The sequence below is a fragment of the Streptomyces nigra genome, assembly GCF_003074055.1.
Taxonomy (GTDB): domain Bacteria; phylum Actinomycetota; class Actinomycetes; order Streptomycetales; family Streptomycetaceae; genus Streptomyces; species Streptomyces nigra.
This window is the reverse complement of record NZ_CP029043.1, coordinates 5,819,142-5,934,484: the sequence shown is the minus strand read 5'-3', so window position 1 is coordinate 5,934,484 and position 115,343 is coordinate 5,819,142. Positions and strand designations below refer to the sequence as shown.

97 protein-coding genes and 3 pseudogenes (1 of these 100 only partly in view) are annotated in these 115,343 nt (G+C 72.9%); 49 read left to right on the top strand and 51 right to left on the bottom strand.

Annotated features, from left to right (window positions below):
* Positions 1 to 166: 166 nt before the first annotated feature.
* Positions 167 to 1,030, top strand: a complete 864-nt coding sequence (locus tag DC008_RS27400) for a phosphotransferase (RefSeq protein ID WP_108709235.1) — start codon at positions 167 to 169, stop codon at positions 1,028 to 1,030.
* Between the two features lie 37 nt (positions 1,031 to 1,067).
* Here DC008_RS27400 and DC008_RS27395 read toward each other — a convergent pair whose 3' ends face one another.
* From DC008_RS27395 to DC008_RS27380, 4 genes are all read right to left on the bottom strand, one after another.
* Complete coding sequence (locus tag DC008_RS27395; RefSeq protein ID WP_108709234.1) at positions 1,068 to 1,850, bottom strand: 3'-5' exonuclease; 783 nt, start codon at positions 1,848 to 1,850, stop codon at positions 1,068 to 1,070.
* Between the two features lie 118 nt (positions 1,851 to 1,968).
* Positions 1,969 to 3,207 (bottom strand): SAV2148 family HEPN domain-containing protein, encoded by a 1,239-nt coding sequence (locus tag DC008_RS27390; RefSeq protein ID WP_108709233.1) that lies wholly within the window; start codon positions 3,205 to 3,207, stop codon positions 1,969 to 1,971.
* 102 nt (positions 3,208 to 3,309) lie between these two features.
* Positions 3,310 to 4,653 (bottom strand): copper amine oxidase, encoded by a 1,344-nt coding sequence (locus tag DC008_RS27385; RefSeq protein WP_108709232.1) that lies wholly within the window; start codon positions 4,651 to 4,653, stop codon positions 3,310 to 3,312.
* A gap of 80 nt (positions 4,654 to 4,733) precedes the next feature.
* Positions 4,734 to 5,555 carry a Tat pathway signal sequence domain protein gene (locus tag DC008_RS27380; protein ID WP_108709231.1) on the bottom strand — a complete coding sequence of 274 codons (822 nt, stop codon included), beginning with the start codon at positions 5,553 to 5,555 and terminating at the stop codon, positions 4,734 to 4,736.
* Positions 5,556 to 5,735: 180 nt separating this feature from the next.
* Here DC008_RS27380 and glgX point away from each other — a divergent pair, with 180 nt between their 5' ends.
* The 3 genes from glgX (at position 5,736) to DC008_RS27365 (ending at position 11,709) form a co-directional block, all read left to right on the top strand.
* Positions 5,736 to 7,880 (top strand): glycogen debranching protein GlgX, encoded by a 2,145-nt coding sequence (glgX, locus tag DC008_RS27375; RefSeq protein ID WP_108709230.1) that lies wholly within the window; start codon positions 5,736 to 5,738, stop codon positions 7,878 to 7,880.
* Positions 7,881 to 7,985: 105 nt separating this feature from the next.
* Positions 7,986 to 10,337: a malto-oligosyltrehalose synthase gene (gene treY / locus DC008_RS27370; protein ID WP_108709229.1), complete on the top strand. Its 2,352-nt coding sequence runs from the start codon at positions 7,986 to 7,988 to the stop codon at positions 10,335 to 10,337.
* Positions 10,338 to 10,446: 109 nt separating this feature from the next.
* Positions 10,447 to 11,709 carry a M14 family zinc carboxypeptidase gene (locus DC008_RS27365; protein WP_108709228.1) on the top strand — a complete coding sequence of 421 codons (1,263 nt, stop codon included), beginning with the start codon at positions 10,447 to 10,449 and terminating at the stop codon, positions 11,707 to 11,709.
* A 70-nt stretch (positions 11,710 to 11,779) separates the two neighbouring features.
* Here the strand turns inward: DC008_RS27365 and DC008_RS27360 are convergent, their stop codons facing one another.
* The 3 genes from DC008_RS27360 to DC008_RS27350 form a co-directional block, all read right to left on the bottom strand.
* Positions 11,780 to 12,193: an SSI family serine proteinase inhibitor gene (locus DC008_RS27360; protein ID WP_108709227.1), complete on the bottom strand. Its 414-nt coding sequence runs from the start codon at positions 12,191 to 12,193 to the stop codon at positions 11,780 to 11,782.
* On the bottom strand, positions 12,190 to 13,545 hold the full coding sequence (locus DC008_RS27355; protein WP_208646131.1) for a M14 family zinc carboxypeptidase: 1,356 nt from the start codon (positions 13,543 to 13,545) through the stop codon (positions 12,190 to 12,192). Before DC008_RS27355 ends, DC008_RS27360 begins: the two co-directional genes overlap by 4 nt.
* Positions 13,546 to 13,698: 153 nt before the next feature.
* On the bottom strand, positions 13,699 to 14,250 hold the full coding sequence (locus DC008_RS27350) for a DUF1707 and FHA domain-containing protein (RefSeq protein ID WP_055624031.1): 552 nt from the start codon (positions 14,248 to 14,250) through the stop codon (positions 13,699 to 13,701).
* A gap of 151 nt (positions 14,251 to 14,401) precedes the next feature.
* Here DC008_RS27350 and treZ point away from each other — a divergent pair, with 151 nt between their 5' ends.
* Positions 14,402 to 16,147 carry a malto-oligosyltrehalose trehalohydrolase gene (gene treZ / locus DC008_RS27345; RefSeq protein WP_108709225.1) on the top strand — a complete coding sequence of 582 codons (1,746 nt, stop codon included), beginning with the start codon at positions 14,402 to 14,404 and terminating at the stop codon, positions 16,145 to 16,147.
* Positions 16,148 to 16,158: 11 nt separating this feature from the next.
* On the opposite strand, the gene DC008_RS27340 is transcribed toward treZ, so the two are convergent.
* From DC008_RS27340 to DC008_RS27330, 3 genes are all read right to left on the bottom strand, one after another.
* Entirely contained in the window at positions 16,159 to 17,088 is a 930-nt protein-coding gene (locus DC008_RS27340; protein ID WP_108709224.1) for a phosphotransferase family protein, read from the bottom strand.
* A gap of 60 nt (positions 17,089 to 17,148) precedes the next feature.
* Positions 17,149 to 18,276 carry an aminopeptidase P family protein gene (locus tag DC008_RS27335; protein ID WP_108709223.1) on the bottom strand — a complete coding sequence of 376 codons (1,128 nt, stop codon included), beginning with the start codon at positions 18,274 to 18,276 and terminating at the stop codon, positions 17,149 to 17,151.
* A 104-nt stretch (positions 18,277 to 18,380) separates the two neighbouring features.
* On the bottom strand, positions 18,381 to 18,956 hold the full coding sequence (locus DC008_RS27330) for a PDZ domain-containing protein (RefSeq protein ID WP_108709222.1): 576 nt from the start codon (positions 18,954 to 18,956) through the stop codon (positions 18,381 to 18,383).
* Positions 18,957 to 19,024: 68 nt separating this feature from the next.
* On the opposite strand from DC008_RS27330, the gene DC008_RS27325 reads away from it, so the two are divergent.
* A complete protein-coding gene (locus DC008_RS27325) occupies positions 19,025 to 19,531 on the top strand; it encodes a nucleoside deaminase (RefSeq protein WP_108709221.1) in 507 nt (168 codons plus the stop codon).
* A 47-nt stretch (positions 19,532 to 19,578) separates the two neighbouring features.
* Here the strand turns inward: DC008_RS27325 and cyc2 are convergent, their stop codons facing one another.
* From cyc2 to DC008_RS27305, 4 genes are all read right to left on the bottom strand, one after another.
* Positions 19,579 to 21,741, bottom strand: coding sequence for a germacradienol/geosmin synthase Cyc2 (cyc2, locus tag DC008_RS27320; protein ID WP_108709220.1), 2,163 nt, complete (start codon positions 21,739 to 21,741; stop codon positions 19,579 to 19,581).
* A gap of 116 nt (positions 21,742 to 21,857) precedes the next feature.
* Complete coding sequence (locus DC008_RS27315; RefSeq protein ID WP_108709219.1) at positions 21,858 to 23,045, bottom strand: damage-control phosphatase ARMT1 family protein; 1,188 nt, start codon at positions 23,043 to 23,045, stop codon at positions 21,858 to 21,860.
* A gap of 22 nt (positions 23,046 to 23,067) precedes the next feature.
* On the bottom strand, positions 23,068 to 23,715 hold the full coding sequence (locus DC008_RS27310; RefSeq protein ID WP_108709218.1) for a ScbR family autoregulator-binding transcription factor: 648 nt from the start codon (positions 23,713 to 23,715) through the stop codon (positions 23,068 to 23,070).
* 74 nt (positions 23,716 to 23,789) lie between these two features.
* Positions 23,790 to 24,731: a ScbA/BarX family gamma-butyrolactone biosynthesis protein gene (locus DC008_RS27305; protein WP_108709217.1), complete on the bottom strand. Its 942-nt coding sequence runs from the start codon at positions 24,729 to 24,731 to the stop codon at positions 23,790 to 23,792.
* A gap of 190 nt (positions 24,732 to 24,921) precedes the next feature.
* Here DC008_RS27305 and DC008_RS27300 point away from each other — a divergent pair, with 190 nt between their 5' ends.
* Positions 24,922 to 25,602, top strand: a complete 681-nt coding sequence (locus tag DC008_RS27300; protein WP_108709216.1) for a ScbR family autoregulator-binding transcription factor — start codon at positions 24,922 to 24,924, stop codon at positions 25,600 to 25,602.
* A 139-nt stretch (positions 25,603 to 25,741) separates the two neighbouring features.
* On the opposite strand, the gene DC008_RS27295 is transcribed toward DC008_RS27300, so the two are convergent.
* Positions 25,742 to 27,541 (bottom strand): S8 family peptidase, encoded by a 1,800-nt coding sequence (locus DC008_RS27295; RefSeq protein WP_108709215.1) that lies wholly within the window; start codon positions 27,539 to 27,541, stop codon positions 25,742 to 25,744.
* 439 nt (positions 27,542 to 27,980) lie between these two features.
* On the opposite strand from DC008_RS27295, the gene DC008_RS27290 reads away from it, so the two are divergent.
* The gene (locus DC008_RS27290) at positions 27,981 to 28,925 is read left to right on the top strand and encodes a lytic polysaccharide monooxygenase (RefSeq protein WP_108709214.1); all 945 of its coding nucleotides are present in this window, start codon (positions 27,981 to 27,983) and stop codon (positions 28,923 to 28,925) included.
* Between the two features lie 18 nt (positions 28,926 to 28,943).
* On the opposite strand, the gene DC008_RS27285 is transcribed toward DC008_RS27290, so the two are convergent.
* Entirely contained in the window at positions 28,944 to 29,597 is a 654-nt protein-coding gene (locus DC008_RS27285) for a Tat pathway signal sequence domain protein (RefSeq protein ID WP_108709213.1), read from the bottom strand.
* Between the two features lie 599 nt (positions 29,598 to 30,196).
* Between DC008_RS27285 and DC008_RS27280 the strand changes: the two genes are divergently transcribed.
* The 6 genes from DC008_RS27280 (at position 30,197) to DC008_RS27255 (ending at position 35,786) form a co-directional block, all read left to right on the top strand.
* Positions 30,197 to 30,856: a DUF6230 family protein gene (locus DC008_RS27280; protein ID WP_108709212.1), complete on the top strand. Its 660-nt coding sequence runs from the start codon at positions 30,197 to 30,199 to the stop codon at positions 30,854 to 30,856.
* A complete protein-coding gene (locus tag DC008_RS27275; protein ID WP_108710881.1) occupies positions 30,856 to 31,266 on the top strand; it encodes a DUF6114 domain-containing protein in 411 nt (136 codons plus the stop codon). Before DC008_RS27280 ends, DC008_RS27275 begins: the two co-directional genes overlap by 1 nt.
* Before the next feature lie 236 nt (positions 31,267 to 31,502).
* On the top strand, positions 31,503 to 32,498 hold the full coding sequence (locus tag DC008_RS27270) for a substrate-binding domain-containing protein (protein WP_108709211.1): 996 nt from the start codon (positions 31,503 to 31,505) through the stop codon (positions 32,496 to 32,498).
* A 183-nt stretch (positions 32,499 to 32,681) separates the two neighbouring features.
* Positions 32,682 to 34,994 carry a nitrate- and nitrite sensing domain-containing protein gene (locus tag DC008_RS27265; RefSeq protein ID WP_108709210.1) on the top strand — a complete coding sequence of 771 codons (2,313 nt, stop codon included), beginning with the start codon at positions 32,682 to 32,684 and terminating at the stop codon, positions 34,992 to 34,994.
* A gap of 11 nt (positions 34,995 to 35,005) precedes the next feature.
* Positions 35,006 to 35,425, top strand: coding sequence for a roadblock/LC7 domain-containing protein (locus tag DC008_RS27260; protein WP_055624047.1), 420 nt, complete (start codon positions 35,006 to 35,008; stop codon positions 35,423 to 35,425).
* Between the two features lies 1 nt (position 35,426).
* A complete protein-coding gene (locus tag DC008_RS27255; RefSeq protein ID WP_108709209.1) occupies positions 35,427 to 35,786 on the top strand; it encodes a DUF742 domain-containing protein in 360 nt (119 codons plus the stop codon).
* A 92-nt stretch (positions 35,787 to 35,878) separates the two neighbouring features.
* Here DC008_RS27255 and DC008_RS27250 read toward each other — a convergent pair whose 3' ends face one another.
* Positions 35,879 to 36,835, bottom strand: coding sequence for an ABC transporter substrate-binding protein (locus tag DC008_RS27250; RefSeq protein WP_108709208.1), 957 nt, complete (start codon positions 36,833 to 36,835; stop codon positions 35,879 to 35,881).
* Positions 36,836 to 37,140: 305 nt separating this feature from the next.
* On the opposite strand from DC008_RS27250, the gene DC008_RS27245 reads away from it, so the two are divergent.
* From DC008_RS27245 to DC008_RS27230, 4 genes are read left to right on the top strand one after another with little or no spacing between them, the layout of a single operon-like run.
* Complete coding sequence (locus tag DC008_RS27245; protein ID WP_374207364.1) at positions 37,141 to 39,582, top strand: ATP-binding protein; 2,442 nt, start codon at positions 37,141 to 37,143, stop codon at positions 39,580 to 39,582.
* Entirely contained in the window at positions 39,579 to 40,061 is a 483-nt protein-coding gene (locus DC008_RS27240) for a roadblock/LC7 domain-containing protein (RefSeq protein ID WP_055624051.1), read from the top strand. The genes DC008_RS27245 and DC008_RS27240 overlap by 4 nt, the downstream gene beginning before the upstream one ends.
* 25 nt (positions 40,062 to 40,086) lie before the next feature.
* Entirely contained in the window at positions 40,087 to 40,512 is a 426-nt protein-coding gene (locus DC008_RS27235; protein ID WP_108709206.1) for a DUF742 domain-containing protein, read from the top strand.
* Positions 40,499 to 41,098 carry a GTP-binding protein gene (locus tag DC008_RS27230; protein ID WP_108709205.1) on the top strand — a complete coding sequence of 200 codons (600 nt, stop codon included), beginning with the start codon at positions 40,499 to 40,501 and terminating at the stop codon, positions 41,096 to 41,098. The genes DC008_RS27235 and DC008_RS27230 overlap by 14 nt, the downstream gene beginning before the upstream one ends.
* A gap of 35 nt (positions 41,099 to 41,133) precedes the next feature.
* On the opposite strand, the gene DC008_RS27225 is transcribed toward DC008_RS27230, so the two are convergent.
* The 6 genes from DC008_RS27225 to DC008_RS27200 form a co-directional block, all read right to left on the bottom strand.
* The gene (locus tag DC008_RS27225) at positions 41,134 to 41,802 is read right to left on the bottom strand and encodes an ABC transporter permease (RefSeq protein ID WP_108709204.1); all 669 of its coding nucleotides are present in this window, start codon (positions 41,800 to 41,802) and stop codon (positions 41,134 to 41,136) included.
* A complete protein-coding gene (locus DC008_RS27220) occupies positions 41,799 to 42,485 on the bottom strand; it encodes an ABC transporter permease (protein WP_108709203.1) in 687 nt (228 codons plus the stop codon). Before DC008_RS27220 ends, DC008_RS27225 begins: the two co-directional genes overlap by 4 nt.
* A complete protein-coding gene (locus DC008_RS27215) occupies positions 42,482 to 43,621 on the bottom strand; it encodes an ABC transporter ATP-binding protein (RefSeq protein WP_164492386.1) in 1,140 nt (379 codons plus the stop codon). The genes DC008_RS27220 and DC008_RS27215 overlap by 4 nt, the downstream gene beginning before the upstream one ends.
* A gap of 72 nt (positions 43,622 to 43,693) precedes the next feature.
* On the bottom strand, positions 43,694 to 44,626 hold the full coding sequence (locus DC008_RS27210) for a class I SAM-dependent methyltransferase (protein ID WP_425276569.1): 933 nt from the start codon (positions 44,624 to 44,626) through the stop codon (positions 43,694 to 43,696).
* Between the two features lie 431 nt (positions 44,627 to 45,057).
* A complete protein-coding gene (locus tag DC008_RS27205; protein ID WP_108709202.1) occupies positions 45,058 to 45,669 on the bottom strand; it encodes a TIGR04282 family arsenosugar biosynthesis glycosyltransferase in 612 nt (203 codons plus the stop codon).
* Positions 45,666 to 46,403 carry a glycosyltransferase family 2 protein gene (locus DC008_RS27200; protein WP_382111161.1) on the bottom strand — a complete coding sequence of 246 codons (738 nt, stop codon included), beginning with the start codon at positions 46,401 to 46,403 and terminating at the stop codon, positions 45,666 to 45,668. Before DC008_RS27200 ends, DC008_RS27205 begins: the two co-directional genes overlap by 4 nt.
* A gap of 105 nt (positions 46,404 to 46,508) precedes the next feature.
* Here DC008_RS27200 and DC008_RS27195 point away from each other — a divergent pair, with 105 nt between their 5' ends.
* Complete coding sequence (locus tag DC008_RS27195; RefSeq protein WP_108709201.1) at positions 46,509 to 47,237, top strand: response regulator; 729 nt, start codon at positions 46,509 to 46,511, stop codon at positions 47,235 to 47,237.
* A gap of 2 nt (positions 47,238 to 47,239) precedes the next feature.
* Positions 47,240 to 48,352 (top strand): sensor histidine kinase, encoded by a 1,113-nt coding sequence (locus DC008_RS27190; protein ID WP_108709200.1) that lies wholly within the window; start codon positions 47,240 to 47,242, stop codon positions 48,350 to 48,352.
* A gap of 33 nt (positions 48,353 to 48,385) precedes the next feature.
* Here the strand turns inward: DC008_RS27190 and DC008_RS27185 are convergent, their stop codons facing one another.
* From DC008_RS27185 to DC008_RS27165, 5 genes are all read right to left on the bottom strand, one after another.
* A complete protein-coding gene (locus tag DC008_RS27185; protein ID WP_108709199.1) occupies positions 48,386 to 49,381 on the bottom strand; it encodes an NAD-dependent epimerase/dehydratase family protein in 996 nt (331 codons plus the stop codon).
* Between the two features lie 52 nt (positions 49,382 to 49,433).
* Positions 49,434 to 50,888, bottom strand: coding sequence for a sensor histidine kinase (locus DC008_RS27180; RefSeq protein ID WP_108709198.1), 1,455 nt, complete (start codon positions 50,886 to 50,888; stop codon positions 49,434 to 49,436).
* The gene (locus DC008_RS27175) at positions 50,885 to 51,574 is read right to left on the bottom strand and encodes a response regulator transcription factor (protein ID WP_108709197.1); all 690 of its coding nucleotides are present in this window, start codon (positions 51,572 to 51,574) and stop codon (positions 50,885 to 50,887) included. Before DC008_RS27175 ends, DC008_RS27180 begins: the two co-directional genes overlap by 4 nt.
* Positions 51,575 to 51,655: 81 nt before the next feature.
* A complete protein-coding gene (locus tag DC008_RS27170; protein WP_108709196.1) occupies positions 51,656 to 52,093 on the bottom strand; it encodes a hypothetical protein in 438 nt (145 codons plus the stop codon).
* On the bottom strand, positions 52,093 to 53,319 hold the full coding sequence (locus tag DC008_RS27165) for a molybdopterin-dependent oxidoreductase (protein WP_108710877.1): 1,227 nt from the start codon (positions 53,317 to 53,319) through the stop codon (positions 52,093 to 52,095). Before DC008_RS27165 ends, DC008_RS27170 begins: the two co-directional genes overlap by 1 nt.
* Before the next feature lie 113 nt (positions 53,320 to 53,432).
* On the opposite strand from DC008_RS27165, the gene DC008_RS27160 reads away from it, so the two are divergent.
* A complete protein-coding gene (locus tag DC008_RS27160) occupies positions 53,433 to 54,797 on the top strand; it encodes a hypothetical protein (protein ID WP_108709195.1) in 1,365 nt (454 codons plus the stop codon).
* A gap of 149 nt (positions 54,798 to 54,946) precedes the next feature.
* Positions 54,947 to 55,696, top strand: coding sequence for a DUF4142 domain-containing protein (locus tag DC008_RS27155; RefSeq protein WP_108709194.1), 750 nt, complete (start codon positions 54,947 to 54,949; stop codon positions 55,694 to 55,696).
* A 40-nt stretch (positions 55,697 to 55,736) separates the two neighbouring features.
* Here DC008_RS27155 and DC008_RS27150 read toward each other — a convergent pair whose 3' ends face one another.
* The gene (locus DC008_RS27150) at positions 55,737 to 56,318 is read right to left on the bottom strand and encodes an Rv1733c family protein (protein WP_108709193.1); all 582 of its coding nucleotides are present in this window, start codon (positions 56,316 to 56,318) and stop codon (positions 55,737 to 55,739) included.
* A 112-nt stretch (positions 56,319 to 56,430) separates the two neighbouring features.
* Complete coding sequence (locus DC008_RS27145; RefSeq protein ID WP_108709192.1) at positions 56,431 to 57,201, bottom strand: sugar isomerase domain-containing protein; 771 nt, start codon at positions 57,199 to 57,201, stop codon at positions 56,431 to 56,433.
* Positions 57,202 to 57,291: 90 nt separating this feature from the next.
* On the opposite strand from DC008_RS27145, the gene DC008_RS27140 reads away from it, so the two are divergent.
* On the top strand, positions 57,292 to 58,179 hold the full coding sequence (locus tag DC008_RS27140; RefSeq protein WP_108709191.1) for a MurR/RpiR family transcriptional regulator: 888 nt from the start codon (positions 57,292 to 57,294) through the stop codon (positions 58,177 to 58,179).
* A gap of 32 nt (positions 58,180 to 58,211) precedes the next feature.
* Here the strand turns inward: DC008_RS27140 and DC008_RS27135 are convergent, their stop codons facing one another.
* The 6 genes from DC008_RS27135 to DC008_RS27110 all read right to left on the bottom strand — a co-directional run bounded on the left by DC008_RS27135 (position 58,212) and on the right by DC008_RS27110 (position 63,471).
* Positions 58,212 to 59,216 (bottom strand): N-acetylglucosamine kinase, encoded by a 1,005-nt coding sequence (locus DC008_RS27135; RefSeq protein WP_244221424.1) that lies wholly within the window; start codon positions 59,214 to 59,216, stop codon positions 58,212 to 58,214.
* Between the two features lie 52 nt (positions 59,217 to 59,268).
* Positions 59,269 to 60,015: a PP2C family protein-serine/threonine phosphatase gene (locus tag DC008_RS27130; protein WP_108709190.1), complete on the bottom strand. Its 747-nt coding sequence runs from the start codon at positions 60,013 to 60,015 to the stop codon at positions 59,269 to 59,271.
* A gap of 122 nt (positions 60,016 to 60,137) precedes the next feature.
* Entirely contained in the window at positions 60,138 to 60,545 is a 408-nt protein-coding gene (msrB, locus tag DC008_RS27125; RefSeq protein WP_108709189.1) for a peptide-methionine (R)-S-oxide reductase MsrB, read from the bottom strand.
* Positions 60,546 to 60,558: 13 nt separating this feature from the next.
* A complete protein-coding gene (murC, locus tag DC008_RS27120) occupies positions 60,559 to 61,950 on the bottom strand; it encodes a UDP-N-acetylmuramate--L-alanine ligase (RefSeq protein ID WP_108709188.1) in 1,392 nt (463 codons plus the stop codon).
* 102 nt (positions 61,951 to 62,052) lie between these two features.
* Positions 62,053 to 62,508: an indole-3-glycerol phosphate synthase gene (locus tag DC008_RS27115; RefSeq protein WP_108709187.1), complete on the bottom strand. Its 456-nt coding sequence runs from the start codon at positions 62,506 to 62,508 to the stop codon at positions 62,053 to 62,055.
* Between the two features lie 159 nt (positions 62,509 to 62,667).
* A complete protein-coding gene (locus tag DC008_RS27110) occupies positions 62,668 to 63,471 on the bottom strand; it encodes a pyrimidine reductase family protein (protein WP_108709186.1) in 804 nt (267 codons plus the stop codon).
* A 161-nt stretch (positions 63,472 to 63,632) separates the two neighbouring features.
* On the opposite strand from DC008_RS27110, the gene zapE reads away from it, so the two are divergent.
* The 12 genes from zapE (at position 63,633) to DC008_RS27050 (ending at position 76,829) form a co-directional block, all read left to right on the top strand.
* Positions 63,633 to 64,742 (top strand): cell division protein ZapE, encoded by a 1,110-nt coding sequence (zapE, locus tag DC008_RS27105; RefSeq protein WP_108709185.1) that lies wholly within the window; start codon positions 63,633 to 63,635, stop codon positions 64,740 to 64,742.
* A gap of 461 nt (positions 64,743 to 65,203) precedes the next feature.
* On the top strand, positions 65,204 to 65,782 hold the full coding sequence (locus DC008_RS27100) for a carbonic anhydrase (RefSeq protein ID WP_108709184.1): 579 nt from the start codon (positions 65,204 to 65,206) through the stop codon (positions 65,780 to 65,782).
* Positions 65,779 to 67,245 (top strand): SulP family inorganic anion transporter, encoded by a 1,467-nt coding sequence (locus DC008_RS27095; RefSeq protein ID WP_108709183.1) that lies wholly within the window; start codon positions 65,779 to 65,781, stop codon positions 67,243 to 67,245. Before DC008_RS27100 ends, DC008_RS27095 begins: the two co-directional genes overlap by 4 nt.
* Before the next feature lie 72 nt (positions 67,246 to 67,317).
* Positions 67,318 to 68,265, top strand: coding sequence for a slipin family protein (locus DC008_RS27090; protein WP_108709182.1), 948 nt, complete (start codon positions 67,318 to 67,320; stop codon positions 68,263 to 68,265).
* 93 nt (positions 68,266 to 68,358) lie between these two features.
* Positions 68,359 to 69,756, top strand: a complete 1,398-nt coding sequence (locus DC008_RS27085) for a PhoX family protein (RefSeq protein ID WP_108709181.1) — start codon at positions 68,359 to 68,361, stop codon at positions 69,754 to 69,756.
* A gap of 119 nt (positions 69,757 to 69,875) precedes the next feature.
* The gene (locus DC008_RS27080; protein WP_108709180.1) at positions 69,876 to 70,736 is read left to right on the top strand and encodes a polysaccharide deacetylase family protein; all 861 of its coding nucleotides are present in this window, start codon (positions 69,876 to 69,878) and stop codon (positions 70,734 to 70,736) included.
* Positions 70,737 to 70,754: 18 nt separating this feature from the next.
* Positions 70,755 to 70,934, top strand: coding sequence for a hypothetical protein (locus DC008_RS27075; protein ID WP_108709179.1), 180 nt, complete (start codon positions 70,755 to 70,757; stop codon positions 70,932 to 70,934).
* A gap of 43 nt (positions 70,935 to 70,977) precedes the next feature.
* Complete coding sequence (locus DC008_RS27070) at positions 70,978 to 71,709, top strand: aminoacyl-tRNA hydrolase (protein ID WP_108709178.1); 732 nt, start codon at positions 70,978 to 70,980, stop codon at positions 71,707 to 71,709.
* 171 nt (positions 71,710 to 71,880) lie between these two features.
* Positions 71,881 to 73,242: an MbnB/TglH/ChrH family RiPP precursor modification enzyme gene (locus DC008_RS27065; protein WP_208645997.1), complete on the top strand. Its 1,362-nt coding sequence runs from the start codon at positions 71,881 to 71,883 to the stop codon at positions 73,240 to 73,242.
* 135 nt (positions 73,243 to 73,377) lie between these two features.
* On the top strand, positions 73,378 to 74,166 hold the full coding sequence (locus DC008_RS27060) for a DUF4142 domain-containing protein (protein ID WP_108709177.1): 789 nt from the start codon (positions 73,378 to 73,380) through the stop codon (positions 74,164 to 74,166).
* Positions 74,167 to 74,265: 99 nt separating this feature from the next.
* The gene (locus tag DC008_RS27055; RefSeq protein ID WP_108709176.1) at positions 74,266 to 75,081 is read left to right on the top strand and encodes a TIGR04222 domain-containing membrane protein; all 816 of its coding nucleotides are present in this window, start codon (positions 74,266 to 74,268) and stop codon (positions 75,079 to 75,081) included.
* A gap of 104 nt (positions 75,082 to 75,185) precedes the next feature.
* Positions 75,186 to 76,829 (top strand): alpha/beta hydrolase, encoded by a 1,644-nt coding sequence (locus DC008_RS27050; RefSeq protein ID WP_108709175.1) that lies wholly within the window; start codon positions 75,186 to 75,188, stop codon positions 76,827 to 76,829.
* Between the two features lie 69 nt (positions 76,830 to 76,898).
* Here DC008_RS27050 and hemQ read toward each other — a convergent pair whose 3' ends face one another.
* Both hemQ and hemG read right to left on the bottom strand, forming a co-directional pair.
* Positions 76,899 to 77,630: a hydrogen peroxide-dependent heme synthase gene (hemQ, locus tag DC008_RS27045; RefSeq protein ID WP_108709174.1), complete on the bottom strand. Its 732-nt coding sequence runs from the start codon at positions 77,628 to 77,630 to the stop codon at positions 76,899 to 76,901.
* A gap of 5 nt (positions 77,631 to 77,635) precedes the next feature.
* Positions 77,636 to 79,117, bottom strand: a complete 1,482-nt coding sequence (gene hemG / locus DC008_RS27040) for a protoporphyrinogen oxidase (RefSeq protein ID WP_108709173.1) — start codon at positions 79,115 to 79,117, stop codon at positions 77,636 to 77,638.
* Between the two features lie 187 nt (positions 79,118 to 79,304).
* Here hemG and DC008_RS27035 point away from each other — a divergent pair, with 187 nt between their 5' ends.
* Both DC008_RS27035 and DC008_RS27030 read left to right on the top strand, forming a co-directional pair.
* The gene (locus DC008_RS27035) at positions 79,305 to 80,312 is read left to right on the top strand and encodes a DUF4349 domain-containing protein (protein ID WP_108709172.1); all 1,008 of its coding nucleotides are present in this window, start codon (positions 79,305 to 79,307) and stop codon (positions 80,310 to 80,312) included.
* Positions 80,313 to 80,339: 27 nt separating this feature from the next.
* The gene (locus DC008_RS27030; RefSeq protein WP_108709171.1) at positions 80,340 to 81,737 is read left to right on the top strand and encodes an FAD-dependent oxidoreductase; all 1,398 of its coding nucleotides are present in this window, start codon (positions 80,340 to 80,342) and stop codon (positions 81,735 to 81,737) included.
* A 20-nt stretch (positions 81,738 to 81,757) separates the two neighbouring features.
* Here the strand turns inward: DC008_RS27030 and DC008_RS27025 are convergent, their stop codons facing one another.
* On the bottom strand, positions 81,758 to 82,081 hold the full coding sequence (locus DC008_RS27025; protein WP_181890206.1) for a hypothetical protein: 324 nt from the start codon (positions 82,079 to 82,081) through the stop codon (positions 81,758 to 81,760).
* 125 nt (positions 82,082 to 82,206) lie between these two features.
* Between DC008_RS27025 and DC008_RS27020 the strand changes: the two genes are divergently transcribed.
* The gene (locus DC008_RS27020) at positions 82,207 to 83,025 is read left to right on the top strand and encodes a rhomboid family intramembrane serine protease (RefSeq protein WP_055621969.1); all 819 of its coding nucleotides are present in this window, start codon (positions 82,207 to 82,209) and stop codon (positions 83,023 to 83,025) included.
* Positions 83,026 to 83,032: 7 nt separating this feature from the next.
* On the opposite strand, the gene hemE is transcribed toward DC008_RS27020, so the two are convergent.
* Positions 83,033 to 84,088, bottom strand: a complete 1,056-nt coding sequence (gene hemE / locus DC008_RS27015; protein WP_108709170.1) for a uroporphyrinogen decarboxylase — start codon at positions 84,086 to 84,088, stop codon at positions 83,033 to 83,035.
* 104 nt (positions 84,089 to 84,192) lie between these two features.
* On the opposite strand from hemE, the gene DC008_RS27010 reads away from it, so the two are divergent.
* The 5 genes from DC008_RS27010 to DC008_RS26990 all read left to right on the top strand — a co-directional run bounded on the left by DC008_RS27010 (position 84,193) and on the right by DC008_RS26990 (position 90,808).
* Positions 84,193 to 84,870 (top strand): DUF3000 domain-containing protein, encoded by a 678-nt coding sequence (locus DC008_RS27010; protein WP_108709169.1) that lies wholly within the window; start codon positions 84,193 to 84,195, stop codon positions 84,868 to 84,870.
* A 228-nt stretch (positions 84,871 to 85,098) separates the two neighbouring features.
* A complete protein-coding gene (locus DC008_RS27005; RefSeq protein WP_055621971.1) occupies positions 85,099 to 85,761 on the top strand; it encodes a response regulator transcription factor in 663 nt (220 codons plus the stop codon).
* A 191-nt stretch (positions 85,762 to 85,952) separates the two neighbouring features.
* Positions 85,953 to 87,233 (top strand): ribonuclease D, encoded by a 1,281-nt coding sequence (locus DC008_RS27000; RefSeq protein WP_108709168.1) that lies wholly within the window; start codon positions 85,953 to 85,955, stop codon positions 87,231 to 87,233.
* A 222-nt stretch (positions 87,234 to 87,455) separates the two neighbouring features.
* The gene (locus DC008_RS26995; protein WP_108709167.1) at positions 87,456 to 88,682 is read left to right on the top strand and encodes a thiolase family protein; all 1,227 of its coding nucleotides are present in this window, start codon (positions 87,456 to 87,458) and stop codon (positions 88,680 to 88,682) included.
* Complete coding sequence (locus tag DC008_RS26990) at positions 88,679 to 90,808, top strand: 3-hydroxyacyl-CoA dehydrogenase NAD-binding domain-containing protein (protein ID WP_108709166.1); 2,130 nt, start codon at positions 88,679 to 88,681, stop codon at positions 90,806 to 90,808. Before DC008_RS26995 ends, DC008_RS26990 begins: the two co-directional genes overlap by 4 nt.
* A 143-nt stretch (positions 90,809 to 90,951) precedes the next feature.
* Here DC008_RS26990 and DC008_RS26985 read toward each other — a convergent pair whose 3' ends face one another.
* On the bottom strand, positions 90,952 to 91,968 hold the full coding sequence (locus tag DC008_RS26985; protein ID WP_108709165.1) for a PLL family lectin: 1,017 nt from the start codon (positions 91,966 to 91,968) through the stop codon (positions 90,952 to 90,954).
* 80 nt (positions 91,969 to 92,048) lie between these two features.
* Here DC008_RS26985 and DC008_RS26980 point away from each other — a divergent pair.
* Both DC008_RS26980 and DC008_RS26975 read left to right on the top strand, forming a co-directional pair.
* Positions 92,049 to 92,948, top strand: a pseudogene (locus DC008_RS26980) (NAD(P)-dependent oxidoreductase); the annotation flags it as partial.
* Between the two features lie 49 nt (positions 92,949 to 92,997).
* Positions 92,998 to 93,371: pseudogene (locus DC008_RS26975) on the top strand (PIN domain-containing protein).
* A 76-nt stretch (positions 93,372 to 93,447) separates the two neighbouring features.
* Here DC008_RS26975 and DC008_RS26970 read toward each other — a convergent pair.
* From DC008_RS26970 to ngcE, 9 genes are all read right to left on the bottom strand, one after another.
* Positions 93,448 to 94,941 (bottom strand): amino acid permease, encoded by a 1,494-nt coding sequence (locus tag DC008_RS26970; RefSeq protein ID WP_108709163.1) that lies wholly within the window; start codon positions 94,939 to 94,941, stop codon positions 93,448 to 93,450.
* A 147-nt stretch (positions 94,942 to 95,088) separates the two neighbouring features.
* Positions 95,089 to 97,020 (bottom strand): 1-deoxy-D-xylulose-5-phosphate synthase, encoded by a 1,932-nt coding sequence (dxs, locus tag DC008_RS26965; protein ID WP_108709162.1) that lies wholly within the window; start codon positions 97,018 to 97,020, stop codon positions 95,089 to 95,091.
* A 228-nt stretch (positions 97,021 to 97,248) separates the two neighbouring features.
* Entirely contained in the window at positions 97,249 to 98,544 is a 1,296-nt protein-coding gene (locus DC008_RS26960) for a sugar ABC transporter permease (RefSeq protein ID WP_108709161.1), read from the bottom strand.
* Positions 98,541 to 99,332 carry an ATP-binding cassette domain-containing protein gene (locus tag DC008_RS26955; protein WP_055621981.1) on the bottom strand — a complete coding sequence of 264 codons (792 nt, stop codon included), beginning with the start codon at positions 99,330 to 99,332 and terminating at the stop codon, positions 98,541 to 98,543. Before DC008_RS26955 ends, DC008_RS26960 begins: the two co-directional genes overlap by 4 nt.
* A 177-nt stretch (positions 99,333 to 99,509) precedes the next feature.
* Positions 99,510 to 100,610 carry a sugar ABC transporter substrate-binding protein gene (locus tag DC008_RS26950; protein ID WP_164492470.1) on the bottom strand — a complete coding sequence of 367 codons (1,101 nt, stop codon included), beginning with the start codon at positions 100,608 to 100,610 and terminating at the stop codon, positions 99,510 to 99,512.
* A 133-nt stretch (positions 100,611 to 100,743) separates the two neighbouring features.
* Positions 100,744 to 101,943: an ROK family transcriptional regulator gene (locus tag DC008_RS26945; RefSeq protein WP_055621983.1), complete on the bottom strand. Its 1,200-nt coding sequence runs from the start codon at positions 101,941 to 101,943 to the stop codon at positions 100,744 to 100,746.
* 228 nt (positions 101,944 to 102,171) lie between these two features.
* Positions 102,172 to 103,080, bottom strand: a complete 909-nt coding sequence (locus tag DC008_RS26940) for a carbohydrate ABC transporter permease (protein WP_108709159.1) — start codon at positions 103,078 to 103,080, stop codon at positions 102,172 to 102,174.
* Positions 103,077 to 104,141: a carbohydrate ABC transporter permease gene (locus DC008_RS26935; protein WP_108709158.1), complete on the bottom strand. Its 1,065-nt coding sequence runs from the start codon at positions 104,139 to 104,141 to the stop codon at positions 103,077 to 103,079. Before DC008_RS26935 ends, DC008_RS26940 begins: the two co-directional genes overlap by 4 nt.
* A 6-nt stretch (positions 104,142 to 104,147) precedes the next feature.
* Positions 104,148 to 105,491: an N-acetylglucosamine/diacetylchitobiose ABC transporter substrate-binding protein gene (gene ngcE / locus DC008_RS26930; RefSeq protein WP_164492469.1), complete on the bottom strand. Its 1,344-nt coding sequence runs from the start codon at positions 105,489 to 105,491 to the stop codon at positions 104,148 to 104,150.
* A gap of 711 nt (positions 105,492 to 106,202) precedes the next feature.
* On the opposite strand from ngcE, the gene DC008_RS26925 reads away from it, so the two are divergent.
* The 4 genes and pseudogenes from DC008_RS26925 to DC008_RS36290 all read left to right on the top strand — a co-directional run bounded on the left by DC008_RS26925 (position 106,203) and on the right by DC008_RS36290 (position 114,412).
* The gene (locus DC008_RS26925; protein WP_108710874.1) at positions 106,203 to 109,943 is read left to right on the top strand and encodes a GH92 family glycosyl hydrolase; all 3,741 of its coding nucleotides are present in this window, start codon (positions 106,203 to 106,205) and stop codon (positions 109,941 to 109,943) included.
* 162 nt (positions 109,944 to 110,105) lie between these two features.
* Positions 110,106 to 111,494 (top strand): hypothetical protein, encoded by a 1,389-nt coding sequence (locus DC008_RS26920; protein WP_108710873.1) that lies wholly within the window; start codon positions 110,106 to 110,108, stop codon positions 111,492 to 111,494.
* A 53-nt stretch (positions 111,495 to 111,547) separates the two neighbouring features.
* Positions 111,548 to 112,783 carry an AAA family ATPase gene (locus tag DC008_RS26915; RefSeq protein ID WP_108709156.1) on the top strand — a complete coding sequence of 412 codons (1,236 nt, stop codon included), beginning with the start codon at positions 111,548 to 111,550 and terminating at the stop codon, positions 112,781 to 112,783.
* A gap of 424 nt (positions 112,784 to 113,207) precedes the next feature.
* A pseudogene (locus tag DC008_RS36290) lies at positions 113,208 to 114,412 on the top strand (vWA domain-containing protein).
* Positions 114,413 to 114,509: 97 nt separating this feature from the next.
* Here DC008_RS36290 and acnA read toward each other — a convergent pair.
* On the bottom strand, positions 114,510 to 115,343 hold the final stretch of the coding sequence (acnA, locus tag DC008_RS26905; protein WP_108709155.1) for an aconitate hydratase AcnA. The gene runs 1,884 nt beyond the window's last position; 834 of the gene's 2,718 nt are visible here — the last part of the coding sequence; its start codon lies beyond the right edge, outside the window; it ends in the stop codon at positions 114,510 to 114,512.

Sequence of the window (115,343 nt, the reverse complement as noted above, 5' to 3'; positions counted from 1 at the left end):
ATCAGCCCCTTCGCACGGCTCGGGCGGGCCCCGTCATGGTCGTGAAGGCGCCGTACCCCGTCAAGACCACCCGCACGCGTCCGACCTGTGGAAATGCGAGACTGAGCGCGAATGGCGGGAATGCGTCCGCCGTTAGCGAAGGCGTACGACCCCACGGAGGCGGGCGATGGACGAGGCACGGGCGCGCGAGGTACTGGCGGCGGCGGAGGTCCTGCCCGCCCCGGCCGGGGACGCGCGGCTGCTGTCCCTCGGGGAGAACGCGGTGTTCGCCGCCGGCGGCCTGGTCGTCAAGGTCGGCCGGGACGCCGAACTGCTGGAGCGGGCCCGCCGCGAGCTGCGGATCGCGCTGTGGCTGGCGGACGCCGGGGTCCCGGCCGTCCGGGCCGCCGAACCGGAGGCCCTGCTGGTGGACGGGCACCCGGTGACCGTGTGGCACCGCCTGCCGGACGCGGTACGCCCCGCCGAACCCCGTGACCTGGCCGCGCTGCTGCGGATCGTGCACGCCCTGCCCGCGCCGCCGTTCGCGCTGCCGCCCCGTGAGCTGCTGGGCGGGGTGGAGCGCTGGCTGCGGCTGGCGGGCGACGCGATCGACCCGGCGGACGCCGCGTATCTGCATGAGCGCAGGGACGGCTTCGCCGAGGCCGCGGCGCGCCTGACGCCCCGTCTGACACCGGGCCCCATCCACGGCGACGCCCTCCCCCGCAATGTGCACGCCGGCCCGGACGGACCGGTCCTGGTCGACCTGGAGACCTTCTCCGCCGATCTGCGCGAGCACGACCTGGTGGTCATGGCCCTGTCCCGGGACCGGTACGGGCTGCCCGCGGCGTCCTACGAGGAGTTCACGGACACGTACGGCTGGGACGTGCGCGAGTGGGACGGCTGCGCGGTGCTCCGCGGCGCCCGCGAGACGGCGAGCTGCGCCTGGGTGGCGCAGCACGCCCCGAGCAACCCGAAGGCGCTGGAGGAGTTCCGGCGCCGGGTGGCGTCACTGCGGGACGGGGACGAGACGGTGCGGTGGTATCCGTTCTGAGCCGCTGTGGCCCAAGGGCGGCGGCGCGCCGGGGCCCTCAGGCCCGGTCCGCCGGGATCTGGACCTCGCCCGGTACCGACCGGCCGACCACCGCCGGTCCCGGCACGGGGGGTTCGGGGTCGCGGACCGGCCAGGTGCCGTCGCCGACCGCCGCCGGGTCGCCCTTGGCGCGCAGGAAGGTCTGGAAGTCCGCCGCCCACTCGGCGTACCACTCGATCTGGCGGCGGTGCAGCTCGGCCGGGCCGACGGAGGCGATCTTGGGGTGGCGGGCGGCTATCGCGCCTGCCAGGCGGGCCGCGGCGAGGGCGTCGGCGAAGGCGTCGTGGGCGGAGTCGAGCTCCACTCCGTACTCCCGGCAGACCGCTTCGAGGTTGCGCTTGCCCCGGCGGTAGCGGTCGACCCGGCGGTCGATCGTGTACGGGTCGACGACGGGGGCCGGGTCGAGGCCGCCGAGGCGCTCGCGCAGGGACGGCAGACCGTGCCGGCGCAGCTCGGCGGAGAGCAGGCTCAGATCGAAGGCCGCGTTGTAGGCGACGACCGGGACGCCCGACTTCCAGTACGACACCAGGACGTCGGCGATGGCGTCGGCGACCTGGTCGGCGGGGCGGCCCTCGGCGGCCGCGCGTTCGTTGCTGACACCGTGGACGGCGACGGCCTCGGCGGGGATCGGGACGCCCGGGTCGGCCAGCCACTGCCGGTGGCCGAGGACCAGCCCGTCCCTGACCTCGACGACGGCGCCGGTGACGATGCGCGCCTCGCGCGGATCGGTCCCGGTCGTCTCCAGGTCGAAGCCGATCAGCAGCTCACGGTGCCACCCCATGGCGGTCCCCCTTCTTGTGGTGCGTCCCCCAGTGGTCTCCACCTTCCCATGGGCCACTGACAATCCGAGGACCGCATTCCGCTTGCCCGATGGGACACTTCGCGCCCTGCGGGACAGTTCAGGACACGGGGCGCGAATCCGCCCACATGACCTCGAACTCCTCGCGATAGGTGGGGAAGAGCCCGCCCTCCTCGACCTCGTCCGACTTCACGACCCTGCTGCCGTTGCGCAGGACCAGCACCGGCGCCTCCATGCCCCGGGTGCGCCGCAGATAGTTCTGGACGACCGCGATGCCGTCGGCGCCGTCGCCGTCCACGAGGTAGGCCGTGAAGCGGGGCGTCTCGTCGAAGACCTGGATCTCGAAGGCGCCCGGGTCCCGCAGCCGCGACCGCACCCGCCGCATGTGCAGGATGTTCATCTCCACCGCGCGGCTCAGCTCGCCCCGCTTGATGCCCAGTTCCCGCTCACGCCGCTTGACCGCGCTGGAGGCCGGGTTGAGGAACAGCAGCCGCACCCGGCAGCCCGCCTCCGCGAGCCGGACCAGCCGCCGCCCGGAGAAGTTCTGCACCAGCAGGTTCAGGCCGATGCCGATGGCGTCGAGCCGGCGCGCGCCGCCGAAGATGTCCTCGGCGGGGAACCGGCGCAGCAGCCGCACCCGGTCGGAGTGCACGGCGACGACGTCGGAGTACCGGTCGCCGACCAGGTCCTCGACGGCGTCGATCGGCAGCCGGCGGGCCGACGGCACGTCACCGCCGGTGCCGAGGGCCTCCAGGAGGCGGGCGGAGGCCCGCTCGGCCTGGTTGAGGACCGCCTCGGACAGGGCGCGGTTGCGCGAGACCACGTTCCGGGTCACCTCGAGTTCGTCCAGGGCGAGTTCGACCTCCCGACGGTCGTCGAGATAGGGCTCGAAGCACGGCCAGTGCTGCACCATCAGCTCGCGCAGCTGGGGCAGCGTGAGGAAACTGAGGACGTTGTCGTCGGCCGGGTCGAGCAGATACCCCTTGCGGCGGCTGACCTCGCGGACGGCGACCGCGCGCTGGACCCACTCCTGACCGGCCGGACCTGCGGCGGCCACCACCCAGTCGTCCCCGTGGACGGGTTCGTAGACGGGCCGCAGCACGGCGGCCACGACGGCACGCAGCCGCTGCTCGACGAGGTTCAGCCAGATGTAGGCCCGCCCGGCCCGCTGGGCGCGGGTACGGACCTCCCGCCAGGCCTCGGGGTCCCAGTCCAGCTCCGGACCGATGGACGTGGTCTCCATCGGCCGGGCCAGGGACACCGTGCCGGGCGGGACGTCTGGGGAGTTCCCCTCGTGACCCTCGTCACCAGGGGGCAACTCCAGCCCTCCCGAGCCCACCCGCGCACCGCCTTCCGCTCCCCCGAGCACTCCCCGTCCCAACGATCAAGGAAGGGTACTCCGGGAGCGGCGGGCGGTGCAGCCGGATGGACAGGTCGTTTCTCAACTGCGCGGCTGCCAGTGGCCGTTCTGCCATGCCAGCTCGTTCGGCGTGAGCGGGTTCATGGCCGTCACATCGCGCGGGACGATGGAGAATCCCTGCCAGTGGACCGGCATCGGCTGCTGGTCCTCATCGCGGGCGATGTGGTGGAAGCCGACGTTCATCCAGGTGATCGGGTGCTTGAGGGTCTGCCCGCCCACCCACTTGTCCACTGACTTGGGGTGCCCGTTGCCGCAACCGGGGTTGTGGGTCGCGAACTTCTCGCACTTGTCGTACTCGGTGACGTACAGGTCGTGCTTGGTGTAGCTGCGGCCCGGGTACTTGGTGCTGACGCCGGGGACGATCTCGTACGACCGGGCGTGGCCGTCCTTGTTCTTGCCGGTCGCGCTGACCATCCGCCACCAGCGGTACGCCTTGGCGTCGCCGGTGAGCTCCTTGGTGACCTTGGTGACACTGGTCTTGGTCCGCGGCGCGCGGTCGCCGGAGGCGGGCGCGCTCACCGTCGAGTCGTACTGCTCGACACGGTTCTTGGTGGAGCCGTCCAGGGCGAAGTCCAGGCGCCAGAAGACGTTGTGGCTGTGGCTGGTGGCCTTGGCCCGGTTCCCCTTGCCGATGGGCCAGCCGCGGCCGTCACCGGCGTCGTAGTCGTCGTACGACAGGCTGCCGGTGGCGCCGACGTTCATGGTGACCGTGCCGTCGTCCTGGAAGCGCCACTCGGTCATGTACTCGTACCAGCCGACCTGGTTGACGGTGTACACGAGCAGGTCCTGGCCCTGCGCGGCGTAGACCTTGTTCGCGGTGTCGCCCTGCATCCGGTAGGCGTGGCCCCGCGCGCGGGTCGTCGTGCACAGGCCCTTGACGTTCGGGTTCTGCGGGTCCCAGGCCTCGGGGACCTTGACGGACTTGATGGTGCCGCCCGGGCACTCGGTGGCCTTCAGCGGCATCAGCCCCTGGGCGAAGCCGAAGCCCGTCAGGTCGTCGTACTCGACGCTGCCGTCGTCGTACGGGACGTGGATCTGGCCGAGGCGGGCGCTGTTGAGGACCCGGATGGGCTTGGTCTCGCCCTTGGGCTGGTAGGAGATCTTCTCCAGGACCAGACCGGCCTTGCCGTCGTAGCGCCAGCACATGCGCCACGTGGTGCCGCCGCTGAGCTTCTTCTCTATGCGGTAGGCGGCGCTGCAGTCGGCGGCGGCCGGGGCCGCGTCGCGCGGCTGGGCGGTGGCGGTGCCCGCGCCGGTCGTGGCGCCGGCGGCCAGGGCGGCCAGGGACACGCCGACGGCGGCGGTGGTGCGGGCCCGGACCTTTCTCCTCGGGCGGGAACCGCTGGTCGAGCTGTTTGCACGCATGACGAGGTGACTCCTCTTGCAGGAGATGCGAGTACGTGGTGTCCGGGCGGGTCGGGCCCGGTGCGGTGGACGGCGCCGGCTCAGCGCGTGTCGAGCCGGGCGACCTGGCGGGCGCTGAGGTCGATCACGAAGGACCGGGCGTCGATCCAGGGCCCGTTCTTCACCTTCGGGAACAGCCGTACGCAGCGGTGCTCGCCGCACTTGTCGAGCGCGGCGGGCTGGCCGCCGGACGTGGCCCGGTACACGGCGCCGTTGAGCAGCAGCTGGTCCGGCGAGGTGAGCGCCTTGCCGGTGGCGTCCTTGTAGTCCGCCTTCATGCCCGCGCCCAGCGGATGGGCGATGAGCAGCTTCGCGGCCTCGGCGTACTCGGCCCGGCTCAGCGGCGGCTGGACGCCGTGCTCGGTGACGGTCCGCTCCACCTTGCCGGTGTCCAGGTCGACGGTCCGGGTGACGAGCGCGTCGGTCTTGTAGTCGTAGAACGTCACCTCGGCCCGGCGCGGCCCGCCCGCGCGGTCCGTCTCGCCGCCCTCTGGTTCGGCGAGCTCGACGCCGAGGCGCTGGGCGCCGCGGTCCCCGGCCACGTTCTCCCCGGCGGTACGCAGCTGCGGGCTCGCCGCGAGCTGGGCGGCACGCTCGGTCTCGTCGTCGGTCAGCGGGTCGTCGCCGACGCCCGCGTCCCCCTCGTCGGGCGCCTCCTCGACGACACCCGGCGGCACCGCGCCGGCCGCCTGGCCCGCGGCCCCCCGCTCACCGGCCGCGGTCTGCCCGGCGGTGTCTCCCGCCCGTTCGCCGGCCCCCGCCGTGCCCGGCAGGGTGATCCCGACCATCACGGCGGTCCCCGCCACCGCGATGGCCGTGCCGGCCACCACCTTCCCCAGGTGGCGGCGCACTATCTCGCGCACGTCTTCCCCCTACTCCCCCAGGTCATCGGGAGTATGTGATTGCCCCACACGTTCGGCATACGGTGTATGCACTGGTCGACCGGTAAGAGGGACGTAAGTCGGGGGTGGTTCCATCACTTTCGGGGAGACTCGACGTCAAGGCGCCCCCGACGGCGGGGTCGAGCTGAAAGAGTCGTGTCCATGCAGGTCTGGCCTGGAGAGGCATATCCGCTCGGTGCCACGTACGACGGCGCCGGGACCAATTTCGCGGTCTTCACGGAGGCCGCGGACCGAGTAGAGCTGTGTCTGCTGCACGACGACGGCTCGGAGACGGCGGTGGAACTGCGGGAGAGCGACGCCTTCGTACGCCACGCGTACGTGCCGGGCGTCATGCCGGGGCAGCGGTACGGATTCCGGGTGCACGGCCCGTACGCCCCGGAGCGGGGGCTGCGCTGCAACTCCGCCAAGCTGCTCCTCGACCCGTACGCGAAGGCGGTCAGCGGCTCGGTCCGCTGGGGCGAGGAGGTCTACGGCTACCACTTCGGTGAACCCGACCGGCGCAACGACCTCGACTCGGCGCCGCACACGATGTCGTCCGTCGTGGTGAACCCGTACTTCGACTGGGGCGACGACCGGCGCCCGCGCACCGAATACCACCACACGGTGATCTACGAGGCCCATGTGAAGGGCCTGACGATGCGCCATCCGGGGCTGCCGGAGGAGCTGCGCGGCACCTACGCGGGCCTCGCGCACCCGGCGCTGATCGAGCACCTGACCGAGCTGGGCGTGACGGCGCTGGAGCTGATGCCGGTCCACCAGTTCGTGAACGACCACCGGCTGGTCGACATGGGCCTGAACAACTACTGGGGCTACAACACGATCGGTTTCTTCGCCCCGCACAACGCGTACGCCTCCTGGGGCGACCGCGGCCAGCAGGTCCTGGAGTTCAAGTCGGCGGTGCGGGCGCTGCACGAGGCCGGTATCGAGGTCATCCTCGACGTCGTCTACAACCACACGGCCGAGGGGAACCACCTCGGGCCGACGCTGTCGTTCCGGGGCCTGGACAACCCGCAGTACTACCGGCTGACGGACGACCCCCGGTACTACATGGACACCACCGGCACCGGGAACTCACTGCTCATGCGGTCCCCGCACGTGCTGCAGCTGATCATGGACTCGCTGCGGTACTGGGTCACCGAGATGCACGTCGACGGCTTCCGCTTCGACCTCGCGGCGACGCTCGCACGCCAGTTCCATGAGGTGGACCGGCTGTCGTCGTTCTTCGACCTGGTGCAGCAGGACCCGGTGGTCTCGCAGGTGAAGCTGATCGCGGAGCCGTGGGACGTCGGCGAGGGCGGCTACCAGGTGGGCAACTTCCCGCCGCTGTGGACCGAGTGGAACGGCAAGTACCGCGACACCGTGCGGGACCTGTGGCGGGGCGAGCCGCGCACGCTCGCCGAGTTCGCCTCCCGGCTGACCGGCTCCTCCGATCTGTACCAGGACGACGGGCGCCGCCCGCTGGCCTCGATCAACTTCGTGACCTGCCATGACGGCTTCACCCTGCACGACCTGGTGTCGTACAACGACAAGCACAACGACGCCAACGGCGAGGACAACCGGGACGGCGAGAGCCACAACCGCTCCTGGAACTGCGGCGCCGAGGGAGAGACCGACGACCCGGACGTGCCGGTGCTGCGCGCCCGCCAGATGCGCAACTTCATCGCCACGCTCATGCTGTCCCAGGGTGTGCCGATGATCAGCCACGGCGACGAGTTCGCCCGCACCCAGCACGGCAACAACAACGCGTACTGCCAGGACAGCGAGCTGTCGTGGGTGCACTGGCCGCAGCCCGGCGAGGAGGCGGAGGAGGGCGCGGGCGGGAGCCTCTCGCGGGACCTGCACGCCTTCACGCGCGCGATGGTGGCGATGCGCCGCGAGCACCCCGTCTTCCGCAGGCGGCGCTTCTTCCACGGGCGGCCCGTCGAGGGCACCCACGACGACCTGTCGGACATCGCCTGGTTCACCCCGGAGGGCAAGGAGATGACCCAGCGGGACTGGGACCGGGCGCAGGCGTCGGCGCTGACGGTGTTCCTCAACGGCAACGCCATCTCCGAGCCCGGACCGCGCGGGGAGCGGATCGCCGACGACTCGTTCCTGCTGATGTTCAACGCCTCGCCGAAGACGCTGGACTTCGTCGTGCCGGTCGACCACGGCCGGCAGTGGCAGGTGGTCGTGGACACGGCCCGCCCGGACGGGGTGCCACCGGGTACGGGGCCGAAGGTGCAGGCCGGGGAGCGGCTGACGCTGGTGGACCGCAGTCTGACGGTGCTGCAGCGGCCGGTGTAGACGCGGCGCGGGCGCGGTCCGAGGTGGCCGGGGCGCGCCCGCGCGTGGCTCCACGTGGCGGCGGGCGATGACACGAAGGGCGGCCAGAGGGGTACGTAGCTCTGCATGACACCTGAAGCCCCCGAACCGATGGTGCCGACCGCCACCTACCGGCTGCAGCTGCAGCCCTCGTTCCCGTTCGCGGCCGCCGCCGAGGCCGTGCCGTATCTGGCCTCGCTCGGCGTCTCGCATCTGCACCTGTCCCCCGTCCTGGAGGCGGTTCCGGGGTCGGGGCACGGCTACGACGTCGTGGACCACGCGCGCGTGCGCGAGGAGCTGGGCGGGGAGGACGGGCTGCGCACCCTGTCGCGCACCGCCCGTGAGCACCGCCTGGGCCTGGTGCTGGACATCGTGCCGAACCACATGGCGATGGCGCCGCGCCACAACCGCGCCCTGTGGGAGGTGCTGCGCGAGGGCTCCGTGTCCCGGTTCGCGCGCTGGTTCGACATCGACTGGGAGGCGCAGGACGGCCGGATTCTGCTCCCGGTGCTCGGCGGCCCGCTCGGTCGGGTGCTGGACGACCTGGTGGTGGACGGTGACGTCCTGCGGTACCACGACCATGTGTTCCCGCTGCGCGAGGGCACCGGGGACCTGCCGCTGCCCCGGCTGCTCGACGCCCAGTGGTACCGGCTGGCGTGGTGGCGGCTGGCCCGGACCGAGCTGAACTACCGGCGGTTCTTCTCCATCTCGGAGCTGATCGGGGTGCGGGTCGAGGACCCGGAGGTGTTCGAGGCCACCCACGCCAAGATCCTCCAGCTGCTGCACGAGGGGGTGGTGGACGGGCTGCGCGTCGACCACCCCGACGGTCTCGCCGACCCCGACGGCTATCTGCGGCGGCTGCACGAGGCGACGGGCGGGCGCTGGACCGTGGTCGAGAAGATCCTCTCGGACGGGGAGCATCTGCCGGCCGCCTGGCCGGTCGCCGGCACCACCGGCTACGACGCCCTGCGGCACATCGACGGCCTCTTCACCGATCCGGCCGGGTACGGGGAACTCCTGGGCTCGTACCGGCGGTTCGCGGCGCCGCAGACCGACCGGGGCGGCGACTGGGACGCCACGGTGCGGCGGGCCGGGTACAAGGTGCTCACCCATGAGCTGGCCGCGGAGGTCGACCGGCTGACGCGGGTGGCGCACCGGGTCTGCGACACCTCGCCGGACCCCGCGCTGCGCGACCGGGCGCCCTGGGCGCTGCGCACGGCCCTCCAGGAGCTGCTGGTGCGGATGGACGTCTACCGGCCCTACGCCTCGACCGACGCCTCCCTCGTGGTCACCGAGGAGGCCGCCGCCGAGGCCCGGCTGGCGTTCGCGGTGCCCGAGGAGGCGGGTGCCGTGGACGTCGTACGCGACCTGGTGCTCGGGCGGGCCGGGGACGGGCCGGGCGCGGTGGAGTTCCGGACGCGGTTCGCGCAGACGTCGTCGGCGTTGCGGGCCAAGTCGGTGGAGGACACCGCTTTCTACCGGCATGTGGCGCTGCTGTCGGCGACCGAGGTGGGCGGCGACCCGGGCAGCCCCTCCGTCTCGCCGGACCGGTTCCACGCGTACTGCGCGCGCGTGCAGCGTGACTGGCCGCTGACCGGGACGGTGGTGTCCACGCACGACACCAAGCGCAGCGCCGACGTGCGGGCCGCGCTGGCCGTGCTCACCGAGTGCCCGCGGGACTGGGCGGACCTCGTGGCGGAGGTGACCCAAGACGGCACGGGTGTCCCGGACGCGCAGCTGGCGTGGGCGGCCTGGCAGACGGTGTTCGGGCTGGGCGAGGCGGACGTCGAGCGGGTGCGGGGGGCGCTGCTCAAGCATGTGCGGGAGGCGGGCCTGTTCACCAGCTGGACGGAGCAGGAGCCGCCGTACGAGGAGGCGGTGGCCGCGTTCGTGGCCGCGGGGCCCTGCGGGGTGCCGGGCGAGCGGGTGACGGCGTTCCGGCACGCCCTGGAGCCGTACATCCGGGCCAATGTGCTCGGGGTCGCGCTGACGCAGCTCACCATGCCGGGGGTGCCGGACGTCTACCAGGGCACCGAGGGCGAGTACCGGGCGCTGGTGGACCCGGACAACCGCCGGGTTGTGGCGTTCCCGCCCGAGGACGCCGGCGACAAGGGCGTGGTGACGGCGGCGGCGCTGCGGCTGCGCCGGCGGCGCCCCGAGGTCTTCGGTGACGCGGCCTCGTACGAGCCGCTGGCCGCCGAGGGACCGGCCTCCGAGCACTGTGTGGCCTTCGTGCGCTCCGGCGAGGTGCTCACCGCCGTCACCCGGCTGTCGCTCCGGCTGGCGCGGGACGGCGGCTGGCGGGACACCAAGCTGGCGCTGCCGCCGGGCCGCTGGGTCGACGTGCTGGACGGGGAGCGGGAGTTCACCGGGCAGGTGCGGGTGGAGCAGCTGTTCGAGCGACTGCCGGTGGCGTTGCTGGAGCGTGCCGGGGAGTGAGGGGCGGGGTGCCTCCGGGCGCCCCCGCCGGGCTCCCCGTGTGCTCCTTGACAGCTCAACGAGTCCGTGGGGTACTGCGAAGGGCGACGCCGGGCGGACGGTGACGGGGGTGAGTTCCCTGACGGAGCTGCGCTACCCCACTCCTGCCGAGTTGCTGCGGTCGGCCCGCGCGCTGGCCGCCCACCGCCCCGGACTGTGCGTGGTCCGGCAGGTGGGCGTCTCACGCGGGGGCAGACCCCTGCACCTGCTGTCGGTCGGCCACGCGGCGCGGGCCGTCCTGGTGGTCGCGGGCGCCCACGCCAACGAGCCCTCCGGCGGCCCTGCGCTGCTCGCGGTCGCCGAACGGGTTCTGCTGGAACGTGACTTGCGCTCGAACGTCTCCTGGCACTTCCTGCTGTGCGCGGACCCCGACGGGGCGAGCCTGCATGTCACACCGGCCCCGCGCAGCCTGTACGACTACCACCGCGGGTTCTTCCGGCCCGCCGCCCCGGAACAGCCCGAGTGGGCTCCGGCGACGCTGCCGCCCGGCCGGCTGCCGCCCGAGACCCGGGCGCTGACCGGGGTCATCGACGAGCTGCGCCCCTATCTCCAGGTGACCTTGCACGGCACCGACCTCGGCGGCAGCTGGGTGCAGCTGACCCGGGACGTCCCCGGGCTCGCCGAGCCGTTCGCGAAGTCGGCGGCGCAGCTGCACATCCCGGTGGAGACCGGCGCGTCGGACGCGGTGGGCTGGCCGGCGTCCGGACCGGGCGTGCACGTCATGCCGGAGCCGGGCGCGCGGGCGGCGTATCCGAGCATGCCGGACGACGCACGCAGCAGCACCTGGTTCCATGTGCACCGCTACGGCGGGCTGACCGCGGTGGTCGAGGTGCCGATGTGGGCCAGCGACCTGGTGGACGACCCGGCCCCGCATCCCGCCCCGGACCGGGCGATGCGCCGGCTGGCGGATCGGCTGCTGCGGGACGCCCTGGAGGTGGAACGGGTCCTGGCGCAGGCGCGGCCCCGGCTGGCCGGCGCCGACGGGCCGCTGCTGCGCGCGGCGCAGTGGGCACTGGAACTGGTGCCGGGGCTGGCCGCCGACTGGACCCGCACGCCGCCCGCCGACGGCACGATGGCGTACATCGGCAGCGTGGACGCCTTCGGCCGCCGGCTGCCGCTCCGGGCGGCGGCCATGCTGCTCCGGGTCCTGCGCGAGATCGACGCCCGGGGCCCGGGCGCCCAGCGCCTGGACCACCTGGTGTCCACCTGGAGCGACGCCTTCGCCACCCGCTTCCGCGCCCGCTGGGTCCCCCTTGAACACCAGATCGAACACCAATCCCGCACGATTTTGGCAGCAGCGCATTACGCCCGCGACGGGGCGGGGGGCGGCTGAACCACAGGCCACGCGCGCGCCGGGACGGCGTGAACACCGGCTACGCGCGCGTGCCGCGCGGGACCTCCGGTCAGTCCTCCACCGCGAAGACCGCCCCCGTCCGGGACGTCATTCCGCAGCTGTTCGCGAACGTCTCCCGGTAGTCGATCGGGTGGCCGTTCCATTCGCCTCGGGCTCGGGCCGTGACCGGGGCGTAGACCATGGGGCAGTAGGTGCCGTGCTGTTCGAGGCGCTGGATGTCGCCGTCCACCGCGTCCAGTTGGGCGCAGGCCTCGGCCGCCTTGGTGTGGCCCTGGGGCGGGTCGCAGGTCAGGAGCCTGCCGGGCTGTTCGCCGCTGCGGGCGTCGCCGTGGGTGACGGTGACGTAGAGCCAGTTGCCGGAGTCCGCCTGCCGGGCCGTCGCATGGGGCGCGGCGGCGCCGAGGGCCAGGGCGGCGGCGGCCGCGAGCAGGCCGCCTCGTGCGAGTGTGGTGCGTCGGGTCATTCCCGATGCATCGGCACGGTGGCCCCGGCGTTCCAGCCCGACTCACCCGAACGGGATCGCGCGGACGCGTGGCGGTGGGCGAGTTCGAACGCGGCGAGCACCACCCGGGACTGGTACTCGACCTGCCGGGCGACCGGGATCCAGCGGGCCCCGCAGCCGTCGCGGTAGTCGTCGCACCAGGTGTCCAGCCACCGTTCCAGCTCGGGCAGGACGCCCGCCGGGTCGTGGCCGGCCCCGGTGACGAGCTGGTGCAGCAGTCCGGCGGTGCGCAGGGCGAGGCGCCGGCCGGCGATGCGCAGGGCCGCCAGATGGGCGGTGCTGAGCAGCGGCAGCGGGTGCGTGCCGACGGGGTCGGGGACGTCGGGGTCCCAGGTGTCGGCGAGGCCCGGGCAGACCAGTAAATAGTCGTCGACCGGGGCGAGCAGCCGGGCGGTCTCGGGGCCGGCCGGCAGATGCGGGCGCAGGCGTTCCAGGAGCCGTTCCAGGACCAGGGTGTCGTCGCGCAGGGTGTGGCTCACCCTGCGCAAAACCGTTTCCTCGTCGGTGGGCGGGGCGCCGTCCTCCACCCCCGCCACCCCCCACATGGGGGCCTCGACGACGGCCGTGACGGTGCCGTGCCGGTGCGGGTGGAACCAGGTCGACTCCACGGCCGCCTCGGTGATGGCGGCGGCCAGATCGCCGCGCCGGGGCTGCGGGATCCGGTAGACGGCGGGGCCCAGCTCCGGCCAGTACAGGGTGTCGTACGGGCCGAGCTCGCGCGGGATGCCGAGGCGGGCGGCGCTGTGCGCGACGCGCTGGGCGAGTCCGGGCAGATCGTGGGTCAGCTCGACGAAGCCGCCGCCTACGTCGACGCCGTGCAGGGAGCACTGCAGGAAGGGCCGCAGCTCGTCCTGGAGCGCGAGCAGGGCGCGGGTCTCGGGGAGCGTCGCGGCGTCGGCGCCGTCGGGCAGCCACTCGGGCTGCTCCAGGAAGCCGGGCCGGAAGAACCGCCGGAAGTAGTCGCCGAGCGCGTACGGCCCCCGCAGCCAGCCCTCGTTGCGGCGCAGGCCGTCGGGGTCGAGGCAGAGCAGCAGGTTCCAGGTGGCGTCGGCGCCCTCGTGCAGCCGGGGGTCGGCCAGCACCCGTTCGGCGAGCCGCAGCACGGTGGCGCCGCCCACCGGCTCGTTGGCGTGCGGTCCGGCCACGACGAGGGCCTGGCGGCGGCCGTGGCCGACGGACAGCAGCCACAGGGGCGTACCGGCCCGTGAGGTCCCGACCCGGCGCAACCGCGCCTGCCGGGGATGGCTGGCGACGAGTGAGGCCGCTCGCGCCCCGAGCTCGTCGACGGTCGGATAACGCAGGAGGGGCGGCAGGGCACACCTCCACGAATGTGGTGCCGTCGGTTCACCTGGTGTGCATGGTGTACGCACAGTCAGTCACGACTTGGAAGGTACGTCAACACCGCGCGGAGCAAAGGGACTTGAGTCACGCGCACCGGCCGGGAAGCACCGCCGGGGCGGTCCGGGTCAGTGCGCGGCGAGGCGGAACTCCATCCGCCCGAAGGAGATCTGGTCGCCCTCCCGGACGACGACGGCGCCGATGACCCGGCGGCCGTTGACCGTGGTGCCGTTGGTGGAGCCGAGGTCGCGCAGGACCCACAGGCCGGCCTGGTGGCTCAGTTCGGCGTGCACCCGGGACACCGTCTCGTGGGTGAGCCGCAGCCCGTTGGCCGGGTCGCGGCCTATCCGCAGCGGATGCCCGGTCGCGGGGTGCGGCAGCAGCAGCTTGGGCAGCCGCTCGGCCTGCCAGGCCCGGCGCAGCCGTACGGTGAAGCCGGAGACCGCCTCGACGGTGCCGAACACGATCCGGGACACCCTGCCCTGCGTGGGCAGGTCCGCGGTGAGCGCGAGGAGTTCGTCGGAGCGGCGGGCGGCGAGGGCAAGCTCCATGCGCCGGACGAACGTGTCGTGCGACAGCCGGCCCATGGCGACGCCGTCACGGAGGACCTTCAGCGCCTTGTCGCGCTCCGCGTCGGACAGCCGCGCGGGGTACGTGTGGAACTCGAAGGACGACGTCACGGTGCCGATTGTCGGTCAGCGGACCCCGGCTGTCCAGAAAACGGGGAAACGGCCCGGCGCGCGCGAAAGGGTGGATCCCGCAGCGGATCGATCTCCGGTGGAGCACCATGGACGGGCTACGTCACCGTGAGCAGACGAAGGGGAACCGTCCGTGCAGTTCGAGGTGTGGGCACCACAGGCCGACCGGGTCACGCTCCATTGCGACGGCGCCGCAAACGCGTTGGAGCGGGATCCGGAGCGTGCGGGATGGTGGCGGGGGGAGGCGGAGGCGCGGGACGGCACCCGGTACGGCTTCGCGCTGGACGACGGGCCGGTGCTGCCCGATCCGCGCTCACGGCGCCAGCCGGACGGACCGGACGGGCTGAGCGCCGTCGTCGACCACGCGCGGTACGACTGGCGCACCGAGTGGGCGGGCCGGCCGCTGCCGGGCGCGGTCCTGTACGAGCTGCACGTGGGCACGTACACGCGCGAGGGCACCCTGGACGCCGCCGCCGACCGGCTCGGGCACCTCGCGGAACTGGGCGTCACGCATGTGGAGTTGATGCCGCTCACCCCCTTCCCCGGCACGCACGGCTGGGGGTACGAGGGGGTCTCGCTGTGGGCGGTGCACGAGCCGTACGGCGGACCCGAGGCGCTGAAACGCTTCGCCGACCGGGCGCACTCCCTGGGGCTCGGCGTGGTGCTGGACGTCGTCCACAACCACTTCGGCCCGTCCGGCAACCATCTGCCCGCCTTCGGCCCGTATCTGACGGACCGGCACCAGACCCCCTGGGGCGCCGCCGTCAACCTCGACGCGCCCGGCTCGGACGAGGTGCGCGACTACCTGGTCGGCAGCGCGCTGGCCTGGCTGCGGGACTACCGGCTGGACGGGCTGCGCCTGGACGCCGTGCACGCGCTCGTCGACACGCGCGCGATCCACTTCCTGGAGGAGCTGTCGACGGCCGTCGACGCCCTCGCCGCCGACCTGGGCCGCCCGCTGTCGCTGATCGCCGAGACCGACCTGAACGACCCGCGGCTGATCACCCCGCGCACGGACGGCGGCCTCGGGCTGCACGCGCAGTGGAACGACGACTTCCACCACGCCCTGCACACCGCGCTGACCAGCGAGTCCCAGGGCTACTACGCCGACTTCGCGCGGGCCCCCCTCGCGGCCCTGGCCAAGACCCTGACCGGCGGCTACTTCCACGACGGCACCTACTCCAGCTTCCGGGGCCGCAGCCACGGACGCCCGCTGGACCGTACGAAGGTGGGCGGGCACCGCCTGCTGGGCTACAGCCAGACGCACGACCAGGTCGGCAACCGCGCCCAGGGCGACCGGCTCGCCGCCTCCCTCTCCCCCGGCCTGCTGGCCTGCGCGGCCACGCTGACCCTGACGGCGCCGTTCACACCGATGCTGTTCCAGGGCGAGGAGTGGGCCGCGGGCACCCCCTGGCAGTTCTTCACCGACCACACCGACCCGGAGCTCGCCGAGGCCGTACGGCGGGGCCGGCGGCGGGAGTTCGCGGCGCACGGCTGGGCCGAGGAGGACGTCCCGGACCCGCAGGACCCGGCGACCCGGGAGCGCTCCTGCCTGGACTGGTCCGAGCCCGGCCGCGAGCCGCACGCGCGCGTGCTCGCCTGGTACCGGCGGCTCATCGCCCTGCGCCACGAGCAGCCCGACCTCACCGACCCGGACCTCGCCGACACCAAGGTCGCCTTCGACGAGCGGGCGCGCTGGATCGCCTTCCGGCGCGGGGACGTCCGGGTGGCCGTGAACCTCTCCGAGAGCCCGGCGGCGATCCCGCTGGGGCCGCGCAAGGCGGAGGTCCTGGCGGCGTGGGAGCCGGTGGAGTCACCGGGCGCGGACGGGGTGCTGCAGGTGCCCGGCGAGTCGGCGGTGGTCCTGCTGCAGTCCTGAGCGCGGGGCCGTCAGGGCTCGGGGTCGACGTCCGTCACGCGCTCCAGCAGGATCGCCTCCCAGGCGTTGCGCAGCCAGCTGCGCAGCACGGGCAGCGGGGTGGTGCCCCGCCCGTCCAGCCGGGCCGCCAGCCGCACGATCGCGTCGCACCGGGCCAGCCAGAGGCCCCGCAGGCAGATCCGGGCGCCGTAGCCGGCGAGGGTGGCGGCCCGGACGGCGGCCGGTGAGCCGACGGCGAGCGCGAGCCCGGCGATGTCCTCGGCGGGGTCGCCGACGACGCTGCCGTCCCAGCCGAGGACACCGCGCACCCGGCCGTCGGCGCTGACGACGAGATGGTCGCCGGTGAGGGCGTGGTGGACGAGGACGGCGGCGCTCGGCTGCGCCCCGAGCTGCACGGCCGCGGGCCGGGTCAGCTGCCGCAGGCGCTCCGCGTCGAACTCGTCCGCGGCGGCCAGCCGGGCGGCGGCCTCCTCCGCGGTGCGGCGCAGGGTCTCCAGCGAGCGCGGGGCCGTACGCGGCACGCCGAGCGTCTCGGCCTGCCGTACCGGGATCTCGTGCAGCCCGGTGAGCAGCCCGGACAGGTCGGCCTCGCCGATCGCGGACACCTTGTTCTCGGTGCCGGGAGCGCCGGGCATCCGGGTGTCGAGGGTGTACGTCAGACCGGGCGCCCACTCGCCGTGGGCGACGCTCGTCGGCACGGCGACGGGGACGTGCGGGCGGACCAGCTCGCGCAGCCGCAGCTCGCGGCGCTGACGGACGGCGGCCTCCCGGTCGGGGGCGAGCCGCAGCACATGGCGGCTCCCGACCAGCCAGGTGGTGGGGTCGGCGCCCGGGGAGGCGGGCCGGATCTCGGGGCCGGCCGCGTCGCCGGTGCCCTCCTTGAGCAGGGAACGGACCAGCCGGCGGACGGTGTCCGCGGTGGGTGTCGGTGCCTGGGTCATGGTCGCGCCGTTGTCGCTCGGGGGTGGACGGGGGCTCCTTGCTCCGGCGCGGGCCGCCGGTCAGTCGACCAGCACCATCTCCCGGGTGGTGTCGTTCAGGCGCCGGGCGCCGTCCTCGGTGACGGTGACGATGTCCTCGATGCGCACGCCGAACCGGCCGGGCAGATAGACGCCCGGCTCGACGGAGAAGCACATGCCGGGCACCAGGGGCTGCTCCTCGCCCTCGATCATGTACGGCGGCTCGTGGGTGGTGACGCCGATGCCGTGCCCGGTGCGGTGGATGAAGTGCTCGCCGTAGCCGGCCGCCGCGATGACCGCGCGGGCGGCCCGGTCGACGTCCTGGCAGGCCGCGCCCGGCCGGACGGCCCGGTACCCGGCCTCCTGGGCGGCGCGCACCAGGTCGTGGACGCGGCGCTCCTCGTCGGTGGGCGGTCCGACGTGGACCGTGCGGGAGGTGTCGGAGCCGTAGCCGTCCTTGAGGCCGCCGAAGTCGAGGACGACCATGTCGCCCCGCTCGATGACCCGGTCGCCGGCCTCGTGGTGCGGGTCGGCGCCGTTCGGGCCCGAGGCGACGATGGTGAAGTCGACCTGGGAGTGCCCGAAGCGCCGCAGCAGCTCTGCGAGGTCGGTGGCCACCTCGGACTCCCGGCGCCCGCCGAAGGGGACCGTCCGGATCTCCTCGAACGCCGCGTCGGCGGCGGCGCCCGCGGCGGCCAGCAGCTCCAGCTCGGCCTTGTCCTTGACGGCCCGCAGCATCGGCAGGGCGTCGGTGAGGGAGGCGTACGAGGTGCCGGGCAGGGTCCGCTGGAGGGCGAGCAGATGCATCGCCCAGGCGTTGTCGCTGATGCCGAACCGGCCGCCCGTGTCGAGCAGGGCGGCGGTCGCGGCGTACGGGTCCTGGCCGTCCGTCCAGTCGCGCAGGGTCATGACGGGCGCGCCGGTGGCCTTCGCGGCGTCCGCGGCCTCCAGGGCGGGGACGACGAGGACGGGCCCGTGGTCCTCGGTCAGGACCAGCAGGGTGAGCCGCTCGGTGTCGGCGGGCGGGGAGTACCCGGTGAGCCACACCATGTCGGGTCCGGGCGCCACCAGCAGCCCGGCGAGGCCCGCGTCACCGGCGGCCCGCACGGCACGCTCCATCCGGGCCCGGTAGTCGTCGGCGCTGAAGGGCGCGGGTGCGGTACCGCTCATCCGGGCCTCCCTGGGCGCGTGAAAGGACTACGGGCAGCATCCTGCCCGCCGGACGACACGGGCGCGAGCCGGTCACGCAAACCCGGGCTCCGCCGTGCGGGTGGTCATGTGGTGACGCCCGGGGTCGCCCTCAGGTACTGGCGGGTGCCGTCGGCGTGGCGGACCGTCAGGGTGACGGGGCGGCCGGGGCGGGTGCGGGAGACGGCCCGGGCGAGGTCGGCGGCGTCGTCGACGCGGGTCCTCCCGACGGCGAGGACGACGTCCCCGCGGACCAGTCCGGCCGTGTAGCCGGGGCCGGGGACATGGACGGCGACGACCAGGGCACCCGGCCCGCGTGTGTCGACGGCCTCCACCCCGAGCGTCGCGCCGGTGCCGTCCGGCACGGGCGCCGGGGAGGCGGGCCGTGTGCCGGCGGGGCTCGGCGTGCTGGGGCTCGGGGCGGCCTGGCGCTGGAGCGCGGCGAGTTCCCGCATGCCGATCACGGTGGTGCCGAGTGTGCCGAGCCCGACGCCCGCGAGGACGAGGACCAGGGCCGCGAGGACCCCGGCGGCGAGGTTCGCCAGGCGCCGTCCGCGCCGGCGGGGCGCGGCGTGCGGGCGCCGTGCGCCCCCGTCCGCCCGGTCCTTGTCGGCGGGCCCCTGACCTGGCATGGGCTTGGGTCGCAACGCAGTCTGTTCCATCGGATCGCCTCCGGCAGGTGACTACCCTGCGCACCGGCGCACGACGAGCCACGATCGAGTGAGACTGACTGCCCCCACCGGGGCCGGGCACGAGGAGGGACAGTGACGACCGAGCGCGTCTGGATGCGGCGGGCCGTCGCGCTGGCCACGGAGAGCGTGGCGGAGGGCGGCGGCCGTTCGGGGCGCTGGTCGTCCGGGACGGCGAGGTGGTCGCCGCCGGCACCAACCGTGTCATCGCCGCCCTCGACCCGACCGCGCACGCCGAGGTGCGCGCGCTGCGGGCCGCGTGCGCGGAGCTGAAGAGCGTCTCGCTGGAGCGCTGTTGGCTGATCGTGTCGTGCGAGCCGTGCCCGATGTGCCTGACGGCGGCCCTGTGGGCGCGTGTGGAGCGGGTCGTGTACGGCGCCGACCGGCATGACGCCGCCGCGGCCGGGTTCGACGACGCGGCCCTGCACGAGCTGTTCGCCCGGCGGGACGACGTGGAGTGGCCGCTGTCGGTCGAGCGGCTGGACCTGCCGCACAGCACCGAGCCGTTCGACGCGTGGCGGGCCGCGCCCGACCGCGAGGAGTACTGAGCCGATGACGCCCCTGCACCGTGCGACACGGGGCAGGGGCGTCCGGGTCAGCCGAGGGCGGGCACCGCGGGCGGCCGGTCCGGCAGGAAGCCGTGGGCCCGGCGGGCCAGGTAGTCGGCCTTGTACCGGTCGACCTCGCGGTGCCAGTTGAGGATGCCCGCCATCCAGTTCTGCAGGTCGCTCACGTACGTGGCCATCGCGTCCCGCGCCTCCTCCGAGAGTTGGAAGTCGTCGTACACGACGGGCAGTTCATGTGCGACGACGTGCTCGAACTGCCGCATCCGCTGGGTCATCAGATCGTGGACGACGCCGAGCGCGGCGGGGTAGTCGCAGCCGAAGAAGTTCTGCACGACCAGGATGAGGTTGTGCACCTCGCCCTCGTACTGGATCTCCTTCTGGTACGAGAAGACGTCGTTGATGAGGCAGCCGTAGTCCATGGCCGCGTTCTCCAGGGAGCGCACCGGGCCGCTGCGGTACACCTCCGGGGGCACCGAGGGGCCGTGGCCCATACGGCACATCGCCATGGTGAGGTCGGAGCCGAAGGTGGACCGGCGCATCTCCAGATAGTCCACCGGGTCCGGGACGCGGTTGAGGAACTGGTTGTGCAGCTCCCACAGCCAGCTCTCGGTCATGGAGTTCACCGCGTCCTTGAAGGTGCGCCGCTGCTCGGGCGTCATCGGCGCCGTCGTACGGGTCCACAGGTCGATCAGCGCGCGTTCCATGGCGTTGGACGGGACGAGCGGGACCTCCCCGCCGTCGACGGGCATGCAGGCGGACAGGCGCTCGGTGGTGAGCTTGGCGGCGGCCAGGTCGCGGCGGTGGCCGAAGACGAGCGGGTAGTAGTCGTCGCCGTAGGTGCCCCAGGCGAGCCAGTGCGCGCTGAGGTCGAGGGCTTCCTCGGTGGCGTCGGGGTCCAGGCCCGCCGAGCACAGGGCGAGGTCGGCGGCCTTGAGCCGGTCCTCGTCCCAGACGCCCTCCTGGAGGATGCCCATCCGGTGGGACCAGTCCACGAGCCGCTGCCGGGCGCCCGGCAGATGCGGGCTCAGCTCCACCTGGAAGGGCATGTGGAAGTCGGGGATCAGGGACGGTCCGACCTGCTGGTACGGCACATGGGTGTGGGCGCGCAGCCGTTCGGTGCCGGATGAGGCGAGCAGGGCGCCGATGTCGGCGGCGGAGGTGCCGGGGCCGGTGAGCCCGTGCCAGGGCCTGCTGGTGCGGGCGCGCTCGTTCATGTACCGGCTGGAGCGCAGATGCCATTCGTGGCCGCCGGACTGCCAGTCCTGCAGGCCCTGGGTGTAGGCGGCGACGGCGGCGATCTCGTCCGGGGTCAGGCCCTTCTCCAGAGCGAGGGCCGGGACTTCGGTCAGCGCGGTGTGCTCGAACTGGTGGAGCCGGGAGGTGAGGACGTCGTTCACCATGTCGGCCGCCTCCTGGGTGGTGCAGCCGAAGAAGGTCTCCAGGACCAGGACGCCGTTGGAGAGCTCGCCCTCGTCCTCGACCTCGCGCTGGTAGGAGAACAGGTCGTTGCGCAGGTGCACGGCGTCGGAGAAGGTCTCCATCAGCACCCGCATCGGCCGGGAGCCGGCGACGGCGGCGGGCACCTCGGCCTGCGCGTACTCCACCAGACCGGCGGACCAGGGGGCGCCGCCGACCTTGCGGCGCATCTCGATGTACTCGACGGGGTTGGCGATCCGCCCCTCGTTGATGTTGGACAGCTCCCACATCGACTCGTTGAGCAGATGCTCGGTGGCGACGGCGAAGCGGCGGCGCCAGTCGGCGGACATCGCCGGGACGGTGCGCTTCCACAGGTCGGCGAGCCCGGCCTCCACCGGGTTCTCCGGCTCGGGCATCGGGGTGGCCGGATCCATCGGCATGAACAGCGCGAGCCGGTCGAGGTGGGCCTTGCCGGCGGCGCGGTCCTGGGTGCGCTTGTACATGTCCAGGAAGTGGTCGTCGAAGAAGAAGACCCACACGTACCAGTCGGTGATCAGGGACAGCGCGGGTCCGTCGCACTCGGGGTGGGTGTAGGCGCAGAGCAGGCCGTAGTCGTGCGCGTCGAGGTCGGACTGCTCCCAGATCCCGGAGCCCTCCAGCATGTCCATCTCGCGCGCCCACGCCGTCGAGTGGGCGCGGGCCTCGTCGACGTGCGGGTTGAGCCGCGCGGGATACGGCATGTAGAAGTGCGGGAGTTCGAAGGGCTGCTGCGTCATGGCCCGGCCCTACCCACCCCCTTCGGCGGGCATCCTCCGGGCCGCACATGATCACACCATCGCGTGAAACAGGGGCGAAGAAGGGCTTTCCGGGCGGGCGTTGTGGCCCTCCGGGGTCAGGGCCGCACCTGGATCAGGGCGTGGGTCCCGGCGGTCCGCCACTTCCGGCCCTCGGCGGCCACCAGCGCCGCCTCCGTGTCCGCGTCCAGACCGGTGACGACGTCGGACTTCAGGGTCCGCAGGGCCGCGACCGGTCCGGGGAAGTGGGCGGTCACCTCGGTGAACGGGGTGGCCGGCGGCCAGCGCCGGTCCCCCACGAGCCGCCGGTAGTTGAGGTCGCCCTTGAGGATCGTCAAGGTCGCCGAGGCCAGCTCCTCGCGGAGGTCGGGGGGCATGTCGGCGTACGGCAGCGGGGCGCAGGAGAAGGGGTGGGCCCGCACGGTCAGACGGCCGTCGGTGAGCGCCGCCCACAGGACGCGCCCGTGCTCGCCGGCGGCGCCCGGTGCGGCGACCAGCCGGCGCAGGGCGTCCAGGACGTCGGCGTGCGTGGCGTCGGAGACGTAGTACGGGTGCGGCTTGACGTGCAGCAGGACGCGGGCGGCGCGCCCCTCGGTGAGGAGCCGGGCGATGAGCAGCAGGTCGGGGACGAGTTCGCGTCCCGCGTTGTCGGCGATCAGGCACAGGGTGGCCGTACCGGTGGGCGGGAGCAGCGACCAGAGGACGTCGCTGTCGTCGGCGACCAGGGGCGGGGTGCCGACGGTGGCCGTGCCGCCCGTGGCCCCGAGCCGGAAGCTGAGGTCGGCGCGGTTGCCCCACAGGGAGCCGTGCAGGAGCGCCTGGTCCTGTTCGGCGGCGGGACGGCCGGTGAGGGCGTCGAGGGCGGCCAGTTCCTCGTCGGTCTCCGGGGAGTCGAGCTCGGCCGTCTTGGAGGGGCGGAAGGGGTCGACGCCCTGCCAGGGGCCGGGGGCGAAGTAGCCGACGGCGTCGAGGAGCCGGCGGTAGAAGTAGCTCTCGGACCACAGCCACGGCACGTCGAACCAGGACCGTCCGGTGTGGTCGCCGGCGCCCCACGCGGCCCAGCGGTCCCGGTCGTGGGCGTCGGCGGGCAGCGGCTCGATGACGCCGTCGAGGCAGTTCGCGAGCAGGGCGTCCAGCGCGCGGCGCTGCTCGGGGCCGTAGGGGGACGCGTCGCGTACCTGGCGGATGATCGCGGGATGCCGTTCGGCGAGGACGCCGTGCGGGAAGGAGCCCGGCTCGTCGGCGAGGAGGACGGGCGGGAGCGGGGCGTCGGACCGTTCGGGCATGCGCCTCACCGTACCGCCCGGGTCATACGGCTCTGAGCTCCCGTTCCAGCTGTGTCGCCAGGGTGAGGTAGCGGGCGCGGCGCGGCACCGGGACCAGGCCGCGGATCATCAGGTGCCACATCTCGGCCACGCGGCGCGGCTGGCGGGCGACGCTCTCCGTGGAGCGGCCGACGACACGGGTGCCGACGAAGAAGCAGACCAGGGCGTGGGCGGCGGCCTGGGCGTCGACGTCCGGGTGGAGGTCGGACTCCTGAGCGGCGGACACGAGCCGGCGGGTGGTGATGTCGAGCAGCTCGGTGAACGGGTGCCGCAGGGGCGGGCGGATCACCACTCCCCCGGTGGTCAGGCGCAGTCCGGCGCGCGGGATGGGGCCCTCGACGGACAGCCGGGTGATGCCGAACGTCGTGCGTATCAGGGCTTCCAGGGAGGAGTAGCCGCGTCCCTCCATCTCGGCGGCGACCTGGCGGGACGCCCGCGACTGGAGCTCCATGATGGCCTGCGCGAGATCCTCCTTCGCCGCGAAGTGGAAGTACAGGGCCCCCTTGGTGACTTGGGCCTGTTCGACGATGTCGCTCAGACTGGTGGATTCATAGCCATGACGGTCGAACAGTTCGGCGGCGGCCGTGAGGATCGTGGTGCGGGTCTGTTCGGCGCGTAGCTGCCTCGCCATCGGGGGGACACTCCTGAAGGGGGCGGAAAAGAACGGGACATGCCGTTTGTTTCTTACTCCCTGCACACGATATCTCAGCGCTCCTCGGTCCCCACCCCACACTCGAATACCGTGGAATCTTTCTGACGGGCCGTGATGCGGATCCGTGCGCCGTCCGGGCCGGTCTGCCGGGTGCTCTCCATCCAGGTGGGCAGGTCGAGTTCGGCGTACCGGTGGAAGACGCAGTCGAAGGAGACGGGGGTGCGGCCGTGGCTCGCGGGGTCGGCGGCCAGGACCTGGCAGGCGGCTTCGAGCAGGAGCATCCCGGGGACGTGATCGAGGGGATGATCGAAGAAAACAGCATGACCGGTATCGACCCGCAGCCGCCAGCGGCCGGGCGCGGCGGCCGGCGCCAGGACGACGTCGGCCGCCGAGGCACGGCCCACCACGGCGGGCGGCAGACCGGCAGGTGCGGGCAACGCCGAGACGTCGGCCGCCGAACGGCCGCCGCGCAGCCGCCGGTAGACGGCCTCACTGGTCCAGCTCGCCGCGACCCGCGCGGTGGCGACGCTCGTCCCGCCGAGCAGCGCGTCGGCCTCGTAGCGGAATCCGGCGGGGCGGCCGCCGCGGCGGGTGACGTCGGTGACGGCGAGCCGCAGCAGGGGCTCGGCGGGCGAGGGGCCCACGGCGAGGAGGCCGGGCCGGACGGTCATCGCCAACTCGTGAAGTACGAAACGGTGTCCCAGGGGGACGTCGTAGGCGGTGTGGGCGAGCAGGGTGCCGGCCTGGCGGACGGTCTCGGCGACGAGCAGCGGCTGGTAGACGGAGCGGTCGGGCGAGACCAGCAGTTGATGGGTGCGCGGCCACTCGGCGAAGACGTCGAATCGGTCGGCGCCGGTGGCGACCGCCCCGGTCAGAAACGTTTCGGCTACCGAGGCGCGATGCACGAGCTGGCGGGGTACCGTGGCCGTCAATCCGTTGGGCGCCGTGGGCAGTCCGGCGAGCGGGGTCGTGGCGAGTGGCCGCGAAGGTGGCATGTCCCCTCCTTGGGTCCCCCGACGTGTGCCCGTACGTGCGCTGAACAGGCGGCGAGGTGCCCGTGCCGCGAGCGTTAGAGTACGAGGCGACCGGTTTGTTTTCAATGCGGCCGCGGGTCGCTCGCCCGTGCCCCACCGCTCCGGCGCACACGGGGCGCACCGGCCGACTCGGGCTGACGAAGGGGCTGTTATGGCGAGGCAGGAGCGCGCCATCAGAACGCGGCAGGTGATCCTGGAGGCGGCCGGGGCCGTCTTCGACGAGCACGGGTACGCGGCCACGACCATCTCGATGGTCCTGGAGCGCGCCGCGGTGACCAAGGGCGCCCTGTACTTCCACTTCCCCTCCAAGGAGTCGCTCGCCCAGGCCGTGCTGGACGAGCAGATCTCGTTCGGCGCGGTGCCGCCGCACCCCTGCAAGCTGCAGGAAGTCGTCGACATGACCTTCGTGTTCGGGCAGCGCCTGCTGCACAACTCCCTGCTGAAGGGGAGCGTGCGGCTCGCCGTGGACCAGAGCGCGCCGTCCGGCGTGGACCACTCGGGGGCGTTCCGACAGTGGGCGGACCTGCTGGTCCGGGTGATGGAACAGGCGTCGGAGCAGGGCGAGTTGCTGCCGACCGTACGGCCGCGGCAGACGGTGGAGCTGCTGGTCGGCTCGTTCGCCGGCATCCAGCTGATGTCGAGGGCGCTGACCGACCGGGAGGATCTGGCCGAGCGGATCTCGCAGTTGTGGGGACATCTGCTGCCGGGCATCGCGGTGCCGGGCCTGCTGACCGGGATCGACCGGGAGCCCGACCGGGGGCTGCGGGTGCTCGCCGCCCTCGACTCAGAAGCCCCGGCGGACGCGACGGCCGCGGGCGTGGGCCACGCCTGACACGGACCGTGATCGGTTCGGACCGGAGTGACGGTTTCCGAGCAAGGGGGCCGGCGGCGGGGAAGGACGGCGGGCCGGCCGATGCCCCATCCGCATCGACCGGCCCGCCCGCTCATGGCGTCCCTGGTGGGACGTCGGCTCAGAAGGTCAGGCTCCAGCTGTTGATCCGGCCGGTGTCCTGCGCGGCCGTGTCACGGACCCGCAGCTTCCAGGTGCCGTCGGCGGTCTCGGTGGAGGCGTTCACCGTGTAGGTGGCCCGGACGTCGTCCGCGGAGTCGGAGCCGCTCGAGGACTTCAGCCGGTACGTCGAACCGTCCGGGGCGACCAGGTCGACGACCAGGTCACCGCGGTAGGTGTGGGTGATGTCCACGTCGACCTTCAGGGCCGCGGGGGCGTTGCCGCCACGGCCGGACACGGTGATCGGGGACTCGACCGCGGAACCGGCGTCCGGGATGGACAGCGCGGAGGTGCTGGTGAAGGTGGTGCCCCCCGTGGAGCCGCCGCTCACCGCCTGCACCGTCTTCGTCGCGTCCGCGAGGCCCGCGCCGCAGCCGCCGGAGCAGGTGCCGGGCAGCGTCCGGGCGTTGGTCTTGATCGCGGACTCGATCTGCGCCGGGGTCAGGGACGCGTTCGCCGACTTCATCAGGGCGGCGAGGCCCGCGATGTGCGGGGCGGCCATGCTGGTGCCCTGGTAGTAGGCGTAGTTCTCGCCGGACGGACCCTGGGCACCGGAGTTCAGCGTGGACAGGATGCCGTCCGCGGTCACCGAGTTGGTCTCTCCGCCGGGCGCCGCGATGTCGACGACGGTGCCGTAGTTGGAGTAGTAGGAGCGGTTGCCCTGCCGGTCGGCGGCGGCGACGCTGATGACGTTGGCGCACGAGGCCGGCGAGTAGTTCGCGGCGTTGGCGTTGCTGTTGCCCGCGGCGACGACGACCGTGGTGCCCCGGCTCACGGCGGCGTTGATCGCGCTCTGGGTCGCGGTGGTGCACGAACCGCCGCCGCCCAGGCTCATGTTGATGACCTTGGCGACGTTGGCGTTGGCCGGGACACCGGAGACGGTGCCGCCGGACGCCCAGGTGATCGCGTCGATGATGTCGGAGTCGTAGCCGCCGCACTTGCCGAGGACGCGCAGCGGGGAGACCTTCGCGCCGTGGGCGATGCCCGCGACGCCCTTGCTGTTGCCGGTGACGGCGGCGATCGTGCCGGCGACGTGCGTGCCGTGCCAGGAGGAGCCGTACGCAGGGTCGCCCGACTGGCACTCGTTCGCGGCGGTCCAGTCGCCCGGGTCGGCCGGGTTGCTGTCGCGGCCGTTGCCGTCGTTGGCGACGGTGGCGTCGGAGATGAAGTCGTAGCCGGCGACGATGTTCGCGGCGAGGTCGGAGTGGCTGACGTAGCCGGTGTCGATGACGGCGACGGTCACACCGGTGCCGGTGGCGACGTCCCAGGCGCCCGGCACCCGCATGCCGGCGGTGGTCTCGAAGAGGTCCCACTGCTTGGCGTACTCGGTGTCGTTCGGGGTGGCCTGCGGCTTGTTCAGCCGGTCCGGTACGACGTAGGCGACCTGCGGGTCGGCCTGGTAGGCGGCGACGACGTCGCCGACGTCCTTGGTGGTGACGTCGTCGCCGAGGTCGACGAGGGCGGCGCCGGAACCGAGGCGGCGCGCGAAGCCGAGGTCCTCGCCGGCCTTCTTGCCCTTGGCGGCGGCGTCGGCCTTGGCGGCCTTGTCGCTCTTCGCCTCGGCGGCACCGGACTCGTAGCCGACGATCAGGCGCTCGGCCGGGGTGCCGGGGGCGGCCTCGGTCCGGGCCGTGGGGACGGCCGAGGAGGCGGGGGGAGCGGGTTCCTGGGCGACGGCGACCGTGGTGGCGCCCGCGAGGAGGGTCGCGGAGACCGCGGCGACGGATATCAGCTTGCGTCTGAGGGATGCGGAGGTGCGCAAGGGAGTGCCTTTCGTGGCCGGCCGTACTCCGGGCAGCGCGGAGCGGCGGTCGAATCGCTTCGTCGTCGAAGCGGCGGGGGGTACGCAGGAAGGCGTGGATGGGGGACGCGACCGAGGCGCGGGTGGGGGTGGTGCGACGTGCGTGGGGGTCGTGCGACGTGCGGTGGGGGCGGTGCGACGTGCTGAGCGTGGCGGCCGGCCTGGCGCGAGCTGGGACCCGTTCGGGGTTACCTGTGGGTCAGCTGTGGTGGAACGATAGGCAAAGAGAAGGTCATCGGAATACAGGGGAAACCCTCGACCCGGCCGGAAACCCACCCTCGATGTCCGGTACCGGACCGGTAATGGCGGGCTTTGCCCCGGGTCGTCGCGCACTGAACGCGCCGGTCCCCGATCCCGTACTGGACAGGGACCGTTCCCGTCGGCCGAGGAGTCGTTCCGGATGTCCCGGATGCCCTGGAAGAGTTCGCAGCGTGTCGCCGCCCTGACGGCCGCCGTCGCCGTGCCGTCGCTGCTCACGGTGTGGGCGGCCGGGCCCGCCGCGGCGCACGGGGCGCCGACGGATCCGGTCAGCCGGGTGTACGCCTGCTCCCCCGAGGGCGGTGCCGCGTCCCGGTCGGCGGCGTGCCGGGCGGCGGTCGCGGCGAACGGCGCGCCCTTCACGGCCTGGGACAACCTGCGGATCGCGAACGTGAACGGGCGGGACAGGCAGGTCCTGCCGGACGGCGGGCTGTGCAGCGGCGGACTGTCCCCCTACCGGGGCCTCGACCTCGCGCGCTCCGACTGGCCGTCGACCCGGCTCTCCCCCGGCGCCACCCTGACGATGCGGTACGCCTCGACGATCCCGCACACCGGCACGTTCCAGCTCTATCTCACCAAGCCCGGCTACGACCCGGCGAAGCCCCTGAAGTGGTCCGATCTGCCGGACCGGCCCTTCGCGGAGGTCAAGGACCCGGCGCTGACGAACGGCGCGTACCGGATGACGGTGCGGTTGCCCTCGGACCGGTCGGGCCGGCATGTGCTGTACACGGTGTGGCGCAACACCAGTACGCCGGACACCTATTACTCGTGCTCGGACGTGGTGTTCCCGGCCGAGGAGAAGGGAGGCGCGGCGGCTACGCCCAGCAGCAGCGCGAAGCCGAGTGCGAAGCCCACGAAGAAGGCGCCGGCCACCAGGTCGCCCACGCCCTCCGCCTCCGAGGCGGCCGGGAAGACCGCCTCCGCGGCCCCGCGCGCGCAGGGCGCCGACACCCCCGCCGCCGCTCCGGTGGCGTCCACCGGCACATCCGGTACGGGGGCCTCGGCGCCCCTGCTCGCGGGCGGCGCCGCCGCGGTGCTGGTGCTCACCGGGGGCGCCGCGCTGGCCCTGCGGCTGCGCCGGAGGTGAACTCCCGCGTGCGGGGCGTCAGTTGACGTAGACCACCTCGCCGTCACCGGTCACCGGGGCGTACTTGGCGCTGAAGTAGCCGTTGGCGAAGCACAGGGACGAGCCGGACACCTTGCTGAACTGCTGCCGCTCGAAGGCGATGGTGTGGTCGTCGTTGCTCGCCGTGCCGGTGAGTCCCGGGGCCTGGTAGACGCAGTTGACGCTGCCCAGCAGGGTGCGCAGCACGACGGTGGTACGCACGGTGGAGCCGGCGGGCGGGGTGACCGTGACCGTGCCGTCCGAGGAGACGGTGGAGTCGTACGGCAGGTTGTTGACCGTGATGCTGGTGACGCCGAGGACGCCGATCACGTTGGTGGTGCAGCTGGCGGCGTCGAAGGTGTGCGCGGTGACGGATTCCGTGGCGGTGCCGGGCGCGGCCGGGTTGCCGGTCACGGCGGCGGTGAACCGGGACGACGTACAGGTCAGACCGCTGGTGCCGGTGGCGCTCGAGTAGAAGGTCGCGGTGCTGCCGGCGGCCAGCGGGGCGGTGAGGACGTCACCGGCGGCGACCGCGGCACCGCCGGGGGAACCGACGGTGAGCACCGCGCCGTCGGCCGCGGAGGCGGGGACGGCCAGCGGGAGGGTGAGCGCGGCGACGGCGCCGGCCAGGGTCGTGAGGGTACGGGTGCGCATGCGGGTGTACCTCGACTTTCGTAGGGGAGCCCTGGGCGGTTCAGGTCGCCCAGGGAGTCGGGGAGCCCTGTGGGGGGCTGTGGGGGGTGACGCGGACCGTGCGGTGTGCGCCGCCGCCGGTGCCTGGCGCCTTCTCCGTACCAGGGACCGGCGGCGGCCCGGCACGGCCGAGGGGGGGTGCGGCCGTGACGGTGCGCGGGGAAGACCACGCGCGTGTGCGGCATGTGAAGGAGATGCGGTCCGGGAGCGCGGGCAGGGGCCACGCGGCGGGGATCCGGCGCCACGGATCCAGGGGAACCTGCGAGAGTTGTAGACCTGAGGGAACGTCAACGTCAAGCGTACGTACGGGAGTTGTTGCTTCGACTCACTCCCCGTGCGGCCCTCTGGGGCGGGCGGCACATCATCGACACCGTTTTTCCACAACTGCCTTGACCCTCGGGTGTAACCACCGGTAACTTCCGGCTTTGGCTACCGCGGAGTACGTGAAAGCCCTTGCATCCGCCGGGAGATGACGAGGAGACGTGCGCCGCGGGCGCTGTCCGCGCCAGGACAACGTGCCGCTGATGCCCTACCCGTGTCCTTCGCACCTGGGAGCAGTCATGGCCTCGTCCTCCGACGTCACCGCGTCCGCCGGTGACACCCCCGAGCCGCCGGAAAGCGGTTCCGCCCGCCGCGGGCGCGTCCGGGCCCGCCGGGCCGCCGTGATGGCGGTGCCGGCCACCCTGGTCGCCGCCGGCCTCGCGGTGCTCACCGCCGAGGGCGCGCTGGGTGTGCAGTTCGCCATCTCCGGCATGCCGTTCACGGTCACCGCGACGGAGCTGAACGGCACCGGCTTCGCGCAGTTCGGCGGCCTCGACGAGATGGCGCCGGGCAGCCCCAACGAGGGCGACACCGGCGGCCAGGTCCTCGTCGTCACCTCCGCCATCAAGAACGCCACCCTGACCAAGCTGTGCCAGAGCGTCGACCTCGGCGGCACCAACCTGCTGATCACCGCGGGCAGCGGCGCCGACAAGGTCACCGCCAGCGATCTGACGACCGACTCCACCGAGCTGTCCGGCGACGCGGCGTTCAACAACATCGAGATCGGCAACGACGCGAGCACCCTGACCAAGGGCGGGGCCAAGGGGCCCATCGGCGTCTTCAGCCAGCAGGCCGACACCGTGCGGATCGCGAACCTGCGGCAGACCAACTACGCCACCACCGCCGGGGTGTTCAAACTGCCCGGGCTGAAGCTGCGGTTCAGCGGCTCGGGGTGCTGATGGACGGGCGAGCGGGCGCGCGGGCCGCCTTCCGCCGGTGGCGGTACGGCCGGCCCTTCTGGGGCGGGCTGCTGCTGGCCCTCGGCGGGGCCTGGATCCTGCTGACGATGAAGGCCTCGCTGAAGGTCGTCCTGCACATCGGCATGCAGGGGCTGGCCGGGTATCTGCTGCCCGGGCTGATGGTGCTGCTGGGCCTGCTCACCCTGTTCAACCCCACCCAGCGGCTCTTCTACTCGATCACCGGTGTCCTGGTGTCGCTGGGGACCTGGCTCACCTCCAACCTCGGCGGCTTCCTGGTCGGTCTGCTCCTCGGTGTGATCGGAAGCTGTCTGGTGTTCGGATGGCTGCCGGACCAGGAGCCGCGGCGGAGCCGGCGGGAGCGCCGGCGCACCGCCGTCGAGGCGGGCTGAGCGGCACGGACACGCCCGGGCGGCCGCGGACCCGGGCGGGTCCGCGACGGGCGATTCATCACGATGTGGCCGCGACGGCTCACCCCCAGTGGTGACGCACTTGACTACCGGTGGCCACACGCGATTGGCTCCGCCCCAGCGGGAGTTCAGCAGGCCGGCGGACCCCAGCCGTGCGACGTCGGCCGTGCTCCCGTCCGTTCCTCCTGCTCGGCCGCACAGCGAGGTGCCGCACCCTCATGTACACCCCACGCCCGTCGTCCGCCTCCGCTCGGGTCGCGATATGGACGGCCGCCGTCTGTCTGGTACTGGCCGGCTGCTCCGGCACCGGGACGGACGACGGGAAGGGCACGGACGCGGCCGGCGGCTCCTCCGGGCCGAGGATCGCCCTGATCACCCACGGCGGTGAGGGCGACGCCTTCTGGGACCTGGTGCGCAAGGGCGCCGAGGCGGCCGCCGCGAAGGACGGCGTGGCCCTGACGTACGCCAGTGACGCCGATCCCGCCGGGCAGGCCGCCCTGATGCGGGACATGGTCCGCCAGGGGGTCGACGGTATCGCGGTGACCCTCGCGAAACCGGGCGCGATGGCGCGGGCCGTCGCCGAGGCGCGGTCGGCCGGCATCCCGGTCGTCGGCCTCAACTCCGGTATCGACTCCTGGCGTTCGGCCGGGCTGCTCGGGTTCTTCGGCCAGGACGAGAGCGTCGCGGGCCGCGCCGTCGGCGACCGGCTCGACGAACTGAAGGCACGGCACGCGCTGTGCGTCGTCCACGAGCGCGGCAACGTCTCCCTGGAGGCCCGCTGCGCCGGCCTGAAGAAGGCGTTCGGCGGCGACAGCGAGAACCTCTACGTGGACGGCACCGATCCGGACGCCGTCACCGCGGCCGTCGCGGCCCGGCTCGGCCAGGACCCGACCATCGACGAGGTCGTCACCAACGGCGCCCAGTTCGCGCTGGCCGCCGTCCGCTCGGTGCGTGACTCGGGCAGCACGGCGCATGTCGCGACCTTCGACCTCAACGAGGACCTGGTCGAGGCGGTGCGGTCCGGGGACGTGCGGTTCGCCGTGGACCAGCAGCCCTATCTGCAGGGCTATCTGGCCGTCGACGCGCTGTGGCTGTACCGGACCAACGGCAACACCCTCGGCGGCGGGGAGAAACCGGTGCTCACCGGTCCGGCCTTCGTCACCAGGAAGAACGTGGCCGCCGTCGCCCGGTTCGCCGGCGCCGGTACCCGCTGAACAGTTCGCGCGGTGGTGCCGAAGTTTCGGCACGCGTGACCCGGACGGTCACTTGTGCGGATAGCATCCTGCGCACCCCCCGCGCCGTACCGGCCGCGCCGTCACCCCCGGCGCCGGTCCCCCGTACGACCCCCTCCCCCGCGCTGCCCACCTCCGCCCTCCGCTGAACGCCCAAGGACGACGATGTCTCCACGGACAGGTCCCCGGCGCCGCCTCGGCTCCATCCGCCTCTCCCTGATCCTGCTGGCCCTGGTGCCCGGTGTGACGCTCGCCGCCGTGTGGAGCGTGACGACGGTCCGGATGTTCTCCGAGGGGATGCGGCTGCGGGCGCAGACCGAGCTGAGCGAGTCGACCGGAGCCATGGGCACCGAGGCCACCCTCGCCCTGCAGCGGGAGCGCAGCTACTCGGCGGTGTGGCTGGCCTCGCGCGCGCAGGGCGACCGGGAGGCGCTGGAGGGCCAGCGCGTCCGTACGGACGAGGCCGTCGCCGAACTCCTCGACCGGTCCGACGACATCAAGCGGGCACCCGACCGGATCAAGGAACGGCTGTACTCGGTCGTCGCGTCGGCGGGCAGCCTGGAGTACTACCGGGCCCAGGTGGACCGCCCCAGCGACATCACGCCCGCGCAGGCGCTGGGCCAGTACACGTCGGTCATCGACGACCAGATCCATGTCTTCCGGGAGCTGTCCCAGGTCGACGACGGCGATCTGACCTCGCAGGCCGGTCCGCTGGTCTCGCTGGAGCACGCGGCGGAGTTGATGTCCCAGGAGGACACGCTGCTGACCCTGGCCGGCCCCTCGGGGCGGATGGACGCGAAGACCTGGACCGAGTTCGGGAAGCTGGTCGGCACCCGCCGCTGGCTCGTCACCGACCAGATCCTCCCGTCGCTGACCGGCACCGCGAAGGAGCGCACCGAGCGGATCCTGCGCAGCCCGCAGTGGCGCGCCCTGGAGTCCGTCGAGGACCGGGTGCTGGCGGCCCGCCCCACCGGGGACGGTGAGGTCCCGATCCCGGACGTGCGGGAGGAGTGGCGGACCGCGCTGCTCCAGGTGTCCGACGCGTACACGGGGCTGATCCGCGGGCAGACGTCGGCCCTCCTCGACCGCAGCGCCGACGAGGCGCGCGGGCTGCTGGTCACCGCCGCGCTGCTGAGCGCGGGCGGCCTGGTGGCGGTGCTGCTCTGTCTCGGGGTGTCCTGGCGGATCACCCGCTCGCTGTCGCGGCGGCTGCGCGGACTGCGGGAGGCCACCCTCGCCCTCGCCGAGGAGCGGCTGCCCGACGTGGTGGCCCGGCTGGAGCGCGGCGAGAAGGTCGACGTGGAGCGCGCGACGCCGCCGCTCGACTACGGCCGCGACGAACTCGGCGAGGTGGCCCAGGCGTTCAACACCGCGCAGCGCACCGCCGTGCACACCGCTGTCGAACTCGCCGACACCCGGCGCGGGTTCCAGAAGGTCATCCTGGGCATCGCCCGGCAGAGCCAGAACCTGGTCAACCTCCAGCTGACCGAACTCGACGCGCTGGAGCGCACGCACGAGGACCCCGAGGTGCTCAAGGGGTTGTACGCCCTGGACTCCACGGCCAGCCAGCTGCGCCGCTACCAGGAGAACCTGGTGGTCATCAGCGGCGCGCGGCCCGGCCGCAGCTGGAGCGAGCCGGTCGCCCTGATCGACATCCTGCGCAGTGCCGTCGGCGAGGTCGCCGAGTACCGGCGGGTGGAGGTGCACACCGACGACGAGGAGGTGCACATCGCGCCGCCCGCGGTCGCGGACGTCATCCATCTGCTGGCCGAGCTGATCGAGAACGCCACGCTGTACTCGCCGGCGCCCGCCCCGGTCGCGGTGCGCGCCGCCATGGTGGCGAAGGGGCTGGCCGTGGAGGTCGAGGACCGCGGTCTTGGCCTGTCCGAGGAGGACTACGCCGCGTTCAACGCGCAGTTGGCCGAGGCACCGAAGTTCGACGTGGTGGCGCTGGCCGACGATCTGCGGCTCGGCATGTTCGTGATCGCCCGGCTGGCCCGGCGGCACGGGATCACGGTCACCCTGCGCCCGTCGCCGTACGGCGGAACCACCGCGATCGTGCTCGTCCCGCACGAGGTCGTCGTACGGGACGTGCCGGACCCGGACCTCGACAAGGACCTCGGCGATCAGGCGCCCGAGCCGCACGAGGACGCTCCCGTCCCCGAGGTCCCCGCGGCCCGCGCCCCGGCACCGGAGGAGGCGCTGACGCCGCTGCCGCGCCGGGTGCGGCGGGCGGCCCCGGCCGGTGAGCCGCGCCCCGAGGCCCCGCCCGCCGAAGAGGACGCCCCCGCCGACGACTTCACGGCCGAGCGGGCCGCCTCCTCCCTCGGCGGCTTCCAGCGCGGCACGCTCCGGGCCCGATCCGAGGACGGCGCCGAGCCCGCCGACGAACGCCCCACCGATCCGCCGGACCGCGACCGCGCACCGTCCGGCGCCTGCCCCTCCCCCACGCCCGCCACTCCGTCCGACCGCTCATGAAGGACTCCGCCATGACACGCTCCACCCCCGCCACCGACACCCAGCTCGACCAGTTGCTCACCGGACTGGTGGAGCGGGTCGCCGGCGTCAACCACGCCGTCGTGCTCTCCGAGGACGGTCTGGTGGTGAGCAAGTCGACGGGGTTCCTGCGTGACGACGCCGAGCGGCTGGCGGCGACCGCGTCCGGTCTGATGAGTCTCAGCAAGGGCGTCAGCATGGACTTCCGGGGCGGTCCCGTGCGTCAGGCGCTGATCGAGATGGCGCACAGCTATCTCATCCTGACCACCGCCGGTCCCGGCGCCCATCTGGTCGTGCTGACCAACCAGGGCGCCGACGTCGGCGTGGTGGCGTACCAGATGAACATGCTGGTGAAGAAGATCGGGGAGCACCTGTCGGCGGCGCCGCGGGCGCACGTCGGCCCGGGTGCGTGAGGTGGGCCCAGACGATACGGCGGGCCGGCTGGTGCGTCCCTTCACCCTGACGGGCGGCCGGACCCGGCCCAGCCGGACCGACTTCACCCTGATCACCAGGGTGACGGCGGTGGATCCGCCGCCGGAGCGGGCGCCGCGTCCGCAGCCGGAGCAGTCGCGGATCCTGCGGCGCTGTGCCCGGCCGGTGGCCGTCGCGGAGCTCGCGGCCCGGCTCGACCTGCCGGTGAGCGTTGTCGCGATCATGCTGTGCGATCTGCTGGAGGCCGGTCTGATCACCGTGCACCGCCCGCGCCCGGTGACGCCGGGGACGGCCGAGCCGGGGCTGCTGCGGAAGGTGCGGGACGGCCTCGACCGGCTCTGATCCGGTGGGACGGCCCGCGCGAAGGCGGAAGGGCTCAGACGCGGACGCGCCGGTGACGGTGGTGGTCCGTCACCGGCGCGCCGGTTGCCTCGTCAGATCAGGCCGGCCGACTTCAGCCACTCCTTGGCGACGTCGAGCGGGTCCTTGTTCTCCAGCTGGACCTGGGAGTCCAGGTCGAGGAGCGTCTTGGTGTCCAGCTTGGCGGAGACGGCGTTGAGCGCCGCGACCCCCTCGGCGGACAGGCCGCTCTTGTGGACGAGCGGGGTGACGTTGGCGAAGCCGAAGAGGTTCTTCGGGTCCTTCAGGACGACGAAGCCCTCCTTGGTGATGGTGGGGTCCGTGGTGAAGATGTCCGCGGCCTGCACGGTGTTCTTCGTCAGGGCGGCCTGGGTGAGCGGGCCGCCCGCGTCCAGCGCCTTGAAGGACTTGAACTTCAGGCCGTACTCGGACTCCAGGCCCTTCAGGCCCTGGTGCCGGGTCTGGAACTCGGGCGAGCCGCCGATCAGCAGGTCGGGCGCCGCCTCCTTGAGGTCCGCGAGCGTGGAGTCGGCCGTCAGGTCGTACTTCTTCGCCGTCTCGGCGTTGACGCTGACGGAGTCCTTGTCCTCGGCCGGGGAGGACTCCAGCAGGGTGAGCTTGGGGTCCAGCTTCTTCTTCACCGCGGCGTTGACGGCCTCGGCGGACTCCTGCGGCGCCTTCGCGTCGAGGTAGGCCAGCAGCGAGCCGTTGTACTCGGGGAGGACCGTGACGGAACCGTTCTTCAGCAGGCCGTACGTGGTCTCGCGGCTGCCGATGTTGGGCTTGTAACTGACCTTGATGCCCTTGGCCTTGAGGGCCTCGCCGTAGATGTCGGCGATCAGGACGCTCTCGGCGAAGTTGTTCGAGCCGACGACGACGGTGCCGCCGCTCGCCTTGTCCTCGGCGAGGGGGTCGGACTTGTCGTCGGAGGAGGAACATCCCGTCAGCAGCGCCGCGGCGGCCGCGAGCGCGAGGGCGGCCGCGCCGGGATGGTTCCTGAGGGAGCTGCTGCGCTGGGCGGTGAAAGTCACGATTCCCGTTCCGGTTCGGTGGGGTTGGGAGAGCCTTTCCACTGATCCAATCCAGCGGGTTCTCGGTCAGTCAAGGGGCCCCAGGTCACCGATTGGCCTCAAAGTGTGCGATGTGTCGGGGAGTTGTCGAGGGTGTGAAGGCCGGACGACTGGCGTGCTCGGGTGGTGTAACGGAATCTTGACGTACAGTTCCGGTCACAGCACCGAAGGGACGGTACTGTCCCGCACAGAACCGATCGGAAGTCAGCAACAGCGGTCACGTGAGGCACACGCACCCATGCGGCGCCCACGAAGGAGGAATCCCGGTGTCCACGAGCGAGGCAGGCGGACCCCGCCCCCGCCGGATGCGCGGTCACCCCGACCGCTGGCCCTTCCGGCACAAGCTGAACCTCCTGGTCGGTGTGCCGCTCACGGTCGTCGCCGCGCTTCTCGCCTATCTCATCGCCGAGCAGACCGCCCAGTCCCGCGAGGCGGCCAACGCCGCCCGGCTGGTCCGCGAGAGCGTGGAGGTCGCGAAGCTCGTCGACCGGCTGGCCGCCGAGCACCAGCAGGCGGTGCTGCTCTCCGTACGGCACGAGGCCGCCGGGGGCGGCGACCCCTCGGCGGACGCCTACCGCGCCGCCCAGGACCGGGTGGACACCCAGGTCAAGCAGGTGCGCGAGGCGTTCGGCGACCGGCTGCCGGAGACCGAGGCGCAGGCCCTGAAGAACGTCGAGGGCCTCGCCGGGCTGCGGGACACCATCGAGGACGGGTACCTCCCGGCCAACAACATCGACCCCGCCTACACCCACGCCTCGGGGCAGCTGATCGACGGCCTCGCCCTGGACCGCAACCCCGAACTCGCCACCACCTTCACCGGCAACCTGCTGGACTCGCTGCTGCGGTCGGCCGCCGCGCACAGCGAGTTCGAGACGGCCGTGTTCTCCGCGTCGACCGGAGACTCCAACGCGCTCATCGAAGTCATCAGCGCGATCGGCGCCTACGACGAGTACACGCACCAGGCCGAGCGGTTCACCCGCTTCGCCACCGGGGCGCAGGCCGACACGTTCGCCGGGATCCGGTACACCACCGCGCAGTCCACCATCAGCCGGCAGTACGCCGAGCTCCAGATCGACCCCGGCGCGGCGCAGGCCGGCTCCCCCGCCGAGGTCCGCGAGTCCCTCGACAAGGCCCTCGAATCCTACGGCGCCTACCGCGACCAGGCGAAGACCCGGCTGTCGATCACGACCTCGCTGATCGACCAGATCGCCGACCGGGCGGAGAACGCGTCCGAGACGGCCGCGTGGCGTGCGCTGCTGCTCCTCGGGGCGGCGCTGCTCGGCTTCGCCCTGTGGCTGGTCCTGGCCGTGCTGGTACGGCGTTCGGTGGTACGGCCCGTGGTGGCGCTCACGGGCGCCGCGCGGCAGGTCGCCGAGGTGGCCCGGCGCGAGCTGGCCCGGGTCGCCGACGACGACGCCGAGGACGAGGGGCCGCCCCGGCTGCGCGAGATGCCGGTCACCGCGCGCGACGAGATCGGTGAGCTCGCCGAGACCTTCAACGACGTGCAGACCACGGCGGCGGCGCTGCTGGAGCGGCAGGTGCTCAGCCGGCGCAACGTCGCCGAGATGTTCGGCAACGTCGGCCGCCGCGTCAGCAACCTGACGTCTCGTCAGCTCTCGCTGATCGACGCGGTGGAGCGCGGCGAGACCGACCCCGCGCTGCTGGAACGCCTGTACTCCATCGACCACATCGCGGTCCGCCTGCGGCGCAACGCCGACAGCCTGATGCTGCTCGCCGGCATCCACGAGGCCGCGCTGGACACCGGTCCCACCTCGCTCACCAACGTCGTCCGGGCCGCGCTCGGTCAGATCGAGGGCTTCCAGCGGGTGGAGCTGCGGGCCCGCTCCGAGGCCGTCCTGGAGCCGGAGGTCATCGGCGACCTCACGCTGATGGTGGCCGAACTGCTGGAGAACGCCGTGTCGTTCTCGCCGGCGGACAGCCCCGTCGAGGTGACGGTGGCGACGGACGGCGACGACGCGGTGATCGTGGTCAGCGACCACGGCCTCGGCATGACCGCCGAGCGCCTGGCGGAGGAGAACGCCCGGCTGGTCCGCCGTGAACGGCTCGACCTGGTGCCGACGAAGGTGCTCGGCCTGTTCGTCGTCGGCACGCTCGCGCGCCGCTGGGGGATCGCCGTCACCCTGTCCCGTACGCCGGGCGGCGGTGTCACGGCCGAGGTGACGATCCCCTCGGCCCGTCTGGTCACCGGCAGCACGACGGCGACGACCTCCACCCCGGCGCTCACGGCCCTGGCCGGCAGCAAGCGGCCGGACCCGGAGCCGTCGGGCACCACCGCCACCGGCCCGGTGCCCGCGGACGCCGTACCGGCGGACCCGGACGGCTCCGGCCCCCTCCCCCGCCGCGCCAAGCGCCCCGCGACCACGGCGGACGCCTCCACCCCGGCGCCCACCGTGCCCGCGCCCCGCTCCGGCGACGACCCCGCCCCCGTCTCCGCCCCGTCCTCCGGCCGTCCGCTGCGGCGGCGGGTCCGGGGCGCGACCCTGCGCACGGCGGGGCAGGGCGACGAGCGGGCGGCCGTGGTGCCGGACCGACCCCGGATCGTCGACGCCGACGCCGTACGCGACGAACTCGACGCGTTCGAGGCGGCCGTGGAGCGCGCGCACCGCGAGAGCGGGGCCGTCCCGGTCCCGGCCCCGAACTCCCCGACCCAGAACGAGAACGACCCCCCGGAAGGAGCGGAGCAGTGAGCACGTCGACAGGTGGCACCCCGGCAGGAGGCGCGGACGCCTCGCCAGCCGAACTGGCGGCTGCCGCAGCCGACTTCACCTGGCTGCTGAATCGCTTCGCCACCGAGACGGCCGGTGTCGTGGACGCCATCGCCGTCTCCTCGGACGGGCTGCTGATCGCCGTGTCGGAGCTGCGCCAGCAGGCCGACTCCGAGCGGCTCGCGGCGATCGTCTCCGGGATCACCAGCCTGGCCGCGGGCGCGTCCGGCAACTACGGCCTCGGGGCGCTCAACAAGGTCATCATCGACCTGGACGGCGGCCATGTGCTGGTCTCCGCGATCGGCAGCGGCGCCGTCCTCGGCGTGGTCACCGACAAGGAGGCCAAGCTGGGCAACATCGCCTACGAGATGACGGTGTTCGCCAATCGGGCCGGAGCCGCGCTGAGCCCCCAGCTCGTCCTGGAGCTCAAGAACAGCGTCGGTGCGGCCTCGGCCCGCTGACCGGGCCGGAAGGAGCGGACACCCCATGGCGGACGACATCCCACCGCCGGAGCCGAGCGGCCCGGAACCGGTCGGGCAGGCGTCCGCCGTGCGGCCGTTCCTGCTCACCGCCGGCCGGGTCGCGGACACCACCGGCGGCCGGGCGATGCCCGTCGAGACCCAGGTGGTCGCCACCGCCGAGGGGCTGGACGCGCTCGACCGGCTCGCCTTCGAGCGGCGCGACATCGTCGCCGTGTGCCGGCTGCCGCAGTCCCTCGCGGAGATCGCGGCCCGGCTGCGGCTGCATCTGAACGTGGTGCGGGTCCTCGCCGAGGACCTGCGCGACGAGGGCCGGCTGACGGTGCACGTGCCCGACTCCGGCGTCGTCCACGACGCCTCCGTCCTGCGCAGGGTCATCGAGGGCCTGCGCGCCATCCCCGACGCACGAGGGGTCCTCAGTGACAGCGACTGAAACGGCCGCCGGCGCCCCGGCCGGACCGGCGACGGCACGGCCGCCGCTGCCGGTCAAGATGGTGATCGCGGGCGGCTTCGGCGTGGGCAAGACCACCGCCGTGGGGGCGATATCCGAGATCGAGCCGCTGACCACGGAGGCGGCCATCACGGAGGTCGCGGCAGGCGTCGACGACCTCACGCACACCCCGCGGAAGTCCACGACGACGGTCGCGATGGACTTCGGCTGCATCACCATCGACCCGACGCTGAAGCTCTATCTGTTCGGCACGCCCGGGCAGGAGCGGTTCGGCTTCATGTGGGACGACCTGGTCGAGGGCGCGGTCGGCGCCCTCGTCATCGTCGACACCCGGCGGCTCGACGACTGCTTCGCCGCCGTCGACTACTTCGAGCACAAGGGCATCCCGTTCGCGGTGGCCGTCAACGCCTTCGACGGCCGGGTCGAGCACACCCTGGACGAGGTCCGCTGGGCGCTCGACGTCAGCGAGGGCGTGCCCGTGGTCGTCTTCGACGCCCGCGAGACCGGCTCGGTGCGCGACGCCCTGCTCGTGGTCATGGAAGTGGCCCTGGCGCGTACGGAGGGCTGACGGCGGCGCCGGGGCGGCCCGGCACCGCCGTACCGTCAGGTGGGCCTGCGTACGCCCCGGGAGACCGCGAGCCGGCCCACCGCCCAGAACACCAGCAGCGTGACCACCGCGAGCCCGGCCACCAGCGTGGCGCCGCCCACGACCTTCTCGTAGTCCCGCTGGTAGAGGCCGTCGACGATGTACCGGCCGAGGCCGCCGAAGCTGACGTACGCGGCGATCGTGGCCGTCGAGACGATCTGGATGGCCGCGGAGCGCAGCCCGCTGAGGATCAGCGGGAGCGCGGTGGGCAGTTCGACCCGGAACAGCACCTGGGCCTCGCCCATGCCCATGCCGCGCGCCGCGTCCACGGGCGCCGGGTCCAGGGAGCGCATCGCCTCGTTGGTGGTGACCAGGATGGGCGGCACGGCGAGCACCACCAGCGGGATCATCACGGGGGCCATGCCGAGGCCCAGCAGGATGAACATCAGCACCATCAGGCCGAAGCTGGGCAGCGCCCGGCCGGACGTGGCGATGAGGGCGAGCACGTTGCCGCCGCGCCCGGTGTGCCCGGTGAGCAGGCCGACGGGGAGCCCGATGGCGGCGGCGATGCCGAGCGCCATCAGCGTGTACTGGACGTGCTCGGCGAGCCGGACGGGGATGCCGTCGTAGCCCTGCCAGTGGGCGCCGTCGCTGAAGAACGCGTCGGCGAAGTTGAGGATGTTCACCGGGCGGCTCCCTTCGCGACGAGGGTGCGGGCGCCCCGGCCGCCGCCGCGCGGCATCCAGGGCGTCACCCACACCCGCAGCACGATCAGCAGGGCGTCCACGAGGATGGCGAGGACGGCGGTCGAGATGACGGACAGCCAGACCAGCCGGGGCTGGTTGTACTTCAGTCCGGCGTCGAGCATGTTGCCGAGGGCGCCCTCGTTGCCGATGAGCATGCCGACGCTGACCAGGGAGATGCTGGAGACGGCCGCCACCCGCAGCCCGGCGAGGATGGCGGGCGCCGCGATGGGCAACTGCACCTGGAGATAGCGGCGTACGGGCCCGAGGCCCATGGCGGTGGCGGCGGCCAGCGTCTCCTGCGGGACCGAGCGCACCCCGTCCACGATGGCCGGGACCAGGACGACCAGGCTGTAGACGGCCAGCGGGATCATCACCGTGAGCTCGCTCAGCCCGGTGTAGTCGATGAGGACGACGAAGAACGCCAGCGACGGGATGGCGTACAGGACGGTCGTCACCCACAGCACCGGCGGGTAGAGCCAGCGGTAGCGGACGCACAGCTGGGCGAGCGGCAGCGCCAGGACCAGCCCGGCGAGCACCGGCAGCAGCGCCTCGCGCAGATGCAGCCCGACCAGGCCGAGGAAGCTGTGCTCCAGATAGCTCGGCATGTCGAAGAGGTCGCTCACGGGGCGACCTTCTCGGCCGTGCCGGCGGCGGCGCGGCCGGCGTGGGCACCGCGGATGGCCTCGCCGATGGAGGTCTGGGAGACGACCCCGGTGGCCCGTCCGTCGCCGTCCACGGCGACGGCCCAACCGGTGGGCGAGAGCACCGCGCAGTCCAGGGCGGCCCGCAGCGAGTCGGTGCCGGCGGTGAACGGCCGTCCGTGGGACAGGAGTCCGTCGGTGGCGATGGACCCGGCCGTGAGCTCGTCGGGCTCGCCCCAGCCGACCGGGCGGCCGTCGGTGTCGACGACGAGGAGGTAGGGGGCGCCCGCGCGGCCCGCGGCGGCGATCTGCTCGGCGGAGGCGTCGACGGCGACGATCGGCCCGGTGAGCAGGTCGAGGCCGGCCGAGGAGAAGAAGGAGAGCCGGCGGATGCCGCGGTCGGCGCCGAGGAAGTCCTCGACGAACGCGTCGGCGGGGTCGGTGAGCAGTTCGGCGGGCGGGGCGAACTGGGCCAGATGACCGCCGGTGCGCATCACGGCGACCATGGTGCCGAGCTTGACGGCCTCGTCGATGTCGTGGGTGACGAAGACGATGGTCTTGCCCAGCTCCTCCTGGATGCGCAGGAGTTCGTCCTGCAGCCCCTTGCGGACCACGGGGTCGACGGCCGAGAACGGCTCGTCCATCAGCAGGACCGGCGGGTCCGCGGCGAGCGCGCGGGCCACGCCGACGCGCTGCTGCTGGCCGCCGGAGAGCTGGTACGGGTAGCGCTTGGCGAGGGCGCCGTCGAGGCCGACCCGCTCCATCAACTCCCGGGCCCGGGCACGGGACTTCTCCTTGCCCCAGCCGAGCAGCCGGGGCACGGTCGCGATGTTGTCGAGGATGGTGCGGTGCTGGAAGAGGCCCGCGTTCTGGATGACGTACCCCATCGACCGGCGCAGGGTGTTGACGGGCTGCTGCTGGATGTCCACGCCGTCGAGGAGGATGGTGCCCTCGCTGGGCTCGACCATCCGGTTGATCATCCGCAGGGTGGTCGTCTTCCCGCAGCCGGACGGCCCCACGAGGACGGTGATCGCGCGGTCGGGTATCTCCAGCGACAGCCGGTCGACCGCCACCGTGCCGTCCGGGTATCGCTTGGTGACTGCATCTATCCGTATCAAAACGCCGAATACCCTTCGGGTCTGGCAGGTTTCGCCCGCGTGTGACCCACGGGCCCGGGCCGATGGCCGAGTCTAGACGCCTTGTGTTGCGGGACCTTTGCGCTGGTCCGGTATCGCGTGGGCGCGCAGCGCGGCGAAGGACCGGCCGTCCACCGTCCACTGTCCGGCGGGCCGCCAGCCGGTGTGTGCCGCGTGCCGCAGCAGGGCGGGGGTGCCGAGGCGGGCCCAGGGGAAGAGGGGACCGTCGGCGCCCCGGGCGTCGGTGACATGGACCTGGACGCGCTCGTCGAGGTCGAGGCCGGGCACGGTCTCGGCGAGCAACAGGCCGCCGGGGCGCACGAGTCGGGCCAGGCGCGCGAGGAGGGCCGCCGGGTCGCCGCCGATGCCGATGTTGCCGTCGATGAGCAGGGCGGTGCCCCAACGTCCCTCGCCGGGCAGCGGATCGAAGACGGAGCGGCGCAGCGCCGGTCCGCCGAGCCGCGCGGTGCGCGCGACGGCGGCCTCGCTGACGTCGATGCCGAGGACCGTACGGCCCTGCCGGGCCAGGGCGGCGACGAGCCGTCCGGGGCCGCAGCCGACGTCGAGCACGGCGCCCTCGCAGCGCCGCAGCACCTCGCGGTCGACCGCGTCGGCGTCGGCGCACCAGCGCTCCACGTCCAGCGGCAGCAGCCAGCCGTCGGCCCGCCGCAGGAACAGCGGCCCGCGGCCCCGGCCGAGGGCCCGCGCGTACGGGTCGGCGGACCAAGGGGCGCCGGGGTCGGCGGGCGGCGCGGCGGGGCGGACCGGGGCAGTGGGGTCGGCGGGCGGCGCGGCGGGGCGGACCGGGGCAGTGGGGTCGGCGGGCGGCGCGGCGGGGCGGACCGGGGCAGTGGGGTCGGCGGGCGGCGCGGCGGGGCGGACCGGGGCAGTGGGGTCGGCGGGCGCCGCGGCGGGGCGGACCGGGGCAGTGGGGTCGGCGGGCGCTGCGGCAGCGCGAACCGACGCGGCGGCGTCGACGGATGGCACGGCTGGGCGGACCGGGGCGACTGGACCGGCGGGTGACGCGGTGAGGCGGGCCGGGGCGACTGGACCGGCGGGCGGCGCGGCAGCGCGAACCGGCGCGGCGACGTCGACGGGCGGCGCGGCGTCGACGGGTGGCACGGCGGGGCGGACCGGGGCGACTGGACCGGCGGGTGGCGCGACGGGATCGGCGGGCGGCGCGACGGGATCGGCGGGCGGCGCGACCGGGCGGGCCTGGGCGACGGGACCGGCGGGCGGCGCGGCAGCGCGAACCGGCGCGGCGGCGTCGACGGGCGGCGCGGCGTCGACGGGTGGCACGGCGGGGCGGACCGGGGCGACTGGACCGGCGGGTGGCGCGGTGAGGCGGGCCGGGGCGACGGGACCGGCGGGCGGCGCGGCAGCGCGAACCGACGCGGCGGCGGCCTCCCTTACCCCGCTCATCGGCGGACCGCCGGGGTGAGCCGGGTCAGGGCCGCCGCGAACCGTCCGCCGGGGGCGTCGGCGGCGACCAGGCCGGCGTCGTGCGCGGTGTCGACGTCCCGCAGGGCCGGCAGGTCCCGCACCCGTAGGCCCGCGAGCCGGGCGCGCTGGGCGGCGCCGGTGTACGGCTGTGACATGGGGACGCCCCGCAGCCGGTCCGGGTCGGGTTCGGCCAGGCCGAGCGCCCAGAAGCCGCCGTCCCGCGCCCGCCCGAAGTACGCGTCGCAGTCCGCCCAGTCGACGGTGAGCAGTTCGGGGGTCACCTGCGGGGTGTCCATGCCGATGAGCAGGGCGGGGCCGTCGCAGGCGGCGAACGCGGCGGCGAGCCGTTCGTCGAGTCCGCCGGTGCTCTGCGGTACGACGTCGAAGCCGGGCGGCAGCCAGGGACCCGGGGTGCCGTCGAGGACCAGGACGCGGCGCCGGGCGGGGGTGCGGGCGACGGTGTCGAGGGTGTCCGCGAGGGCCGCCTCGGCGAGCGTGGCGGCCTGTTCGGGTGTGAAGGGCGGGGTGAGCCGGGTCTTGACCCGGCCGGGGCGCGGCTCCTTGGCGATGACGAGGAGGGTGGTCATGGGCGGGCCCCCTCCCGGATGCCGGGTCCGGCGGGTTCCTCGGCCAGCACCCGGCTCATGTCGCGCACCGCGTGCCAGGTGCCGCGCCAGGTCCCGGTGACCTTGGAGGCGCCGGCGCGCGGCCGGTAGGGCACGTCGTCCTCGGTGACGCGCCAGCCGGCGTCGGCGGCCCGCACCACCATCTGCAGGGGGTAGCCGCTGCGCCGGTCCGTCAGGTCCAGGGCGAGCAGTTCCTCGCGGCGGGCCGCGCGCAGCGGCCCGAGGTCGTGCAGGCGCAGCCCGGTGCGGCGGCGCAGCAGCCGGGTGAGGGCGAGGTTGGCGGCGCGGGCGTGCGGCGGCCAGGCGCCGCGCCGCTCGGGCCGGCGCCGGCCGAGGACCAGGTCGGCCTCGCCGGCCGCGACCCGGCGGACGAACGGCACCAGGTCGCCGGGGTCCAGGGAGGCGTCGCAGTCGCAGAAGCAGACGATGTCGGCGGTGGCGGCGGTGAGGCCCGCGTGGCAGGCGGCGCCGAAGCCGCGCCGCGACTCGTGGACGACGGTGGCGCCGAGGCTCGCCGCGAGGTCCGCGGAGCCGTCGGTGGAGCCGTTGTCCACGACGAGCGCCCGCCAGCCGGGCGGGACGCGTTCCAGGACCCAGGGCAGCGCCTCGGCCTCGTCGAGGCAGGGCAGTACGACGTCGACGGGTGCCGGGTCCCCGGGGGTGGCTCGGGGTGAGGAGATCGTCACGGCTTTCACCCTACGAGCGCGATCCGGACATATCGGGCCACGGCTCCTTACGGAAAGCTGACGTCGGGGCCCGGACGGCGCCTCCGCGCGCGCGGAGGGTGCGAGGCTGGCCGTATGACGCAGCAAGAAGCGAGCGGTGGGGCCGGGGCGCGGGTCCTCGTCGTGGACGACGACCCCACCGTGGCCGAGATCGTCTCCGGATACCTGGACCGCGCGGGATACCTGGTGGACCGGGCGGGCGACGGGCCCGCCGCCCTCGCCGCGGCCGCCGCGCGCCGCCCGGACCTCGTCGTCCTCGACCTGATGCTGCCCGGCATGGACGGCCTGGAGGTGTGCCGGCGGATGCGCGGGCAGGGCCCCGTGCCGGTGATCATGCTCACCGCGCGCGGTGACGAGGACGACCGCATCCTCGGCCTGGAGGTCGGTGCCGACGACTACGTCACCAAGCCGTTCAGCCCGCGTGAACTGGTGCTGCGCGTCGAGTCGGTGCTGCGCCGCAGCCGCCCCGCGCAGCCCTCGGCGATCCTGCGCGCCGGGGGTCTGACGGTGGACCCGGCGGCCCGCCGCGCGACCAAGGCCGGCGCCGAACTCGCGCTGACCATCCGGGAGTTCGACCTGCTCACGTTCTTCCTGCGGCACCAGGGCCGGGTGTTCGGGCGGGAGGACCTGATGCGCGAGGTGTGGGGCTGGGACTTCGGCGACCTGTCGACCGTCACCGTCCATGTGCGGCGGCTACGCGGCAAGGTCGAGGACGACCCGGCCCGGCCCCGGCTGATCCAGACCGTGTGGGGCGTCGGCTACCGCTTCGACGCCGACGGCATCGCCCCCGCCGAGGAGGGCTGACCGTGCGCGACACGCTGCTCATCGCCCTGTTCGCGTTCCTGGGCGCCGCCGCGGCGGGAGTCCTGGGCGCCTGTGTGCTGCTGCTGATCCGGCGCCGCTCCCTGATCGCGCACCTCACCGTGGTCGCGGGCGTCGGCGTCACCGCGATGCTGGCGGGCACGCTCGCCGTGGCACAGGCCATGTTCCTGTCGGGGCACGATCTGAGCGTCGTCACGACCGTCGTCGCGATGGCCGCCGTGGTCTCCCTTGCGACCGCGCTGCTGCTGGGCCGCTGGGTCGCCGCCCGCAGCCACGCGCTGGCGCTCGCCGCCCGCTCCTTCGGCGACGGCGGGGCGTTCACCTCCCCGGACGGGCCCGCCACCGCCGAACTCGCCGCGCTGCGCCGGGAACTGGAGGCGACCAGCGCCCGGCTCGCGGAGTCGAGGGAGCGGGAGCGCGCGCTGGAGTCCTCGCGCCGTGAACTGGTCGCCTGGATCTCGCACGATCTGCGCACCCCGCTGGCCGGGCTGCGCGCGATGGCGGAGGCCCTGGAGGACGGGGTGGCCGCCGACCCGGACCGGTATCTGAAGCAGATCCGGATGGAGGTCGAACGCCTCGACGGCATGGTCGGCGACCTGTTCGAACTGTCCCGGATCCACGCCGGCACGCTGAAGCTGTCGTTCGCCCGGCTGTCCCTGTACGACCTGGTGGGCGACGCCCTCTCGGGCGCGGACGCGCTGGCCCGTGAGCACGGCGTCCGGCTGGTCGGCGGCCGGGTGGAGGCGCTGCCGGTGCATGTGGACGGCCGGGAGATGAGCCGGGTGCTGGGCAATCTGCTGGTCAACGCCATCCGCCGGACCCCGGCGGACGGCACGGTCGCGATCGCCGCCGAACGCTCCCCCGACGGCGTGGTGCTGTCCGTCACCGACGGCTGCGGCGGTATCCCGGACGAGGACCTGCCGCGGGTCTTCGACACGGGCTGGCGCGGGACGCACGCCCGGACGCCCCCGGCCGGCGCCGGGCTCGGACTCGCCATCGTGCGCGGCATCGTGGAGGCGCACGAGGGCCGGGCGACGGTCCGCAACGTGCCCGGCGGCTGCCGGTTCGAGGTGGTGCTGCCCGCCGCCGCTTCCTGAACGCGGGCAGCACCACCGGTCATAGAAGGGTGGTCACCCGTCGGCGAACTCCGTCATCCCCTCGGCGAAGGACACCTGGGGCTTCCAGCCCAGTTCGGCACGGAGCCGGGAGGAGTCGGCCGTGATGTGCCGGACGTCGCCCAGACGGTACTCCCCCGTCACCACGGGCGGGGGGCCTCCGTGGGCGGCCGCGAGCGCCTCGGCCATCTCGCCGACGGTGTGCGGCTCACCGCTCCCGGTGTTGTACGCGGTCAGCGCGCCCGGCGGAAGGCCTCCGCCGCTCGCCTCCAGCGCGGCCACGTTCGCGGCGGCCACATCGCGCACATGGACGAAGTCCCGCCGCTGGCGCCCGTCCTCGAAGACCCGGGGTGCCTCCCCGCGCGCGAGGGCGGAGCGGAAGAACGACGCGACCCCGGCGTACGGGGTGTCGCGGGGCATGCCGGGGCCGTAGACGTTGTGGTAGCGCAGCGACACCGCGGTGCCGTCGCTCGCGCGCGCCCAGGCGGCGGCCAGATGCTCCTGGGCGAGCTTGGTCGTCGCGTACACGTTGCGCGGGTCGGCCGGCGCGCCCTCCCCCACCAGTCCGGGGGTGAGGTCGGCGCCGCAGACCGGGCAGGGCGGCTCGAACCGGCCCGCGTCCAGGGCGGCGACGGTACGCGGGCCCGGCCGGACGGCGCCGTGCCGGGCACAGGTGTAGCGGCCCTCGCCGTACACGACCATCGACCCGGCCAGCACCAGCCGTTGTACCCGCGACTCCGCCATCGCCGTCAGCAGCACGGCCGTGCCGAGGTCGTTGCGGGAGACGTACTCGGGGGCGTCCGCGAAGCCGGTGCCGAGGCCGACCATGGCCGCCTGGTGGCAGACCGCGTCGACGCCGGCGAGGGCGAGCCGTACGCCGTCGGGGTCGCGGACGTCCGCCGCGGGATCGGTGCGGACGTCGTGCACGACGGGTTCGTGCCCGTGTGCGGCGAGCGCCCGGACGATGTGGGATCCGATGAATCCGGCGCCGCCGGTGACCAGTACACGCATGCGTTCACGCTAGGGCGCCGAGGCCGCCCGGGGCCGTCGCGCGGCCCTCATGTCACGGGTTCGTAAGGGCGGACGCGGTCAGCGGGAGCGTCACCGTGAAGCGGGTCTCCCCCGGCCCGCCGGTGACGGTGATCCGGCCGCCGTGGGCGGCGACGAGGGACCGGGCGACGGCGAGGCCGAGTCCGCTGCCGCCGCGGTCACGGCTGCGGGCCTTGTCGACGCGGTAGAAGCGGTCGAAGACGCGTTCGCGGTCGGCGGGCGGTATGCCGGGCCCGGCGTCGGTGACGGCGACCCGGGCGGAGTTGTCCGCGACGGACACGGCGAGCGACACCGGGGTGCCGGGCGGGGTGTGCACGGCCGCGTTGGTGAGGAGGTTGTCCAGCACCTGGCGGATGCGCTGCGGGTCGAGGCGCAGCGGCACTGAGGCGGGGCCGGGGACGACGGTCAGCGGATGGCCGGGGCGGGTGGCCCGGAACGCGTCCGCCGCCTGCTCCGCCAGCTCCACCAGGTCCGCCTCGACCGGACGCAGCGGCGCCTCCACGTCGGCGGCGTCGAGCCGGGCGAGCAGCAGCAGATCGTCGAGGAGGACGCCCATCCGGGCCGCCTCGGCGCGCAGCCGGGCGAGGTGCCGCTCGCGTTCCCCGGGCACGTTGGCGGCGGCGTACTGGAAGAGGTCGGCGTAGCCGCGCACCGACATCAGCGGGGTGCGCAGTTCGTGCGAGGCGTCGGCGACGAAGCGGCGCAGCCGCTGCTCGGCCTCGGCCCGGACGGCAAGCGAGTCGTCGATGTGCTCCAGCATGGTGTTGAAGGCGGTGCGCAGCTCCTCCACCTCGGCTCCGCCGCCACGCCGGTCGTGCCGCACGGGGAGCCGCGCGGAGTCGGTCAGGTCGTGCGAGGTGATGTCCCGCGCGGTGTGCGCCATGTCGCCCAGGGGCTTCAGGCCGCGCCGCAGCATGCCCCGGCCGAGGGCCACGAGGGCGACCAGCGCCAGCCCGAAGGTGACCGCCTGGAGGGTGACGAGCCGGCCGACGGTGTCCTCGATGCCGTCCAGGGGCGCGGCGCTGACCAGGACGACGCCGGGCTCCACCTCGCAGGCCCGCAGCCGGTACTCGCCGGCGCCCCGCAGATGCGCGGTGCGCAGCACCTCCCGGTGCGCGCCGGCCTGGGTGCGGGCCAGCGCGGTGAAGTCGCCGACGTCGTCGGGGAGATCGGCGGGGTCCTCCGGGGTGCGCAGCACGGCCTTGCCGTCCGTCACGTCGTACACGGCGTAGAACCAGCTGTAGTACTTCTTGCCGCTGAGCGTGCCGTGGTCGGCGACGGACTTGGACTGGGCGATCTGCCCCTGCGCGAGCTGCGTGTCGAGCTGCGCGGCCAGATAGTCCCGCATGTACGTGGTCAGCGCGGTGCCGACCACCGCGAACACCGTCAGTGACAGCACCGCCAGGCCGAGCGCCAGCCGGGTGCCGAGGCGCATCGCGCGGTACGCCCGGCGCAGCCGCCCGATCACCCCGACGCCTCCCGGACGACGTAGCCGAAGCCGCGCACGGTGTGGATCAGCGGGGCGCCGGTGTCGTCGAGCTTGCGGCGCAGCCTGCTGACGACGAGCTCGACGACGTTGGAGCGGCCGCCGAAGCCGTACTCCCAGACGTGGTCGAGGATCTGGGCCTTGGTGAGCACGGTCGGCGACCTGCGCATCAGATAGCGCAGCACCTCGTACTCGGTCGGGGTGAGCGTGAGCAGCCGGTCGCCGCGCCGGACCTCGCGGGTGTCCTCGTCCATCGTCAGGTCGGCGACCCGCAGCACGGAGCGCGGGAAGCCGGGGCCGGCGCTGCGCCGCAGCACCGTGCGCAGCCGGGCCATCAACTCCTCGACGGCGAACGGCTTGACCAGGTAGTCGTCGCCGCCGCGGGTGAGCCCGGCGACCCGGTCGGCGACGCCGTCACGGGCGGTCAGGAACACCACCGGCACCATGCGCCCGGTGGCGCGCAGCCGGTCCAGCACCCCGAAGCCGTCGACGTCGGGCAGCATCAGATCGAGCACCACGATGTCCGGGTGGAACGCGGCGGCCCGCCGCAGCGCCTCCTCACCGGAGTTCGCGGTGACCGCCTCCCAGCCCTCGTAGCGGGCGACCGTCGCGACGAGGTCGGCGATGGGCGGATCGTCGTCCACGACGAGCAGGCGTACGTTCTCCACCCGTTCATACTGCGGCACCGGCTGCGGTGTGCCGAGGGGCGGGTGCGGTGCGGGGCCATATCGACAGGTGCCCGACAGCTTTCAGGGGTTGCGCTGCCTGCGGCGGCGCAGCGCGTACACCGCCGCGGACCCCGCGCACAGCGCGGCCGTGATCAGGAGCCAGCGGGCCAGGAAGCCGTCCGGGGAGAGGCCGGTGGCGCGGGCGTAGCGGTCCGCGACCCGGCCGGTGATCAGCGGGAACCACACCAGCAGAAGCAGCAGCGACAGCGCGGCCGGCACCCGGACGTACATGTTCTTGGCGCGGTGCCCCGACCGTTCCATGCCCCGTACCAGCGCCCGGTCCGCCGCTCCGTACAGCGGCACCAGGGCGAGGTCGTGGAGGACGGCCGCGCCCACGAACCACAGTGCGACCGCGAACGGGTCCGACTCCAGCAGCCGCACCCCCGCGTAGGCCGTGAGCGCGAAGGAGCAGGCCAGGAGGAGCAGCTGGAGGGGGCTGCCGAGGGGCGGGCGTCGCATCACAGGTCCTGGAAGGTCAGCCGCGCCACCCACTTGGTGTTCAGCACACCGGGTGCGGCGGGCACGACGACCCGGGCGGGATACCCGTGGTCGGGGGTGAGATCGGCACCGTTGACGGCGAGGGCGAGCAGGCTGAACGGGTCGGCGACCTGGTGGGAGCGCAGCGCGGCCCGCCGGAAGGCGCCGCGCCGCTGCAGGGACTCCACGAGGACGTCGGGCGGGGCCGCCTCGTCGCCGACGAGCGCCGCGAGGTCCCGCAGCCGGACCCCGCGCCACCACTGGTCGGACGTGGACCAGCCCTCCACGCAGGCGATGGGCAGGGCCGCGTGGTGCTGCGGCAGGGCGAGCAGGTCCGCGCGGGAGAGGCGGACGGTGCGTCCGGCGCGGCCCACCACGACGAGCCGCCACACCTCCTCGGAGGTCTCGGCGGCGCGGATCCCGGCGTAGCGGGCCGTCTTGTTGATCTGGAAGCCGGCCGGGCCGCTGCCGGGTTCGGCGCCGCCGTGCGGGGCGAGCAGCGCGGTCCGGCGCAGCGCCCCGTCGAAGTTCTGGCCCACGGTGGTGGCGAACAGCAGCAGGGAGCCGCCTCCGACGAACGCGAGGGCGCCGCGCCGCGAGACGGTCGGCTCGGTGGGCTCGGGCGCCACCAGGCCGCTGGACTCCTCCCGCAGCCGCCGCAGTCCGCGCCGGGCCGCGGGCGCCTTGAGCGCGACGTGGGTGACGAAGGCGGCGAAGAAGACCCACGCCCCGTAGAAGTGCAGCGGGTAGAAGGAGCCCGGGAAGACGTAGTCCAGCTGGATGTTGAGCACGCCCGTCACGAACTCGAACAGCGCCCCGCCGACCAGGAACAGCAGCGAGAGGCGCTCCAGCGCGTGCGCGACGGACCGGGCGGGCGGCAGCCGGAACAGCAGGGGGACGACCGACCACAGCTTGGCCAGCAGGACGGGGATCAGGGCGATGCCGAGGGTGACATGGACGCCCTGGGTGAGCCGGTACAGCCAGCGCGGGCCGGTCGGCCAGGGGAAGAGGTAGAAGCCGAGGACGCCCTTGCCGGGGGTCTTGTCGTTCACCGGCGACAGGTTCGGGTCGTAGGCGGCGTAGGACAGCAGCCCGGTCACGAACAGCAGCGTGATCCCGCCGAGCAGGACGACGCCGAGCACCGAGGTCAGCCAGGGCCCGCGCAGCGGGCTGCGCCAGAAGGAGGGGTCGAACGGGGACCGTGCCATGAGCCGACCGTAGGCCGCCGGGAGCCCGCGCCGTCCGAGGCGAACCATGACGGATCGCTGACGTCTCCGCTTGTCACACGGGGGGCGGACGCCGGGCGGCCTAGCGTGCTGACGTGACCCGTGATCTGCTGCCCGAGACCCGCCCGGCCGCCCGCCCCGACGGCCGTCGTGCGCTGCGCCGCGACCTGTACGCGGTCGCCGCCGCCGTGCTGCTGTTCGCCGTGGCCGCCGTGGTGGGCACCGTCGTCGAGCACCGCGACGGCACCCTGCACGTCGACTGGCCGCCGGTCCTCGCGACCTGGCATCCGCACGCCGGTCCCGGCACCCCGGCCGCGCTGCTGGTCGCGGTGGCCGTGGTGGCGTACGGGCCGGTCGTGGCCGCCCGTCTGCCGTGGCGCCGGCTGCTGATGGCGGTGTGGGGGGCGGGTATGGCCTGGACCTGGTCGCTGGCGCTGGTCGACGGCTGGCAGCGGGGCGTCGCCGGGCGGCTGGCGACACGCCACGAGTACCTCCGGGCCGTCGACCGGTTCCAGGATATTCCGGCGACCTTGCGGGACTTCACCGGGCACATCCTGCTCGGCACACCGGACCACTGGCCCGCGCATGTCGCCGGGCACCCCCCGGCGGCCACCCTCACCTTCGTGTTCCTGGACCGGGCCGGACTGGGCGGCGGCGCCTGGGCGGCCGTCTGGTGCATCACGCTCGGGACGACGGCGGCGATCGCCGTCCTCGTCGCCGTCCGCGCGCTCGCCTCCGAGCGGCACGCCCGCCGCGCCGCGCCGTTCCTGGTGCTGGCGCCGGGCGCGGTGTGGCTGGGCACGTCGGCCGACGCCTGGTTCGCGGCGGTCGCGGCGTGGGCGCTGGCGTTCCTGGCGCTGGCGGTGACGGGGCACCGGCCCCGGGCGACGGGTCTGGCCTGCGGTCTGCTGTCCGGGCTCGCCGTGTATCTGTCGTACGGCCTGACGCTGCTCGTGGTGATCGGCGCGGGTGTGCTGCTGCTCGGGTCCGCGCGGCTGCGGCCGCTGCCCTTCGTCCTGGCGGGGTTCGCCGTGGTGCCGCTGGTGTTCACGGCTTTCGGCTTCTCCTGGTGGGAGGCGTACGACGTGCTCGTCACCCGCTACCACCAGGGCGTCGGCGGCGAACGGCCGCAGGTGTACTGGGTGTGGGCCAACCTGGCCTGCCAGGTGCTGGTGGTGGGGCTCGCGACGGTGGCGGGCCTGCGGCGGACCGCGTCCGTGCCCCTGCTGCGGGGGCGTACGGCCGACGGGCGGCTCGGGGTGCTCGTACTGGCCGCGCTCGCCGCGATCCTGGTCGCCGATCTGTCCGGGATGAGCAAGGCGGAGACGGAGCGGATCTGGCTGCCGTTCACCGTGTGGCTGCTGCCCGCGACGGCGTTCCTGACCGGGGTCCGCGGCTGGCTGGCGGCCCAGGCGGGAGTGGCCCTGCTCGTGAACCATCTGCTGCTGACGGGCTGGTGAGCCGCGTGCGCCCCCTTGCGGGTGTGTCTTTCCAGGGGCCGTGTGACGTACGCCGCACAGCGGATCGTAAGTTTTTCCCGCAGCGGTGATTGTTCTGGCCGTCCCGTCCGTACCAATGGGGGTACGAGCCGTTCACGTCTGGAGGCACGATGCCCGTCTCGCGCCGCATGGTTGGCACCGTCTTTGTGGGAGGCGCCCTGGTCCTGACCCTCTCCGCCCTGGCCTACCCCGCCATGCTGGGAGTGGAGACCACGTCCGTCAGCCAGGACCGGGTCATCGCCAACACGCAGTGGGGGCCGCTGACCGAGGCGGACCGCGACTTCGTGGTCAAGGTGCGGGCGGCGGGGCTCTGGGAGCACCCGCTCGGCATGATGGCGATGCAGCGGGGCACCACGGCGGCGATGAAGGAGGCCGGCAAGCACCTGGTGGTCGGTCACGCCCGCCTCGACCTGGCCTGCCGCAAGGCCGCCACGCAGCTCAACATCACGCTGCCGAACCAGGCGAGCCCGCAGCAGCAGCAGTTCGTCGCGACGGTGGACTCCAAGACAGGCAAGGAGTTCGACTCGACCGGCGTGGCGATCATGCGGGTGACGCACGGTCAGATCTTCCCGGTCATCGCGAAGATCCGGGCGAACACGCAGAACACCATGGTGCGTCAGCTGGCCGACCTCGCGAACGACACCGTGCTCGACCACATCACGGTGCTGGAGAAGACGGGGCTGGTCAACTTCGACCAGAACAACTTCCAGCAGACCACTCCGCCGAAGCTCCCCAAGGACCAGCTGACCCCGCCCGCGCCGCAGCCGGGCGCGCCGGTCCTCACGCTCGCCATCCCCAAGGGCCTGGAGAACCTGGACACCACGTCCCCCAAGGCGCTGCCCAGCGCGGACGTCAAGTGAGCCGGTGCCCCCGGCGGGTCCGGGGGCACCGTCGCTCGGCTCAGCCGGTCTTCCAGCGCGGCGGTGTGTCCAGCCGCGCCCACTCGGCGTCCCACTGCTCCAGCCGCCGCCGCTCCATCGCCAGCCGCACCACCCAGCCGGCGCCCAGCACCAGGCCGGCCGCGCCCGAGCCGGCGAGCAGACCGCCGGAGACCGCGTGCAGCGTCGTCTCGGCCCCGGACAGCGGCTCGTTGGCCACGGCGCCGTGCCGGTCGGTCCACACCTGGACCTTGCTGCCGGCCTTCGTCTTCGGCGGGACCCGCGCCTCGTCGGTGTGCGGGGTGCCGTCCGGGTCGGTCCAGCGGACGGTGGCCCACACCAGATGGTCGGTGGTGACGCGCGCGGGCCCCGGTTCCTCGGCGTCCCGCACCAGGACGGCGGTCACCCGGCGGCTCTCTGAGCGGATGCGTTCGGCGGAGCCGACGACCGCGTCCGCCGCCGCGAGACCGGCGAAGAGACCGCCGATCAGTGCGAACAGCCAGGCGCACAGCATCACCCACGCCTCGACGACGTCGCTGCGCCGCTTCAGCGGGTTGCGCCGCCACCTCCAACACCGGACCTTCGTGCACTCGGACACCGCCATGCCGACACCCCCTTGAGCACCGACAGCACCCCTCCAGTGTGCGCCCATTCACCGGCCGCCGCACGCACCCGGAGGCACCTCGCGGGCCCCGGATCCCGGCCTGCGCACGGGGTCAGCTCGCGGTGCGGCGGATGCGTCCGGCGTACCGCTTCTCCAGCTCCAGGTTGCCCTCGTAGCCGCCCGGCACATTGGCCGAGACGTACACCGGCGGGCGCTCCCCGGCGGCGAGGAGCAGCGCGGACGCCTCGGCGACGGCCATCTGCACGAGCAGTACGCCGGTGAGCGTCGACAGGGCGCAGACGGCACCGCCACCGGGCAGCTCCAGCAGGGCGTCGCCGCGGGGGGCCGCGTTGTCGAGGACGACGTCGGCGATGTCGGCGAGCTTGCGGCCGCTCGCGTGCCCTGCGGGTACGGCCCGGGTGTGGGCGAGGGAGGTGAGGGCGAGGAGGGCGTGCCCGCGCTCCTTGGCGTGCAGGGCCATCTCCACGACGACGTTGTTGACGCCGGAGTTGGAGATCACCACGAACAGGTCCTGGGGGCGCGGCGCGGCCAGCTCGTAGAGGCGGGCGGCGACCCCCGCCCGGCGCTCGAGCAGCGGGTCGTCGAGGACGCTCGGGGGTTCGCCGCCGTACAGGACGAGGTCGGCGATGCTCAGCCGGTTCGTGGGCACCAGTCCCCCGGCCCGCCCGGCGATCTCCAGGACGACGGCCTGGGAGTGCCCGGTCCCGAAGGCCTGCACGACCCCGTCGCCCCGGACACACCCGGCGATCAGCTCGGCGGCACGGGCCACGTCCTTCCGCACGGCCGCGGACCCGGTGACCCGGTCGAGGACGGCCCTGCTCTCGTGCACGAAACGCTCGGCGCTCACGGACGCGTCGGACATGACCCCTCCCGCGATGAATGAATCCACCATCTGTCGGACCACGACTGAATGACTGAACCGAACGCTACCGCCGACTGCTACCTTCGGGCCATGCCCCCGACGGATGTGACCGCTCTGATCCGTGCCGAACTGCCCCGCCTGACCGGGTCGCTGAGGAAGGTCGGCGAGCTGGTCCTCGCCGACCCCGAGGCGGTCACCCGGTGCTCGGCGGCCGAGCTGGGCCGCCGCACCGGCACCTCGCAGGCGACGGTGACCCGGTTCTGCCGGGCGCTCGGGCTCGACTCGTACCAGCACCTGCTGATGGAGCTGGCCGCCGAGCGCGGACGGGGCGCGGCGGGCACGGACTGGGGGACGGCCGAGATCGGCCCGGACATCTCCCCCGACGACAGCCTGGAGAAGGTCGTACGGGTCGTGGGGGCCGCCGATCTGCGGGCGGTCCGGCAGACCGTCGACGGCATGGACCTCGACGCGCTGGAGCGCGCCGCCCGGGCGACGGCGCGGGCCCGCCGGATCGACGTCTACGGCGTGGGCGGCAGCGGTGCCGTGGCCCGCGAGACGGAGATGCGGCTGTTCCGGATCGGCTGCGCGGTGCGCGGCTGGACGGAGGTGCACGCGGCGGCCACCTCCGCCGCCCTGCTCACCCCGGCGGACGTGGCCATCGGCATCTCGCACTCGGGGGCGACCCGGGAGGTGCTGGAACCCTTCGAACTGGCCCGGGAGCGCGGCGCCACGACGATCGCGCTCACCTCCGACCCCCGCTCACCGCTCGCGAAGGCGGCCGACGTCCGCCTCGTCTCGGCGACCTCGGAGACGAGCTTCCGCAGCGGCGGCATCGGCGCCCGCCACTCGGCCCTGGTCCTCATCGACTGCCTGTACGTCCGCGTCGCCCAACTCTCCTACGACCGAGCGAGCGCCTCCCTGACCCTGACCAGCCACATCGCCCCAACGCACCGAGTCCCCAACCGCCGCACCCGCTGATCCGGCGGGGGCCCAGGAGGTGTCCGGGCACCTCACACCGCCAGCCGCGCCAGCGTCACCGCCCCCCGGCAGCCGTCGGTCACCAGGTCCGGGGCGAGGCCCAGCGGACGCAGGCGCGCGACCAGCGGGGCCGCCAGGGGGCCCTCGGGGCCGAGGAGGCCGCCCGTGGCCACGATCCGTTCCCCGGCCCGCGGGTCCAGCGCGCGTACGAGGTCCACCAGATGGCCGGCCGCCGCCGCCAGGATCTCCGACGCCACCGCGTCCCCCTCCTCGGCGGCCCCCGCCACCAGCGGTGCGAGTTCGGCGAGCCGCACGGGATGCCGGTCCATCACCGCGGGCAGCAGGCGTATCCGGTACGACTCGCGGCGCTCCCGAGGCCAGTCCGCGGGGTCGTGCGGGGACGGCGGCAGGACGTCTCGCGGGAGTCCGAAGGCGTGCCCGGCCATCCCGGCGAGGGCCGTCCGCCCGCCCCGCCCGTCCGCCATCCGCAGGGCCGCCCGTACCGCCTCGCGGCCGAGCCAGAAACCGGCGCCGTCGTCGCCCAGCAGCCAGCCGTCGCCGCCCGCGGTGGCCGCGCAGACGCGGTCCGTGATGCGTACGGCGACGGCTCCCGTACCGGCGATGAGGGCGATCCCGTCGGCCGGGCCGCCGGGCGCGGAGGCGAGGGCGGCCTCCCCGTCGCTGTATATCTCGACCACCGCTCCCGTGATGCCGAGCCGGTCCAGCGCGGCGGTGAGGGCGGCCCGCGCCCGCAGTTGGCCGGGTTCGTCCGGCGCCAGCCGGGAGGCGCCGGCGAAGCCGCCCGCGACGGCCACCACCCGGTCGCGCAGCTCGGGCGGCACGGCTCCGGCCAGGGCGTCGGCGAGATGCCCGGCGAGTTCCGGCTCGGGCACGGTCAGCGCGTTCCCGGGGCCGCCGCCGCCCTCCCCGAGGGGCGCGCCACCGGCCAGGGGCGCCAGGACGGCACGGGTGCGGGTGCCCCCGGCGTCCACACCGGCGACGTAGAGAGTCTCTCGCCGGTTCATGTCGTCGGTCATGGCCGACCATGGTGGTTGACCCATTCACGCGGGACAAGGCATCTGCGAAGTGCTACTGGTCTGCGAACCGCAGCACCGCGACCGTGATGTTGTCCGGGCCGCCCGCCTCGATCGCGGCCCGCCACAGCTCGAAGGCGGCCCGGCCGTCCTCGTGTTCCCGCAGGATCCCCTCGACCGTGTCCACCGGCACCGGGTCCGTCAGGCCGTCCGAGCACACGACGTACCGGGTGCCGGGCTCGAGGGGCTCGGTGCTGATGTGGGGGTCGACCTGGCGGAAGGTGCGTGAGCCGCCCAGACACTGGGTGACCAGGGACGTCGTACGGCCGGGCGGGTGGGGCGGGTTGTCGTCGACGCTGACCTGGCGCAGGCCGTCGCCGTCGACGGCGAGGACCTGGCTGTCGCCCACGTTGAACACCAGCACGGCGTCCTCGCGCACCACCACACCGGCGACCGTCGTGCCCATGGCCGTCAGCTCGGTCGGCTCGTCGCCCCCGGCGGCCTGGTACACGGCGCGGTTGCAGGCGTTCAGGGCGTCGCGGACGGCGACCTCGCTGTCGAGGGCGGGTCCGAGCATCGCGATCCGGCGTGCCACCAGCGAGCTGGCGAGGTCGCCGCCGGGGTGTCCGCCGAGCCCGTCCGCGACGGCCACGGCGACCGGGGTGCCGAGCGGGAAGACCAGGGTCTGCGGGCTCTCGGTCACCGTGGCGCACAGCGTCCACGGCCCGACGGCCAGACTGTCCTCGTTGCGTTCGCGCAGCAGCCCGGGATGGGTGATCGCGCTCACCGCGACGTACGGCATGCGGTGTCACCGCCTTCCGTACCGGGCGTACCGCCGACCAGGGGCCTGCTACGAGTCTAGGAAGGTCGGCGTCCACCCTGCCAGCGCGGCCGGGGTCCGGCCCCGGCCGCGTGGCGCGCGCGTCAGCCCTCGGCGGGCGTCAGCCGCAGGGAGATGCTGTTGATGCAGTACCGCTGGTCGGTCGGGGTCGGATACCCCTCGCCCTCGAACACGTGCCCGAGGTGGGACCCGCACCGGGCGCATCGCACCTCGGTGCGCACCATCCCGTGCGAGCGGTCCTCGATCAGCTCCACCGCGTCGGTGTCCTTCGGGTCGTAGAAGGACGGCCAGCCGCAGTGCGACTCGAACTTGGTGGTGGACGTGAACAGTTCGGCCCCGCAGGCGCGACAGGAGTAGACGCCCTCGGTCCTGGTGTCGGTGTACTCACCGGTGAAGGCGGGTTCCGTCCCGGCCTGGCGCAGCACGGCGTACTCGGCCGGGCTCAGTTCCGCGCGCCACTCCTCGTCCGGCTTCTCTACGTCGTACGACATGGGTGTGTGCCCCTCACTTCGACAGGCGGTCCAGGATGAGCGGGCCGAGGTCGGTGACATCGCCCGCGCCCATGGTGAGAACGAGATCACCGGGCTTCGTCATTCCCGCGACCAGCGAGGGCACCTCGCTCTCGTCGTGGACCGGGGTCACGTCGGCGCCCGCCGCCCGGGCGGCGTCGACGACCAGCTCGCTGGTGATGCCCGGGATCGGGTCCTCGCGGGCCGGGTAGATGTCCAGGACCAGCGAGGCGTCGGCGAGGGCGAGGGCCTCGCCCATCTCCTTGCCGAGCTCCTGGGTGCGGGAGAAGAGGTGGGGCTGGTAGACGACGACGATCCGCCCGTCCCCGGCGGCGGACCGCATGGCCTGGAGGTCGGCCGTCATCTCGGTCGGGTGGTGCGCGTACGAGTCGATGACCTGGGCGCCCGCGGCCTCGCCCTTGAGCTGGAGCCGCCGCTTCACACCGGTGTACGCGGCGATCGCGGGGGCCAGCTCGGCGGCCGGGACGCCCAGCGCCGCGCCCGCCGCGAGCGCTGCGACGGCGTTCAGGGCGTAGTGGCGGCCGGGCACGGAGACCGTGAAGGTGAGCTCCTGCCCGTCCAGCAGGACGGTGACCTCGCTCTTGAGCCCCTGCGGCACCACGGACAGGACCCGGACGTCGGCGTCCTGCGCCTCGCCGTACGTCACGACGCGCGGCCCGCGCCCGGCGACCCGGCGGGTCAGCTCCCGCGCGCCGTCCTGGTCGGCGGAGATCACCAGGGTGCCGCCCTCGGTGATGCGGTCGGCGAACGTCACGAAGGAGTCGTAGATCTCCTCCATCGACGCGTAGTTGGCGTGGTGGTCGAGCTCGACGTTGAGGACGATGGCGACGTCGGGGGCGTACTTGTGGAAGCTGCGGTCCGATTCGTCCGCCTCGGCGACGAAGATGTCGCCGTCGCCGTGGAGCGCGTTGGAGCCGGGGACGTCCAGGTCGCCGCCGATGGCGTACGACGGGCGCAGGCCCAGCTCGCCGAGGGAGACGGCCAGCATGGACGTGGTGGTCGTCTTGCCGTGCGTGCCGGCGACGGCGATCGGGCGCAGCCCGTCCATCAGCGCGGCGAGCGCGTCGGAGCGGTGCACGACCGGGACACCCAGCTCGGCGGCGCGGGCCAGCTCGGGGTTGTCCTTGCGGATCGCCGACGACACCACGACGCAGCTGGCGTCGTCGGCGAGGTGACCCGCGGCGTGCCCGATGTGCACGGTGACGCCGAGCGCCCGCAGCGCCTCTGCGGTCGCGGACTCCTTGGCGTCGCTGCCGGCCACCGCGGCCCCGCGCTGCGCGAGGATCTTCGCGATGCCCGACATGCCGGCCCCGCCGATGCCGATGAAGTGCGGTCGGTCCATGGCGGGGGGAAGGCCGGGTGCCATGCGTGTCTCCCAGGAGTGCGATACGACGGTGAGGCCCCAGCCTATTAGCAGGCGCCGGGCCCACCGCCCAGGGGCGCTCCCGGCGTCCGCGAAGGGGTGCCGCTACGCCTTGCTGTGCGAGAACAGCTTCAGCACCGGCACGCCCACCTTGTGCCGGGCCCGCGAGGCCCAGTCCCGGTGGAAGAACTCCTCCACGTAGTGCGGGTCGGTCAGCACGATGACCTCGTCCGCCCCGACCTCGGCCACCACGTCCTTGAGCGCGTCCAGCGGATGGTCCTCCAGCAGGCGCCCCTCCGCCCGCGCCCCCGCCGTGCGCAGCGCGGTGAGCGAGACCTCCAGGGCCCGCTCGCCCACGCTGAGCGCCTCCTCGCCCTCGGGGGTCTCGCCCTCGCGCACCGCCTCGTCCAGCTCTCCGAGCGCGATGTCGTCGATGGCGCGCAGCAGCCGGTCGGCCTGCTCGCCGCGCGGCTGGAGCAGCACGTGGAAGAAGACCTCCTCGTCGCCGTGCAACGTGGTGACGAACTCCACGTCGGCGGACGTCAGGGCCTTCTCGATCATCAAAACGCTTGTGAACACGGGCGCCCCTTCTGCGGAAACCATCCTGCCCCGTGCGGACACGGGGGGTGCGAGATGTAGTCTGCCCGGCCGAAGCCAAGCGGAACGGTCTATTCCGCCGTTTCCCGGCCCAGCAACCAGAGAACCCCGCTCGGGCCGGGACTAACCCCGAGGCCGCCGGTACCGGCTGAACAGGAAGCCGTCCTCCTCCAGCAGGGACACCAGCTCGAACCGCTGCGGTACGGCCATCGCGGGCCCCCCGGCGATGCGCTGGGCGTCCCCGGCGGTCAGCATCGGCGAGATCGTCAGGCACAGCTCGTCCAGCACCCCGGCCGCCACCAGCTGCCCCAGCAGCCGAGGACCACCCTCGGTCAGCAGCCGGGTGTGGCCGAGCCCGGCGAGGGCCGGCACGGCACGGGCCGGGTCGACACCGGCGCCGTCACCGGCGACCACCACCCGGGCGCCCGCCCTCTCCGCCTCCGCGACCCGGTCGGCGGGGGCGGCGGCGCCGGTCAGCACCAGCGTCGGCACGAGCGGCGAGGTGAACAGCGGCAGCGAGAAGTCCAGGTCGAGGCCGGCGCTGATCACGGCGATGGCGGGGGCGGGTCCCTGCCCGGCGGCGGCCCGCGCCTCCGCGAACTCCGCCCGCGCGCGGGCCGGCCGGTACCCCTCCTGGCGGACCGTTTCCGCACCGACGACCACGACGTCCGCGAGGGCCCGCAGGGTGCCGAAGATCCGCATGTCGGCCGCGCACGAGATGGGCTGGGACCGTCCGTCGTGCTGGGCGGCCCCGTCCAGCGTGGACACCATGTTCCCGCGCAGCCACGGCGCCCCCGCGCCGGAGCCGCCGTCCGGGTAGGCGTAGGCGGCGGCGAGCTCGTCCAGGCTCCACTCGCGCCCGGCCGCTGCCCCCTCCCCGGAGGCCGTGGGCGTCGTCTCTTCGGTCACAGGGAACAGGCGTCGCATGGCAAGGAGTGTGGCACGGCACGGGGCGCGGTCCGGCGCCGTGACCCACGAGTCCCCAGGTCACCGCCCCGCCCGCCGGGGGGTTCGCGCGCGTCACCGGTGCCCGGGCGCCGTCCGGGCGGGCGCCGGGGCCCGCCCGGCAGGGCCTACCATGGTGAACCGTGTCGTCCTCCTCCGCCGCGCCCCAGCCGAGCCCGATAGCCGAAGCGAGCCCGCTCTCCCTGTGCGCCCGCGAGCCGCGCGTACCGGCGGACCGGCTGGTCGCCGAGATGGTGCCGCCGCCGCGGTTCGACTCGGTCCGCTTCGGCACGTACATCCCGGACCCGGGGCAGCCCAGCCAGAGCGAGGCGGTCCAGGTCCTGGAGTCCTTCGCGGCCGGTCTCGGCGGGGCCCACGCGAGCGGCAGCGGGAAGCCCCGGCGCGGACTGCTCGGCTTCGGCCGGGCGAAGGCGCCCAAGGCCCCGGCGGGACCGCGCGGCGTCTACCTCGACGGCGGCTACGGGGTCGGCAAGACCCATCTGCTCGCCTCCCTGTGGCACGCCACCCCGGCCGAGCCGTCCCTGAAGGCGTTCGGCACCTTCGTGGAGCTGACGAACCTGGTCGGCGCCCTCGGCTTCCAGCAGACCGTGCAGACACTCTCCGGCCACCGTCTGCTGTGCATCGACGAGTTCGAGCTGGACGACCCGGGCGACACCGTCCTCGTCTCCACCCTGCTCGGCAAGCTGGTCGACGCGGGCGTCGCGCTCGCCGCCACCTCCAACACCCTGCCCGGCAAGCTCGGCGAGGGCCGCTTCGCGGCGGCCGACTTCCTGCGGGAGATCCAGGGCCTGTCGGCGCACTTCCGCGCGCTGCGCATCGACGGCGAGGACTACCGCCACCGCGGTCTGCCCGAGGCGCCGGCGCCGTTCTCGGACGACCAGGTGACCCGGGCGGCGTACGCCACCGAGGGCGCCTCCCTCGACGACTTCCCGCGGCTGCTGGACCATCTGGCCCGGGTCCACCCGAGCCGCTACGGCGCCCTGACGGACGATCTGAAGGCGGTGTGCCTCACTGGGGTGGAGCCGGTCCCGGACCAGTCCACCGCCCTGCGGCTCGTGGTCCTCGCCGACCGGCTCTACGACCGTGAGGTCCCGGTGCTGGCCTCGGGGCTGCCCTTCGACCGGCTGTTCAGCGAGGAGATGCTGAACGGCGGGTACCGCAAGAAGTACTTCCGGGCCATCTCCCGGCTGACGGCCCTGGCCCGCGACGCGCGGGGGCTCGTGACCGGCTGACGGCCGCCGTCGGCGCAATCCCCCGGCGCACAGCCGGAGTTCAGGCCATTACACCGTCCCCTTTCAGGCGCTCCGCGGCATACGGCGTCAGGTTGAGCCTGCAAACAGCCTCGCCGGGTTACCTTTTTTCTTGACCAACGGTTGACCAGCCGTTGGCCGGTGCATGAGGTGCGGACGGGCCGGAAGGGGGCGCATGTTCCGAGGTGAGACGACCCGGATCAGGCTCCCCCTTCCCGCCTCCGGCCGGCCCGCTCCCCATCTCCCCGCCTCCGCCGCCCTCTTCGCATCCGCACATACGGTCCGTGAAGCAAAGGCCATGGCTCACCCCGGGGACGAACTTCCCGGGGCGGTTCGGACGGCGGCCTCCCTCCCCCCACCACCGGACTCCCCGCCGGACCCCCCACCTCTGTCACGCACACCCCGACGCGCCGGCAGCGGCGCGCCAGGAGGAGTCACCACACATGCAGCCCCTCATCGACAACGCCCGTATGTTCGGACAGCGCCCTGAGGAGTTCGCCCCGCTGGCCGCAGGACAGTCCCCCCAGGTCCTCTTCATCACCTGCTCCGACTCCCGGGTCGTACCGGCCCTGATCACGGGCGCCCGCCCCGGCGAGCTCTTCGAGCTGCGCACCGCGGGCAACATCGTCCCCCCGTACGGCTCCGGGCAGCCCACCGGCGAGGCCGCCACCATCGAGTACGCCGTGGAGGTCCTCGGCGTCCGTGACGTCGTGGTCTGCGGCCACTCCCACTGCGGAGCGGTGGGCGCGCTGGTGCGCGGCGACGACCTGGACGCCGTACCGGCCGTGCGCGACTGGCTGGCGCACGCGGCGCCGCCCCCGGCGGGCGTCCCCGAGGACCCGGAGGTCGCCGAGGGCGTCCAGGCCCATGTGCTGGCGCAGGTGCTGCGGCTGCGCTCGTACCCGTGCGTCGCGCGCCGGCTGGCGGCGGGCGGGCTCACCGTGCACGCCTGGTACTACGAGGTGCATCGTGGGACCGTGCGGGTCCACGACCCGGCGACCGACGCCTTCGAGGCGCTGTGACCGCCGCGCGCGCCGCGTTCCCCCACATACGGCAGGACCTCGCCGCCTCCCTGGTGGTGTTCCTGGTCGCGCTGCCGCTCTGCGTCGGTGTGGCCGTCGCCTCCGGGGTCCCCGCCGAACTGGGGCTCGTCACCGGCATCGTGGGCGGTGTCGTCACCGGTCTGCTGCGCGGCAGCAGCCTGCAGGTCTCCGGTCCGGCCGCCGGACTGACCGTGCTGGTCCTGGAGGCGGTGCGTGAGTTCGGGCTGCCGGCCCTCGGCGTCCTGGTGCTCGCCACCGGCCTGCTCCAGATCCTGATGGGCGCCCTGCGGCTGGGCCGCTGGTTCCGGGCGATCTCGGTGTCGGTCGTCGAGGGCATGCTGGCCGGCATCGGGCTGGTGCTGATCGCGGGGCAGCTCTACTCGGTCGCGGACGCCGAGGCGCCCGCCTCGGGCACCGAGCGGATGGCCGGGCTGCCCGGCACCCTCGTCCGGGCCGCCGGGGACACGGAGACGCTGGCCGCGCTGGGGCTGGGCGCCGGCACGGTCGTGGTCCTGGTGCTGTGGCCCCGGCTGCCGCGCCGGGTGCGCGCGCTGCCCGGTCCGCTCGCGGCGGTCGCGCTGGCGACGGCGGCCGCGGCCGCCTTCTCGCTGCCGGTCGCCACCGTCGAGGTCGAGGGTCTGCTGGACGCCGTCCGGCCGCCCGGCGCGGACGCCCTCGGCCTGCTGGCCGACCCGGCGCTCTACGCCACGATCGTCGCCTTCACGCTGATCGCCTCCGCCGAGTCGCTGTTCAGCGCGGCGGCCGTGGACCGGCTGCACGACGGCCCGCGCACCCGGTACGACCAGGAACTGATGGCGCAGGGCACGGGCAACGCCGTCTGCGGTCTGCTGGGCGCCCTGCCGATGACGGCGGTCATCGTGCGCAGCGCCGCCAATGTGCGGGCGGGCGCGAAGACCAGGGCCGCACGTGTCCTGCACGGCGTCTGGCTGCTGGTGTTCGCGGCCCTGCTGCCCGCCGCGCTGGGTCTGCTGCCGCTGCCCGCGCTGGCCGGCGTCCTGCTGCACGCGGGCTGGAAGCTGATCCCGTTCCGGGGGCTTCTCACGCTGTGGCGGGGCGAGCGGGGCGAGGCGCTGATCCTCGTGGCCACGGCGGTGTCGATCGTCGTGCTGAACATGTTCGAGGGGGTGCTGATCGGTCTCGGCCTGTCGGTGGCCAAGGCCGCCTGGGGGGCCTCGCACGTCCGGCTGGAGGTCCTGGACCTGGGCGCCGGGCCGATCCGGGCGCGGCTGTCGGGCAACGCGACCTTCCTGCGGCTGCCGAAGATCCTCGACAGCCTGGAGGCCCTGCCGCAGGACCGCCCGGTGGAGCTCGACCTGTCGGGCCTGCACCACCTCGACCACGCCTGCCGTACGGCCCTGGAGAACTGGGCCGAGCGGCACAGCGCGGCCGGCATCGCGCCCGTACGTCTCACCGCCCGCTGATGGCCCCGGACCGGTGGGCGGGCATATCGTTGCAGACACATGCGCAACGGACCTCTCCGCGAGGAGGGCGACATGGTCGAGGAACTGCTGGGCGCCGCCGCCGGCGTGGCGGCCGCCGGAGTGGTGTACGTGGCCGCCGCGGCACGGGTGATCAAGCAGTACGAGCGCGGGGTGGTGCTGCGGCTCGGGCGGCTCGCCGGGGAGGTGCGGCCGCCCGGGTTCACGATGATCGTCCCGGTCGTGGACCGGCTGCACAAGGTCAACATGCAGATCGTGACGCTGCCCGTGCCGGGTCAGGAGGGCATCACCCGGGACAATGTGACGGTGCGGGTGGACGCGGTCGTGTACTTCAAGGTGGTCGACGCCGCGAGCGCCCTGATCAAGGTCGAGGACTACAAGTACGCGGTCTCGCAGATGGCGCAGACGTCGCTGCGCTCGATCATCGGCAAGAGCGACCTGGACGATCTGCTCTCCAACCGCGAGAAGCTCAACCAAGGCCTGGAGCTGATGATCGACAGCCCGGCGATCGGCTGGGGCGTGCAGGTGGACCGCGTCGAGATCAAGGACGTGTCGCTGCCGGAGTCGATGAAGCGCTCCATGGCCCGCCAGGCCGAGGCGGACCGTGAGCGGCGGGCCCGGATCATCAACGCGGACGCCGAGCTTCAGGCCTCCCGCAAACTGGCCGACGCCGCCCGGCAGATGGCCGAGACCCCCTCCGCGCTCCAGCTGCGGCTGCTGCAGACGGTGATGGCGGTGGCCGCCGAGAAGAACTCCACGCTCGTCCTGCCGATCCCGGTGGAGCTGCTGCGCTTCCTGGAGCGCGGCGACGACCACGCGGAGCGGCAGACGCCGGCGGCGCCCCGGCCCGCCGAGAGCCCGGCCGAGCACCCGGCCGAGCGCCCGGTCGAGCGCCCGGTCGAGCGCCCGGCGGACGAGCCGCCGAAGGCCGTGGAGCCGCCGCCCGAGCGTGAGGTCGAACGGACGATCGACGACATCATCGAGGACGCGCAAGGCAAGTGACACGTGCTACGCGCGTGGTTCCCGCGAGTCCCGCCAGGTGATAGACACAGCGGGGTCACAGATCCTGTCCGCCAGCAGGAAGGTTGTCCCCCCATGTCCACAACCGCGTCCGCACCCGGCGGCTCCGGCTCGACCCGGCGTCAGCTCCTTGCCCGCACCGGCGCGTTGGGCGTCTCCATCGCCTTCGCCGGCGATGTCACCGAACTCTTCACGGGCACCGCCGCCGCGCGGAACATGGGCCACTCCGGCTACGGCCCACTGATCCCCGACCCGAACGGCCTGCTCGACCTGCCAAAAGGTTTCTCCTACCGCGTGCTCTCCCGTGAGGGCGACGAACTCCGCTCCGGTGAGGGCAAGGTCCCCTCCCACCACGACGGCATGGCCGCCTTCGCCGGCCACTCCGGCCGAGTCCACCTGGTCCGCAACCACGAGAACCGCGCGAACGCGGCCATCGGCGTCCCCACCGTCAAGGGCCTGACGTACGACCCGGAGGGCAAGGGCGGCTGTACGGCGCTGACCCTGGACCGGCGCAACCACGTGCTCTCCGAGCGGGTCGGCATCGCCGGCACCGCGGTCAACTGCGCGGGTGGCCCCACACCTTGGGGCACCTGGCTGACCTGCGAAGAGACCGAGGACAAGGCCGGCACCAACGGGTACACCAAGGACCACGGCTTCATCTTCGAGGTCGACCCCGACAACCCGCACCGCACGGGCGCGGTCCCGCTGACCGCCATGGGCCGCTTCCAGCACGAGGCCGTCGCGATCGACCCCCAGCGCGGGGTCGTCTACGAGACCGAGGACGCCTTCGACCGGCCGTTCGGCCTTTTCTACCGCTTCCTGCCCGAGCGGCCGAAGGGCGGGCTCGGCTCGCTGCGGGCCGGCGGGCGACTGCAGGCCATGCGGGTGCCGGGCGTGCCGGACCTGTCCACGATCCAGGAGACGGGCACCAGTTTCGACCGGATCGAGTGGGTGGACGTGCCCGATCCGCTCGCCGCCGAGACCCCGATCCGCTTCCAGGACTTCGGCCCGAAGGGCATCACCCACGCCCAGAAGCTGGAGGGCTGCTACTGGGGCGGGCGGTCGGTGTACTTCGTCTCGTCCTTCGCCCGCCGCTCGGACGGCTCGGCGGCCGACCACTACGGCCAGATCTGGCGCTACGACCCCTCGGAGCGCCGGCTCACCCTGGTGATCGTCTTCGGCCCCGACACGGACGTGCAGCTGCCCGGCGAGTCCCCGGACAACATCTGCCTCGCCCCCAGCGGCGGCCTGATGGTGTGCGAGGACGGCAACGGCGCCCAGCACGTCTTCGGTGTGACCCGGCGCGGGGAGGTGTACGCGATGGCGCGCAACGCCCAGAACATCAACACCCCGGAGGACCCGGAGTGGGGCGAGTTCGCCGGCGTCGCCTTCTCCCCCGACGGCGACACGATGTACGTCAACTGCTACGACCCCGGGACCACGTTCGCGGTCACGGGGCCCTGGCGCCGCTGACCCGGCAGCACCGACCCGGCCGGTCGGCGGGGGCTCCCCCGCCGACCGGCCGGGTGACTCCGGCCCGGCACCCCCGCCGGCAGACCGGAATGTCCATCTGATCCTCATATCGTCGTGCGGTGATCACTCGCGTACGGCATCTCGCCGCCGTCTGCGCCCTCGGCACGGCGCTCACCGCACTCGCCGCGTGCTCGGCACCGGACCCGGTCCGTGCCCCGCGCGCGACCCCCCGTTCCGCCGTCGCCTCCGCCTCCCCCGCGGCCGGGCCGCCGACCCTCGCCCCCGGTCCTACGGGCCTGACCCCGGTCTTCGAGCACGGGCGGCGCACCGGCGACCGGACCGTCGCCCTCACCTTCGACGCCGACATGACCGCCGACCAGGGCCCGCGCGCGGCACGCGGCGAGCGGTTCGACAACCCCGGGCTGATCGCGGCCCTGCGGGAGCTGAGGGTGCCTTCCACCGTGTTCATGACGGGCCGGTGGGCCGAGCAGTATCCGCGGCAGGCCCGCTCCCTCGGCCGGGACCCGCTCTTCGAGATCGCCAACCACTCCTACAGCCACTACGCCTTCACCGAGGACTGCTACGGCCTGCCGACCGTGGACGAGGAGCGGATGCGGGCCGACGTGGAGCGGGCCTACGCGGCCTTCCGCGCGGCCGGCGTCCAGGACGCGATGCCGTACTTCCGCTTCCCCGGCGGCTGCCACGACACCCGGGCGCTGAAGGCGCTCGTCCCCGCCGGTGTCACGGCCGTGCAGTGGGACGTGGTGAGCGGGGACGCGTTCGCGACGGACGCCCGCGCGGTCGCCCGGGATGTCCTGGCCGGGGTGCGGCCCGGCTCCGTGGTCGTCCTGCACTGCACTCTGAGCGCGGCCCCGACGACCGAGCGCGTGGTGCGCCAGGTGGTGCCGGAGCTGCGCCGCGAGGGCTACCGGCTGGTGAAGGTGTCCGAGCTGATCGGCGCCTCGGGCGGACGGCGCTGACCGTTCTACGCTGGAGGCATGAGCGAGGACTACTGCACCATCGCCGACGCGGTGAAGCCGCCGAAGGCCGACGGGCCGCCGTACGCGGAGTGCGTGCTGTGCCGGGAGCCGACGGAGTACCCGGAGTCGCACAAGGGCATCACGCTCTGCCCGGTCTGCGAGTGGCAGGAGGCGCAGCGCACGGCCTGCTCCGGCTGACCGCGTCGCCGGCCCGCGCGCCGGGCTTGGCAGACTGGGGCGTGTGAACAGTGAGCCCACGCCCGCCGGTGACAGCCCCTTCCGCTCCGCGTCCGAGGCGCGCGACAGCGCCCCGCAGTTCGTCCTGCCCCTGGTCGTACGGATCGAGCGGTCCGCGCCCCCGGCCCGCACCGACGCGCTGGAGACCTCGGCGCGCGCCGTCCTGGTGATCCTCAGCGACGAGCGCTCCGTCGGCGAGGGCGAGTGGGCGCAGGCCGTGCGGGACTGGCAGGACGCACGGATCCGCAAGGTCGTACGGCGGGCCCGGGGCGCCGAGTGGCGGCGCGCCCAGGAGCTGCCCGGCATCACCGTCACCGGCAAGTCCGCCGAGGTACGGGTCTTCCCGCCGGTCCCGCTGGACGGCTGGCCCAAGGAGCTGGCGAAGCTCCAGGTGTCCGGCACCGACCTCGACGACCCGGAGCCGCCCGTGGCCGCCGGGCCCGGTGAGCCGGTGCTGTGGCTGAACCCGGACCTCGACATGTCGGCCGGCAAGGCGATGGCGCAGACCGGGCACGCGGCGCAGCTCGCCTGGTGGGAGCTGCCGGACGCGGACCGGGACGCCTGGCGCGCGGCGGGCTTCCCGCTGGCCGTGCGGACCGCCGACCCGGCGGGCTGGCGGGCCCTCACCGAGTCCGGTCTGCCGCTGGTGCGGGACGCGGGGTTCACGGAGATCGCGCCGGGCTCCTGCACCGTCGTCGCCGACCATCCGGCCCTGCGCCGCGCGCCGGGGGCCTGAACGCACCGGCCGTCCCGCACGTACGAACCGGGGGGCGCGGCCAACCTCAAATGTTGCTCTGAAGCCGGCGCCCCGAGGGTTCGGGCGGGTCCGCGCGGGGCCATACCCCCGTCACGCGGGGCCCGTCGGGGAGGCGGACGGCGGGGCAGGCACGAGGTGGAGGTGGGGACGATGGTGCGGCTGGGGACCGGGATCGGGTGGCGTCCGGAGATCGCGGACGCCGTGGAGCGCATGCCGGGTGTCGACTGGGTCGAGGCGGTCGCCGAGAACGTCTGCCCCGGACACCTCCCGGAGTCCCTGCTGCGGCTGCGGGAGCGCGGGGTGACCGTGGTCCCGCACGGCGTCTCGCTGGGCCTGGGCGGCGCGGAGCGTCCCGACGAGGGACGGCTGACCGCGCTCGCCGAGCGGGCGGAGGCGCTGGGCTCGCCCCTGGTCACCGAGCACATCGCGTTCGTCCGGGCGGGCGGCGCGCTGACCGCGTCCCCGCGTCTGGAGGCGGGGCACCTCCTGCCGGTGCCCCGCACCCGGGACGCCCTCGACGTGCTGTGCGAGAACGTACGGATCGCGCAGGACGCGCTGCCCGTGCCGCTCGCCGTGGAGAACATCGCGGCCCTGTTCTCCTGGCCGGGCGAGGAGATGACGGAGGGCCAGTTCCTGTACGAGCTGGCCGACCGCACCGGCGTACGGCTGCTCATCGACGTGGCCAACCTGCACACCAACCACGTCAACCGGGGCGAGGACCCCGCCAAGGCGCTCGCCGAACTGCCGCTGGAGGCCCTGGCGTACGTGCATGTGGCGGGCGGCTTCGAGCGGGACGGCGTCTGGCACGACAGCCACGCGCACCCGGTGCCCCGGCCGGTCCTCGACATCCTGACGGACCTCGCGTCCCGGGTGTCCCCGCCGGGGGTGCTGCTGGAGCGCGACGAGAACTTCCCCGCGCCCGAGGAGCTGGAGCGCGAGCTGGACACCATCCGGGAGGCGCTGACGACGGGCGGGGCCGAGCGGACGGAGGCCCTCCCTCAGCCCGGACGGGCGGTGACGCCCCCCGAGCCCGTACGGACGGAGGACCGCCCCGAGCCCGTACGGACGGAGGCCCGCGCGGTCCCCGAGGCGCCCGCGCCGGTCCGGGAGCGGCTGGCCCTGGAGCAGACGGCCCTGCTGTCCGCGCTCGTCGCGGGGACCCCGGCGCCGGAGGGCTTCGACCGGGTACGGCTCGGGGTGCAGGCGCGGGCGCTGGCCGCGAAGCGGGCGGACGTGGTGGCCAAGGTGGCGCCGGAACTGCCGGTGATCCTCGGGGAGGGGTACCGGCCCGCGTTCCTCGCGTACGCGCAGCGGCACCCCATGACCGGTGGCTACCGGCAGGACGCTCTGGACTTCGCCGGCCGTCTGCTCGCCGAGGAGCGGCCCGCGGAAGCCGGCGCCCGGGCGGAGCTGCGGGAGTGGTGGCAGGAGCGCTCGGGTCCGAAGCCGCACTCCCGGCGGCCGGGCGTGCGGCTGGCGCGGGCCACCCGCCGGGTGCTGCTCCGCCGCTGACCTTGTCCGATCGACCCCGCTATGCCCTGATTGCAACTGTGGGGTGCGCGACGGCGGTTGGCGTGGACTCGAAGTAATATGCCCATCCCATCCCCGAAGCGCACTGACGTGCGGTGCCGCAACAGGAGGCACCTCATGCGACCGCGACCTCCCCTCAAAGGCCGAGGCGTCCTCAGCGGCACCGGACTCATCGTCACGGGCCTGGTGGCCACCCTCGCGGCGATGGTCTTCCCGATCTGGTCGTACGCCGACCGGTCGGGCACCGGACTCGCCGTGCTCAACGCCCAGTCCGTCACGACCGGCTACGGACCGCTCTCCGCCCTCGACCGCGACTTCGTCACGAAGGTCCGCCTCGCGGGCCTGTGGGAACTGCCCGCCGGCCGGCTGGCCGAGCAGAAGGGCACCACCGACGCCGTACGGACCGCGGGGCGGCACCTCGTCGAAGGGCACACGTCCCTGGACGACCGGGTGCGCGACGTCGCCGCCAAGCTGAGTCTTCAGCTGCCCGACGAGCCGACCGGGCAGCAGCGCGCGTGGCTGGAGACGCTGGGCGCGGCCGAAGGGACCGAGTTCGACGCGCGGTTCGCCAACATCCTGCGGCTGGCGCACGGCAAGGTGTTCACGGTCGTCGCCGAGGTGCGGGCCGGCACCCGCAACTCCCTGGTCCGCAAGCTGGCCGACGACGCCAACACCACGGTCCTGGACCACATCAGGGTCCTGGAGGCCACCGGTCACGTCGACTACGAGGCGCTGGCCCGGGATCTCGTCGCCGACAGCACGCCTCCGCTGAACCCCTCCCCGGCACCGCCCGGCCCGGTCGCCGACGCCGCCCCGGTGGAGCCGGTGAACCCGGACGCGTCACCGACGTACTCCCTTCCGCCGGCGGCCAGCAGCCCGCGACCGCGGACAACCGGCACTCCCTAAGGGCTGTCCCCGATCCGGAACGTCACATCCCTGCAAATCCGTGTCCGGATGGTGAACAAACCATGGCGCCGAGCCCGTCATCTGGCATAGAAAAACGGCATGTTCTGGGTCCTCCTCCTGCTGCTGGCCTGGGCCGTCGCCGGCACGGCCTGCACCCGGCTGTGCCTCGCCGCCGTGCACGCCGCCGCCACGGACGTGAACGGCGCACCGGCCGAGGGGCGGCACGACCTGACCCTGTACGAGGCGGCGTTCCTGTCCGGCGGCCCCCGCCGGGTCGCCGATCTGACCCTCGTCTCCATGGCCAGGCAGCGGCGGCTGCTGCTCGCGCACACCGGGTGGGCGACGGTCGTCGATCCGCGCGGCCGGGACGAGATGGAGCGTTCGGTGCTCGGGGCCATCGGGCCCGAGGGCCAGTCGCGGATAGCGCCGGTGCGGGACGCGGCGGCCGCCGCAGACGCCGTCGGCAGCCTCGCCGACCGGCTGGTCGGCGCGGGCCTCGCCGTGCCCGACGGTCCGCGCCGCGACATCACGGCGGCGATCCGTCAGGTCCGGTTCGCCGCCGCCGTCGTGCCGGTGCTCGGCGTCGTCGCGCTGCTGACCCCCGGCCGCTCGGACATGCCGGGGCAGCTGGTCGCACTCTGGTTCGCGCTCCCCCTGATCCTCAGCCTCAGCTGCCTGGCCATCGCCCGCGTCGAGATCTCCCCGTACGCCCAGTGGGCCTCCCCCGCCGGGCAGCGCCTGCTCAACTCCCTGACCCGGCGCTCCCGGGGCTCGGACGACCGCACGTTCCTCACCGCCGTCGCCGTACGCGGGGTGCGGGCCGTCGGCGAGCCGGAGCTGCGGGCCGCCTTCGCGCACCGCGATCCGGAGCGCGGGCCGGACCGGCACCGCGACGGCACGTCCGGGCTCGCGTGACGCATAGGGGGCATTGACGCCGACACCGGCGGGCGGTGCTTTACTTCCTCAACCGGCGAACGAAATATCCCTTCTGTTGCTGCCGTGCACCGAAGGGATACGCGATGCGAGCTGCCGCCCTCTACTCGGCCGCGGGGGCACTGCTCCTGACGACCCTGTCCGCCGCACCGGCAGGAGCCACCGGGGCCGCCCCCGGCTGGAGCGAGAGACACGGCACAGCGGTCGCCGCCCTGCGCGCCGAGACCGCCGGCATCGACTTCGGCCGCTGCCCCAAGAGCCAGGGCCTCCCGGAGAACGTGAAGTGCGGGACGGTCTCCGTCCCCCTCGACTACGCGCGCCCGTACGGCAGACAGATCAAGCTCACCGTCAGCCGGGTGCCCGCCACCCATAGGGACCCCGGCAACAGCAAGCACCGCGTGCCGCGCAAGGGCGCCATCGTCTACAACCCGGGCGGCCCGGGCGCCTCGGGGCTGCACTTCCCGCTGATCGGGGTGCTGCCCGCGTGGAAGCGGCTGGCGGCCGCGTACGACCTCGTGGGCTACGCCCCGCGCGGGGTCGGGCCGTCCGCGCCGCTGTCCTGCCAGGACCCCAAGCAGTCCCTGAAGGCGCCGACCCTCGCGCCGGTCCACCCCTCCGAGGCGTACAAGAAGGAGCGGATCGCCCGCGCCGAGGCGTACGCGCGCGGCTGCGCCCGGCGCGCGGGCAGCGCCCTGCGCCACTACAACTCCCTGAACAACGCCCGCGACCTGGACGTCCTGCGCGCCGCGCTGGGCGAGCCGAAGCTGACGTTCATGGGGGCGTCGTACGGGACCTACTTCGGGGCGCTGTACGCGCACCTCTTCCCCACCCATGTGCGGCGCATGGTGTTCGACTCGGCGGTGAACCCGGACCCGGCGCAGATCTGGTACCAGAACAACCTCGCCCAGTCGGTGGCGTTCGAGAGCCGCTGGGCGGACTTCCGGGAGTGGGTGGCCGAGCACCACTCCGTCTACGGTCTCGGCCGCACCGCCGAGGCCGTGCAGCGCGGCTACGACAAGGCGCGGGCGCGGCTGGCCGCGAAGCCGGCCGGCGGGCGGGTCGGACCGGGGCAGCTGCAGGAGGCGTTCCTGCAGGCCGGGTACTACGACGACTACTGGCCCTCGCGCGCGCAGGCGCTGTCGGCGTATCTGAAGGGCGACTCCAAGCCGCTGGTGGAGCTGGCGTCACCGGTGACCGAGGCGGCGGCCGAGGAGGAGAACACGAACGCCGTCTACACGGCCGTGGAGTGCAACGACGCGCCCTGGCCGACGGACTGGAGGGTCTGGGACCGGGACAACACGCGGCTCGCGCGGGTGGCGCCCTTCGAGACCTGGGACAACGCCTGGATGAACCTGCCGTGCGCGTTCTGGAAGGCGCCCCGGCAGCAGCCCGTGGACGTGCGGACCGGGCCGGGCGAGCTGCCGCCGGTGCTGATCCTGGCGGCGGAGCGGGACGCGGCCACTCCGTACGACGGGGCGCTGGAGATGCACCGCCGGCTGGCCGGCTCGGTGCTGGTGACCGAGCGGAACGCGGGGACGCACGGCATCGCGTACGGCCCCAACAAGTGTGTCAACGCGCATGTCGACGCCTATCTCCTCGAGGGACGGCTCCCGGGACGCCGGGCGTCCTGCGAGGGACGTCCGCAGCCCGAGCCGCAGCGCGCGGAGGACCGTAAGGCCAAGCGGCCCGCGGCGACGAAGCCGGGCGAGCGGCCGCGCGCCGCCGGCTGAGCGGACACCGCAGGACGCGAACGCGCACGAAGGCCCGGGGCGATCCCCCGGGCCTTCGGCCGTCAGGCGTCAGGCCAGTCCGGCGACCAGGTCCGCCACCGACTTGCGGCGGCCGGTGTAGAACGGGACCTCCTCGCGGACGTGCCGCCGCGCCTCCGAGCCGCGCAGATGACGCATGAGGTCGACGATGCGGTACAGCTCGTCGGCCTCGAAGGCGAGGATCCACTCGTAGTCGCCGAGGGAGAACGAGGCGACCGTGTTGGCGCGGACGTCCGGGTAGCCGCGGGCCATCTTGCCGTGGTCGGCGAGCATCCGGCGGCGGTCCTCGTCGGGCAGCAGGTACCAGTCGTAGGAGCGCACGAACGGGTACACGCTGACGTAGTCGCGGGGCGTCTCGTCGGCGAGGAACGCCGGGATGTGCGAGCGGTTGAACTCGGCGGGGCGATGCAGCGCCATGTTCGACCAGACGGGCTCCAGGGCGCGGCCCAGCCTGGTGCGGCGGAAGAGGTTGTACGCCTCCTGCAGCTGGTCGCTGGTCTCCGCGTGCCACCAGATCATGACGTCGGCGTCGGCGCGCAGACCGGAGACGTCGTAGGTGCCGCGGACGGTCACGTCCTTGGCGGCGAGCTGGTCGAACAGCTCCTGGACCTCGTCGGCGTAGCCCGTGCGGTCCTCGGGGAGCACGTCCTTCAGCTTGAAGACCGACCAGAGGGTGTAGCGGATGACCTCGTTGAGGTCCTTGGCCAGCTTGCCCTTGTTCGGGATCCTGCCGGTCTCGGTGGTGGAGGCTTCGTCACTCATGTCCCTCATTCTCCTGCTCCTCCGTGCAGACTCTGCACCGGGTGGGCGGTGAGCCGCTGCACACCGCCGAGGTCTCCGGCCAGCTGGTCGACGGCGGCGTAGGCGCTCGCGATACAGGCCGGGATGCCCACGCCGTCGTACGGGGCGCCGCACACGGCCAGGCCGGGGAGTTCGGCGACGCGCGCGCGGACGCGGGCCACGCGCGCGTGGTGGCCGACGGGGTACTGGGGCAGTCCGCCGGTCCAGCGGGTGACGCGGGTCTCCAGAGGTGTGGCGTCCAGGCCCGTGGCCTCGGCTAGGTCGCGCCGGGAGACCTCCACGAGGTCGGCGTCGTCGCGGGTGAGGATCTCCGTCTCGCCATGCCGTCCGACGGAGGTCCGCAGCACCGTCACGTCCGGGTCCTCGTCGGCGATCCAGCCCCATTTGCGGGAGGCGAACGTGGACGCCTTGATGGTGCGGCCGTCGACCGGCGGGACCAGGAAGCCGCTGCCGTCGGGCAGGGCGGCGGTGTCGGCGCGCCGGTAGGCGAGGGTGATGAGGGCCATGGAGGCGTACTCGACGGTGTCGAGCTCGGCGGCGGCCGCGGGCGCCTCGGCCCGCAGCAGGGCGGCGGCGGCCGGGGCGGGCACGGCGACGACGACGGCGTCGGCGCGCAGCACCCGGTCGCCGGTGACGACGCGCCAGCCGGTGGGGCCCTCGCGGCGCAGCTCGGTGACGGGCGCGCCGGTGACGATCTCGCCGCCGCGCGCGCGGACGGACGCGGCGACGGCGAGCGGCAGTCGCCCGATGCCGCCCTCGATGCCCATGAACACCGGTCCGCTCTGCGGCCGGGCGGCGGTCCCGGCCTGGATCTCGCGCACGGCCTCGGTGAGCGAGTCGTGGGTGCGGGCGGCCTGGTAGAGCTGGGGGACGGCGGAGCGCAGCGAGAGGCGGTAGGCGTCGCCCGCGTACACGCCGCCCAGCAGGGGCTCGACCAGGCGGTCGACGACCTCGCGGCCCACGCGGGCGGCGACGTATGCGCCGACGGCGACGTCGTCGCCGACCTCGGTGCGGGGCAGGTCGGCGTCGCGCTCGATCCGGGCCAGGCCCTCCGGCGTGAGCAGTCCTGACAGGGCGGCGGCGGTGCCGGGGACGCCCATGACATGGCCCTTGGGCATGGGGCGCAGGGCGCCGCGCGTCCAGATCGAGGCGCTCGCGGTGGCGGGCGGCTGGAGCCGGTCGGCGAGGCCCACCTCGCGGGCGAGGGCGACGGCCTCGGGGCGGCGGGCGAGCATCGACTCGGCGCCGAGGTCCACGCGCACCCCGGCGATCCGGCCGGGCAGCAGCTTGCCGCCGACGCGGTCGGACGCCTCCAGCACGGTGACGTCACGGCCGCCGGCCAGCAGCCGGTGGGCGGCCGCGAGCCCGGCGATGCCGCCGCCGATGACGACGACCCGGCCACCGGGCCCGGTGCGGTGTTCCTCGTGCTCTGGGGTGTGCTCGCGCATGATCCCACTCTCTCAAACGGCACCGACAGCGCCGCCAGGGCCGTACGGCCCCTTCACGCCGGGACCGGTGTGCCCGGGCCGAGTCCCGACCGTGACCTCTTCGGGACCGTTCGCCGCCAACGTTCCGGCGGGCCCGGGCGTCGAAGAGGCGTCAGTCGTCCACGACGAGCCCTCGGGGGTACCCACCATGCGCACACGGCGTTCCACACGATCCGTCCAGGCCCTCGCCGGCCTCCTGCTGGCCGGCGCGCTCGCGCTCACCGGGTGCAGCGGCGCCGGCGACGACGGTGTCTCCTCCGACTCCGCGGCGGGCGGCGAGGCCGCCCAGTCGGACGCCAAGGGCGTCGCCCCGGACGGCGTCACCGACTCCGGGTCGGGCGGCGGGGCCCGCAAGCAGCCGACGACGGCACCCAAGACCGCCCCGACGCACATCATCCGCACCGCCTCGCTGACCGTGCGGGTCAAGGACGTGCCCGAGGCGCTCGACAAGGCCCGCACCACGGTGGAGAACGCGGGCGGCTACGTCGGGAACGAGACCACCACACGCGGCGGCGACGGTCATGAACGCACGCGCGTGGTCCTGCGGGTGCCGGTCGACCGGTACGCCGAGGTCCTCGACGAGCTGGAGGGCGCGGGCAAGCTCGTCGAGCGCAGCGCCAAGGCGCAGGACGTCACCGACCAGGTCGTCGACGTGCAGAGCCGCATCACCTCGCAGCGGGCCAGCGTGGCCCGGATCCGGGAGCTGATGGACCGGGCGACCAAGCTCAGCGACGTGGTGACGCTGGAGGGCGAGCTGAGCAGCCGCCAGGCCGACCTGGAGGCGCTGCTCGCCCAGCAGGCGTCCCTGAAGGACCGCACCAGCCTCGCCACCATCACCCTGTCCCTGGCGGAGACCCCGGTGAAGAAGGCGGCCCCGAAGGACGACGACCCGGGCTTCCTGGACGCCCTCGCGGGCGGCTGGGACGCGTTCGTGACGATGCTGCGCTGGCTGGCCGTGGTGTTCGGGGCCGTGCTGCCGTTCCTGGTGGCGGCGGCGCTGCTCGTGCTGCTGTGGGTGAAGCTCCCGCGGCGCTCCCGCCGGACCGTGCGGCCCGCGGCGGAGGACCCGATGGCCGCGGTCGGCCCGGTGCCGACGGCCCGTCCGGCGCCGGACGCCACGCGCGCGGGCGACGGCCAGGGTGGCGAGCGGCACTGAAATGCCCGGCCCCCGTAGCGTGTTCGCATGGACATGAGCGCTGCGCGGGGTGTGCGGGAACGACTGGTCGTGATCGGCGGCGACGCCGCGGGGATGTCCGCGGCGTCGCAGGCACGCCGGCTGAGGGACGCCGGGGAGCTGGAGATCGTGGCCTTCGAACGCGGCCACTTCACCTCCTACTCGGCCTGCGGCATCCCGTACTGGGTGGGCGGTGACGTCGCCGGCCCCGAGCGACTGATCGCGCGAACCGCCGAGGAGCACCGCGCGCGGGACATCGATCTGCGGCTGCGGACCGAGGTCACGGAGATCGACGTGGCCGGGCGGCGGGTGCGCGCGCGTGACCTCGACTCGGGCGACGAGTCCTGGACGTCGTACGACAAGCTCGTGATCGCGACCGGGGCGCGGCCGATCCGGCCCGACATGCCGGGCGTCGACGCGCCCGGCGTGCACGGTGTGCAGACCCTGGACGACGGCCAGGCCCTGCTCGACACGCTCGCGCGCACCAAGGCCCGGCGCGCGGTGGTGGTCGGCGCCGGGTACATCGGCGTGGAGATGGCCGAGGCGCTGATCAACCGCGGCTACGAGGTGACGGTCGTCAACCGGGGCAGCGAGCCCATGTCGACGCTGGACCCGGACATGGGCCGCCTGGTCCACGAGGCCATGGAGGGCCTCGGCATCACCATGGTGGACGACGCCGAGGTCACCAAGATCCTGACCGGGGACGACGGTCACGTCCGTGCCGTGGCCACCGAGGACGCCGAGTACCCGGCGGACGTGGTCGTCCTGGGCATCGGCGTCCGCCCGGAGACCACGCTGGCGCGCGCGGCGGGCCTGCCGCTGGGCGAGCACGGCGGACTGCTCACCGACCGCGCCATGCGCGTGCGCGGCCACACGGACGTCTACGCCGGCGGCGACTGCGTCGAAGTCCTCGACCTGGTCTCCGGCCAGGAGCGGCACGTCCCGCTGGGCACCCACGCCAACAAGCACGGGCAGGTCATCGGCGCCAACGTGGGCGGCGGATACGCCACGTTCCCCGGGGTGGTCGGCACGGCCGTCAGCAAGGTGTGCGACCTGGAGATCGCCCGCACCGGCCTGCGCGAGAAGGACGCGCGCAGGGCGGGCCTGCGGTACGTCACCGCCACCATCGAGTCCACGAGCCGTGCCGGGTACTACCCGGGCGCCTCCCCCATGACGGTCAAGATGCTCGCCGAACTCCGCACGGGACGGCTGCTCGGTGTGCAGATCGTCGGCCGCGAGGGCGCGGGCAAGCGGGTCGACATCGCGGCGGTCGCGCTGACGGCCGGGATGACGGTGGAGCAGATGACGTCACTGGACCTGGGGTACGCGCCGCCGTTCTCCCCGGTGTGGGACCCGGTCCTGGTGGCGGCCCGCAAGGCGTCGAAGGCGGTGCACGGCGTCTCCTGAGGCACCGGCGGGCCGGCGGCTCAGGCGCTGCCGTTGATCCTCTCGATGGCCTGGCGCGCCTGCTCGGCCGGCGGTCGCGAGGGCAGCGAGGACACCGACGCGCTGCTCGGCATGGCGGCGGGCTGCTCCCCCGCGGGCTTGGCGTGCGCGGCGGCGGGCCGTGTGGACCGCAGCCGGTGGCTGACCGCCTCGTCCAGCGTCACCGGCCGCTGCATCTGCGTCGCGAGCCGCCCGGCGTCCTGGCCCAGCCGGGCCACGTCCTCCCACGGCAGCCGCAACACCACGGCGATCTCGGCCTCGCCGTCGGGCAGTGCGTGGATCGGAGGGGTCACTCGGTCGCTCATCGCCTGTTCCTCACGTCGTCCCCACGGCCCGCCTTCCCCGTGCCGCGGGCGGTTGCCGAGACATACGCGGCCGGACACGCCGGTGTTCACCGATTCGACGGACCGATCGGGGGCACATATGTGTCGTGGTCATCCCCGTCCATGACGTGAACCCCGTGAGCCGCACCCCCCATGTGACCTACGCGCTGATCATCGCGAACGTCCTGGTGTTCCTGTTCATGCCCGGAGGCGGAGGTTCCGTGGCCGGGGAGAGCAGTCTGGCGCAGCTGTGTCATCTGCACGCGTTCCTCGACCAGTACGCGGCCGTACCGCGGGAGCTGATCCACGGTCAGCTGCCCGGCGTGGTTCCCACGGGCGCTGTCGGCGTCGGTCCCGACGGCCCGGGCTGTGTGTTCGGCCCGCCCGACTACGACAAGTCCCCGGTGCTGTCGGTGTTCACCGCGCTGTTCCTGCACGGCGGTTGGCTGCATCTGCTGGGCAACATGCTGTTCCTGCTGATCTTCGGCAACAACATCGAGGACCGCATGGGCCATGTGCGGTTCCTGCTCTTCTACGTCGTCTGCGGCTATGTGGCCTCGTACGGCTTCGCGCTGCTGAACGACGAGTCGACGGAACCCCTGATCGGCGCGTCCGGGGCGATCGCGGGGGTGCTGGGCGCCTATCTGGTGCTGTACCCGAGGGCCCGGGTCTGGGTCCTCGTGCCGTTCCTGATCTTCCTGCCGCTGCGGCTGCCGGCATGGCTGGTGCTCGGCTTCTGGTTCGTGCTCCAGGCCGTCTACTCGAACGGCGACGGCGTCTCGGACGCGGGCACCGTGGCGTACGCGGCGCACATCGTGGGCTTCCTGGCCGGCATGGCGATCGCCTGGCCGCTGCGCGCGGGGACGCCCCAGCCGCCGGAGCCGCGCGGCCTGCTGTTCGGCAGACGGGCGCGGCCCGGGTGGTAAGGCGGGGTCAGCCGGCCGTGCGGGTGTGGACGTACTCCACGAGGCGGGTCAGCGCGTCCGGGTCGGTGGACGGCATCACGCCGTGCCCGAGGTTGAAGACGTGCCCCTCCAGGCCGACGGCGGCGTCGAGGACCTCACGGGTCTTCGTCTCCACGGCCTCGCGGCCGGCGAACAGTACGGTCGGGTCGAGGTTGCCCTGGAGGGCCTTGCCCGGGCCGACCCGGCGGGCGGCCTCGTCGAGCGGGACGCGCCAGTCGACGCCGACGACGTCCGCGCCGGCCTCGCCCATGAGGCCCAGCAGTTCACCGGTGCCGACGCCGAAGTGGATGCGCGGGACGCCGTATCCGGCGACCGCGTCGAAGACCTTCGCGGAGGCGGGCAGCACCGAGCGCCGGTAGTCGGCCGGGGCGAGCGCTCCCGCCCAGGAGTCGAAGAGCTGCACGGCGGAGGCGCCGGCCTCGATCTGCACCTTGAGGAACGCGGCCGTGATCTCCGCGAGCCGGTCCAGGAGGTCGGCCCAGAGCTCCGGGTCGCCGTACATCATCGCCTTGGCGTTCTCGTACGTGCGCGACGGGCCGCCCTCGACGAGGTAGCTCGCGAGGGTGAACGGAGCGCCGGCGAACCCGATGAGCGGGGTGGCGCCGAGCTCGGCGGTCAGCAGCCCGATGGCCTCGGTGACGTAGGAGACGTCCTCGGGGGTGAGGTCGCGCAGCCGGGCCAGGTCGGCGCGGGTGCGCAGGGGCTGCTCCACGACGGGGCCGACGCCGGGCTTGATGTCGAGGTCGATGCCGATGGCCTTGAGCGGGACGACGATGTCGCTGAAGTAGATCGCCGCGTCGACGCCGTGCCGGCGCACGGGCTGCAGGGTGATCTCGGCGACCAGGTCGGGGCGCATGCACGAGTCGAGCATCCCGATGCCCTCGCGGACCTTGCGGTACTCCGGCAGTGAGCGCCCGGCCTGCCGCATGAACCACACCGGCGTGTGCGGCACCGGCTCGCGCCGGCACGCCTTCAGGAAGGCGGAGTCGTACGGGGCGGAAGGCGGCGTCTGGTTGGCACTCACGGGCCCAAGTCTCGCACGGCCGGGGAGGGCCGGGCGCCGGGGTCGCCGTGTTGTCCTGGTGTCCCTCCCTGCACGAAGCCCCTGTTCCCCTTAATCTTCCCGGCATGGCTGCGGCTCAGGGAAGACTGTCGGACGGCACTGGCGGAGCGGATGACGCGAAGGGCGGCGAAGAGGCGGACCGGAATGCGCGCAGTACGGCCCCGCCGGCCTTCCGCGCCGCGGTGGAGGCGCTGCGCGGCAGCCGGCTGCGCCCGCAGATCGAGGTGGAGCAGACCAAGGCGCCCCAGCGGCTCGCCCCGTACGCGTACGCGCTGGAGGCGACCGTCGTCGACGGCGACCAGGACCTGGCCGACGGCCGGCTCGTGCTGCTGCACGACCCGGACGGGCACGACGCCTGGCGGGGCGCCTTCCGGCTGGTGACGCTGGTGCGGGCGGAGCTGGAGCCGGAGATGGCCGCCGATCCGCTGCTGCCGGAGGTCTGCTGGTCCTGGCTGACCGGCGCGCTCCAGGCCCGCGGGCTGTCGTACGGGGAGCCGAGCGGCACGGTGACCCGGGCGAGCTCCCACTACTTCGGGGGTCTGTCGGAGCGGCCCGCGGCCTCGCAGATCGAGATCCGGGCCTCGTGGACCCCGCGGGAGGGCCTGGGCGGCGTCCCGGACACCGCGGCCCATCTCACCTCGTGGTGCGATCTGCTGGCGCAGGTCGCGGGGCTGCCGCCGGCGGGCCCGGGCGACGCCTCGGTGGTGACGCTGCCGCAGCGCCGCGACCCGCAGGCACGCTGATCCGGGGCGGACCCAGCGGTCCACCCCGCGCGTCACTTTGTCGACACGGCCACTTTCGGTCAGGAACTTGACCGCGATCGAACCGGAATCGATCTCGAACGATCGACCACCTGTCCGAATTGCCCCAATTGTTACTCACTAAATCGTGATCTTTCCCTAAAGGGCCAGAGGTTTGGTGCCGAAGACGACTGTGACCTTGAAAGCCGTCCCCGCACCCCAGGAGGCCCGGTGTCCGTTCTCCTCGAGCAGCCCGCAAGCCTGGTCGCCTACCGCCCGAACAAGCCGACCGCCATGGTGGTCGTGGCCGATCCCCGCGTCCGCTCCACCGTCACCCGCCACCTCTGGGCGCTCGGAGTGCGCGACGTCATCGAAGCCTCGTCCGTCGCGGAGGCTCGTCCCCGCATCGGCAACCCCCGCGACATCTGCGTCGCCGACGTCCACCTCCCCGACGGCTCCGGCCTCACCCTGCTGTCCGAGACCCGCGCCGCCGGCTGGCCCAACGGCCTCGCCCTCTCCGCCGCCGACGACATCGGCGCCGTCCGCAACGCCCTCGCGGGAGGTGTGAAGGGCTACGTCGTCACCGGCACCCGCACCAACGTCGGGCTCCCCACCCGCCCCGGTGCCGCCCCCATCGGCTCCGCCGCCGCCCGTATGCACCGCCGCCACCCGGGTGCCCCGAGCCACCCGGGCGGCTACCGCGAACTGTCCGGCCGTGAGGTCGAGGTCCTGCGGCTGGTGGCGGAGGGCCAGTCGAACAAGGCCATCGGCGTCTCGATGGGCCTGTCCGCCCTGACCGTCAAGAGCCACCTCGCCCGCATCGCCCGCAAGCTCGGCACCGGCGACCGCGCCGGGATGGTCGCCGTGGCCCTGCGGACCGGCATCATCCACTGAGCCCGCCCGACCCGCCGTCCCACCGACCCACCCGCCCGTCCGCCGAGGTGGACGGCCCCCTCCCCCGTCCCCCGTCCCCACCTTCGTCGTAACCCGCTCCGTCACCGCACTGACTGGTTTACGACCCTCCGGCGCCTGCCGACGGAACGTTCCGTCGGCAGGCGCCGTCCATCCACGGATACCCTTGACAGGTGACCGACGCCCAAGAGACCGCAGCAGACACTTCACTGCGAACCACCGGAGGCGGCCCTCCGGACGACGGCGGATCCTCCGCCGCGAAGGCGCCGATCCCTCTGCTCGAGCCCCGTGAGGGCATTCCGCCGGTGATCGCCGACGAAGCGGCGCTCGCCGAGGTGATCGCCGCCTTCGCCGCCGGCTCCGGGCCCGTCGCCGTCGACGCCGAGCGCGCGTCCGGCTACCGCTACGGCCAGCGCGCCTATCTCGTGCAGCTGCGCCGCGCGGGCGCGGGCACCGCGCTGATCGACCCCGTCGCCTGCCCCGATCTCTCCGGTCTCGGCGCGGCCCTCGCGGACACCGAGTGGGTGCTGCACGCGGCCACCCAGGATCTGCCGTGCCTGCGGGAGATAGGCATGGTGCCGACCCGGCTGTTCGACACCGAGCTCGCCGGGCGGCTCGCCGGATTCCCGCGCGTGGGCCTCGGCGCCATGGTCGAGAGCGTCCTCGGCTTCGTCCTGGAGAAGGGGCACTCGGCCGTCGACTGGTCGACCCGGCCGCTGCCCGAGCCCTGGCTGCGGTACGCGTCGCTCGACGTCGAACTGCTCGTTGACCTGCGGGACGCCCTGGAGAAGGAGCTGGACCGGCAGGGCAAGCTGGAGTGGGCGCTGCAGGAGTTCGACGCGATCGCGTCGGCGCCGCCCGCCGAGCCGCGCAAGGACCCCTGGCGGCGGACGTCCGGGATGCACAAGGTGCGCCGGCGCCGGCAGCTGGCCGTGGTGCGGGAGCTGTGGCAGACCCGGGACCGGATCGCGCAGCGACGCGACGTGTCGCCGGGCAAGGTGCTGTCGGACGCGGCGATCGTGGAGGCCGCGCTGTCCATGCCGGCGAACGCGCACGCGCTGGCGGCGCTGAGCGGGTTCGGGCACCGGATGGGCCGGCGGCAGCTGGAGCAGTGGCAGTCCGCGGTCGACCGGGCCAAGGAGCTGAGCGAGGCGCAGCTTCCCGCGCCGGGCCAGCCCGTGACCGGTCCCCCGCCGCCGCGGGCCTGGGCGGACAAGGACCCGGCGGCCGCCGCCCGCCTCGCGACGGCGCGCGCCGCGGTGTCGGCGCTGGCCGAGCGGCTGAGCATGCCCCAGGAGAACCTGATCACGCCGGACACGGTGCGGAGGGTGTGCTGGGAGCCGCCGGAGTCGGTGAGCGCCGATTCGGTGGCGCGGGCGCTGTCCGGGCACGGGGCCCGGCCGTGGCAGGTCGAGCTGGTCACGCCGGTGCTGGTCGCCGCGCTGTCGGCCTGAGGCGGACTCCTTCAGGGAGGCGTGGCGGCCGGGAGGTACGGCGAGATCACGCCAAGATCTACGGATGCGGCCGGAGTGCGGGCCGGGCCGGCGGTGTGACCTTCGCCGCTCCCCACGCCAGGACTGTGCAGCTACGTTACTCATAAGTAGCATGAGTCCTGAGCGCGCGCTCAGCGTGTCGCGCAGCAGTAGTGCCATCCCGCACCCTGGAGGAGAGCCATCGTGCCTCGTACCGTCAGGGACGTCGTCTTCGTCGACGGCGTCCGCACCCCGTTCGGCAAGGCGGGCCCGAAGGGCATCTACCACGAGACCCGCGCCGACGACCTCGTCGTGAAGGCGATCCGGGAGCTGCTGCGCCGCAACCCGGACCTGGACCCCAAGAAGATCGACGAGGTCGCCATCGCCGCGACCACGCAGATCGGCGACCAGGGCCTGACCATCGGCCGCACGGCCGGCATCCTCGCGGGCCTGCCGCAGTCCGTGCCGGGTTACTCCATCGACCGTATGTGCGCCGGCGCCCTGACCGCCGTCACCACGGTCGCCGGTTCGGTCGCCTTCGGCGCGTACGACATCGCCATCGCCGGTGGTGTCGAGCACATGGGCCGCCACCCGATGGGTGAGGGCGTGGACCCCAACCCGCGCTTCGTCAGCGAGAAGCTGGTCGACGAGTCCGCCCTGTTCATGGGCATGACCGCCGAGAACCTGCACGACCGCTACCCGACGATCACCAAGCAGCGCGCCGACGAGTACGCCGTGCGCTCCCAGGAGAAGGCCGCCAAGGCGTACGCCGACGGCAAGATCCAGGCCGACCTGGTGCCGATCTCGGTGCGCCGCACCAACCCCGAGGCCGGCGAGACCGGCTGGGGTCTGGTCACCGCCGACGAGCCGATGCGCCCGGGCACCACCCTGGAGAACCTCTCCGGTCTGAAGACCCCCTTCCGCGTGCACGGCCGGGTCACCGCGGGCAACGCGGCCGGTCTGAACGACGGCGCCACCGCCTCCCTCATCGCCTCCGAGGACTTCGCCCGCGAGAACAACCTCCCGGTGAAGATGCGCCTCGTCTCCTACTCCTTCGCGGGTGTGGAGCCGGAGGTCATGGGCTACGGCCCGATCCCGGCCACCGAGAAGGCCCTCGCACAGGCGAGCCTGTCCATCGACGACATCGGCCTGTTCGAGATCAACGAGGCCTTCGCCGTCCAGGTCCTCGCGTTCCTGGAGCACTACGGCATCGCCGACGACGACGCGCGCGTCAACCAGTACGGCGGCGCCATCGCCTTCGGTCACCCGCTGGCCTCCTCCGGCGTCCGTCTGATGACGCAGCTGGCCCGCCAGTTCGAGGAGCAGCCGGAGGTCCGCTACGGCCTCACCACGATGTGCGTCGGCTTCGGCATGGGCGCCACCGTGATCTGGGAGAACCCGCACCACAAGGACGCCGGAGGCAACAAGTGAGCACCACCGCTGAGCTCCTGAAGGGCGCGGCCGAGCTGTTCCCGGACGAGGTCGTCACGAGCGCGCACGTACGCCACCTCGACCTGCCGTTCGGCGCCGGGCGCTTCGCCCTGATCACGCTGGACAACGGCTTCGACCACACGAAGCCGACCACGTTCGGCCCGCAGTCGCTGGCGAACCTCGACAAGGCCATCGACCAGGTCGAGGCCGAGGCCGCCGCCGGTGACATCGTCGGCGTCGGCATCACCGGCAAGCCGTTCATCTTCGCCGTCGGCGCCGACCTCAAGGGCGTCGAGCTGCTGAAGGAGCACAAGGACGCGCTGGCCATCGGCAAGGGCGGCCACGAGGTCTTCAAGCGCCTCTCCGGTCTCGCCGTGCCGACCTTCGCGTACTACAACGGCGCCGCGATGGGCGGTGGCGTCGAGGTCGGTCTGCACTGCGCGTACCGCACCGTCTCGAAGGCGCTGCCGGCGTTCTCGCTGCCCGAGGTCTTCCTCGGTCTGGTCCCCGGCTGGGGCGGCTGCACGATCCTGCCGAACCTGATCGGCGCGGAGAAGGCCGTCCAGGTCATCATCGAGAACAGCCTCAACCAGAACAAGCAGCTCAAGGGGCAGCAGGTCTTCGACCTGGGCATCGCCGACGCCCTCTTCGAGGGCGCGGACTTCCTGGAGCAGTCGCTGATCTGGACCGCCCAGGTACTCAAGGGCGACATCGAGGTCGAGCGCCCGGTGATCGACCGCGGTGAGGCCTGGGACCAGGCCGTCGCCAAGGGCCGCTTCATCGCCGACTCCAAGGTGCACGGCGCCGCCCCGGCCGCCTACCGCGCCCTCGACATCATCGCCGCCGCCAAGAACGGCGACCTGCAGCAGGGTTACGACGCCGAGGACAAGGCGCTCGCCGACCTGATCATGGGTGGCGAACTGCGCGCCGGCATCTACGCGTTCAACCTGGTGCAGAAGCGCGGCAAGCGTCCCGCCGGCGCCCCGGACAAGAACCTGGCCCGCCCGGTCACCAAGGTCGGTGTCGTCGGCGCCGGTCTGATGGCCTCCCAGCTCGCGCTGCTCTTCCTGCGCCGCCTCGAGGTGCCGGTCGTGCTGACCGACATCGACCAGGAGCGCGTCGACAAGGGTGTGGGCTACGTCCACGCCGAGATCGACAAGCTGCTCGGCAAGGGCCGGATCAACCAGGACAAGGCCAACCGCCTCAAGGCGCTGGTGTCCGGTGTGCTGGACAAGGCCGAGGGCTTCGCGGACGCCGACTTCGTCATCGAGGCCGTGTTCGAGGAGATCGGTGTCAAGCAGCAGGTGTTCGCGGAGGTCGAGGCGGTCGCCCCGGCGCACGCCATCTTCGCGACCAACACCTCGTCCCTCTCCGTCTCGGAGATGGCGTCGAAGCTGAAGCACCCCGAGCGGGTCGTCGGCTTCCACTTCTTCAACCCGGTCGCGGTGCTGCCGCTGCTGGAGATCGTCCGCGGCGAGAAGACGGACGACGCCTCGCTGGCCACGGCGTTCGCCGTCGCCAAGAAGCTGAAGAAGACCGCGGTCCTGACGAAGGACGCCCCGGCGTTCGTCGTGAACCGCATCCTCACCCGCTTCATGGGCGAGATCCAGAACGTCATCGACGAGGGCACCCCGGTCGAGGTCGCCGAGAAGGCCGTCGAGCCGCTCGGTCTGCCGATGTCCCCGCTGGTGCTCCTGGAGCTGGTCGGCCCCGCGATCGGTCTGCATGTCTCGGAGACCCTCAACCGGGCCTTCCCGGACCGCTTCACGGTCTCCCCGAACCTCGCGGCCGTCGTCAAGGCGGGCAAGCGCGGCTTCTACGTCTACGACTCCGGCAAGCCGGAGCTGGACCCGGAGGTCGCCGCGCTGCTGAAGCAGGGCGACACCGTGCTGACCGAGGAGCAGGTCCGCGACCGGGTCCTGGACGCGGTCGCCCAGGAGATCGGCATCATGCTCGACGAGGGCGTCGTCGCCGAGGCCCAGGACATCGACCTGTGCCTGATCACCGGCGCCGGCTGGCCCTTCCACCTGGGCGGCATCACGCCGTACCTGGACCGCGAGGGTGTCTCCGAGCGTGTGAACGGCAAGCGGTTCCTGGCGCCGGGCGTGGCCTCCGTCCCCGCGTAGCCGCTCCGCTGTGACACCGGTGCCCCGCACGCCTGTTGGTGTGCGGGGCACCGGCGTCCTGTCAGGGGCGTGGGGAACTGCGCGAGCGACCACAGACCACCGGCAGTCGCCGGCCAGGAGTCGGCCCCCGCCCATGAGGCGCCTCAGACCTCCCGCCAAGCCTCCAGGGCCAGCCCGGGTTCGTCCTTGCGACGGGTGAGCAGAAGGTGGCCGGTCGACGGTGACAGGGTCGCCGCGACGATCCGCTCCTCCTCGTCCAGGGCCAGCGCCACCACCGCGTCGGACGGCAGCTGCGGCCCCGACTCGGTCCACCAGGCCCCCGCGGACTCCTGCTCCGTCGGATACGCGGCGAAGGCCACCCGGCCGCTCGCCGAGCGCTGGGCGAGCACCGTGCAGTCGTGGCCGTCGAGTCGGCAGCGGACCGCGGACACCGGTCCCGGCCCGGCGGACGGCAGGAGCGTGACCGGTTTGGCGCCCGGACGCCAGGCGCACAGATCGCCGGAGTCCTCGGCGTAGAACAGCGTGGTGTGCTCGGCCGAGGTGGCCAGGGCGTACAGCGTGCCCGGCCGGACGGAGGTCTCCAGCGCCTCCTGGAGGACCGGGACGGCGCCCGGCTCCTCCTGCCGCCAGTGCAGCAGGGCGCCCGGGACGGCCGCGAACAGCTCGACCAGCCCGGACTCCCCCGCCACGGCGGCCAGTTGCTCATGGACGTCCCGGCCCTTGAGATCCCGCCAGGGCTCCCAGCCGCCGGTCTGCTTCTGGGCGCGCAGGCCGACACCGCCCGCCGTGTTGCAGACGAAGACATGGGCGCGGCCCTGCGCGTCGACGGTGACGGCGGGCAGGCCCGTACGGTCGCCGCTGCCGTCCGGGTGGCCGACGGGGACCCAGTCCAGCGCGGCCAGCCGGGGCCTGAAGTGTGTGGAGTGCACGAGGCCCGACTCGCCCGGCTTGGTGGGGCGCCAGGCGGCGAGGTGCGTATAGGCGTCGGCGCCGTATCCGAAGGCGGGGCCGGGGCGGAGCTTCTGCTCCCCACCGATCCGGCGCGCGGGCCCCCAGGGGCCACCGGGAGCCTGCTCCGCCCGGCACAGCACGGCCTCGTCGGTCGGCAGATAGACGCTGAGGCGGCCGTCGCGGCCGCGGATGAGCCAGTCGCCGTTCACCGTTTCACCCTATGCGGGTACCGCACGGCGGAACGCGCCGCCCCCGGGCAAGCTGGACCACGGCACCATCCGTAGCGAGACAGGAAGTCGACGCAATGACCGACAAGTTCACCGTGAGCGTCCTGGGCACCGGCATCATGGGCGCCGCGATGGCCCGCAACCTCGTGAAGGCCGGGCACACCGTCCGCGTCTGGAACCGCACCCGGGCCAAGGCCGAGCCGCTGGCCGCCGACGGCGCCCTGGTGACCGGCACCCCCGCCGAGGCGGTCCGGGACGCCGACGTCGTGCTGACCATGCTGTACGACGGCCCCGCGACCCTGGAGGTCATGCGGGAGGCCGCGCCGGGCCTGCGCGACGGGGCGGTGTGGGTGCAGTCGACGACCGCCGGTCTCGAGGGCATCGCCGAGCTGGCCGGCTTCGCGCGCGAGCACGGCCTCGTCCTCTACGACGCCCCGGTGCTCGGCACCCGGCAGCCCGCCGAGGCCGGCACGCTCACCGTGCTGGCGGCGGGCCCGGCCGAGAGCCGGCCGGTGGTGCAGACCGTGTTCGACGCCGTGGGCTCCCGGACCGTGTGGACCGGTGAGGACGGCGCGGCCGGTACCGCCACCCGGCTGAAGCTGGTCGCCAACAGCTGGGTGCTCGCGGTGACGAACGCCGCCGGTGAGGTGCTGGCCCTGTCCAAGGCGCTCGGCGTGGACCCGCGGCGGTTCTTCGAGGTGATCGACGGCGGTCCGCTCGACATGGGGTACCTGCGCGCCAAGGCGGGGCTGGTCCTGGACGGCGACCTGTCCCCGGCCGCCTTCGCGGTCCGTACCGCGGCGAAGGACGCGCGGCTCATCGTGGAGGCGGGCGAGCGCCACGGCGCCCGGCTGGACGTGGCCGCGGCGAGCGCGGAGCGGTTCGCACGGGCGGAGGCGCAGGGCCACGGGGACGAGGACATGGCGGCGGCGTACTTCGCGAGCTTTCCCGAGACTCCCTAGCGCTTCCTCGAGACCCCCTGGCGAAGAGCCGCGTGCGACCCTTGGCGGTATGGACGAGGACGACTCCCTGCTGCTGGTCATCGATGCCGCGAACGTCGTCGGGTCGGTGCCCGACGGCTGGTGGCGGGACCGCCGGGGGGCCACGGAGCGGCTGCGGGACCGGCTGACGAAGGCGGACGGGGTGCCGGGGCACGACGGTCCCGTGGAGGTCGTCCTGGTGGTGGAGGGTGCCGCCCGGGGCGTGGAGAGCGTCCCGGGGGTGCGGGTGGAGTCCGCCCCGGCAGCGGCGACGACCACATCGTCGCGCTGGTGGAGCGGGCGGCCGGGCGGCCCGTGCTGGTGGTGACCGCCGACCGGGAACTGCGGCAACGGGTGCGGAGGTTGGGCGCCGACGTGACGGGGCCGCGTACCGTGTTGCCGTAACCGGCCTGCCGTACGCGGCCCCGGCGGGCACCGCCTGCCACCTCACGTCCGCCTGCTGCTTCACCTCCGCCTTCTACTACACCTCCGCGGGTTCCTCCTCACCGCGGGCGAGACGGCTGTGGGTGCGGCCGTAGAGGAAGTACACGGCGAAGCCCACGGCCATCCAGATGGCGAAGCGGACCCAGGTCTCGGCGGGCAGGTTGATCATCAGCCACAGCGAGGCGCACACCGACAGGATCGGCAGGACCGGCACCCACGGGGTGCGGAAGGACCGGTGCAGGTCGGGGCGGGTCTTACGGAGGATGATCACGCCGATCGCGACGACCACGAACGCGAACAGCGTGCCGATGTTCACCAGCGCCGCCAGCTCGGTCAGCGGGGTGAAGCCGGCGAGGACGGCGATGAGCACACCGAGCAGGATCGTCGGGCGGTGCGGGGTCTTGAAGCGCGGGTGGACGCGCGAGAAGAACCGGGGCAGCAGTCCGTCGCGGCTCATGGCGAAGAAGACACGGGTCTGGCCGAGCAGCAGGATCATGCAGACCGTCGTCAGGCCGACCGCGGCGCCGAAGCTGATGAAGCCCGCGTACCAGGGGTGCCCGGTGTCCTTGAACGCGTCGGCGAGGGGGGCGTCCACGGAGAGCCTGGTGTAGTGCTGCATGCCCGTGACGACGATCGACACGAGGACGTACAGCGTGGTGCAGATGATGAGGGAGCCGAGGATGCCGCGCGGCATGTCACGCTGCGGGTTCTTGGTCTCCTCGGCGGCCGTCGCCACGACGTCGAAGCCGATGAAGGCGAAGAAGACGACGGAGGCGGCGGTGAAGATGCCCATGACGCCGAAGTTCGACGGCGCCCAGCCGAACATGAGCTGGATCAGGGGCGAGTCGAGACTGGCTCCGGCCTCCACGGTCTGGCTCTTCGGGATGAACGGGTCGTAGTTGTCACCCTTGATCAGGAACGCCCCGGCGATGATCACCGTCAGCACGACGGCCAGCTTGATGGCCACGACCAGGGACGTGATCCGTGCCGACAGCTTCATGCCGAGGACGAGGATGAAGGTCAGGACGAGGACGAGCGCGGCGGCCAGGATGTCGAAGCCGAAGGCGTCGGCCCCCTCCCGGCTGCCGAGCGCCGCCGGCATCTCCCAGCCCGCGTTGTCCATCAGGGACTGGATGTAGCCCGACCAGCCGACGGCCACCACCGCCGTGCCGAGCGCGAACTCCAGCACCAGGTCCCAGCCGATGATCCAGGCGGGCAGCTCCCCGAGGGAGGCGTACGAGAAGGTGTACGCCGAACCGGCGACGGGGAGCGTGGAAGCGAACTCGGCATAGCACAGGGCGGCCAGCGCGCAGGCGATGCCGGAGACGACGAACGCCAGGGCCACGGCGGGCCCGGCGTTGTCCTTGGCGACGGTTCCGGTGAGCACGAAGATGCCGGTACCGATGATGACGCCGACGCCGAAGACGGTCAGGTCGAGCGCTGACAACGACTTCTTGAGCGCGTGCTCGGGCTCCTCGGTGTCGCGGATGGACTGCTCGACTCTCTTCGTCCGGAAGAGTGTGCTGCTCACGGTCTTACCTCCCACGCTTGTCGTCCCCGACATGATCGAGAGGGGGCGTGGTACGCCTGCCCCGGCGCGGGTGATTTCACACAGATGGGCCGGTTTCACCACCCGTGTCGGCGGCGAAACCGGCCCGTTCGGCCCTGTGAGGATCCGTCAGTCGCGCGCGGATTCCACGGCGTCGGCCTCGGCGGCGGTGCGGTCGAACCGGCCGTCGAGCTTGGAGACCAGACCGGTGACCTGACGGGCGATGTCGGGGGCGGTCAGACCGATCTCCGTCATCACCTCGGCGCGTGAGGCGTGGTCCAGGAAGCGCGGCGGGATGCCGAAGTCGCGCAGCGGGACGTCGACGCCCGCGTCGCGCAGGGCCTGGGCGACGGCCGAGCCGACACCGCCGACGCGGCTGTTGTCCTCGACGGTGACGACCACGCGGTGGCGCTCGGCGAGCGGGGCCATGGCCTCGTCGACGGGCTTGACCCAGCGCGGGTCGACGACGGTGGTGGAGATGCCCTGCTTGTCGAGCAGACCGGCGATCTCCAGGCACATGGGGGCCAGGGCGCCCACGGAGACCAGCAGGACGTCCGGGCGGTCGGTGCCGGGCTCGCGCAGCACGTCCATGCCGCCCACGCGTCCCACGGCGGGGACGGCGGGGCCGACGGCGCCCTTGGAGAACCGGACGACCGTCGGGGCGTCCTCGACCTGGACGGCCTCGCGCAGCTGGGCGCGCACCTGGTCGGCGTCGCGCGGGGCGGCGAGCCTCAGGCCGGGGACGACCTGGAGGATCGACATGTCCCACATGCCGTTGTGGGAGGCGCCGTCGGTGCCGGTGACGCCGGCGCGGTCGAGCACGAACGTGACCCCGCACTTGTGCAGGGCGACGTCCATGAGGACCTGGTCGAAGGCGCGGTTGAGGAAGGTGGCGTACACGGCGAAGACGGGGTGCACTCCCCCGGTCGCCAGGCCCGCCGCGGAGACCGCGCCGTGCTGCTCGGCGATGCCGACGTCGTAGACCCGCTCGGGGAACCGCTTGGCGAACTTGTCGAGGCCGACCGGCTGGAGCATGGCGGCGGTGATGGCGACGATGTCGTCGCGCTCCTCGCCGAGCTTCACCATCTCCTCGCCGAACACGGACGTCCAGTCGGCGCCGGAGGAGGCGATCGGCAGCCCGGTGTCGGGGTGGATCTTGCCGACGGCGTGGAAGCGGTCCGCCTCGTCCTGGAGGGCGGGCTGGTAGCCGCGGCCCTTCTCGGTGAGGCAGTGCACGATGACCGGGCCGCCGAAGCGCTTGGCGCGCGCGAGGGCGGACTCCAGGGCCTCGATGTCGTGGCCGTCGATCGGGCCGACGTACTTCAGGCCCAGGTCCTCGAACATGCCCTGCGGGGCGATGAAGTCCTTCAGGCCCTTCTTGGCGCCGTGCAGGGTCTCGTAGAGGGGCCTGCCGACGACCGGGGTGCGGTCGAGGATCTCCTTGGTGCGGGTCAGGAAGCGCTCGTAGCCGTCGGTCGTGCGCAGCGTCGCCAGATGGTTGGCGAGGCCGCCGATGGTGGGCGCGTACGAGCGCTCGTTGTCGTTGACGACGATGACGAGGGGGCGGTCCTTGGCCTCGGCGATGTTGTTCAGCGCCTCCCAGGCCATACCGCCGGTCAGGGCGCCGTCACCGATGACCGCGACGACGTGGCTGTCGTCACGCCCGCGCAACTGGTTGGCCTTGGCGAGGCCGTCGGCCCAGCCGAGGACGGTCGAGGCGTGCGAGTTCTCGATGACGTCGTGCTCGGACTCGGCCTGCGAGGGGTAGCCGGACAGGCCGCCCTTCATCTTCAGCCGGCTGAAGTCCTGGCGGCCGGTGAGCAGCTTGTGCACATAGGACTGGTGACCGGTGTCCCAGAGGACCTTGTCCTTCGGCGACTCGAACACCCGGTGCAGGGCGATGGTCAGCTCCACCACACCGAGGTTGGGGCCGAGGTGGCCGCCGGTCTTGGAAACCGCCTCGACGAGGAAGGTCCGGATCTCCTCTGCCAGCTGGGCCAGCTGCTCAGGGGTGAGCCGGTCCAGATCGCGCGGTCCCGTGATGCGGGTCAGCAGCGGCACCCGTGCCTCCTTGCTGTAGAGCTGTCGAGCTGTTGCCGGGCTTGTCGAGTCTAATGTTCCGCTCCGGCGGAAGGTTCCCGGCCCAGGAGTCGTACGTCACGCGATCGGCTCTGCCGGTGTCACGGCATGCCGAAGGGGGCGCGGGGAACTGCGCGACCGGTCACTACGGACCGGCACACGCCAGTTCACCCGCGCCCCCTGGGCGCTACCGCGCTACGCGCTACTGCGTTACGCCCGCCCGGCGGTCTTCTGCGTCTTGCGGGTGATCGAGTCGATCACGACCGTGGTGAGCAGAACACCGGCGGTGATCATGTACTTCACCGGCTCGGCGATGGACTCCAGCTGGAGGCCGTACTGGATCGAGACGATGACCAGGACACCCAGCAGGGCGTTCCAGGTGCGGCCGCGACCACCGAAGAGGGACGTACCACCGATGACGGCCGCCGCGATGGCGTTCATCAGCAGGTCGCCGGTACCGGCGCTCTGGTTGGCGGAGGCGATCTTGGAGGCCAGGAAGAGGCCGCCGATCGCGGCGAAGCCGCCGGAGATCGCGAACACCGAGATACGCACCGCGGTCACGTTGATGCCGGCGCGGCGCGAGGCCTCGACGCTGCCACCGAGGGCGAAGATCTTGCGGCCGTACGACGTGCGGCGGAGCAGGAAGTCCGTGCCGACCAGGAACACCAGGAAGATGACCGTGGCCAGCGGCAGGCCCTTGTACTGGTTGTACATGAACGCCGCGGCGAAGGAGACGACGCCCAGCAGGGCGGTCCGCATGATCGTGTCGCTCAGCGGGCGGAACGGGATGCCCGCGGCCTCGCGGCGGCGGTTGCCCAGGAAGGAGCTGAGGAAGAACAGCGCCGTCACGACGGCCGCCAGACCGTAGGCCGCCGCCACGTCCGAGAAGAAGTACGTGGTGAGCTTGCCGATGAGGCCGTCGCTGTCGAGGTTGATCGTGCCGTTCTCGCCCAGCGTCTGGAGCATGAAGCCGAGCCAGAAGAGCAGACCGGCCAGGGTCACGGCGAAGGCGGGGGCGCCCAGCACCGCGAAGAAGAAGCCGTGCGCCGCGCCGATGGCGGCACCGCAGACGACCGCGAAGATCACGGCGGCCCACTCGGGCCAGCCCTGGTTCACCGCGAGGACGGCGGCGATGGCGCTGGAGGCACCGCTGACGGAGCCGACGGACAGGTCGATCTCGCCGAGCAGCAGCACGAAGACGATGCCGACGGAGATCATGCCGGTGCCGACCATCGTGACGGTGATGTCGTTGATGTTCTGCGCCGACAGGAACGCGGAGTTCAGGCTCTGGAAGATGATGCAGATGGCGACCAGGCCGAGGATGACCGGCAGGGAGCCGAGCTCACCGGCCTTGATCTTGCGCCGGAACTCGCCGATGTAGCCGGCCAGACCCTGCTCCTGCACGAGCAGACGGGGGTCGACCGCGGTCACCGCGGCGGCGGCGGCCTCCGGGTTGACGACCTCGTGCTCGTCCTTGGGCGCGGTGGAGGTGTTGTCGGTGCTCACTTGGAAACCTCCCCGGTCGTGCGCGCCGCACGGCGGGTCACGGCGTTGTCGGTGGCGCCGGTGATGGCGGAGATGATCTCCTCCTGCGAGGTCGTCTTGACCTCGAAGACGCCGTTGTTCTTGCCGAGCCGCAGCACGGCGACCTTGTCCGCCACGGCCTTGACGTCGGCCATGTTGTGGCTGATGAGGATGACGGCGTGGCCGCGCTCGCGGAGCCGCTCGACCAGGTCGAGGACCTGGGCGGTCTGCTCGACACCGAGGGCCGCGGTGGGCTCGTCGAGGATGACCAGCTTGGGCTCGCCGAGCATGGAGCGGGCGATGGCCACGGTCTGGCGCTGACCGCCGGAGAGCGAGGCGATCGGGATGCGCACGCTGGGGATGCGGATCGAGAGGGTCTGGAGCAGCTCGCGGGAGCGGCGCTCCATCTCGACCTCGTCCAGGATGCCGCGCTTCTTCAGCTCGCGGCCCAGGAAGAGGTTGCCTACGACGTCGATGTTGTCGCACAGCGCGAGGTCCTGGTACACCGTCGCGATGCCGAGGGCCTGGGCGTCGTGCGGCCGGTTGATCGACACGGCCTTGCCTTCCCATTCGATGACGCCTTCATCGATGGGGTGCACGCCGGCGATCGTCTTGACCAGCGTGGACTTTCCGGCGCCGTTGTCGCCCACCAGGGCGACCACTTCACCGGCGTGGACCTCAAGCTCTACGTCGGTGAGCGCCTGAACGGCACCGAACCGCTTGGAGACCCCGCGCAACGCCAGCACGGGCGTAGCGGACACGTGAACCATCTCCTTCGCCGCCTGACCCGGCGGAAGGGTTGTGCAGAGAGAGTTGGGGGGATCCGTCCGGCGCCCCGCGCCGAGCTTGCGGGGCTGAATGATGCGCGGGGCGCCGGAGGAGTCGTGAGCAGTCATGCCCCGTGCGGGAGTCCTTGGGCGAACTCCCGCACCCGCGTGGGGACTCGACTAGCCGATCTTGAGCTCGGTGCAGGCGGCCTTGTACTTGCCGGTGCAGATCTCGTCGGCGGTGTAGACGCCGTCCTTGATGACGGTGTCGTTGACGTTGTCCTTCGTCAGCGAGGTGACCGGGACGAGGACCGACGGGACGCCCTTGGCGCTGTCGCTGTCGACCTTGTCCTTGGCGATCGAGTCGAGGGACTTGCCCTGGGCGAGCGCGACGGCCATCTCGGCGGCGGCGCTTGCCTCGGGGGCGTACGGCTTGTAGACGCTCATGAACTGCTCACCGGCGATGATGCGCTGCACGGCGGCGAGTTCGGCGTCCTGGCCGGTGACCGGGACGTCGATGCCGGCGGCCTTCAGGGCGGTGATGATGCCGCCCGCCATGCCGTCGTTGGCGGAGTAGACGCCGACGATCTTCTTCTTGCCGAGGGCCGAGATCGCCGCCTCCATGTTGGCGTTGGCGTTCTCCGGCTTCCACTCCTTGGTGTCGTACTCCTTGCCGACCTCGACCTTGCCGTCGAGGGCCTCGTGGGCGCCCTTCTTGAACATGGCGGCGTTCGGGTCGGTGACGGAGCCGTTCATCATGACGATCTGGCCGTCCTTGGCCTTGTCGCCAAGGGCCTCGAGGAGGGCCGCGCCCTGGGTCTTGCCGACCTCGACGTTGTCGAAGGAGGTGTAGGCGCTGATCGGGCCCTCGGCCAGGCGGTCGTACGCGACGACCTTGATGCCGGCGTCCACGGCCTTCTGGACCGAGTTCTTGATCGCCTTGGCGTCGACGGCGTCCAGGATGAGGACGTCCACCTTGTTGGTGATCATGGTGTCGACCTGCTGCGCCTGCAGGTTCGCGTCCTGCTTGGCGTTGTTGTAGTCGACGGTGGCCTTGCCGTTCGTCAGCTCCTTGATCTTCTCTTCGATCAGCGGGCGGTCGAACTTCTCGTAGCGCGCGGTCTGGTTCTCGGGGAGCAGCAGACCGACCTTGATGTCGTCGCCCTTCTTGGCGGACGAAGCGGTGGAGTCCTTGCCGCCGCCGGCTTCCTCGGCGCTGCCACAGGCAGCCAGCGAGACGGCCATCGCACCAGCGGCGATGGCAACAGCGGCGCGACGCATACGCGTGTTCACTTCAGAAACCTCCCTGACGAGGCCGCGACGTTGCGGCCGAGGTGGCTGGAAGTCAACTCGGCCACACGTGCGACGTCAAGAAGTAAATCCTTAACGGGTTGGCAACGGTGCCATCCGTTCTCTAAGTGAAGGCGGGGGCAGCCGCGTGCAAAGTGCTGTCCAAAAGGGTCGAATCACCCATCTCGCTGAGCGCGAGGGCGAGCGCGCCGAGCACCTCGGCGCGGCCTCCAAGGGCCCCTGGAAGCACGCTGAGTTGGCGGGCGGCGCTGGGGATGGCGTAGCGCCCCACGGACTCTCTGATGGGCCCCAGGACCAGCTCACCGGCCTCCGCGAGGTCGCCCCCGAGGACCACCCGGCTCGGGTTCAGGAGGTTGCAGAGCTGGGCGACGCCGCTGCCGATGTGCCGGCCCACGTCGGCGACCACCCGGCGGCAGCCCGGATCGCCGTCCCTGGCGAGGCGGACGACGCCCTCCATGGTCAGATCCGTGCCATGGCTGGACTGCAGCAGCGGCAGCACGTAGCGCGCGGCCGCGAACGTCTCCAGGCAGCCGCGGTTGCCGCAGCGGCAGACCGGGCCGGACTCGTCGAGCGTGATGTGCCCGATCTCCCCGGCGGTGCCGCCGGGCCCCCGGTAGATCTTCCCGTCGATCACGAGGCCGGCGCCGACGCCGGACGCGACCTTGATGTACGCCAGGTCCCGCACGCCCCGCCCGCTGCCCCAGACCAGCTCGCCCAGGGCGCCCAGGTTGGCGTCGTTGTCCACGTACACGGGCACGCCGAGCCGCTCGCGCAGCTCCTCGGCGGGCTTGGTGCCGGACCAGCCCGGAAGGATGGCCGTCGAGCCCAGGGTGCCGGACTCGACGTCGATGGGCCCGGGCACGCCGAGGCCCACCCCGGCGACCTTGGAGCGGTCGACGCCGGTCGCCGCGATCAGCCGGTTGACCAGCTCCTCGGCGCGGTCGAAGCCCTGCGAGGAGGAGGCGTCCACGTCCAGCGGCTCGGACTCCTCGGCCAGCACCTGGTGGGCGAGGTTGCCCACCGCCACCCGCAGGTGGGCATGGCCGAAGTCGACGCCGATGACGATGCCGGCGTCCCCGCTCAGCGAGACGCTGCGGGCCCGGCGTCCGCCCGCCGACGTGGGCGTGACCTCGACCGTTCCGCCGTCCTTCAGCTCCCGGACGATATTGGAGACCGTCGCCGCGGACAGACCCGTGGTCCTCGCGATCTCGGCCTGGGTGAGTGATCCGGCCAGCCGAACGGCCCGGACCACCCGTTCCAGGTTGGCTCGGTGCAGCGACGACTGAGACCCCGGAGTCTCCATTGACTCTCACCCTCATCCCTTGCCCGGCCACCTTGGGGTGACGGGGCCTCGTACAAGTTATGAACTCCAAAGTCCGCTGAATCGCCCGGTGACGTCAAGACCTTGACAGAAATCGGTTCCTGGCCGTGTCCGGCCGACTACCGGACGTGCGTCGCAGGGGTCCGGCCCCGGAGAGCTGTCTCTCCGGGGCCGGACCCCTGCGTACAACGGGTGGAGCGGCGGTGGGCGTCAGCGGAAGGTGCCCTGGGACACCGACCCGGCGATCCGCCGCTGGAAGACGCAGTACACGATCAGTACGGGCACCACCGTGATCACGATCGCCGCGAACAGCGCGCCGTAGTCGATGTCGTAGACCTGCGAGGACGCGTAGGCGGCCATGCCCTGGGTGAGGACCCACATGTCCTGGTCGGTGTTGAGCGCCACCGGCAGCAGGAACTGGTTCCACAGACCCAGGAAGTTGAAGATCGCCACCGCCGCCATACCCGGACGGGCCATCGGCAGCATCACCTGGAAGAACGCCCGCCAGTCCCCGGCACCGTCGATCAGCGCCGCCTCGTACACGTCGTGCGGCAGCGACCGGAAGAACGAATAGAGGAAGAACATCGTGAACGGCAGCGCGAACGCGACATAGGTGAGGATCAGCCCGGCACGCGTGTTCAGCAGCCCGAAGTTCTGCAGCTGGAAGAAGAGCGGAACGATCGCCAGGAACACCGGGAACGTCAGTCCGGCGAGCATGACGTAGTAGATCAGCCGGCGGCCGGGGAATTCGAACCGGGCGAGAATGTAGGCGCACATCGCGCCCAGCAGCATCACCAGGATCAGCGCCGAGACCACGACGATCACGGAATTCAGGAAATACCTTCCGATGTTCGCGTCGGTCCACGCGTTCGCGTAGTTCTCGAACCGCCAGTCGTCCGGCAGCGAGAACGGCGACGAAAGGATCTCGCCGGTCGATTTGAACGACGACATCAGCACCCACAGCATGGGCACGATCACGATCACGGACCACACGATCAGCAGGGCGTGCGAGACCGCCGCGAATCTGCGGTCGCTGCTCGCGGCGACGCGCGTCAGCTTCCGGTCCCTCGCCGGTTCACGTTCACCGGCCGTCTTCGGGTCGGCGGTGATGACGCTCACCCGGCACCTCCCTCGGCTGCGGCACGCCGAGCCTTGGACCCGGGTGTCTTCTTCTTGCTCTCGCCCTCGCCGCCGCCCGTGAGGCGGTTGACGAGGAACACCAGCGCCGCGAACACCAGGGTGACGACGGCGAGGACGACGCCCATCGCGGTCGCGTAGCCGAACTGCTGCTTGGCGAAAGCGACGTTGAACAGACGCTGGCTGATCGTCAGGGTCGAGTTGTCCGGGCCGCCGTTCGGCACCATCGCCTGGACGTAGACGAACGCGTCGAGGGCGGCGATGCCCAGGTAGATGTACGCCGTCTGCACGCTGTCCCGGATCGCCGGCAGGGTGATCGAGAACGTGGTGCGCAGCCGGCCGGCCCCGTCGATCCTCGCCGCCTCGTACAGCTCGGCGGGGACGCCCTTGATCGCGGCGATGAAGAGCACCGCGTAGAAGCCGACGAGCCCCCAGACGATCACGAACATCACGGACGGCATCGCCGTCGCCTGCTCGCCCAGCCACGCGAACGTGTCGAACCGGTCGAGGCCGAGGCCCGTGAGGACGCCGTTGAGCAGGCCGGCGTTCGGGTCGTACATCTGCGCCCAGATCAGACCGACGATGATCGCCGGCACGACGTAGGGGAAGAACGAGACGATCCGGTAGAACGACGCCCCCCGGATCCCCCGCACGGGGCCCTTGCTGGGCCCGCCCAGGGTGATGGCCACGGCGACCCCGAGGGCGAGCGTCAGGGTGACCAGCGGCACGAAGGCCGCGAGGAGTGCGACGTTGCGCAGCGCCTTCAGGAAGATGTCGTCCTCGAACATCTTCCTGAAGTTGTCGAAGCCGACGAAGTTGTAGTCCGGGCTGAAGCCACGCCAGTCGGTCATCCCCCAGAAGATCGCCTGGCAGAACGGGATCAGGACGAAGATCACGAAGATGGCCAGCGGGAGACCGAGGAACGCGAGGAAGAACGTCACCCGGTCGAACGTGAGCTTGCGGCGCCATGGCCGCCCGCCGCGAGCGGCCGCCGGCTCGGGCCGGCGGCTCGCGGTCTCGGCTTTGAGGATCGTGTCCTTCATCGGGTGCTAGCTGACCTTGACCTTGTCGACGGAGTCGTCCTCGCGGACCTTGTCGGAGATCCTCTGGAGGGCCGAGGTCAGCCCCTTGGCGTCGAGGTCACCGGCGAGGAACGAGTTGAACGGCACCAGCTGGTCGGTGTTCATCCCGTAGGTCTCGACGAACATGTAGTTGAAGATGTTGGTGCCCGCGGCCTCCAGCATCTTCGTCTGCGAGACGAGGGCCGTCGATCCGTATCCGTCGGCGGGGACGGTGCCCTTGACGATCGTCGGGGCCAGCTTCGTCTTGGAGAAGTTGGCGGCCGCCTTCTCCGACAGCATCGCCCGCAGCACCTCCTTGGCGCCGGCCGGGTTCTTGCCCTGCCGGGGCACGATGAACGGCTCGCCGGCGGCCGCGCGGAGCGACTCCCAGGGCAGCGCCGGCTTGTCGGTGAGCGTCATCGACGGGAAGCCGGTCATCTGGAAGTCAGCCTTCGTGGCCTTCTTCATCTCGTTCTCGATCCAGCCGCCGGAGGGGTAGAGCAGCGCCTTCTGGTCGTTGCTCCAGATCGCCTGCGCCTTCTGGAACTGGGTGCCGGAGCCGCCGGGGACGAACATCTTCTGCTTGACCATGGTCTCCATGACCTTGATCACGCCCTGGACGGCCGGGTGCGACCAACAGCCCTTCTCCAGGTTCTCCAGGGCCAGCCGGACCTCGTCGCCGCCCTCCTTGATCGCCGAGTCGATCAGGAGCGTGCGGTAGTAGGTCGCCGCCTCCTTGCCGTGGACGAAGAGGTACTTGCCCTTCTTCTTCGCCTGCTGGCCGAGGTCGAGCGCCTCGTCCCAGGTCTTCGGCGGGGTCCAGCCGTTCGCCTCGAAGAGCGTCTTCGAGTACCAGACGCCGTACACGGTCATCACGTAGTTGAGCGCGACGAACTTGTCCTTGAACGTGCCGGGGGCCTTGACGCCGGGGTAGACGATGTCGGCGATCTTCTTGCCCTCGTAGGTGTTGGCCTCGAAGAGGTCGTCGAGCTCCTCCAGCTGGTCGAGGATGCCGAGGAAGCCGATCTGGTCCTCACCGGAGTTGTCGATGAGGTCCGGCGGGTTGCCGCCGACGAAGCGGGGCTGGAGCTGGGGGGCGATGTCGACGACCGGGTCGACCTTGACCTTGAGGCCCTTGACCTGGCCGCCGAGCACCTGGTTGGTGTAGTCGACGTAGTCGGTGCCGTAGCCGCCGTCGAAGATGGCCGCCTCGACCGTGGAGTTCGCGGCGACACCGAACGGGTTGGTGGCGCTCTTCTCGCCCTTCGGGCCGCCGCCGCCTTCGCTGTCCTTGCTGGAGGGGGAGCTGCACGCGACCGCGAACGAGCCCACGGCCGCGGTGGCGATGGCCCCGCGCAGGAGTGTCCGCCTGTCAAGAGAGCCGGCACGAATGGTCATCTCTGCATCCTCACTGATCGGTTGGCTTTGTACGGGTGTGCTGCGTGTGCGCCCGCCGTGGCCGGACCGGTCTCGCGCCGGCCGCACGGAGGGCGTTGTCGTCGTCTCGGAGCCGCGGTGCGACGCCGATGATCAGCTGAGCGATGCCGGCACGACAGTCGCCGGGGCCGGAGCGGCGGTCGCAATCCGCCTGATCAGATCGCAATGGCCTACGCCGGAAGTGGATCCCATGCTCAAGTCCTCGCCTTCTCCAGGACTCAGGCGGTGAACCGGATCCTTCCCGGCACCGCGATCGGGTCAAGCTGGGGTCGTGCAGGAAGTGCGGAATCGTGCGAAGTGCCGACAGGTATAGTCCACTTCCCGCCAGCGGAGCAAGATCGAATGCAAGGTTCACCGGTGGTCTTTTCCGAGTTGAGACCTCACGGAAATATGCGGGGCCTGTGCGACGCTTGCCGGAAAAATTCACGCCATAAGCCCCGAACGGCACACTCAACACCCTTGACAATGCGCGGCACTTGAGCCACTACTGTTCCTTGCGCAGCGAATTTGACAACGTTGTCCCGCGCGCAGGGAGGGTACCTGGTGAAGCAGCAGAGAGCTCGGCACAGATGGGGTACGGCGGTCGTGTCGGCGACCGCCTTCGCTTTGACCGTGGGCTCGCAGGGTGCGGCGGTGGCCCTGCCCCAGGCGCCGGCGGCCGCCGACCGGGAGTTCACGTCCTCGTTCGAGGCGGACGACCCGGCACCCGACTGGCTCAATACCGTCGACACCGGTCCCGGGGGCGCCAAACGCGCGTCCGGGGTGGACGGCGGGTACAGCAGCGGCATCCCGGGCAATGTGACCGACCATGTCACGGACGTACGGGCGAACGGGGAGAACTCGGGCGCCGGTGAGGTGAAGGAGAACCTCGCCGACGGGGAGCCCGGCAGCAAGTGGCTGGTCTTCGAGGCCACCGGCTGGGTGGAGTTCGACCTCGACAAGCCGGCGCGGATCACCAAGTACGCGCTCACGTCGGCGAACGACTTCGCGGAGCGCGACCCGCGGGACTGGACCCTCAAGGGCTCCTCCGACGGCAAGGAATGGAAGACCGTCGACACCCGCTCGGACCAGACCTTCGCCGAGCGGTTCCAGACCAAGACGTACGACCTCGCCGAGCCGGCCGAGTACCGGCACTTCCGGCTGGAGATCACCAAGAACAACGGGGCCTCCGGGGTGCTGCAGCTGGCCGACGTCCAGTTCTCCACGGGCGGCGACGACGGACCGGTGCCGCAGGACATGCTGTCCCTCGTGGACCGCGGCCCGAGCGGCTCGCCGACCGCCAAGGCGGGCGCCGGCTTCACCGGCAAGCGGGCCCTGCGCTACGCGGGCCGCCACACGGCCGACGGGCGCGGCCACTCGTACAACAAGGTCTACGACGTCGACGTGGCCGTCGGCCGGGACACCCAGCTGTCCTACAAGGTCTTCCCCTCGATGGCGGACGGCGACCGCGACTACGACGCCACGAACGTCTCCGTCGACCTGGCCTTCACCGACGGCACCTACCTCAGCGACCTCGGCGCCGCCGACCAGCACGGCTTCCCCCTCACGCCGCGCGGGCAGGGCGCCGCCAAGGTGCTGTACGTCAACCAGTGGAACAACGTCGTCTCCCGGATCGGCTCGGTCGCCCGCGGCAAGACCGTCGACCGCATCCTGGTGGCGTACGACTCCCCCAAGGGGCCGGCGAAGTTCCGGGGCTGGCTGGACGACGTCACGCTGAAGGAGGCCGCGCCCGAGAAGCCGAAGGCGCATCCGTCCGACTACGCGCTCACCACCCGAGGCACCCTGTCCAGCGGTGGTTTCTCGCGCGGCAACAACTTCCCGGCGACCGCCGTGCCGCACGGGTTCAACTTCTGGACCCCGGTGACCAACGCGGGCTCGCTGAGCTGGCTGTACGACTACGCCCGCGCCAACAACGCGGACAACCTGCCGACGATCCAGGCGTTCAGCGCCAGCCACGAGCCGAGCCCCTGGATGGGCGACCGGCAGACGTTCCAGGTGATGCCGTCGGCCGCCTCCGGCACCCCCGAGACCGGACGCTCGGCGCGCGCGCTCGCCTTCAAGCACGAGAACGAGACCGCGCGGCCGTACTACTACGGGGTGCGGTTCGAGAACGGGCTGAAGGCGGAGATGGCGCCGACGGACCACGCGGCGGTGCTGCGCTTCACCTACCCCGGTGACGACGCGAGCGTCCTGTTCGACAACGTGACCGACCAGGCGGGGCTGACCCTCGACAAGGAGAACGGCGTCGTCACCGGCTACTCGGACGTGAAGTCCGGGCTGTCGACGGGCGCGACCCGCCTCTTCGTCTACGGCACCTTCGACAAGCCGGTGACCGACGGCGCCTCCAGCGGTGTGAAGGGCCATCTGCGCTTCGACGCCGGGGACGACCGCACGGTGACCCTGCGGCTCGCCACGTCCCTGATCAGCGTCGACCAGGCCAAGGACAATCTGCGCCAGGAGGTCGACGGCGCCTCGTTCGACGCCGTGAAGGCCCGCGCGCAGCGGCAGTGGGACAAGCTGCTCGGCAAGGTAGCCGTCGAGGGCGCGACGCCGGACCAGCTGACCACGCTGTACTCCAGCCTGTACCGGCTGTACCTGTACCCGAACTCCGGCTTCGAGAAGGTCGGGGGCAAGTACCAGTATGCCTCGCCGTTCTCGAAGATGCCGAACCCGGACACCCCGACGCACACCGGCGCGAAGATCGTCGACGGCAAGGTGTACGTCAACAACGGCTTCTGGGACACCTACCGCACCACCTGGCCGGCGTACTCGCTGCTCACACCGGGGCAGGCGGGCGAGATGGTCGACGGCTTCGTGCAGCAGTACAAGGACGGCGGCTGGACCTCCCGCTGGTCCTCGCCGGGCTACGCGGACCTGATGACGGGCACCTCCTCTGACGTGGCGTTCGCGGACGCGTACGTCAAGGGCGTCGGCTTCGACGGGAAGTCGGCGTACGACGCGGCCGTGAAGAACGCGACCGTCGTGCCCCCGTCGTCCGGTGTGGGCCGCAAGGGCATGACGACGTCGCCCTTCCTCGGCTACACCAGCAGCGAGACGCACGAGGGCCTGTCGTGGGCGCTGGAGGGCTACCTCAACGACTACGGCATCGCGAAGATGGGCCAGGCGCTCTACAAGAAGACGGGCGACAAGCGGTACAAGGAGGAGTCCGCGTACTTCCTGAACCGCGCGCAGGACTACGTCAACCTCTTCGACGCCAAGGCCGGCTTCTTCCAGGGCCGTGACGCCAAGGGCGACTGGCGGGTCGAGTCCTCGAAGTACGACCCGCGCGTATGGGGCTACGACTACACCGAGACCAACGGCTGGGGCTACGCGTTCACCGCGCCCCAGGACAGCCGCGGCCTCGCGAACCTGTACGGCGGCCGCAGCGGTCTCGCCGACAAGCTGGACACGTACTTCTCCACCCCGGAGACGGCCTCGCCCGACTTCGTCGGCTCCTACGGCGGCGTCATCCACGAGATGACCGAGGCGCGGGACGTCCGGATGGGCATGTACGGGCACTCCAACCAGGTCGCCCACCATGTGAACTACATGTACAACGCTGCGGGCCAGCCCTGGAAGACGCAGAAGAACGTGCGCGAGGTGCTGTCGCGGCTGTACGTCGGCAGCGAGATCGGGCAGGGCTACCACGGCGACGAGGACAACGGCGAGCAGTCGGCCTGGTACCTGTTCTCCGCGCTGGGCTTCTACCCGCTGGTGATGGGCAGCGGCGAGTACGCCATCGGATCGCCCCTGTTCACAAAGGCGACGGTCCAGCTGGAGAACGGCCGCAAGCTGGTCGTGAAGGCGCCGAAGAACAGCGCCCGCAACGTCTACGTCCAGGGCCTGAAGGTCAACGGCGTGCCGTGGAAGTCGACGTCGCTCCCCCACTCGCTGATCGCGAAGGGCGGGGTCCTGGAGTTCGACATGGGGTCGAAGCCGTCCTCGTGGGGCACCGGCAAGAACGCGGCGCCCGTCTCCATCACCCAGGACGACAAGGTGCCCACGCCCCGCGCCGACCTGGTGAAGGGCGAGGGCGCGCTGTTCGACAACACGTCCGCCACGCAGGCCGCCGTCACCTCGGTGGACCTTCCGGTGGCCGAGGCCGGCAAGGCCGTGCAGTACACCCTGACGTCGCCGTCGGACCACACGAAGGCACCGGCCGGGTGGAAGCTCCAGGCGTCGAAGGACGGCACCACGTGGAAGACCCTGGACGAACGCGCCGGGGAGACCTTCACCTGGGACCGCCAGACCCGCGCCTTCTCGGTGAAGTCGCCGGGCACGTACGCGAAGTACCGCCTGGTCCTCACCGGTGAGGCCACCCTCGCGGAGGTCGAACTGCTCGGCTGAGCAAGACTTTCCGGGAACACACGCGGGGTGTCGGTCCGACCGGACCGGCACCCCGCACCCGTATTCCTGCTGACACATCGTGATCGCCGTGCCTATGATGCGCGCGATGAAGAACTTCTCCCTCTGTGGATTGGAGGAATCGTCCGCGCAAGGTGAGTGCTGATGGCACCTCACTTCGCGCCCGCGATTCCGACCCGCCTGTCGATGTGGCAGCGCGTACGCGAGTACGCCGTGCCACCGTCCATGATCGAGACCGCGACCGCGCGGCGTCTCGCCGGTGACTGGGCCGGGGCCTGTGCCGCCGCCCGCGTCGACGCCGACCTCGATCTGCGTGCCGTGCGTACGCGTCACGGCACCGATCTCGCCTCCCGGCTCCGCGCTGACCTGCGCCGGCTCGCACCGGATCTGCTGCGCTGGCACATGCCCCGGATCGCTCCCGACGGGCGACTCCGCCCCGGCCTCACGCTCTCCCTGGCCCGCTATCCGGGCGGACTGCGTCTCGTGGTCCGTACGCCGCCGGCCCGCGCGGACGCCGGACAGCGGATGTCGCTGTCGCTGTGGGAGGAGTCCGGCGGCGGGCCCTCCTGGGGGCATCCGCACCCGCACCCGCACCCCGATCGGCGGTTCCGGCTCGATCTGCATCGGCATCTGTGGGACGCCGGGCTGAGTGGGGAGCTGGGGTGGCGCTGCGGGGTGGACGAGGACTCCCCTTCCGCCTTCGCGAGGGAGCGCTGGGCCGCCGAGGCCGAACTGCTGCTGCGGGCCGAGGGGTTGGGCCCGCGCGGGGCGTTCACCGTACGGCTGGGTGCGCGCAGTCGCGAGGTGCTCGAACTCGTCGCGCCCGACGACGGCCATGTCCCCACCGTCCGTCCGATCGTGCTACCCGCACAGGAGGTCGCCGCGCTTCCGGTGCTGCCGGAGGCGGCGGTCCGGGTCCTGCCGGATCTGGAGCTGTTGCGGGCCGGGCTGATCTCGGCCGACCGGCTGCATCCGCTGGTCGCCGCGGCGCTGCCGGTGTCCGGTCGGGCGAGCCTGCCGGTGTCCGGTCGGGCGAGCCTGCCGGTTCCGGAGACCGGCGACCCGTACCGGGTGGAGTGCCGCGGCGAGGTGCACCGGATCGCGCTGCGCGACGGGGTGCTGACCGCCGTCGATCACGACCCGGCCGAGGTGCGCCGGGAGGAACTGCTCGTCGCGCTCGGCGGGCCCGCGCTGCCCTGTCTGCGGGCGATCGACGCCGTGCACCGCAGCCCCGAGCAGTTGCCGGCGGTGCGGGAGCGGCTGCGTCACGGTGATGTCGCCGGGGCGCTGGCCGTCGTCGAGGGGCTACTCGGCCCCGGTGCCGTGCTGCGGGAGGGGCCGCTCCGGGAGGAACTGGAGACGGCCGCCGCCCGGCGCGTGGAGCACGGGTTGTTCCGCTCGGGGCTCGTGCCCGTAGCCCCCGCCTCCGCCGACACCGACGCGGGCGCGCGCCGCGTAGGCCGGCGTACACCCCCGCATGCGCGCCCCAAGCGCGGCAAGAACTCCCGGCCCCGCACCGGACTCTTCTACTGACTTCTCCGGCCCGTACGGCTGCCCCCGAACCTTCGACACCCCTGGTGATGCCCATGACTTCCGCTGCCCTGCTGCCCACCGTCGACTCCCAACTCACCCTGGCCGACGACCTCCTGACGCTGCTCAGGACCACCACCACCGAGCCCCGTCCCGACGAGCAGCTCGAAGCGCTCACCCTCGCGGTCGCGGCCGATCTGCCGGTCCTGCTCTGGGGCGAACCGGGCATCGGCAAGACCGCGGCCCTGACCCAGCTCGCCGCCTCCCTCGACCTTCCGCTGACCACCGTGATCGCCAGCGTCCACGAGCCCACCGACTTCTCCGGACTGCCCATCGTGGGCGACGACCCGGCGGTGCGCGGGGTGCCGATGGCTCCGCCGCAGTGGGCCGTGGAGCTGGTGCGGGCCGGGCGGGGCCTGCTCTTCCTGGACGAGCTGTCCACCGCGACCCCTGCCGTGCAGGCCGCGCTGCTGCGGGTCGTCCTGGAGCGCAAGGTCGGCGCCCTCCAACTGCCGCCCGGTGTACGGATCGTCGCCGCCGCCAACCCGCGCGCCTCGGCGGCCGACGGGTGGGAGCTGAGCCCGCCGCTGGCCAACCGGTTCGTGCACCTGTACTGGGTGCACGACAAGGACGTCGTGGTACGCGGTCTCGGCGGGGTCTGGCCCCGTGCCGAGCTGCCGCACCTGGACCCCGGGCGGCTGGCGGAGGCGGTGGCCCTCGCCCGGCGTGCCGTCTGCGGTTTCCTGGAGGCCCGGCCGACGCTGATCCACCGGCTGCCGAACAGCGAGACGCGGCGCGGCGGGGCCTGGCCCTCGCCCCGCAGCTGGGAGGCGGCGCTGACCCTGCTGGCCTTCGGCACGGCGGCCGGGGTGTCCCGGGACGTGCTGGCGCTGCTGGTGCGGGGCGCGGTGGGCGACGGTGCGGGCCTCGAACTCCTCGCCCACCTCGACCGGATGGACCTGCCGGACCCCGAACTGCTGCTCGCCGACCCGGCCAACGCCGAACTGCCCGAGCGCGGTGACCTCCGTCAGGCCGCGCTGGAGGCGGTGGTGGCCGCCGTCGGAGCCCGCCCGGAGCGCCGGCGCTGGGAGGCCGGCTGGGCGGTACTGGTCCGCGCCCTGGAGACCGGCGCGCCGGACCTCCTGGTGGCCCCGGCGAAGGCCCTGGCCGCGGTACGACGGGACGACTGGGAGGTCCCGGAGGCGGTGGAGCGACTGGCAGCGATCGTCGGCCTGTCGGAGCGGGCGGAACGGTCGGTGGCGGGGGCGAAGGCGCCGCGGGTGGGTCGGTGACGGGGGGTGTGGGCGCCACAGGGGCGCCGGGGGCGGGCTTGTGGGCGCCCCGGATGCGCCGATGACCGGGAACGCCGGCACCACAGGTACGCCGAAGACCGGGAACACGGACGCCGCCACTGCACCGGGGACGAGAAACCCGAGCACCTCAGGCCCACCGAAGACCGGGAACACGGACGCCGCCACTGCACCGGGGACGAGGAACCCGAGCGCCACAGGCGCGCCGGCGACCGGAACCGTAAGCACCGCAAGCACGCCGATGACGAGGATCGCGGGCGTCGGGCGGGCGCCGAAGGCCGCCGCCCCGCCGCCCGTCCCCCGGCCGATGGCTCCGCCTCCGCCGCCGCGCCCCGTACGGGTCACCGTGCCCGCGGTCCCGGCCGGGCGGCGTGCACCGGACAACCCGCCCGGGCTGCCGCTCGACATGGAGAAGTTGCTGGCCGCGCGGTTGCACGCGGTGGAGGTGCGGCCGTATCTCGCCGTCGCGCTCTTCGCGCTGCACGTCGTCGAGGACTCCTCCGTGCCGACGATGGCCGTCGACGCGCACTGGCGCTGCTACGTCTCCCCCGGCTTCGTGGCCCGCACCCCGGTCGAGGAGCTGGCTGGTGTCTGGGTGCATGAGGTCTCCCATCTGCTCCGGGACCACCACGACCGCGGCCTGCGCTACGCGCGCGAGAACGAGGAGTTCGGACCGGGCGAGCGCCTGCGCCGGAACATCGCCGCCGACTTCGAGATCAACGACGACATCTACGGCGACGGCCTGCCCCAGCCGGCCGGGGTGGTGCTGCCGTCGCTGCTGGGGCTGCCCGACGGGTTGCTGATGGAGGAGTATCTGCGGACGTCCTCGATGACCGGGCTCGCCGCGGACCTGGCCTGGCTGGACTGCGGGGCGGCGCCGGCGGGGAGCGGCGGCCGTGGGAGCTGGGGCCCGAGGGGGCGGACGGGCTGACCCGGCAGCAGCGGGACGCGGTGCGCTTCCGGGTCGCCGAGGGCATCAAGGGCCGGCCGGGCGACGCCCCGGAGGGCTGGCGGCGCTGGGCGGACGAGGCGTTCCATCCGCCACAGCCGTGGCGGCAGTTGCTGGGCGCCGCAGTGCGGTCGGCGGCCGGGGCGCCGGGGGCGGGCGAGAACCACAGCTACCGGCGGCCGTCCCGCCGCTCGACCGCCGTCCCCGGGGTGGTGCTGCCGAGCCTGCGCCGCACTCCCCCACGGGTGTGCGTGGTGATCGACACCTCGGGTTCGGTGAGCGACGCCGAGCTGGGCGGCGCGCTGCTGGAGGTGGCGGCGATCGCGCGGGCCGTGGGAGGGCGGCGCGATCTGGTCTCGGTGATCTCCTGCGACGCGGCGGCCGGGATCGCGGTGCCGATCTGCCGCGCCGAGGCGATGGAGCTGATCGGCGGCGGGGGCACGGATCTGCGCTCCGGTTTCGAGCGGGCGCTGCGCTCCCGGCCCCGGCCGGACGTGATCGTCGCGCTGACCGACGGCCAGACGCCCTGGCCGTCCGCGCAGCCGCCGTGCCGTACGGTCGTCGGGCTGTTCCCGCGGCCGGTCCGCGCCGTGGACGAGGACGACCCGCACTACGTGCCGGACGCCCCGCCGTCCTGGGCCCGGGTCGTCACCATCGGCTGAAGGCACGTGCGCGGCACGGCGGAGGGCCGCGCCCCCGTCTCCGGGAACGCGGCCCTCGAACTGCCGTGCGGTACCGCTGACTTGCGGAGCTGACCGCTTACTTGCGGATCAGGTTGCGCAGCACGTACTGCATGATGCCGCCGTTGCGGTAGTAGTCCGCCTCACCGGGGGTGTCGATGCGGACGACCGCGTCGAACTCGACACCGGTGTCGGTGGTGACCTTGACCGTGCGCGGCGTGGTGCCGTTGTTCAGCTCCTCGACGCCGGTGAAGGAGAAGGTCTCCTCGCCGGTGAGGCCCAGGGTCGCGGCGGTCTGGCCCTCGGGGAACTGCAGCGGCAGGACGCCCATGCCGATGAGGTTGGAGCGGTGGATGCGCTCGTAGCTCTCGGCGATGACGGCCTTGACGCCGAGCAGCGCGGTGCCCTTGGCGGCCCAGTCGCGGGACGAGCCGGAGCCGTACTCCTTGCCCGCCAGGACGACCAGCGGGATGCCCTGCTCGATGTAGTTGCGCGAGGCGTCGTAGATGAACGACACCGGCGCGTCGGGCTGGGTGAAGTCGCGGGTGTAGCCGCCCTCGGTGCCCGGCGCGATCTGGTTGCGCAGGCGGATGTTGGCGAACGTACCGCGGATCATGACCTCGTGGTTGCCGCGGCGGGAGCCGTAGCTGTTGAAGTCGCGGCGCTCGACGCCGTGCTCCGTGAGGTACTTGCCGGCCGGGGTGTCGGCCTTGATGGCGCCGGCCGGGGAGATGTGGTCGGTGGTGACCGAGTCGCCCAGCTTGGCGAGCACGCGGGCACCGGTGATGTCGGTGACCGGGGCGGGCTCCATCTGCATGCCCTCGAAGTAGGGGGGCTTGCGGACGTAGGTGGACTCCGGGTCCCACTCGAAGGTGTCGCCGGTCGGGATCGACAGGGCCTGCCACTGGGCGTC

Bases quoted from the DNA above. Each gene is read 5' to 3' on its own strand.
- DC008_RS27085 (WP_108709181.1), top strand. From the start codon at position 68,359: ATGTCCACAACCGCGTCCGCACCCGGCGGCTCCGGCTCGACCCGGCGT.
- treY (WP_108709229.1), top strand. From the start codon at position 7,986: ATGACACCTGAAGCCCCCGAACCGATGGTGCCGACCGCCACCTACCGG.
- DC008_RS27195 (WP_108709201.1), top strand. From the start codon at position 46,509: ATGACGCAGCAAGAAGCGAGCGGTGGGGCCGGGGCGCGGGTCCTCGTC.
- DC008_RS27205 (WP_108709202.1), bottom strand. From the start codon at position 45,669: ATGACCACCCTCCTCGTCATCGCCAAGGAGCCGCGCCCCGGCCGGGTC.
- msrB (WP_108709189.1), bottom strand. From the start codon at position 60,545: ATGTCGTACGACGTAGAGAAGCCGGACGAGGAGTGGCGCGCGGAACTG.
- DC008_RS27335 (WP_108709223.1), bottom strand. From the start codon at position 18,276: ATGAGCGGTACCGCACCCGCGCCCTTCAGCGCCGACGACTACCGGGCC.
- DC008_RS27065 (WP_208645997.1), top strand. From the start codon at position 71,881: ATGGTGCGGCTGGGGACCGGGATCGGGTGGCGTCCGGAGATCGCGGAC.
- DC008_RS26935 (WP_108709158.1), bottom strand. From the start codon at position 104,141: ATGAAGGACACGATCCTCAAAGCCGAGACCGCGAGCCGCCGGCCCGAG.
- DC008_RS27235 (WP_108709206.1), top strand. From the start codon at position 40,087: ATGGCGGACGACATCCCACCGCCGGAGCCGAGCGGCCCGGAACCGGTC.
- hemG (WP_108709173.1), bottom strand. From the start codon at position 79,117: ATGCGCGAGCACACCCCAGAGCACGAGGAACACCGCACCGGGCCCGGT.
- cyc2 (WP_108709220.1), bottom strand. From the start codon at position 21,741: ATGACGCAGCAGCCCTTCGAACTCCCGCACTTCTACATGCCGTATCCC.
- DC008_RS27010 (WP_108709169.1), top strand. From the start codon at position 84,193: ATGGCTGCGGCTCAGGGAAGACTGTCGGACGGCACTGGCGGAGCGGAT.
- DC008_RS27395 (WP_108709234.1), bottom strand. From the start codon at position 1,850: ATGGGGTGGCACCGTGAGCTGCTGATCGGCTTCGACCTGGAGACGACC.
- DC008_RS26945 (WP_055621983.1), bottom strand. From the start codon at position 101,943: ATGGAGACTCCGGGGTCTCAGTCGTCGCTGCACCGAGCCAACCTGGAA.
- DC008_RS26920 (WP_108710873.1), top strand. From the start codon at position 110,106: ATGGCACCTCACTTCGCGCCCGCGATTCCGACCCGCCTGTCGATGTGG.
- DC008_RS27165 (WP_108710877.1), bottom strand. From the start codon at position 53,319: ATGGCACGGTCCCCGTTCGACCCCTCCTTCTGGCGCAGCCCGCTGCGC.
- DC008_RS27060 (WP_108709177.1), top strand. From the start codon at position 73,378: ATGCGACCGCGACCTCCCCTCAAAGGCCGAGGCGTCCTCAGCGGCACC.
- DC008_RS26915 (WP_108709156.1), top strand. From the start codon at position 111,548: ATGACTTCCGCTGCCCTGCTGCCCACCGTCGACTCCCAACTCACCCTG.
- DC008_RS27270 (WP_108709211.1), top strand. From the start codon at position 31,503: ATGTACACCCCACGCCCGTCGTCCGCCTCCGCTCGGGTCGCGATATGG.
- DC008_RS27130 (WP_108709190.1), bottom strand. From the start codon at position 60,015: ATGCCGTACGTCGCGGTGAGCGCGATCACCCATCCCGGGCTGCTGCGC.
- DC008_RS27300 (WP_108709216.1), top strand. From the start codon at position 24,922: ATGGCGAGGCAGGAGCGCGCCATCAGAACGCGGCAGGTGATCCTGGAG.
- DC008_RS27155 (WP_108709194.1), top strand. From the start codon at position 54,947: ATGCCCGTCTCGCGCCGCATGGTTGGCACCGTCTTTGTGGGAGGCGCC.
- DC008_RS27030 (WP_108709171.1), top strand. From the start codon at position 80,340: ATGGACATGAGCGCTGCGCGGGGTGTGCGGGAACGACTGGTCGTGATC.
- DC008_RS27305 (WP_108709217.1), bottom strand. From the start codon at position 24,731: ATGCCACCTTCGCGGCCACTCGCCACGACCCCGCTCGCCGGACTGCCC.
- murC (WP_108709188.1), bottom strand. From the start codon at position 61,950: ATGGCACCCGGCCTTCCCCCCGCCATGGACCGACCGCACTTCATCGGC.
- DC008_RS27135 (WP_244221424.1), bottom strand. From the start codon at position 59,216: ATGACCGACGACATGAACCGGCGAGAGACTCTCTACGTCGCCGGTGTG.
- DC008_RS27055 (WP_108709176.1), top strand. From the start codon at position 74,266: ATGTTCTGGGTCCTCCTCCTGCTGCTGGCCTGGGCCGTCGCCGGCACG.
- DC008_RS27185 (WP_108709199.1), bottom strand. From the start codon at position 49,381: ATGCGTGTACTGGTCACCGGCGGCGCCGGATTCATCGGATCCCACATC.
- DC008_RS27145 (WP_108709192.1), bottom strand. From the start codon at position 57,201: ATGTCCGACGCGTCCGTGAGCGCCGAGCGTTTCGTGCACGAGAGCAGG.
- hemQ (WP_108709174.1), bottom strand. From the start codon at position 77,630: ATGAGTGACGAAGCCTCCACCACCGAGACCGGCAGGATCCCGAACAAG.
- DC008_RS26950 (WP_164492470.1), bottom strand. From the start codon at position 100,610: ATGCGTCGCGCCGCTGTTGCCATCGCCGCTGGTGCGATGGCCGTCTCG.
- DC008_RS27385 (WP_108709232.1), bottom strand. From the start codon at position 4,653: ATGCGTGCAAACAGCTCGACCAGCGGTTCCCGCCCGAGGAGAAAGGTC.
- DC008_RS27340 (WP_108709224.1), bottom strand. From the start codon at position 17,088: ATGACCCAGGCACCGACACCCACCGCGGACACCGTCCGCCGGCTGGTC.
- DC008_RS27330 (WP_108709222.1), bottom strand. From the start codon at position 18,956: ATGGAACAGACTGCGTTGCGACCCAAGCCCATGCCAGGTCAGGGGCCC.
- DC008_RS27310 (WP_108709218.1), bottom strand. From the start codon at position 23,715: ATGGCGAGGCAGCTACGCGCCGAACAGACCCGCACCACGATCCTCACG.
- DC008_RS27360 (WP_108709227.1), bottom strand. From the start codon at position 12,193: ATGACCCGACGCACCACACTCGCACGAGGCGGCCTGCTCGCGGCCGCC.
- DC008_RS27275 (WP_108710881.1), top strand. From the start codon at position 30,856: ATGGACGGGCGAGCGGGCGCGCGGGCCGCCTTCCGCCGGTGGCGGTAC.
- glgX (WP_108709230.1), top strand. From the start codon at position 5,736: ATGCAGGTCTGGCCTGGAGAGGCATATCCGCTCGGTGCCACGTACGAC.
- DC008_RS27025 (WP_181890206.1), bottom strand. From the start codon at position 82,081: ATGAGCGACCGAGTGACCCCTCCGATCCACGCACTGCCCGACGGCGAG.
- DC008_RS27315 (WP_108709219.1), bottom strand. From the start codon at position 23,045: ATGCCCGAACGGTCCGACGCCCCGCTCCCGCCCGTCCTCCTCGCCGAC.
- DC008_RS27400 (WP_108709235.1), top strand. From the start codon at position 167: ATGGACGAGGCACGGGCGCGCGAGGTACTGGCGGCGGCGGAGGTCCTG.
- DC008_RS27290 (WP_108709214.1), top strand. From the start codon at position 27,981: ATGTCCCGGATGCCCTGGAAGAGTTCGCAGCGTGTCGCCGCCCTGACG.
- DC008_RS27075 (WP_108709179.1), top strand. From the start codon at position 70,755: ATGAGCGAGGACTACTGCACCATCGCCGACGCGGTGAAGCCGCCGAAG.
- DC008_RS27110 (WP_108709186.1), bottom strand. From the start codon at position 63,471: ATGCGACGCCTGTTCCCTGTGACCGAAGAGACGACGCCCACGGCCTCC.
- DC008_RS27150 (WP_108709193.1), bottom strand. From the start codon at position 56,318: ATGGCGGTGTCCGAGTGCACGAAGGTCCGGTGTTGGAGGTGGCGGCGC.
- DC008_RS27115 (WP_108709187.1), bottom strand. From the start codon at position 62,508: ATGATCGAGAAGGCCCTGACGTCCGCCGACGTGGAGTTCGTCACCACG.
- DC008_RS27170 (WP_108709196.1), bottom strand. From the start codon at position 52,093: ATGCGACGCCCGCCCCTCGGCAGCCCCCTCCAGCTGCTCCTCCTGGCC.
- DC008_RS27265 (WP_108709210.1), top strand. From the start codon at position 32,682: ATGTCTCCACGGACAGGTCCCCGGCGCCGCCTCGGCTCCATCCGCCTC.
- DC008_RS27090 (WP_108709182.1), top strand. From the start codon at position 67,318: ATGGTCGAGGAACTGCTGGGCGCCGCCGCCGGCGTGGCGGCCGCCGGA.
- DC008_RS27140 (WP_108709191.1), top strand. From the start codon at position 57,292: ATGCCCCCGACGGATGTGACCGCTCTGATCCGTGCCGAACTGCCCCGC.
- DC008_RS27260 (WP_055624047.1), top strand. From the start codon at position 35,006: ATGACACGCTCCACCCCCGCCACCGACACCCAGCTCGACCAGTTGCTC.
- DC008_RS27100 (WP_108709184.1), top strand. From the start codon at position 65,204: ATGCAGCCCCTCATCGACAACGCCCGTATGTTCGGACAGCGCCCTGAG.
- DC008_RS27285 (WP_108709213.1), bottom strand. From the start codon at position 29,597: ATGCGCACCCGTACCCTCACGACCCTGGCCGGCGCCGTCGCCGCGCTC.
- DC008_RS27035 (WP_108709172.1), top strand. From the start codon at position 79,305: ATGCGCACACGGCGTTCCACACGATCCGTCCAGGCCCTCGCCGGCCTC.
- DC008_RS27050 (WP_108709175.1), top strand. From the start codon at position 75,186: ATGCGAGCTGCCGCCCTCTACTCGGCCGCGGGGGCACTGCTCCTGACG.
- DC008_RS27280 (WP_108709212.1), top strand. From the start codon at position 30,197: ATGGCCTCGTCCTCCGACGTCACCGCGTCCGCCGGTGACACCCCCGAG.
- DC008_RS26955 (WP_055621981.1), bottom strand. From the start codon at position 99,332: ATGGTTCACGTGTCCGCTACGCCCGTGCTGGCGTTGCGCGGGGTCTCC.